At 58.6% G+C, this 109,698-nt stretch carries 67 protein-coding genes and 1 pseudogene; 25 read left to right on the top strand and 43 right to left on the bottom strand.

The window, feature by feature from the left end; translation table 11 throughout:
• Window positions 1–596 precede the first annotated feature (596 nt).
• Window positions 597–1,841, top strand: a complete 1,245-nt coding sequence (locus VG146_01145; GenBank protein HEV2390945.1) for an ISL3 family transposase — start codon at window positions 597–599, stop codon at window positions 1,839–1,841.
• 569 nt (window positions 1,842–2,410) lie between these two features.
• The gene (locus tag VG146_01140) at window positions 2,411–4,468 is read left to right on the top strand and encodes a CRTAC1 family protein (protein HEV2390944.1); all 2,058 of its coding nucleotides are present in this window, start codon (window positions 2,411–2,413) and stop codon (window positions 4,466–4,468) included.
• Window positions 4,469–4,709: 241 nt separating this feature from the next.
• On the opposite strand, the gene VG146_01135 is transcribed toward VG146_01140, so the two are convergent.
• The 3 genes and pseudogenes from VG146_01135 to VG146_01125 all read right to left on the bottom strand — a co-directional run bounded on the left by VG146_01135 (window position 4,710) and on the right by VG146_01125 (window position 9,389).
• A complete protein-coding gene (locus VG146_01135) occupies window positions 4,710–5,180 on the bottom strand; it encodes a response regulator (protein ID HEV2390943.1) in 471 nt (156 codons plus the stop codon).
• Window position 5,181: 1 nt separating this feature from the next.
• Window positions 5,182–8,958: a chemotaxis protein CheB gene (locus VG146_01130; protein ID HEV2390942.1), complete on the bottom strand. Its 3,777-nt coding sequence runs from the start codon at window positions 8,956–8,958 to the stop codon at window positions 5,182–5,184.
• A 179-nt stretch (window positions 8,959–9,137) separates the two neighbouring features.
• Window positions 9,138–9,389 (bottom strand): annotated as a pseudogene (locus tag VG146_01125) (hypothetical protein).
• On the opposite strand from VG146_01125, the gene mobF reads away from it, so the two are divergent.
• A complete protein-coding gene (gene mobF, locus VG146_01120) occupies window positions 9,312–9,920 on the top strand; it encodes a MobF family relaxase (protein ID HEV2390941.1) in 609 nt (202 codons plus the stop codon). The pseudogene VG146_01125 and the gene mobF sit on opposite strands and share 78 nt — an antisense overlap.
• Before the next feature lie 71 nt (window positions 9,921–9,991).
• On the opposite strand, the gene VG146_01115 is transcribed toward mobF, so the two are convergent.
• From VG146_01115 to VG146_01105, 3 genes are read right to left on the bottom strand one after another with little or no spacing between them, the layout of a single operon-like run.
• Entirely contained in the window at window positions 9,992–10,783 is a 792-nt protein-coding gene (locus tag VG146_01115; protein HEV2390940.1) for a nucleoside phosphorylase, read from the bottom strand.
• Entirely contained in the window at window positions 10,780–11,388 is a 609-nt protein-coding gene (locus VG146_01110) for a methyltransferase domain-containing protein (GenBank protein HEV2390939.1), read from the bottom strand. Before VG146_01110 ends, VG146_01115 begins: the two co-directional genes overlap by 4 nt.
• Before the next feature lie 10 nt (window positions 11,389–11,398).
• Entirely contained in the window at window positions 11,399–12,169 is a 771-nt protein-coding gene (locus VG146_01105; GenBank protein ID HEV2390938.1) for a metalloregulator ArsR/SmtB family transcription factor, read from the bottom strand.
• Between the two features lie 61 nt (window positions 12,170–12,230).
• Between VG146_01105 and VG146_01100 the strand changes: the two genes are divergently transcribed.
• Window positions 12,231–13,391, top strand: coding sequence for a cysteine desulfurase family protein (locus VG146_01100; GenBank protein ID HEV2390937.1), 1,161 nt, complete (start codon window positions 12,231–12,233; stop codon window positions 13,389–13,391).
• Window positions 13,392–14,231: 840 nt separating this feature from the next.
• On the opposite strand, the gene wrbA is transcribed toward VG146_01100, so the two are convergent.
• Together wrbA and VG146_01090 are read right to left on the bottom strand one after the other, a co-directional pair.
• Entirely contained in the window at window positions 14,232–14,831 is a 600-nt protein-coding gene (gene wrbA, locus VG146_01095; protein HEV2390936.1) for an NAD(P)H:quinone oxidoreductase, read from the bottom strand.
• 21 nt (window positions 14,832–14,852) lie between these two features.
• Window positions 14,853–15,542, bottom strand: a complete 690-nt coding sequence (locus VG146_01090; GenBank protein HEV2390935.1) for a nuclear transport factor 2 family protein — start codon at window positions 15,540–15,542, stop codon at window positions 14,853–14,855.
• Between the two features lie 144 nt (window positions 15,543–15,686).
• Between VG146_01090 and VG146_01085 the strand changes: the two genes are divergently transcribed.
• Complete coding sequence (locus VG146_01085) at window positions 15,687–16,592, top strand: LysR family transcriptional regulator (GenBank protein HEV2390934.1); 906 nt, start codon at window positions 15,687–15,689, stop codon at window positions 16,590–16,592.
• 82 nt (window positions 16,593–16,674) lie between these two features.
• Here VG146_01085 and VG146_01080 read toward each other — a convergent pair whose 3' ends face one another.
• Entirely contained in the window at window positions 16,675–18,678 is a 2,004-nt protein-coding gene (locus tag VG146_01080) for a SpoIIE family protein phosphatase (protein HEV2390933.1), read from the bottom strand.
• Between the two features lie 166 nt (window positions 18,679–18,844).
• On the opposite strand from VG146_01080, the gene VG146_01075 reads away from it, so the two are divergent.
• Window positions 18,845–19,915, top strand: coding sequence for an aldo/keto reductase (locus VG146_01075; protein ID HEV2390932.1), 1,071 nt, complete (start codon window positions 18,845–18,847; stop codon window positions 19,913–19,915).
• 87 nt (window positions 19,916–20,002) lie between these two features.
• Window positions 20,003–21,346, top strand: coding sequence for a tRNA (N6-isopentenyl adenosine(37)-C2)-methylthiotransferase MiaB (miaB, locus tag VG146_01070; protein ID HEV2390931.1), 1,344 nt, complete (start codon window positions 20,003–20,005; stop codon window positions 21,344–21,346).
• Window positions 21,347–21,368: 22 nt separating this feature from the next.
• Here the strand turns inward: miaB and VG146_01065 are convergent, their stop codons facing one another.
• From VG146_01065 to trxA, 6 genes are read right to left on the bottom strand one after another with little or no spacing between them, the layout of a single operon-like run.
• On the bottom strand, window positions 21,369–24,716 hold the full coding sequence (locus VG146_01065) for an efflux RND transporter permease subunit (protein ID HEV2390930.1): 3,348 nt from the start codon (window positions 24,714–24,716) through the stop codon (window positions 21,369–21,371).
• 25 nt (window positions 24,717–24,741) lie between these two features.
• Window positions 24,742–25,758: an efflux RND transporter periplasmic adaptor subunit gene (locus tag VG146_01060; GenBank protein HEV2390929.1), complete on the bottom strand. Its 1,017-nt coding sequence runs from the start codon at window positions 25,756–25,758 to the stop codon at window positions 24,742–24,744.
• On the bottom strand, window positions 25,759–27,069 hold the full coding sequence (locus VG146_01055; protein ID HEV2390928.1) for a TolC family protein: 1,311 nt from the start codon (window positions 27,067–27,069) through the stop codon (window positions 25,759–25,761).
• A 37-nt stretch (window positions 27,070–27,106) separates the two neighbouring features.
• The gene (locus VG146_01050) at window positions 27,107–27,349 is read right to left on the bottom strand and encodes a DUF2892 domain-containing protein (GenBank protein ID HEV2390927.1); all 243 of its coding nucleotides are present in this window, start codon (window positions 27,347–27,349) and stop codon (window positions 27,107–27,109) included.
• Between the two features lie 46 nt (window positions 27,350–27,395).
• On the bottom strand, window positions 27,396–27,563 hold the full coding sequence (locus VG146_01045; protein HEV2390926.1) for a DUF6132 family protein: 168 nt from the start codon (window positions 27,561–27,563) through the stop codon (window positions 27,396–27,398).
• Entirely contained in the window at window positions 27,560–27,940 is a 381-nt protein-coding gene (gene trxA, locus VG146_01040; protein HEV2390925.1) for a thioredoxin, read from the bottom strand. Before trxA ends, VG146_01045 begins: the two co-directional genes overlap by 4 nt.
• 311 nt (window positions 27,941–28,251) lie before the next feature.
• On the opposite strand from trxA, the gene VG146_01035 reads away from it, so the two are divergent.
• Together VG146_01035 and VG146_01030 are read left to right on the top strand one after the other, a co-directional pair.
• Window positions 28,252–29,034 carry a cytidylate kinase-like family protein gene (locus tag VG146_01035; GenBank protein ID HEV2390924.1) on the top strand — a complete coding sequence of 261 codons (783 nt, stop codon included), beginning with the start codon at window positions 28,252–28,254 and terminating at the stop codon, window positions 29,032–29,034.
• Between the two features lie 114 nt (window positions 29,035–29,148).
• Window positions 29,149–31,146: a hypothetical protein gene (locus VG146_01030; GenBank protein HEV2390923.1), complete on the top strand. Its 1,998-nt coding sequence runs from the start codon at window positions 29,149–29,151 to the stop codon at window positions 31,144–31,146.
• A 59-nt stretch (window positions 31,147–31,205) separates the two neighbouring features.
• On the opposite strand, the gene VG146_01025 is transcribed toward VG146_01030, so the two are convergent.
• Window positions 31,206–31,457 carry an anti-sigma factor gene (locus VG146_01025; protein HEV2390922.1) on the bottom strand — a complete coding sequence of 84 codons (252 nt, stop codon included), beginning with the start codon at window positions 31,455–31,457 and terminating at the stop codon, window positions 31,206–31,208.
• Between the two features lie 200 nt (window positions 31,458–31,657).
• A complete protein-coding gene (locus tag VG146_01020) occupies window positions 31,658–32,308 on the bottom strand; it encodes a sigma-70 family RNA polymerase sigma factor (protein HEV2390921.1) in 651 nt (216 codons plus the stop codon).
• Between the two features lie 249 nt (window positions 32,309–32,557).
• Between VG146_01020 and VG146_01015 the strand changes: the two genes are divergently transcribed.
• Window positions 32,558–34,237 (top strand): hypothetical protein, encoded by a 1,680-nt coding sequence (locus tag VG146_01015; GenBank protein HEV2390920.1) that lies wholly within the window; start codon window positions 32,558–32,560, stop codon window positions 34,235–34,237.
• Complete coding sequence (locus VG146_01010; GenBank protein ID HEV2390919.1) at window positions 34,234–35,670, top strand: hypothetical protein; 1,437 nt, start codon at window positions 34,234–34,236, stop codon at window positions 35,668–35,670. Before VG146_01015 ends, VG146_01010 begins: the two co-directional genes overlap by 4 nt.
• Window positions 35,671–35,744: 74 nt before the next feature.
• Here VG146_01010 and VG146_01005 read toward each other — a convergent pair whose 3' ends face one another.
• On the bottom strand, window positions 35,745–37,547 hold the full coding sequence (locus VG146_01005; GenBank protein ID HEV2390918.1) for a DUF885 domain-containing protein: 1,803 nt from the start codon (window positions 37,545–37,547) through the stop codon (window positions 35,745–35,747).
• 197 nt (window positions 37,548–37,744) lie between these two features.
• On the opposite strand from VG146_01005, the gene VG146_01000 reads away from it, so the two are divergent.
• Window positions 37,745–38,857, top strand: a complete 1,113-nt coding sequence (locus tag VG146_01000; GenBank protein ID HEV2390917.1) for a Gfo/Idh/MocA family oxidoreductase — start codon at window positions 37,745–37,747, stop codon at window positions 38,855–38,857.
• 308 nt (window positions 38,858–39,165) lie between these two features.
• Here VG146_01000 and VG146_00995 read toward each other — a convergent pair whose 3' ends face one another.
• The 6 genes from VG146_00995 to VG146_00970 form a co-directional block, all read right to left on the bottom strand.
• Window positions 39,166–39,432: a hypothetical protein gene (locus VG146_00995; protein ID HEV2390916.1), complete on the bottom strand. Its 267-nt coding sequence runs from the start codon at window positions 39,430–39,432 to the stop codon at window positions 39,166–39,168.
• A gap of 34 nt (window positions 39,433–39,466) precedes the next feature.
• The gene (locus VG146_00990; protein ID HEV2390915.1) at window positions 39,467–41,119 is read right to left on the bottom strand and encodes a hypothetical protein; all 1,653 of its coding nucleotides are present in this window, start codon (window positions 41,117–41,119) and stop codon (window positions 39,467–39,469) included.
• 140 nt (window positions 41,120–41,259) lie between these two features.
• A complete protein-coding gene (locus VG146_00985) occupies window positions 41,260–42,843 on the bottom strand; it encodes a hypothetical protein (GenBank protein HEV2390914.1) in 1,584 nt (527 codons plus the stop codon).
• Between the two features lie 101 nt (window positions 42,844–42,944).
• On the bottom strand, window positions 42,945–44,630 hold the full coding sequence (locus VG146_00980) for a glycosyltransferase family 39 protein (GenBank protein HEV2390913.1): 1,686 nt from the start codon (window positions 44,628–44,630) through the stop codon (window positions 42,945–42,947).
• Window positions 44,627–46,189 carry a hypothetical protein gene (locus VG146_00975; GenBank protein HEV2390912.1) on the bottom strand — a complete coding sequence of 521 codons (1,563 nt, stop codon included), beginning with the start codon at window positions 46,187–46,189 and terminating at the stop codon, window positions 44,627–44,629. Before VG146_00975 ends, VG146_00980 begins: the two co-directional genes overlap by 4 nt.
• Before the next feature lie 122 nt (window positions 46,190–46,311).
• Window positions 46,312–48,609, bottom strand: coding sequence for a hypothetical protein (locus tag VG146_00970; GenBank protein HEV2390911.1), 2,298 nt, complete (start codon window positions 48,607–48,609; stop codon window positions 46,312–46,314).
• A gap of 227 nt (window positions 48,610–48,836) precedes the next feature.
• Between VG146_00970 and VG146_00965 the strand changes: the two genes are divergently transcribed.
• Window positions 48,837–50,267: a sulfatase gene (locus VG146_00965; protein HEV2390910.1), complete on the top strand. Its 1,431-nt coding sequence runs from the start codon at window positions 48,837–48,839 to the stop codon at window positions 50,265–50,267.
• A 308-nt stretch (window positions 50,268–50,575) separates the two neighbouring features.
• Window positions 50,576–51,838 (top strand): hypothetical protein, encoded by a 1,263-nt coding sequence (locus VG146_00960; GenBank protein HEV2390909.1) that lies wholly within the window; start codon window positions 50,576–50,578, stop codon window positions 51,836–51,838.
• A 179-nt stretch (window positions 51,839–52,017) separates the two neighbouring features.
• On the opposite strand, the gene VG146_00955 is transcribed toward VG146_00960, so the two are convergent.
• Complete coding sequence (locus VG146_00955; protein HEV2390908.1) at window positions 52,018–53,037, bottom strand: RluA family pseudouridine synthase; 1,020 nt, start codon at window positions 53,035–53,037, stop codon at window positions 52,018–52,020.
• 73 nt (window positions 53,038–53,110) lie between these two features.
• Between VG146_00955 and VG146_00950 the strand changes: the two genes are divergently transcribed.
• On the top strand, window positions 53,111–53,620 hold the full coding sequence (locus tag VG146_00950) for an MOSC domain-containing protein (protein HEV2390907.1): 510 nt from the start codon (window positions 53,111–53,113) through the stop codon (window positions 53,618–53,620).
• Here the strand turns inward: VG146_00950 and coaE are convergent.
• The 10 genes from coaE to pilM form a co-directional block, all read right to left on the bottom strand.
• Window positions 53,615–54,217 carry a dephospho-CoA kinase gene (gene coaE / locus VG146_00945; protein HEV2390906.1) on the bottom strand — a complete coding sequence of 201 codons (603 nt, stop codon included), beginning with the start codon at window positions 54,215–54,217 and terminating at the stop codon, window positions 53,615–53,617. The two genes, VG146_00950 and coaE, sit on opposite strands and share 6 nt — an antisense overlap.
• A gap of 202 nt (window positions 54,218–54,419) precedes the next feature.
• A complete protein-coding gene (locus VG146_00940; GenBank protein ID HEV2390905.1) occupies window positions 54,420–61,151 on the bottom strand; it encodes a proprotein convertase P-domain-containing protein in 6,732 nt (2,243 codons plus the stop codon).
• Window positions 61,152–61,264: 113 nt separating this feature from the next.
• Complete coding sequence (locus tag VG146_00935; protein ID HEV2390904.1) at window positions 61,265–70,687, bottom strand: Calx-beta domain-containing protein; 9,423 nt, start codon at window positions 70,685–70,687, stop codon at window positions 61,265–61,267.
• 73 nt (window positions 70,688–70,760) lie between these two features.
• On the bottom strand, window positions 70,761–73,661 hold the full coding sequence (locus VG146_00930; GenBank protein HEV2390903.1) for a hypothetical protein: 2,901 nt from the start codon (window positions 73,659–73,661) through the stop codon (window positions 70,761–70,763).
• A 32-nt stretch (window positions 73,662–73,693) separates the two neighbouring features.
• Window positions 73,694–76,042 carry an Ig domain-containing protein gene (locus VG146_00925; GenBank protein HEV2390902.1) on the bottom strand — a complete coding sequence of 783 codons (2,349 nt, stop codon included), beginning with the start codon at window positions 76,040–76,042 and terminating at the stop codon, window positions 73,694–73,696.
• 20 nt (window positions 76,043–76,062) lie between these two features.
• Window positions 76,063–78,012: a hypothetical protein gene (locus VG146_00920; protein ID HEV2390901.1), complete on the bottom strand. Its 1,950-nt coding sequence runs from the start codon at window positions 78,010–78,012 to the stop codon at window positions 76,063–76,065.
• Window positions 78,013–78,033: 21 nt separating this feature from the next.
• The gene (locus tag VG146_00915) at window positions 78,034–80,790 is read right to left on the bottom strand and encodes a hypothetical protein (protein HEV2390900.1); all 2,757 of its coding nucleotides are present in this window, start codon (window positions 80,788–80,790) and stop codon (window positions 78,034–78,036) included.
• A 50-nt stretch (window positions 80,791–80,840) separates the two neighbouring features.
• On the bottom strand, window positions 80,841–81,686 hold the full coding sequence (locus VG146_00910; protein ID HEV2390899.1) for a hypothetical protein: 846 nt from the start codon (window positions 81,684–81,686) through the stop codon (window positions 80,841–80,843).
• A 1-nt stretch (window position 81,687) separates the two neighbouring features.
• Window positions 81,688–82,827 (bottom strand): Amuc_1100 family pilus-like protein, encoded by a 1,140-nt coding sequence (locus tag VG146_00905; GenBank protein ID HEV2390898.1) that lies wholly within the window; start codon window positions 82,825–82,827, stop codon window positions 81,688–81,690.
• Window position 82,828: 1 nt separating this feature from the next.
• Entirely contained in the window at window positions 82,829–84,730 is a 1,902-nt protein-coding gene (gene pilM, locus VG146_00900; GenBank protein ID HEV2390897.1) for a type IV pilus assembly protein PilM, read from the bottom strand.
• A 696-nt stretch (window positions 84,731–85,426) separates the two neighbouring features.
• Here pilM and VG146_00895 point away from each other — a divergent pair.
• Window positions 85,427–85,708 (top strand): peptide-methionine (R)-S-oxide reductase, encoded by a 282-nt coding sequence (locus VG146_00895; GenBank protein ID HEV2390896.1) that lies wholly within the window; start codon window positions 85,427–85,429, stop codon window positions 85,706–85,708.
• A gap of 103 nt (window positions 85,709–85,811) precedes the next feature.
• Here the strand turns inward: VG146_00895 and radC are convergent, their stop codons facing one another.
• Window positions 85,812–86,522, bottom strand: coding sequence for a DNA repair protein RadC (radC, locus tag VG146_00890; protein HEV2390895.1), 711 nt, complete (start codon window positions 86,520–86,522; stop codon window positions 85,812–85,814).
• Window positions 86,523–86,652: 130 nt separating this feature from the next.
• Here radC and VG146_00885 point away from each other — a divergent pair, with 130 nt between their 5' ends.
• Window positions 86,653–87,036: a hypothetical protein gene (locus tag VG146_00885; protein HEV2390894.1), complete on the top strand. Its 384-nt coding sequence runs from the start codon at window positions 86,653–86,655 to the stop codon at window positions 87,034–87,036.
• A 157-nt stretch (window positions 87,037–87,193) separates the two neighbouring features.
• On the opposite strand, the gene hflX is transcribed toward VG146_00885, so the two are convergent.
• Window positions 87,194–88,492: a GTPase HflX gene (gene hflX / locus VG146_00880; protein ID HEV2390893.1), complete on the bottom strand. Its 1,299-nt coding sequence runs from the start codon at window positions 88,490–88,492 to the stop codon at window positions 87,194–87,196.
• 171 nt (window positions 88,493–88,663) lie between these two features.
• Between hflX and VG146_00875 the strand changes: the two genes are divergently transcribed.
• Entirely contained in the window at window positions 88,664–89,389 is a 726-nt protein-coding gene (locus VG146_00875) for a hypothetical protein (GenBank protein ID HEV2390892.1), read from the top strand.
• Between the two features lie 34 nt (window positions 89,390–89,423).
• On the opposite strand, the gene VG146_00870 is transcribed toward VG146_00875, so the two are convergent.
• Complete coding sequence (locus VG146_00870; protein ID HEV2390891.1) at window positions 89,424–89,618, bottom strand: hypothetical protein; 195 nt, start codon at window positions 89,616–89,618, stop codon at window positions 89,424–89,426.
• A gap of 130 nt (window positions 89,619–89,748) precedes the next feature.
• Between VG146_00870 and VG146_00865 the strand changes: the two genes are divergently transcribed.
• Window positions 89,749–95,829 carry an MG2 domain-containing protein gene (locus VG146_00865; GenBank protein ID HEV2390890.1) on the top strand — a complete coding sequence of 2,027 codons (6,081 nt, stop codon included), beginning with the start codon at window positions 89,749–89,751 and terminating at the stop codon, window positions 95,827–95,829.
• 153 nt (window positions 95,830–95,982) lie between these two features.
• Here VG146_00865 and VG146_00860 read toward each other — a convergent pair whose 3' ends face one another.
• Both VG146_00860 and VG146_00855 read right to left on the bottom strand, forming a co-directional pair.
• Window positions 95,983–99,351 (bottom strand): UTP--glucose-1-phosphate uridylyltransferase, encoded by a 3,369-nt coding sequence (locus tag VG146_00860; GenBank protein HEV2390889.1) that lies wholly within the window; start codon window positions 99,349–99,351, stop codon window positions 95,983–95,985.
• A 24-nt stretch (window positions 99,352–99,375) separates the two neighbouring features.
• A complete protein-coding gene (locus tag VG146_00855; GenBank protein HEV2390888.1) occupies window positions 99,376–100,221 on the bottom strand; it encodes a sugar phosphate nucleotidyltransferase in 846 nt (281 codons plus the stop codon).
• 464 nt (window positions 100,222–100,685) lie between these two features.
• Between VG146_00855 and VG146_00850 the strand changes: the two genes are divergently transcribed.
• Both VG146_00850 and VG146_00845 read left to right on the top strand, forming a co-directional pair.
• On the top strand, window positions 100,686–102,317 hold the full coding sequence (locus VG146_00850) for a fucose isomerase (protein ID HEV2390887.1): 1,632 nt from the start codon (window positions 100,686–100,688) through the stop codon (window positions 102,315–102,317).
• 162 nt (window positions 102,318–102,479) lie between these two features.
• Window positions 102,480–104,456 (top strand): glycoside hydrolase family 97 protein, encoded by a 1,977-nt coding sequence (locus VG146_00845; GenBank protein HEV2390886.1) that lies wholly within the window; start codon window positions 102,480–102,482, stop codon window positions 104,454–104,456.
• 122 nt (window positions 104,457–104,578) lie between these two features.
• On the opposite strand, the gene VG146_00840 is transcribed toward VG146_00845, so the two are convergent.
• Genes VG146_00840 through VG146_00830 form a run of 3 tightly spaced genes read right to left on the bottom strand, consistent with a single transcriptional unit; the run spans window position 104,579 to window position 107,114 of the window.
• On the bottom strand, window positions 104,579–105,463 hold the full coding sequence (locus tag VG146_00840) for a DUF1080 domain-containing protein (protein ID HEV2390885.1): 885 nt from the start codon (window positions 105,461–105,463) through the stop codon (window positions 104,579–104,581).
• A complete protein-coding gene (locus VG146_00835) occupies window positions 105,460–105,714 on the bottom strand; it encodes a hypothetical protein (GenBank protein HEV2390884.1) in 255 nt (84 codons plus the stop codon). The genes VG146_00840 and VG146_00835 overlap by 4 nt, the downstream gene beginning before the upstream one ends.
• 47 nt (window positions 105,715–105,761) lie before the next feature.
• The gene (locus VG146_00830) at window positions 105,762–107,114 is read right to left on the bottom strand and encodes a right-handed parallel beta-helix repeat-containing protein (GenBank protein HEV2390883.1); all 1,353 of its coding nucleotides are present in this window, start codon (window positions 107,112–107,114) and stop codon (window positions 105,762–105,764) included.
• 101 nt (window positions 107,115–107,215) lie between these two features.
• Between VG146_00830 and VG146_00825 the strand changes: the two genes are divergently transcribed.
• From VG146_00825 to VG146_00810, 4 genes are all read left to right on the top strand, one after another.
• Window positions 107,216–107,467: a type II toxin-antitoxin system prevent-host-death family antitoxin gene (locus VG146_00825; protein HEV2390882.1), complete on the top strand. Its 252-nt coding sequence runs from the start codon at window positions 107,216–107,218 to the stop codon at window positions 107,465–107,467.
• Window positions 107,457–107,753, top strand: a complete 297-nt coding sequence (locus VG146_00820; protein HEV2390881.1) for a hypothetical protein — start codon at window positions 107,457–107,459, stop codon at window positions 107,751–107,753. The genes VG146_00825 and VG146_00820 overlap by 11 nt, the downstream gene beginning before the upstream one ends.
• A 70-nt stretch (window positions 107,754–107,823) precedes the next feature.
• The gene (locus VG146_00815; GenBank protein HEV2390880.1) at window positions 107,824–108,585 is read left to right on the top strand and encodes an HAD family hydrolase; all 762 of its coding nucleotides are present in this window, start codon (window positions 107,824–107,826) and stop codon (window positions 108,583–108,585) included.
• Between the two features lie 10 nt (window positions 108,586–108,595).
• Window positions 108,596–109,534 (top strand): aminotransferase class IV, encoded by a 939-nt coding sequence (locus VG146_00810; protein HEV2390879.1) that lies wholly within the window; start codon window positions 108,596–108,598, stop codon window positions 109,532–109,534.
• Window positions 109,535–109,698 lie beyond the last annotated feature (164 nt).

Raw genomic sequence — 109,698 nt, 5'->3', positions numbered from 1 at the left:
CGCGAGGCGCAGATGTCTTTCCCACACTGGCGTCGTAACCCTACGACGCCAGCGGTGGGTGGTTGTTTGATTAGAGGCCGGTAATCTGGCGCATGGCGTCGTGGAAGGACAAGCCGAGTACGCGCATAAAGAAGTCGATGGCGTTGCCCGCCAGATTGCGCTGTGGCCAACGCCAGTAACTGTCTTTGACTAAGAGTCCGTCCCTCCGGGACTCATTCCCTTTTGGCGTTTGGTCCCAAAGCTAAAGCGGGTCTGTAGCAGAATTTGTGGGTGATCCGGTGTAGAGAATTGCGGCCTGCGGCCGAAAGTTTTAGATGAGTTTTTCGCTTTGGACCATGGCTTGCAGAGGCATCATGAAAAGCAAACGCCCGGTCCGGGACAAGCCCGAGGCCGGGTGGGATGTACTGGCTGCAATCCATGGACGGTCCGGTGCTCAGGTTGCACTCCTGCAGAGCCTTATCCCCCGAACCGCCCAATAAAGTAGCACACCCACCCACTGCACAAAAACTGGTCTTCGGTTTATTCAATCGTTTTTGCAAGTTGATTGAACGCGTTAAACCAGAAGACCAGCTATGCAGGTGGAACTTAAAACGATTTTGAACCGAATTCAACATTTCAGGGGTTTCGTCTACCGGGATATCCGGCTGCGCAGCCCTCGAGGCAAGCTGCGCATCGAGGTGCGTATTGAGCCGCATCAGAGCATGGGTGCCCGATGCTCGAAGTGCCGCCAGCCGGCGCCAGGTTACGACCGACTGCCTGAGCGATGGTGGCGGTTTATCCCGCTGTGGGGAATTGTCACCTGGTTTTTGTATGCCCCGCGCAGAGTGGAATGTGCGGTGCACGGCGTGGTGGTCGAATACATGCCCTGGAGCGACGGCAAGCGACCGATTACCCTGGCCATGATGGACTTTTTGGCGCGGTGGGCGCGGCATTTGTCGTGGCGGCAGACGGCCCGGGCCTTCCACACCAGTTGGGAAGCGGTCTATCGCTCGGTAGAATGGTTTGTGCAGTGGGGCCTGGCGCACCGACAACTTCAAGGGGTCAGGTCCATCGGCGTGGACGAAATTCATTGGGGTAAAGGCAAACGGGCGGATAATTTCCTGACGGTCATCTACCAAATCGACGCTCAGTGTCGGCGATTGCTGTGGGTCGGGCGACGGCGCACGCAAGCGACCTTGCGCCGCGGGCTGGCAGCGCTGGGACAGGAAGTGGTCGGAGAGCTGCGTTTTGTGTGCAGCGACATGTGGCAGCCTTACTTGAAGGTGATCGCCGCTAAAGCCAGTCAAGCCCTGCACGTGGTGGATCGTTTCCATATCACGATGCACTTGAATCAAGCCGTCGACCAAGTGCGTCGTTCTGAGAGCGGACGGTTGCGTGGCCGTCCTTTGGCCCAACGTCTCAAGCACATGCGTTGGCAGTTGTTGCGCCGAGGCAGCCGGGTGCGCGGCCATGCTCGCCGCAAACTCAATGCGTTGATGGCTAGCAAGCTGGCCACGGCACGGGCGTGGAACCTTAAGGAGTCTTTCCAGTATATCTGGCATTACAAATCCCACATCTGGTCGGGGGCCTTTCTGGATTATTGGTGCTCGTTGGCGATGCGCAGCCGCATCGAGCCGATGAAGAAGGTGGCCCGGATGTTGCGCACCCATGAGCCGTTGCTTCTGAATTGGTTCAAGGCTAAGGGCGAAATCTCCAGCGGCGCCGTCGAGGGCTTGAACAATAAAATCCGAGTGGTGACCAGACGTGCTTACGGCTTTCGCACCTTCGATGCGATGGAAATAGCCATGTATCACACGCTCGGCCGGCTTCCAGAGCCGCCGTCAACCCACAGATTCTGCTGACGAGGCGCTAAAGCATTGGGCTATTCTCGGATGTCCCTCCGGGACAGGTCTGGGCTGTACTACCCACCGGTGCGGGGAATTCCAACCAACCGGCCATACGGACCGCCACGTTGCTCGCGGCGTGGAGTCCAGCGCCAGCTTGATCTGCTGGAATTGAGGCTGGGTGGAGGCTTCGGTTGCGACTTGCGCTCCGCAGGCTTGAGCGGTAGAAGTTTTCTTGTGTCTATTCATTTGCCGGTGGACGTAGCAGCTTTGTTGCGCGTCCGGCAGCATTCATGCCATCTATCAATCAATCCCTGGGCCGCTGTTGACAATACAGCCAAGGGAAGTGACGATGCTCGGGCATGAACTCTCTGTCCGCGAACTTGCTTTTGCGCGCGTCTCTTTTTTTCTTTCTGCTGTACGTTCTAAACCCCCTTGTTCTAGCTCAAGAGAAAGACGCCAAGCGGGAATTCCGAGGGCCTGGAACAGCGCGAATGGCCGAGCGGCTCCAGAGAATAGCTGAGCAGGTTAATCCCATGCGAAATCCTTTCTTGAGCACTCAGCGTGCTAAGATTTTAGAGCCCATCTTGGCCTCCACAACCGATACGCAACGTCGTGGAGAATTGTCCTTTTTGCTCGCCTCGCAGTTGTTGAACGCAGGGCGGAATGCAGAAGCGCTGAATTTATTTCAAGGACTGGAGCAATTGGTCAAGACAGCGGACCCGCAGGCGTTCCTGCGGAACCGGACCACCTTGGAGATCAAAGAGGCCCTTTGTTGGATGCGGATTGGGGAGATGACAAATTGTTTAGCCGATCACAATCCTGAGTCATGCCTGGCCCCGATTCAGGGGCGTGGCATCCACCGTTTCCAAGAGGGTTCGCGTAATGCGATGCAGATTCTGACCGCGTTGCTCCAGCAAGAGCCTGGAAACCTAACGGCTCGCTGGCTTTTGAACATTGCGAGCATGACGGTCGGGGATTACCCGGATAAAGTTCCCGCTCAATGGTTGATTCCCCCGAAGGTTTTTGCTTCGGAGTATGACATCAAGCGGTTTCCAGAGATTGCCGGATCCCTGGGCTTAGACCCGATGAAGCTGGCCGGCGGCAGTATCCTCGAAGACTTCGACGGAGACGGGAATCTCGACGTTATGTGCTCTTCCTTTGGGTTCCAAGATCAACTCCGTCTCTTCCATAACAATGCGGATGGCACATTTACTGAGCGCACGGTTGAAGCGGGGTTGCTCGGAGAGGTGGGCGGGTTGAATTTAATTCAGACTGACTATAACAACGATGGTTTTCCAGACGTGCTGGTTCTGCGCGGGGGATGGATGGGTTCGGAAGGCCATTTCCCAAAGTCCCTCCTGCGCAATAATGGGGATGGCACCTTTGAAGATGTAACCGAATCGGCGGGCTTGCTCTCTGCCAAACCATGTCAGACCGCGGTTTGGTTCGATTATGACAATGACGGCTGGGTTGATTTGTTCCTGGGCAATGAATCAAACGGTCCTGACCAAAATCGATGCGAGCTTTTCCATAACAACCGCGACGGTACGTTCACCGAATGCGCCGTCGAGTCGGGTGTCGCCTTTTTGGGGTTCGTTAAAGGGGTTTGCAGCGCCGATTTCAATCATGATGGGCGGCCTGATCTTTTTCTGTCAGTGCTTGGTGGACCCAATGTGTTATACCGTAATGACGGGCCATGGACAAATTCTAACGGGAAGATGGTCTGGAAATTCACCGACGTTGCCAAGCAGGCAGGCGTCACCGAACCCATTTTCAGTTTTCCATGCTGGTTTTTTGATTACGACAACGATGGTTGGGATGACTTGTTTGTTTGTGGATACCGCATCAAGAATGTGGGAGATATTTGCGCCGATTACCTTGGGCTTCCCACGGACGCTGAACGGCCTCGCCTTTATCATAATAACCACGATGGGACGTTTAGGGATGTCACCCGCGAAACCGGTCTCTACCGCGTGCTCCATGCAATGGGTTCCAACTTTGGCGATCTTGATAATGACGGTTTCCTGGACTTTTATCTCGGCACTGGGGAACCAGACCTGGCTACAATTGTCCCCAATCGCATGTTTCGCAACGATGGCGGCAAACGGTTTCAAGACGTTACAACTTCGGGCGGTTTTGGCAACTTACAGAAAGGCCATGGGGTTTCCTTCGGTGACATCGATAACGATGGCGACCAGGACATTTACGAAAATATGGGCGGCGCGGTCAGCGGTGACCTTTATAGTAATGTCCTCTATGAAAACCCCGGACACGGCAACCATTGGGTCACTCTAAAACTCCAAGGCGTCCAGTCGAACCGGGCGGCTATTGGGGCCCGCATCCGGGTTGTCGTGAACAGCGCCACGGGTGAGCACAATTATTACAAAACGGTCGGCACCGGCGGCAGTTTTGGTGCCTCCCCGCTCCGGCAGGAAATCGGGTTGGGACAGGCCCAGTCAATAAACCGCATTGAGATCTTTTGGCCTCGGACAGGTAAAACGCAAGTGGTGCCACATGTGGCGATGGATCACTTCTACAAGATAACCGAAGGCCAACCGCAAGCTGTGCTGTGGAATCTCAAAAGCTTCCGCTTAGCCTCGAAGCCGATGGGAGGCCCTATGATGCACCATCACCATAACTAATGCATCTATGGACCAGGGCAGTAGGCGGGGCCGCCGGGAATCCCTTCTATTCCCTGGTTTTTCCCATCTATGCACAATCCAGGTGCGCTAGCCTGGAATTGCTTGACGAATGTTTCGAGAACGGGGACTGGCGCTCCTTTGAAATCACCCGCGCAGCGTACAAAACAATTCGCGTGCCAAAAAGCAATTTCTTCAATATCTCAACCGATCCGGGAGCGGAGGGATGCGGAGAAGGACTTCCTTAGTTAGACCGGGGTTGAAGGGGTTGATCCTTCGGGAGTGGAGGGAAGCGATTCCACTCGAGCCACCAGCCCTTGAGGCGCCGAGCGGTTTCGTTGCGCTCAGCTATATCCATGGGTTTGACGATGTAGGAGTTGGCGCCGAGTTCGTACGCCCGGGCGATATCGTGCTCGTGCTCAGCCGAGGTGCAGACGACCACCACAATGCGCCGCAGCAAGGGCTGGGCGCGCATCCATTCCAGGACTTCGAAGCCGGATTTACGCGGGAGTTTCAGGTCGAGCAGGACCAGGCAGGGTAAGGGGAATTGGGCGCGGTCGGCAAACGGGCCGGCGCCGCTGAGATAGTCGATGGCCATTTGACCGTCAGTGGCGACCTGGACAGGCATGGTAATGCCGGCCTGCTCGAACGCGATCCTGAGGAGGAGGATGTCGCACTCCTCGTCCTCCACATGGAGAATGCAAGTGTCCCTCATACTAGGCTGGGGTTGCTTTAGGAAGTTCAACCCAAAATTTGCTGCCCTGGCCGGGCGTAGATTCCAGGCCAACCTGGCCGCCCATGCGCTGGATCACCTTGCGAACCAGGGCCAGGCCAACGCCTGTGCCCGGGAATTCTTCGGTGCGGTGAAGGCGCTGGAACATGCCGAAGATCTTTTCGTGGGAGTCCTCGGGGATGCCGATGCCGCGGTCTTCCACCCAGACCCGGAGTTGGTCGCCGTAGTCTTCAGTCCAGACGCGCACCCAGGGCTTGGCCCCGCGAGGGACGAATTTGACGGCGTTGCCCAGGAGGTTGGAGAAGCACTGGACGAGGCCGGCGTGGTTGCCGAGGACACGGGCGGCTCCGTCGCAGTCGATGATGACGTCGGCTTCGGAGGGTTGGAGATTGGGATAGGCCTGGACCATGCCGCGCAGTAGCTGACAGACGTCCACGGGCTGCAAGGGCAACTCTTCTCGGACGGCTTTGGCGTAGCTGAGGGCATCCCGGATCAGTTCATCCAGGCGAACGGCGGAGGTGCCGATTCGCTCGAGAAAGTCGCGGCTTTCGGGGCTGAGGCGTTCGCCCTCCGCTTGCTCGATCAGCGAGGCGAAACTGCGCATGGCGCGGAGCGGGGCGCGCATGTCGTGGGCGAGGGAATAGGAAAAGCCTTCGAGGTCAGAGGCATAGCGGGTCATCGCCTCTTTGGACCTGCGCGCGATTTCCTCGGCTTCTTTCCGCGCGGTGATGTCTTCGATGGCCAGGAGAATCAGGTCGAGCTGCTGGACGCGGCGGCCGCTGAGCAACATGGTGCGGCGCCCGATGCTATCGAACTCGCGCGTGACCTCGTAGTCCCGGAACACGCGGTCGCACGGGAGGATTTCCTCCAAAAGGCTGCGCAGTTTCGGGATGTTCCATTGGCCATTGCCCAGTTCGTACACCAGACGACCGAGGGTCTGTTCGGGGGTGACCTGGAAGGCGCGGTAAAAAGAGGCATTGGCAGTGAGGACCTGCAGGCCGGGCTTGAGGATGAGGAGCGGGGAAACGGATTCAACCACGGCCTGGGCATAGTCGCGGCTCTCGCGGACCTCGTGTTCGGCCTTTTTGAGCGCCTCAATATCCAGGAGCATGAGCACCACCCCGTCGATGCGGTTGTCGAGGGTGAGAAAGGGGCGCGCGCGCAGGTCGTAGGAATGGCCGGCTTTGTCGCGCACCTCCCGCTGCAGCGGGCGGCCGGTGGCGACGACCTCGGCCAGCAACTCTTCCAGCTCGGGCAGATCGAGGTTGTAACGAACGCCGCTCAGGGCCCGGCCAACGTCCCCGGCCAGCAGGTTAAAAATCTTTGTCACCGGCGGGGTGAAGCGGCGGACGGTCAGGTCGCGGCCCAGCACGAGAATCGGGGTGTTGATGCTGATATGAAAATTGTGCAGCTCGGCGATCAGGCGGTTGAGCTCGGCATTTCGGCCGCCAAGTTCCTCGTTGACGGTAGTGAGCTCTTCGTTGCTGGACTCGAGTTCTTCTTTGGAGGTTTCGAGTTCTTCGTTGATGCTCTGGAGCTCTTCGTTGCCGGAGGTAGCCTCCTCGTTAACGAACTGGAGCTGCTCGTTGGCGGCTTCATATTGCTCCTGGATGGACTGAAGGTAATCGCGGGTCTCGGCCAGCTCGCGTTCGAGTTGGGCGATGCGCCGGCGCAGGGCCGGTTCACCGATTTCACCGGGGGCGGCCAGGACGGGAGGCGCGGGTTCGCGTCGCGCTCGCGCCTGGGTGGAGCCGCTGGCTACGGCCTCGTGGAAGAGCACGAGGTAACAACGCTCTTTCAGATTCTTAAGGGGAATGACTTCGAGATTCACCGTCCGCAGCTGGCCATCGTGACGAAGTCGAATGCCTTGCTTGCGGAACGGGTTGTCCTGCGCCTTGGCCTGCTCGAGCAACGCGCGCAATGGAGCTTTGAGACCTTCGCAGGCCATCTTCAGCAGGTCATGCGTGGCTTTGCCGATGGCCGGTTCGAGAAAAGGGCCGGTCGCCCCGCGGAACTGAAGGATCTGCGACTCCGCGTTAATGAGCACGCTCGCCGGAGCGAATTGGCTGACCAGGAGGCGGTCGGCTTCACGCTGGGCGTTCAATTCCGCTGTGATCCCGGCGGGCAGCGCGACCCCAGGAACGGCGCCAGCTTCTTGTTGGCGCGGAGTCGAACGGCGGGCGACCGGGACTTGCCAGGTGGGGCTCGGCCCGGGTTTGCGCACAAAGATGCGGAGCTTTTTGTCCACGGGCTCAAAGAGGTCGCGGGATTCGCTGGCGGATTCGGACACGCCCAGAAACAGGCAGCCGCCGGGTTTGAGGCCGTAGTGGAAGGCGGACAAGATGCGGCCATGCAAATCTTTATTGAGGTAAATCAGCAGATTGCGGCAACTGATGAGATCGAGGCGGCTGAAGGGCGGATCGGTCAGAACATTGTGCCGGGCGAAGATGACGGCGTCGCGCAGGGCCTTGTTGATGCGAAAGCCACCGCCGGGCTCCTCGGTAAAGAAGCGGCGGCGGCGCTCCGGGGAAACATCGTGAACCAGGCTCTCGGGGTAGAGGCCCTGGCGAGCTTTTTCGAGCAACTGCTCGTTGAGGTCGCTGGCGAAGATTTGCAGTTTGGGAGCACCGAGCATGCGTTCGGCGAACTCGGTGTAGGCCATGGCCAGGGAATAGGGTTCCTGCCCGGTCGAGCAGCCCAGGACCCAGAAGCGGACGGATTCATCCGGGCTCTGCTCGAGGAGCTTGGGAAAGACCTTGCGCTGGAGAACTTCAAACGCCTCCGGATTGCGGAAAAAACTGGTGACACTGATGAGGATGTCGCGGTAAAGGGCATCGAGTTCGGCGGCGTCACGCCGGAGGGCATGTGCGTAGGCGTCGAGGGTTTCGGCTTTGTTTAGGACCATGCGCCGGGCGATGCGGCGATGGATGGTGCTGGGTTTGTAAAGGGAGAAATCGACGCCGGAATGACTACGCAGGTGGAGGAGGACTTTTTTGAGGTCGTTCTGCTCCTCGGCCGAGGCGGGGAGAGCCTCAACTGAGTCCTCCCGTGCTGCCGTGGCGGCTGAAGGGCCGGCGGCCGACAGGCCTTTCTGGAGGGAAGGATGGCGGGCAATCCGGGCCAGTTCCTGCGCCATCAATTCGGGGGAGAGGACGAGGTCCACGCAGCCCGCGGCAACGGCGCTGCGGGGCATCGAGTCGTATTTGGCGGAAGCGTCCTGGGCGAAGGTAATGCCCCCTTCAGCCTTGATGGCCTCCAGGCCGAAGGTGCCGTCGGAGGCGGTGCCGGAGAGAACGATGCCAACGGCGCATTCGCGCTGGTCCAAAGCGAGGGATTCGAAAAAGTGGTCGATCGCCCTAAGGGCGCCCCGCTTCACCTGGCGGCGTTGGAGCCTGAGGGTACCCTGCTCCATTATCATGGCGGCATTGGGCGGGATGACATAGACGTGGTTGGGCTGGACTCGGAGCCTATCGGTGACCTCGCAGACCGGGAGGGAGGTAATGCGGGTCAGCAGCTCAGTCAGGGCACTGGGGTGGTCGGGGTCCAGATGCTGGACAAGGACAAAGGCCATGCCGGTGTCTGCGGGCAAGTGCTGGAGCAGGCTGGTGAAAGCCTCCAGGCCGCCGGCAGAAGCGCCCACGCCAACGATGGGAAAATTATTCTTGGCAGCCGCAGCGGGGTGATTCGTGGGCTGCGGTTCGGACGCTTCTTTGCCGGCAGCGCCTGCGTCATGGGTCTTTTTGCGACCTTGCCATTTCATCAGGACCTGAGCCGTGCGGGGAAGAGGAGGTTGCGATACGACATCGCGAAATCCAGGATCCGCGCAGCAATTAATTATGTACCCCCCCCGGGTGAATCAACTCATTATGGGCTCCGGGGTTGAGGCAATCCGCAACGCGGCGCCACCGCCGGGGGGGGCCTCGGTTATAAGTATTTGGTAATTTCGGCGACCAGTATGCCGCACTCGATGGTCTTGCCGAGACCGACTGCATCAGCGATGAGGATGCGCTGTCTCGGTTGTTGGAGCGCGAGGCGGGCAGGATCAAGCTGGTAAGGCAGTAGGTCCATCGCTCCGCGATGGCCGAGGGTCAGCCGCACGTCTGGTGGAACTGATTGGCGCAGGAGCGCTTCAAGAATTTGGAATGCACCGACCGTCTCACCGGCAACATCGTGGCGGCGGTATTCCAGCACGAGACTTCACGGTCACTGGACCCGCACCTACACAGTCATTGCATTCTGTTCAACGCCACTTTTGATCCGGTCGAGAAAAAATGGAAGGCGCTGCAAAATTACGAAATGCTGGCGGCGCAAAAGTTCGTGGAAAATGTCTATTACCACGAACTGGCACGCTCGCTGGTCAAATTCAGCTACCAGATCGAAAACAAACCGCGTGGCGATTTTGAAATCAAGGGCGTCTCGCCGGAGCTGGTCAAAAAGTTTTCCAAACGGCACAACCAGATTGACCAGAAAACCCGTGAACTGTTGGAGCGCCAACCGGAAAAGGCCGAGGGCAATCTGGCGGCGATTCGGGAAAACATCGCGCACAAGGAACGGGCGCGAAAAATTCAGGACATCGGCTTGGAAAGGCTGCAAGCGATTTGGGGCAGTCAGATGACTTCACCGGAAAAAGAATCGTTGCGGATGCTTGCATTTTACCCCGTTAATGCTATTCGCCGCAATGTGGTCGCAATAGCGGTCGCCTTGATGATCCACGGAGACTGAGGAATCGGACCCATGCACCAAACCATCCCTGTGTCCGGTTGCACACATGGCACACTGACAACCGCCATCTTTCAAGGTCGTTTCCGCCGTGCCTTGGCAATCCGCCCCAGCAACTTCATCACCGCCACGCTCCCGTCCGCCTCGCCCTTCTCAAAATCACCCTCCGTCTGCGCCATGCAGTTCGTCACATGCGCCAGGCACAGCACTGGTCTCCGCCGCGCGGTAGAAAACGCGTAGAGCGCCGCGCTCTCCATCTCCACCGCAAGCAGTCGTTCCTTCCTGGCCAGTGCGATGGCTTCCTTCGTTTCCCGAAACGGCGCATCCGTTGTCCACACCGACCCCTCCTCAATCGCGACCTCGGTGCCCTTCAAAGCCCGCCGCGCGAACCGCAGCACATCCGGACGAATCTCGGCGTAATCCGACGCCGGCAAATAGTGATAGCTCGTGCCCTCATCCCGTAGCGCCCGCGTCACCAGCAAGAAATAGGGCGTTTGTCGCACCGGCAGAATCTGCCCTGACGACGTCACGCTCACCACCAGCTCGCACCCCGACGCAAACATTTCCTCCGCCACCAGCACCGCAAACGACGAACCAACCGCGCAACCCAGCACCCCCAGCCGGGCGCCGCCGGCCTCGAACTCATAAAGCTCCGTGTGGTAACACGCCCAAGCCGCGCTCAGCTTCGCGGCTCCCGTCCTTCGCAAATACCTCACCAGGTCACCGTCGGGGTCCATTACGCAGATCCCTGGCACCTTGCCCTTGGCAATTCCTCTCTGCCGCCGCGCCTCCCGCAGCAGATTCTCCGGCGTGAATACGGCCCGCCGCCGGTAAAACTTGTTCCTGAGTAAAGGGGGTGTTTTCATCCAGCTGCTGGCCCGCTCTTGTTGGACCTTTTTTCCCAAACCTGCCAGCGCTCATGTCCGGCAAACAGAGTCAACGAATCCAACGCCGCATCATCTTCAAGGCAAACGAACTTTCCCCCAAAAAGTGACTGTGCCACTTCACGAGACAATGGAAATGGTGGCGGCTCGTCCTCCACTCCATAGTAGAAGAAGCCGAGCAGTTTTCCACCGTCTATCAGCGTGCTTGCAACATGCCCCGCATAATCATGCCACCTGCCGGGTGGCAATGAACACAGAAAGGTCCGTTCGTAAACCAGATCGAACTTGCGATCGGCGAAGTCGGCGTTGAAAAAATCCCCAAGCATCACCCGTTTGCCCAAAGTGCCCAATTCGCTTTGGGCCCGTTGGACTGCCGAAGGCGAGAAATCAACCGCGAGCACATCCCAGCCGCGCTCCGCAAAAGCCCGGACCTCGTAACCTGAACCGCAGCCGGGGATCAAGACCCGCCCCGGAGCCTCGTTTTTTTGCAGCCACTCCATTAACGCCAGCGGCACACCGCGAAAATCCCACGGCGTACGCCCAGTGCGATAGCGCTTGTCCCAAAATTCAACCTCGGTGCTGCTCATTTCGGTTTCCCTAACGAATTCTTCTGCCGGAGCTCGAACCGCCCAACTTCCTCCTGGCCCCCATTCCGGATCGGCCCAGCACCGATTTCCCGCCTGGCAGCTCCGACGACACTGGCAGGCCCGCTAGCCGCCACTCTGGGTAGCCATCAACCAAGCGTCGAACCTGAAAGCCCCTCTTCCGAAGCCGTTCCACCGCCTCGAAAGCCATGACGCAATAGGGCCCCCTGCAATAGGCTACAATCTCGCGCCCCCGCCCAACCTCAGCCAGCCGTCGCTCCAACTCTTTGATGGGGATGTTGATCGCACCCTCAATGTGCCCCGCTGCGAACTCCTCGGCGGGCCGGACATCCAGCATCGTGACCGAACCGTCACGCTTTCGCCGCTGCAACTCTTCGCGGGAAACCGGTTCCAAGGCATCGCGCTGACGAAAATACAGGTCCACGACCCGGGCCGCCTCGGCGTAGTTCCGTTCCGCCACTACCCGCAGGGCAGTGATCAGGCTTAGCACTGCATCGTCCGGTAACAGGTAGAAAACGTATTTCCCCTCTTTTCGGCTTGTCACCAAGCCCGCCCGCCGGAGGTGCAGCAAATGCTGAGAGGCATTAGCGATCGTCAGACCAGCCAGGTCAGCCAGTTCCTCCACGGAACGCTCCCCTTGCGCCAGCAGTTCGAGCAACTCCAGTCGGTGACCGCTCCCCAGCGCCTTGGCGACCTCGGCGAAGTGGACGTACAGGCGTCGCTTTGAGCCAGCCCTTGCACTCTCGTTTGTTCTGGATAACATTCAAGAGAATAATTGAATAATCACAGCACGTTGTCAAGCCCGCGGAAATTGCGAAGATGCTATGAGCCAAATTTACTTAGACTATAACGCGAGCACGCCGATTGCACCCGAAGTGGCCGACGCCATGCGCCCGTTTTTGATGGGGCATTATGGCAACCCCTCCAGCGCCCACTGGGCTGGGGCGCCGGCGAAGCAGGCGGTTGAAAATGCCCGAAGGCAAGTGGCCGGACTGCTCGGTTGCGCCGCAGAAGAAGTCGTTTTCACCAGCGGCGGCACAGAAGCCAACAACCACGCCATCAAGGGCGTGTTCTTTTCGCCGAGTCGCAAGGGCAATCACATCATCACCACGCAGGTCGAGCATCCCGCATTGCTTCAACCCTGCCGCTTCCTCGAGCGCTTGGGCGCTGAGGTGACTTACCTGCCGGTGGACGGCGCCGGCAGGGTCTCTCCCGAACACGTCCGGCAGAGTATCAGGCCGGGCACGATCCTCGTCAGTGTGATGCACGCCAATAACGAGGTGGGCACCATCCAGCCGATTGTGGAAATCGCCCGCATTACCAGAGAGCACGGGGTGCTGCTGCACACCGATGCTGCGCAGTCCGCCGGCAAGATTCCCACACAGGTTGCGGACCTGGGCGTGGACCTGCTCTCGGTCGCCGGCCACAAGCTTTATGCACCCAAGGGCGTTGGGGCTCTCTATGTCCGGCAAGGCCTTCATATCGAGCCCTTGATGCACGGAGCCGGACACGAGGCGGGCCGCCGGGCAGGAACGGAAAACGTGCTGCTGGACGTCGCGCTCGGGGCGGCATGCGAACTGGCCAAAGCGAACCTGGAAGCCCGTCGCACTCATCTGACCGAACTGCGGGACTATTTCCACACCGGAATGACGCGCTTGTTCGGAGACGCCCTGCGTCTCAACGGGCATGTCTCGAAACGTCTGCCAAACACACTCAACGTCACCTTTCCCGGACACATCGGCAGCGAAGTGCTGGCGGCGCTGGAGGGTGTCGCTGCCTCCACTGGCTCGGCCTGTCACAGCGGGCGCCACGAGCTTTCGCCCGTCCTAAAGGCGATGGGTGTTTCTGAGCCGGCGGGCCTTGGCGCAGTACGCTTCAGCCTCGGTTTCGGGACGACGATCGACGAGCTGGACCGGGTTCTGGCTATGCTGGAATCGCAGATTCTAAGGCGCCCGAAGAGCAGGCAAACTCACCGGCATTCATGAAACCCTCCTTCTACACAACAGCCACCGTTTTTGGAGTCTTCCTTCTCCTTTGCGGTCGTCCTGGACAAGGTTGAGCTCCAAACCGCCCCTCCGGAGAAGGCAACTAAATGAAGTCAGGCGCCGGAAAGAGACTCGCAATGTTGACATTGGCTGCAGCCCTGGTGGCCCTCCTCGTCTACGCACAAATCTCCCCTCACCCGCGCAGCGTACAAAACAATTCGCGTGCCAAAAAGCAATTCCTGCTCAGACGCGTCAACTGCTTTCTTTGATTTCGTTCAGTTTTCTGGGGGCATCATCAGAAGGTGGAGGTTGGAATCGGCTAACAAATTGGAACGAAGGAAACCGGGCAGCCAGCGGCCGAGGCCGGTCTCCCTCGCCACGTTTTGCAGGCAAGGAATTGGATGCCACCACGGCGGGACGGAGTCAACCCTTTGGTGCGGGCCGGCCGAAGGTGTCGTGGTGCGGTTGGCAGCGGGTCGGCTGCGGGCCAGCTCTTGGCGTTGGGAACTTTGCAGGAGCACTCTTCGGGAGAACGTTTCTCCGACGGTGTGGCCGTCAGAGACTGTGACGTCACGACCTGCTATCCGGGTCAACGGCCTGGGAAGGCAGCCGCCCACCATGGTATTGTCCGTAACCGTCATCAAGCCGGAAAACGAGCGCGCCCAACCTATCAACCGGCCATGACGGCCAAGAAATTGCACGGGCCGCGCGCCGTTTTCCGAAAAGTTCTCCGGGTCAACTGTTGGACTCCGCGATCCAGGCGGCGCAAATATTCCAGCGCAATCGCTTTGCGCTGCTCGTCAGCCATTGTCCTGATTTCCATTATATTATCCGGTAGTGTCAGTTTGCTTTCAGTTTTCCCGCGATGCCCGCGACGTGCTTGCCCTGAAATCGGGCCATCGTCAATTCCTTGGCGCTTGGCAGGCGCGAGCCATCAGGAGCCGCAATCGTTCCAGCCCCGTAGGGACTCCCGCCGCGCACTTCGCTGATATCCATCGTCTCGGGGATTGCGTAAGGCAACCCCACGTAAATCATGCCATGATGCAGCAACGTGGGAATGAAGGTGAGAATGGTAGACTCATTCCCCCCGCCTGTGCCGGTGCTGGTAAAAACGCTGCCAACTTTTCCGATAAGGGCGCCCTTGAGCCACAACTTTCCTGTCTGGTCGAGAAAGTTCCGCATCTGTCCAGCCATGTTCCCAAATCTGGTGGGAGTGCCAAAAATGATGGCATCGTATTGCGGAAGTTCATCCGGCGTCGCCAACGGCGCCTCCTGCTCAAGCTTCGCCCCGTATTGCTTGGCCAGTTCGGGCACCATCGTATCGGGAACGCGCTTTATCACCACATCGGCATTCGCCGAACGGACGCCTTCGGCGACGGCTTTGGCCATGATTTCGATGTGGCCATACATTGAGTAATAGAGGACGAGTATCTTGGTCATTATGTGTTTCCTTGTTCTCGGTTAATCTTTCTGCACCAAATCTTTCACGCCGTTGGGGAACATGGCGCGCGCAACTTCCACGGTGTCGCAAAATTCCCGCAAGAGCTTTATCCTTCCGTTTTCTGCAATGAGCCGGCCTCCGTAAAGCTGCCGGTAGCGTCGGGCCGTTTTTTTAATTACCGCATCCACCTCGTACTCACCTGAGACGTGATTTTCGTCTTCGCCAGGGAAAATTTTGATGTTCTGGAACTTGAAATTCTCTGCCCCATCCACGACGGGGACAAAAAACCGCCTCAAAGCCTCCGGCCCCTGGTAGCGGATCGGCAGGTTGACCGACCCGAAATAGGGAAATTCAATTCCGCCATCGTCCGCGAATAGCGCTATCGCTCTTTCCACCTCGCCCGCGGAAATGGCGGCGAGGTATGTTTCGAGGAGGTCCTTTGCTGTTTTCATATTTCGCAGATTTTCTGGTTGTAAGTGATCTTGACAATGTCCCTGACGCGGCTTGGCGGTTTTGTTGCGGGAACGAGCCTCGGATTGCGGCTTCCCTCCATGCTTTGTCCCTTCCGTCAGTTCCCTTTCCGCCTGTAAACCAGTGACGCTCGTGATCACCGTGCCCGCCGCCGTTCCCAAGCCAGAGGTGACACGCACGCTTTTCAATCCTTCGCCGCAAGTCTGCATTCGGAATTTCACGGTTGTTTTCGCCGGCATTTGCACTTGTTTTCATCCTGCACCACGCTTTTGCTTTCCGTCCACGCTGCGGACTTTTCCCAAATATTAATGATGATCTTAAAAAGGGCTAATGCCGTGTTTTTGGTGTTGCTCATACTTTGAGTAATACCTAACTTGCCATCAATGGAACTTCGGCACCTGCGATATTTCGCCGCTGTCGCCGCTCACGGCAACTTTAGCCGTGCGGCAAACCAGTTGCACATGACCCAACCGGCCTTGAGCCGCCAGGTAAAAAACCTGGAAGACGAAATCGGAGTCGCACTTGTCGTTCGAGGCCAAAACACGATTTCCCTGACTTCGGCCGGAGAAAACTTCTACGAAGAGGCGAAGGATATTCTGGCCCGCGTGGACGTCGCAGTTCGAAGAATCAGAACTCGCCCGCAGGGGGAGAAGCTACGCGTTGGGTATGTTCACTCCCTCACTGCCGGGATCATGCCACGGGTCGTTGAGCAATTTCAGACTTTCAACAGAGGTGTCTTTCTTGAGCTCTCCGACCTCACGACAGAGACGATGTGCCAGAGAGCCGCCGCCGAACAAATTGACATCGCAATTCTCCCCAAGAGTTTGGAGACGCATTTCAAAGGATTTCAATGGGTGGAATTGCAAAGGCTTGCCCCAGTGCTTGTCATCTCGAAAAAAAGCCCGCTCGCCAAATTGGCCAAAATTCATCCGGAGAAGCTCCGCGAGAAGACGCTGCTCGGCTTGGGCGCTGACAAGTATCCGGAATATGTTCCGCGACTTAAGGCCATTCTCGAGCCATTTGGCGTTAAGCCGCAATTGCGCAATCACACCTCGGAAGACATCGCCGCACTGTTTATCGCCATTGAGGCACAGGCCGGCATGGCCGTTTTGACGGAAGGCATCTTCCCCATGCTTCCCTCGACCCTCACAGTGATCCGGTTTTCGCCCGAGCTGGCTCCGCTCCTGATTGCAGCGGGGACACCAACCCTCCGCCCCAACCCGAATTCCGAGGCCTTCCTAAAAATCCTGTTGGAGGAAATGAATAGATCCTCCCGTCGCAAAAAATAGCAAGGTGACCGAGGGTCATATCCCCAGTTGTGTGGAGGGGGCTCCACCAGCCGTCCAGGCACCCGCTCCTACGGTTTGAAGGTCAACCGGGTTTTGCGTAATCCATGGCTACCAGGCAGACATCATCGCTGAACTCGGCGCCTCCGGCAAAGGAGCGGATTTCCTTCAGCAAAGTATCGAAGAGCTTCGGGGCCGGCAAATGGAGCCGCCGCTGGACGGCGTCGAGGAGCAACTGTTGAGTATAGAGATCGTCCCCTGCATTTTGGACTTCTATCAAGCCATCAGTGTACAGGAGGATGAGGTCGTTCGGTGAGAGCATGATCTCGGAACTGAGGTAGTGGGCGTCTTCCATCAAACCGAGGGCCGGCTGGCTTTTGCCGGAAGCGTTCACGAGGGGCACGACCTGGCCGGCGCTGCGGCGGAGATGAAGGGGTTTGGGATGGCCTGCATTGGAGTAGAGCATGACCTTGGTCTCGCAATCGGCCACAAGGTAAAAGGCGGTCGTCAACAAGGGGGTTCCGGTGTGTTGCAAGATGGCGCACAGGTCGTTGTTGAGTTTGGTCAGGAACTCGCCCGGCTGCGTGGCCAGTGGTTTGAGCTCCTCGACCAGGGCCCGGATCATGGCTGTGATGAGCGCTGAACGCACACCGTGTCCGGCGACATCGCACAGGAACACCCCGGCCTGGGTTTCGCTAAGGGCTGAAATGGTGAAGAAATCTCCGCCGACACTTCCGGTGGGCAAATAGCGATGGCTGAACTGGAAGGCGCTGGCCTCCTCGGGCGCCGAGCGCGGGAAAGCCGGGTATTGCTGCGGGAGCATGGTGAGCTGGATTTCCCGCGCCATTTTAAGGTCTTCCTCCATCTGGAGGTTTTTGGTCTGCAGCTCGCGGCGGCTCTGGGCCAGGGCAGCATTGGCACGGCGGATTTTTTCATCGGCCATCCGCTGCTGGGTGATGTCCCAGAATATCGCCTGCAAACCCATGATTTCCCCATTGGCCGCGCGCAAAGGCGTTTTCACCACCTGCACGTATATTTTTTCGTGTCCCGGCGGCTGATGTTCTTCGACCGTTTCATAGGGCTGGCCTGTTTCCAGCACACGGCGGTCGTCCCGCTGGTATTTGGCGGCCAGGCCGGTGGGGAAAAAGTCAAAATCGGTTTTGCCTATGATTTGGTCGAGCGTGCGGCCAAGGGTTTTGCAAAACTGCTGGTTGGCAAACGTGAAGCGGAACTGCAGGTCTTTGCGGAAGATGTTCTGAGGCAGTGTTTCGACCAGGGAATGGTAAAGTCCCTCCGAATTGCGGAGGCGCTCCTCGGCCTTGCGCCGCTGGGTAATGTCTTCAACGGTGCCTTCGTAATAGAGCAAGCGGCCTCGGGCGTCGCGGATGGCGCGGCAATTCTCCGAAATCCAAATGATGCTGCCGTCTTTGCGATAGACCTCCGACTCAAAGCCCCGGAGCACATCACTTTCTTGCATGGTACGGACGAAATCATCGCGGCGGCCCTGGCGGACATAGAGTTTGCGGCTGATATCGGTAAGGCCCTGCATGAGGTCCTCAGGTGAATCGTAACCATAGATGCGCGCCAGGGCGGCATTGGCCATGAGATAGCGGCCATCGGGTGTGGTTTGGAAGATGCCTTCAACGAGGTGATCGAAAACGCTGTGGTATCGCTCCTCGGCTTCGAGCAGCGCCCGGTCCATGCGGCGCCGTTCGATGGCGTATCGCAACGAGCGTTCCAGCCAGGCCGATGTGAGCTGGCCTTTGACCAGGTAGTCATGCGCCCCGGATTGGACGGCCTCGAGCGCCACCGTTTCATCCGCTGCCTCGCCCGCGACGATAATGGGAAGTTGCGGGGCTCCAGCGTGGATGAGGGAGACGTTGGCCAGGCCGGCGCCATCGGGCAGGGACATGTCAAGGACCACGACATCGAATTGATCGCCGGCCAAGGCGGAGAGCCCGCCGCGCAAATCCTCCGCTGGCATTACATCGGCCGCAAGGTCCCGGGCTTGCCCCAGCATCTCGCCCACGGAGCGGGCGAACCCCGCGTCGTGTTCGATCAGGAGCACTTTCAGTTTATCCAGTGCCATAGCAGCGCCCTTGGGCAGATTCCCAAAAACAAGCTTTCGGGCTGATTATGCACACTATGATGGCAGAAACTGTCCTGGTTGCCAATTATCAATATTACGGACACATCTTGACATCGTTCCGTTCCGCGTAATGGTTACCGGGAGGGAAGGAGTTTTTATGCAAGGAATGGGCCAAAGGAAGGCCGCTGCTCCGAATCAGGAGTTGGCGGCTGCACTGAACGCGGGCGTTACGCGGCGCGATTTTGTCCGCTCCGCCCTGGCAGCCGGGGTTGTGCTGGGCGCTGCGCCGGGTGCTTTGGGCGCGGATACTGGCTCGCCAGCCGCATCCCAGAGCAACGAGCCGGTTCCGCGCCGTCTCCTGGGAAGCACGGGCCAAAGCATCTCAGCGATTGGGTTAGGGGGCTATCACATCGGCAATCCGCCTGAGGAAGAAGGCATTCGAATTGTCCGCAGCGCCATTGATCGCGGGATAACCTTTATGGATAACTGCTGGGATTATCACGATGGCATGAGCGAATTGCGGATGGGCAAGGCCTTGCGTGACGGCTATCGGGAAAAGGTCTTTCTCATGACCAAGATAGATGGGCGGACTAAAAGCGCCGCCGCCACTCAGATTGATCAATCTCTACAGCGCCTGCAGACCGACCACGTTGACCTCATGCAATTTCATGAGGTCCTGCGGCTCGAAGACCCGGACCGCATCTTCGCTCCGGGCGGGGGCATGGAAGCGATGCTCGATGCCAAAAAGGCGGGCAAAGTTCGTTTCATAGGGTTCACCGGGCACAAGGACCCGCTAGTGCACCTGCGCATGCTCGACGTTGCCGCCCAACATCAATTCCGGTTTGACGCGGTGCAAATGCCGTTGAATGTGATGGACGCCCATTTCCGCAGCTTCAGCCGGCAAGTAGTTCCGCGCCTGGTCGAGGAGAAAATTGGGATATTGGGTATGAAGCCCCTTGGCAGCGGCAACGTTTTGCGCAGCCATCTGGTCACGCCGATCGAATGTCTGCACTATGCGATGAACCTGCCGACCTCGACGGTCATCACCGGGATTGACCGAATGGACCTGCTGGACCAGGCACTCGAAGCCGCTCGGACGTTTAAGCCATTTACGCAGGAACAGCTCGCGGCACTGCTCGATCGCACGACCCAAGCGGCCGCTTCCGGCAAGTTCGAGCCGTTCAAGACCACCTCGCAGTTCGATGCCACAGCGCATAACCCGCAGTGGTTGGGATGAGGACTAGCGCAGTCCTTTTCTTGGGCTTTTCTTGGGCTTTGCCTTTCATGGCATTTTGGCTTAGTTTCCACGGCCATTGTCAGGAAAATGCCGAGCGTCTATATCAAAACCTACGGATGCCAGATGAACGAGCGGGACAGCGAGGCCGTGGCTGCCCAACTCCTGGCGAAGGGTTATACATTGGCCGGGTCCGAAACGGTGGCTGATGTCATCCTGCTCAATACGTGCAGCGTGCGGGATATGGCCGAGCAGAAGGCGCTGCACAAGATGGAAACCCTCTCACACCAGACGCGTAAACACCGGCCCGGGGTTGTTTTGGGCTTTATGGGATGCATGGCCCAAAGCCGTGGCCACGAGCTGATCGATCGATTGCCCGATGTGGATTTGGTCGTGGGGACACAGAAATTTCATCGAACCGCTGAATATCTGGATGAACTGCTTTCAGGCCGCCGCGACAAAATTGTGGATGTGGCCGAAGAGGCCCGGAGCGAGGCAACCATTCGAGAACATTTGGTCAACGGCAACGCGAAGACTTCAGTGACTGCCTATGTGAGCATCATGCAAGGGTGCAATCAGTATTGCACCTTTTGCATCGTGCCCTATACGCGTGGGGAAGAGCGCAGCCGAACCATTGCGGATATCGTGGCTGAATGCCGCGAGCTGGCGGAGCGCGGGGTGAAGGAAGTGACGCTGCTGGGCCAAATTGTGACCAGCTACGGCAAACGCGACATTCCCAGGCAGGCCGGCAAATCGGCTTTCGTGCAGTTGATCGAGGCGGTCCACCAGGTGGACGGGCTGGAACGCATCCGGTTCACCTCGCCGCATCCCAAAGGATACGGGGATGATTTGGTCGAGGCTTACGGGCGCCTGCCGAAGCTGGTTGAGAGCGCTCATCTCCCGGTTCAAAGCGGGAGTGATCGCGTGTTGAAACTGATGCACCGCGGCTATACCCGCGAGCGGTATATCGAACTCATCGGCAAGCTGCGCCACGTTCAACCTCAGATGGGGATTACAACAGATTTCATCGTAGGTTTTCCCGGCGAAACAGAAGCTGATTTTGAGGAGACCCTATCCCTGGTGCGGGAAGTGCAGTTCGATCAGGCCTATATCTTCCGCTACTCGGAACGGCGGGACACGCCGGCCGCCGCGATGCCCAATCAGGTGCCTCAATTGGTGCGTGAAGAGCGCAATCAGCGCTTGTTGCAGACCCTCAACGCGGTTGCGGGCGCACGGTATGGATTTTTCGTAGGTCGTCAGGCTGAAATCCTGGTGGAAGGTCCCAGCAAACGGAATCCGGAACGGCTTACTGGCCGGACGCGCTGCAATAAGATAGCGGTGTTCGAGGGCTCGCCTGCGCGTCGGGGTCAGGTGCTGGATGTGCAAATCACAAGCGCAGGGTCCTTCACGCTCTACGGCCAACCCGTTCCTTAGGGCCGACTGGCATTCGGCTGCATCATACCTCCGCTGCTTCCAATTCAGGTGTTCTTGATGAAACGGCCGGCTGGGGCGATGGCCGGTTATAGGCCATGAAATAGAGCAGAGGGATAGCTACTGGGGCAATCAGCATTGAGATGAGCCCACCGGCCATGAGGGAGATGGCCAACCCTTGAAAGATCGGATCAAAGAGGATGACGGTCGCGCTCACCACCACGGCCAGAGCGGTCAACATGATAGGGCGAAAGCGAATAAGGCCCGACTCGACTACTGCTTCGGCCAGCGGTTTGCCCTCAGCCAATCGCAACTCGATGAAATCAACCAGAATGATGGCATTGCGGACCACGATGCCGGCGCCGGCCATGAAGCCGATCATGGAAGTGGCGGTGAAAAACGCGTGCAGAATTCCGTGCGCGGGTAGAATGCCGACCAACGAGAAGGGAATGACGGTCATGACAAGGAAGGGGGTCAGGAAAGAGCGAAACCAGCCGACCATCAGCACATAAATGAGAATCAACACGGCGGCGAATGCCAGGCCAAGGTCGCGGAACACCTCGATAGTGATATGCCATTCGCCGTCCCATTTGAGGGAAGGTTCGCGGCTGCTGAAGGGGAGGACCGCGTTGTAAATTGTGAGCGGGCGCCCCTCGCCCCCGAAGGCGCGGGTATCAAGCTGGCGCAGCGCCTTGTTCATTTTGAAAATCGCATAGACTGGGCTCTCGATTACTCCGGCGACATCCCCAATAACATAGGTAACCGGGAGGAGGTTTTTATGATAAATGCTTTTGTCGGCGGTGGTTTGATCGATCTTCACCAACTCACGCAGAGGCACCAGCGGCGGCGGACCTGGCGGAGCGCCGGGGACCGGCAACGAACCGGACGGGACGTAAAGCGCCAGGAGGTCTTGGGACGAACTCCGGCTGGAGCGCGGCAGTTGGAATACGATATTAACGTCTTCCTTTTCGCGGGGTTGGTGCAACAGGTCTGCGGTATCGCCCGCCACGGCCAGGCGCAGAGTCATCGCGAGAGTTTCAGCGCTGACCCCGTTCAAAGCGGCCTTTTCCTTATCAATGACGAATCGCGCCTTGGGCTGGTCGGCTTCGACGTACCAGTCCACATCCACCACGCCGGGTGTTTGCTGGAAAATGCTTCGCACCTTGGCAGCAAGCGCCAGCCGCGACTCGTCGGTCGGTCCATAAATCTCGGCGACGAGCGTTTGCAAAACGGGAGGGCCGGGCGGCACTTCAGCCACAGCCACACGAGCCCCATACTTTTCGGCGATAGCCGCCACGCGGGGGCGGACGCGTTTGGCAATATCGTGGCTCTGGGCTTGCCGTTCGTGTTTGTTGAGGAGATTAATTTGAAGGTCTGCCACATTGGCCCCACGCCTCAGGAAGTAATGCCTCACCAGGCCATTAAAATTGAAGGGGGCCGCAACCCCGGCGTAAATCTGGTAATCGCTCACTTCCGGTTCGACGCGCACGGCGGCTGCGATTTCGCGCGCGGCCTGGGCGGTGCGTTCCAGCGAGCTGCTTTCGGGCATGTTCAGAATAATTTGGAACTCACTCTTGTTATCAAAGGGAAGCATTTTCATTTTCACCCAGCCGATGGCCACGGTGCCCATGGCGATTAGCAGGAGCAGCGCGATACCGCCTAGGAAGCCGTAGCGCCAAGCGCGTTGGTTCAGCAGGCGACCCATAAGACTACGATAAATCCGTGGAAAAAGCCGTTCGCTGCTCGCTCCGTCGAAGTGTGGTTGCGCGTGGCTCGCCCCCGCACCGCCCAAAGCCTCCTCAGCGCGGTGCCGGCGCCACTGCAGGATTCGGATAGCGGCCCAGGGCGTGACGATGAACGAGACCGCCAGGGAGAAAAGCATGGCGGCGCTGGCGCCGATGGGGATGGGCCGCATGTAGGGCCCCATCAATCCGCCGACCAATGCCATCGGCAGGACCGCTGCGATGACGGCGAACGTCGCCAGGATGGTGGGATTACCCACTTCACTGACAGCTTCGACAGCAATGGCGGCCAGGTTGCGGTCTTTGCTTTCAGGCAGGTGAAAGTGCCGGACGATATTTTCGACTACGACGATGGCATCATCAACCAGGATGCCGATGCTGAAGATGAGCGCAAACAAGGTGATGCGATTGAGAGTGAACCCGTAGAGATAAAACACCAGCAGCGTCAGCGCAAGGGTGGCTGGAATGGCAATGGCCACGATGAGGGATTCGCGCCAGCCCAGCGCCAACCAAATCAGGATGGAGACACTGAGGACGGCGATGCCCATGTGCAAGAGCAGTTCGTTGGATTTGTCAGAGGCTGTTTCGCCGTAGTGACGAGTAATGGATACCTGCACGTCAGAGGGGATTATATAGCCTTTGAGAGCGTCCATTTTCCTCAGCACTTGTTTGGCGACCGCAATGGCGTTAGCGCCCGGTCGTTTGGCAATCGAAAGCGTGACGGCCGCTTGCTCATCCGCCGCACTCGAGGCGGCAGCTCCGTTGCCATAGAAGACGTATTGGGACAATTCCTCGGCGCCATCGACGATGCGGGCGACGTCATGAAGATAAACTGGGCGGCCCCCATACACACCCACCACGACCCGGCCAACCTGTTCGGCATTGGTCAGAAAGGCCCCGGTTTCGACGATCACATCCTGATTATTGCTGGTAAGGTCGCCTGCAGCGTACTCGCGGTTGGCCTGACGCAGCATCATGACCAGGCCCGCAGCGCTGAGGTGGCGTGAAGCCAGCCTCGCCGGGTCGAGCAGCACACGGACCTGCCGGCGCGCACCGCCAATGATGGCCGTTTCGGCAACCTGCGGCACCTGTTTGACGGCATCATCGACCTGCGCAACCAGGCGCCGCAACGTCAAATGATCGTAATGCGCGCTATGAAACGTCAGCGTCAGAATGGGAACATCATCAATGGACCTGGGCTTAATGAGCGGGAAAGAAACCCCCGGCGGAATACGGTCGAAGTTCGAGCGCATTTTCTCGGTGACCTTAACCAGGCTCTGCTCGGGTTCGGACCCGACTTTGAAGCGGACGATAACAAGGCTCTCGCCTGGGCGGGAAGTCGAATAGACGTATTCCACGCCTGGGATTTCCCAGAGCAGCTTCTCCATGGGGCGGGTGGCTCGCTCTTCGACCTCCTTGGCGCCAAAGCCGGGCATGGCCGCCATGACGTCGATCATGGGGACCTTGATCTGCGGTTCTTCCTCTCGTGGCAGCAACAGGACCGACCCGGCCCCCAGCAGCAACGAGGTGATCACAATAAGCGGGGTGAGCTTCGAGTTGATAAAGGCTTGCGCGATCCGGCCAGCAATACCCGCCTGGCGCGAGTTGGCGTTTTTGGGGAAGGCTTTCATGAGTGTAGTCCCTAAGCCCTGCGCTTCATTGAACCTGGACTGGCTGGCCATCGACCAATTGGTCGGCGCCTTCGACCACCACGGGTTCGCCCACATCCAGCCCGGCGAGGACTTCAACCTCCTGACCAAAATGCTTGCCGGACTTAACCAGGTGCAATTGGGCGCGTTGGTTGGCGACAACAAAAGCGATTTCCAATTGCCCGCGCTCGATGATTGCCCCGGCGGGGACCCGCATTGTCTTGTCTTCTCCAATGGGCACCAGGAGCCGGCCAAACTGGCCCGGCATCAACCCGGAGGATTCGGGCAGGTCCAGTTTAACCCGAAAGGTGCGGCTTACAGCATCGGCAGAGGGGGCGATTTCGGCCACGAGGCCCGAAAGGTCGCCCGCGACGGCATCGACGCGCACGGCCATGGGGGCATCGCGTTGGATGTGGGCGGCGATGGCCTCTGGCACATCGGCCTCGAGTTGGAGCGCGGCAGGGTCCTCGATATCGACCAGCGGCTTGCCTGGAACCGCTAAATCGCCCACATCCACCCATCTCTTTGTTATAAGCCCGTTGAACGGGGCGAGTACTTGAACGTAGGCAACCATGGCCTGAGCCTCGGCCACGCTGGCCGCAGCCTGGCGATAGCGCCCCTGGGCGGCATCATACTCCGAGTGCGTGACCGCCTGTTGCTCGAAGAGACTCGAAATCCGTTTCCAATCGCGCTCGGTCTGCTCGAAACCGGCTTTGGCCTGGTCCAGTTTGGCCTGGATTTCTGGAGCATCCAATTTGGCTATCAAGTCTCCGGTCGAAACGGCCTGGCCCAGGGTGACCGGCATCTGCTCGATGCGTCCGCTGACTTTGGCTTCCAGCGTGGCGCGCAATTTTGCGCGAACGGTTCCAACGACTTCTTCGGTCGCCTGCCGTTCTTTGAGCTCGACGGGTTGAACTCGAACGCGGGCCGATGGCAGTTCTGCGGCGGTTTGCGCTATTTCGGGGCTTTTGCCGCAGCCGGCCAGGAAGAGTCCTGTCAAGAAGAGAAGGGAGTACGTTTTCATCTAATTTCGTATTGCAGAGGAATCGAGTTGCGGCAAAGCGAGGGCCTTGCGAAGTGCGGCAATAGCGATGTGCTGGTCGGCTTCGGCTTCAGCCCTGCGCACCCGAGCGGCGACGAGCGCAGTTTCGGAGTCCATGAGCTGAGTCGCCAGGCTCAGGCCTTGTTCGAAGCGTGCCCGGGTCAGGGCAAGGCTCTCGGAGGCCTGGCCAACGGCTTGTTGCGTGACGTCCAGGCGCTCATCGGCAGCCTTGAGATCGAGACGGGCTTGCTCGACTTCGAAGCCAATGGCCAGCCGCAACTTACGCTCTTCCTCGCGAGCCGACTCGAGGTTGGCCGCCGCCTCGCGCACCCTGCCCCGCGTGAGTTGCCCATCCCAGATGTCCCACTGGAACATGGCGCCGGCGGTGTAACTGCCTCCACCATTGTCATACTTCCAGCCATAATCGTAATCGACGCTGCCAAAGGCGCTGAGGCGGGGTATGTAGCCGGATTTGGCTCCGCGAACTACTTGTTCGGCGGCCCGTTCGCGCTGCCGGGCGGCAGCCAGCTCTGGCCGGTGCGAAAAATCCAATGCCCTGGGCGCGCTGACATTGGGCGCGCTGGCCGCCACGACGAACTCTCCGCCTTCAATCCCGAGCAAGTTGCGCAACGCCCGACTGGCCAGCGCTTCAGCATTGTGAGCGCGCACGAGGTCTTCACGCGCCTGGGCCAAACGGACCTCGATGTCCAGCACATCGCTTTTGAGCAGCGACCCGGCCTGGAGACGCTTATTTGCTATGGCCACGTTGGTTTCATAGGACTCGACCGCAGATTGAGCCGCCTCGATAAAACGGCGCGTCTTGAGCACCGTATGGAAGGCGCGCGCCACTTCGAACCCCAAGGCATTCCGCACCGCCTCGTCGTCCCGGCGGGCAGCCTCGGTGTTCGCCTTGGCCGCCTCATGACCGGCCTTGTTCCTGCCGCCGGTATAAAGGGGAACCGTGACGAGGCCTTTGGCATTCAGATTATCGACGTCGGGCACATCATTGAAATCAAGGGATTTGGAAAAAGCGCGCTGATTGAGAATGCTGCCGAAGACCATCATGGGATTGTCAGTGCGCATGTAGCTGGATTGGAACTGGAGCCGGGGCCAGAAGGCGGCATCGGCCTGCTCGAGGCCGGCCTGTGCGGCGGCGATCCGGTGCCTGGCCAGCAGGGCGTCGGGGCTGTTGGTAAGCGCCTGAGCCAGTGCGCGCTCGAAAGTCCAGGGCTCAGCCCCGAAAGCCGCCAGGGAGATTAAACAGCCAAAAAGAAACAGGCCGAACTTCTTCATAGCATCTCGATAATTGCAAGCCGGCGCGCGGTCCTGTTTACCGTTCAACCTCCTGCTTGGCGCAGCAGGACGCAGCGGCTTTTTCAGCGCAGCAGCAGGTTTGCCCCACGCCAAGCTTCCGCAGAACGATTTCTAAAGGGCAAAAGTTCGTAAAGGAGGATTGCAACAGGTTCAGGCCGACAAAGGTCGTGAACCACAGCCAATACGCGCTGTGATAATGAGCCAAAAGCAGGCTAATCAAGATGAAACTCCCCGCGAATCTGCGAATAATCATTTCCATAAAAGAATTCCTTTGCTGTTTGCAGGAGACGACGTAACGAGTCTGGTTAATGAATGCTGCCGGCTATGAGCGCGCCGACTATCATCCCGTAAATCGTGCTGATGACCGGATTGCTGGTTAGCGGACAGGTCCCTGTCGAACAGCCAACAAACTTGTACCAGGCAAAGCCAAGTCCGCTCCCAACCGCCGCACCGATAAGAATGCGCACAATCATGGCCGTTCCTGGTTAAGCATTTGTGAAGCCGCAGAGCCTTGCGGGGCGACGACAGCGGCGGCCTTTTGAAGCCAGGCCCTCAACGCCGAGGGCGCTACGAAACCGACTTGCGTATCCACCGCCTGGCCGCCTCGAAAGAGCATCAACGTCGGCACCCCGGTAATCTCATAGGCCCCTGCCAGTTCCGGCGCATCGTCCACATTGAGCTTGGTGAATTTGATTCGGCCCACGAATTCCGCCGCAAGTTGCTCCAGAAGCGGCGCCAGCATTTTGCACGGGCCGCACCACGGCGCGTAAAAGTCCACCAGCACCGGCAGGTTCGATTGCAATACCTCGGTTTCAAAGCTGCTTTGGTTCAGTTCGCTTATATTTTTCATATTCGACTTTCTCGTTTCTAAGGGGATTGAGCCGTGACCGCACAAAAAGTTACAGGTGGAAGCCCGCAGACCACAGGTGGAACCGAAAGTGTCCTGTTCCAAGGGCGGCCCAGGGACAAGTGGGTAAAAAGGGCAGGAAATAAAGCGAATTATGGTTTATTATACTTTGGTACGGAAGCGGCTCTTCCCGAACGGGAAATGTTGGGCCATGCCCGTTCCGTTTGGACCCAGCGGATTACCCACAGGAAAAGTTGTGGGGAGGAGCAGGGGCCGTTTTTGAATTCAAGAAACAATGTGGATGGAGAAAATGTATGCCGATAAGTATCGGAAAGAAATTAGCAAATATTCATAGCTATCCGAAGCAGATCGAACCTCTGATTTGGACCGGCCCTCGAGAACCGAAGCGGTTGGCGTTGGCGCTTTCGGCCCAGGCAGGCTCGGGCGCATTTCCCATTGCGCGGCGGGTGGCGGAAAACCTGCAATCACGCGCGCCGGCTCCCACGCCAGCCTGGAGGGTATTTGACAGGAATCTTGTGGCGAAGGTGCTGGAAGACCATCACCTGCCAATGCGCCTGGCCAAATTCCTCCCCGAAGACGCCCACAGCGCGGTGGATGAAATGATGGACGAAATCTTCGGTTTGCATCCTCCTTCCTGGATGCTGGTCCAGCAGTCCATCGAGACGATCCACAAATTGGTCGAGGAAGGCAATGTCGTCATCGTGGGATGGGCCGTGAACGCCATTGCCCGTGATTTGCCCAACGTCCTTCATGTGCGGCTTGTCGGGTCGATCGAACGGCGCATTGCCCGCATCCAGGCCCGGGACCAGGTGAGCCGCAAAGCAGCGCGAGGCTGGATCGAGCGCGCCGACCGCGGGCGCGCTCGCTATTCCAAACACTATTTCCAATCCCCGGTTTCGGATGTGCTGCTTTACGATCTAACGATTAATACGGATCACCTCTCCGATGCGCAGGCGGCGGCCATCATTAGTGACGCCCTGATGATGCGTCAGACATCATTGGGCTCCACCGCGCCTATTCTTGCGGCTGCAAAGGCCGCGAGCAAACCCCAACACGAAGTCTTGTCCACAGTCTGAAAGCCAGTATGAATTGCATTCATGGGTTATACGTCTTATACTTAGTTGAACTCAGAAGGGGAGGCAGTGCAGAGAAGTTGGCGTAAAGTGTATATTGAAAAATGGCCCTGGACTATGAAGGCATTATCAAAAGTCTCCTGGAGCTGGTTGGTTGTAAGCTCCCTGTTGTCAGCAGCTTGGGGGCAACCGGCAGTGACAAATCCACCGCGCAAGAACGCTGCCATAGAAGCCATCGAGCAGGCGCCTGATCCATCCGCAGCCGTGGCCGCCTACGCCAGCGGCTTTGCCACTGATAAGAACAATCCCAAGCTTTACGAGGCCTACGTCAGCCGCATGATTGACCTGGGCCTGCCCGAGATTGCGTTTCACCAGGCCCAAACCCTGACTACCCTGGACCCGAACAATGGCATCGGCTGGGGCGTTGTGGCCTATGTGGATGCGAGGCGCGGCCAAATGCCGGAGGCTATTTCAGCCATCAACCTGGCAGGCCAACTTGATCCCGAAAACGTCTTTGTCGCCCACACTGCCGGTGAGATTGTCGCCTGGTACGACATGAAGGCGGATAAGACGAGCATGCCGGCCAACACGAAAGATGGTTTAGCCAAGGTGCGCAACCTTCTTCTGGGTCGCCCCTCTTATCTACAGGCTTATAATACCGCCAAGAATGCTTATCAAAGTCAGGCCAGCACCCAAGGGGCAACCGCGGCCCCCGGCTCTACTCCAAGCAATACACCCAACCCGCAGCCTGCGCCCGCGCAATACCAGCAATACCAATATCCGCCTCAGGTCCCCGCGGCGCCTCAAGTCGGCCCGGCGCCAGAGGTCGCGCCCGCCCCTCAGGCGTTGTATTCGGACCAAGTCGCTCCGTTGGGCTACGAGGCCCCAGCCCCCGTTTATTATCCTCCGTCCTACGCTCCGGACTATTATGCCTCTCCTGATTATTATCCTTATTATGATACGAGCCCTGATTTCTATTTTGACTGGGGCCCGAACTGGGTAGCCCCTACCCCATGGTGCTGGTGGGCTCCTTGCGGGTTCTGGGGCGGCTGCAACTTCTACCCCTTCGGCTTCGGCTCGGTTTGTTTGTTTGATGGCTTCGGTGATGATGGGTTTTGGGGTGGTGGACGCTTCGGAGATAGGTTCGGCGACCGGGACCGGTTCGGAGGCCGATTCGGCGACCGCTTTGGAAATCGCTTTGGAGATCACAACGGCCTAACGGCGGGGCGCGGCGGGGCGTTTGGGAATCGCAACAACTCCGGTTTTTGGCACAACGGTCGAGGTGGGAACAGCTTTTTCGGAACACCCGCTCGTCCGAACGGCTCACTAGCCCAGTTCAGCCGAGTCAATTCCCAGAGCCGTATTGGATCCAGCACGGCAACCAGCGGCAGAAGTTGGTGGGCGAGGGCTGGCCAGCAACGCAGCGCCTCTCTGGCCGGCAGAGCCTCGACATTTGGTCGCAGCGCCAACATGAGAACATTTGCGAGTTCTGCCACCGCCCCTCGTGGCGGCACCAGCAGTGCATGGGCTGGTCGAAGCTGGACAGGCGCTAACGGAGCTTATCGCAACGGCGCAAGCGCCTATGGTGGCCAAGCGTCTCGGGCCTCGGCTTACAACACGGCCCGAGCCGGCTCATTCGGCTCGTATCGAACGGCGCCATCTGCCGGCAATGCGTGGAGCGGCTACCGCACTCAGACTTACGCCGGCAACGGGTACAGCGCTCAAAGCTATGCCGCCCCGAGGTATTCGGCCCCGGCGGGCGGGGCTTATAGAGGATATTATGGAAGCTATGGAAACCGTTCTTACGGCGGTGGACGCAGCTTCGCAATGAATTCCGCGCCGCGCTCTTACGGTGGCGGCGCCTATGGCGGTTTTCGCGGAGCCAGCCCTTCGCGTTCATGGGGCGGCGGTTATAGCGGTGGAGTCCGCGGTGGCAGCTTCGGGGGCTCCCATATTAGCAGCTTCGGCGGTGGTGGCGTCCGTGGCGGCGGCTTCGGGGGTGGCGGATTTCATGGCGGCGGCGGTGGTGGTTTCCATGGCGGTGGCGGCGGAGGTTTCCATGGGGGCGGCGGCTTCGGTGGCGGCGGTCATGGGGGCGGGGGCGGCCATCGATAAGGGCTCGCAAGCGAGGGGCAAAACCTGAAGCTCCCTTCCCGCGCTCCACGCTCCCCCAGCTAAGACGCCCGCGGCGGGCGGTTCTGTTTCCATTTCTCACGCACCAAGGCATGCAGGCGCCCGCGGAATTGGGAGGGCAGTTCGTAGGGCTCCCCTGCTTTGTAGAGAGTGATGGTCTTGCGAATATTATCCACAACGACCTGGCAGGGATTGCAGCCAGCCATGTGCTTGTCAAATTCCTCGCAGATGGCAGGGTCCACCGTCCCATCCACGTATTCGTTTAACAGAGCGAGCAGTTCTTCACACCTCATACGATCATGCTTGCCTTAGTATCGAGCCATCAAAGCACAAAAAGTTACACCCTCGAGAGCCTGTTTTAAAAAGCGAGTTTCCGCCATTCGTCCTCGTGGTCGTCCTCGTTCTCGAAAGACCTGAAAATCGAGGACGAAGGACGAGGACGAGGAGGAGCGGGACCCCTCCATTTTCAAAACACGCCCTGACATCTCACCCTCTAATGCTTGTGATCCGCCGCCCGCTCAACTCGCCGCTCCGGGTCGCCCAATGCTCGGGTCAGCAACTCCCGGAGCTGCAGACGTGCCCGGAGCAGACGCACCTTGGTATTGGCCTCGGTTAGCCCCAAGGCCTCGGCGGTTTCTTTGATGGATAATCCCTCGACATCGCGCAAAAGGAAGACCAGGCGATGTTTCTCATCCAGAGCTTCGAGGGCTTCATCCAGCAGACGCCGGACTTCGTTTCTCTGGACCAATTCTTCGGGCGATTGCCGCCAATCGGCAATGTATTCCGGATGGGGCACATGATCGGGGGCATTGGTGTCCTCCGAGCCTTCATCCAGTGAGACGGTCTGCAGCCCTTTGCGTTTGCGGATTACCTTCAGGACGGCGTGCGTGGCGATCCGCAAAAGCCAGGTGACAAAACTCGCCTCGCCGCGAAATCCGTTTAGATTCTCCAGGGCGCTGAGAAAGGTCTGCTGCGTCACGTCTTCGGCGTCCTGCTCCTGGCGCAGCATGCGCAAGGCCAGCGAATAGACACGGCGTTCGTAGCGATTGATCAATGTCTCAAAAGCATCCAAATCCCCATCCTTGGCCTGCAGCACCAAAGCGGAGTCCTCGAGAGCACCGAGATTGTTGTCCATCAGGGCCATGGCCGTTTTGCAAAGAATGCGTCCAAGGGCTGCAAAGGCAAGTGAAGTTTTTTTGGTTTGGATTGGCTCATCACCTTTCTTGAACAGGAATTCCTCTTGGAACGTCGAATGCTTCTGATATTCTGAATTTTGAGAATGAATTGGCGGCCTGCAGTGATTATCAAAATGCTAAATCCCACAGGCGCGTACCGAGGGATTTTCCAGGCTGACATCGATTGTTTCTAACTTATATTGAGCTGGGATAAATTAATGAACCGTTGGACATGGACCTTAACTTGCGCCGTCCTTGGTCTGGCGATGCTTGCCTGTGGGTTGCTGATGCCTGTACATTTGCGAGCGGTCGATGGGAGCATCCTCCGCAAGGCGAGCGACCACACCCCTACCCTGATTGACCAGGGTTTGGACCTCGTAAACGACAAGCAATTGGGGGCTGCCGAGTTGCTGCTCGGCGCCGCCCAGCAGGAACGCGTTCCGGGCAGGGAAAAGCTCTCGCAAGCAGTCTCGAAGCTGACGGCGCAGCACCCGGATTGGCAGGTCTGGGGTGGGGGCGAGTATCACCTGGATGTGCTCTTTACCAGCGACCCGCGTCTGCCCAAAACCGGCTCCGAGCCGCTCACCGAATGGATTATTCGCCAGCAAAACAGGCAGACCGTCCTTGAGCTGCTCAAGGCATCCTCACGTCCGGTCGTCCAGGAACTCCTCCAATGCCGCACATTGACCAATACAACCATTTTCTCGCCGTCCCAGTCCGCTTCCGGCCAGGCCCTGGATGCAGCCATCGGCTTGTGCGGCCTACTCCTTGAAGAAGGCCAGTTAACCTCGGGTCTCAACCACACCGTGACGGCCCTGGCTCAGCAAGCCAATCGCGGGCAGGGTTCGTTGCCTTTGGAGCACTTGCTGCTGGATTTGATGTCCCTGGGTCAACGCTTCAACTGGAGCCAACTCGTTGTATTCGTCCGGCCTATTCAGGATGCAGAAACCTTGCGTCTCTTTTCGAACCTCGTCCGCCAGGCCGACCGCCAACTGCCGATCATCTACGCCGCCGTGCAACTCTCCGGCCAGCCGGCCCGGGTGGCCAAGTACCTCATGGACTTCAGCCAAACCGGCCTGAATGACCTCGGCAACAGCCTCCGATTCGGCGCGGGCGGCGTTACCGAGCTGCTGCGACGAGACCAGGTCCTGTTTTTCTCCGGCTTGCCCGCCGTGGGATTGGATTGGTGTTTGCGGATGCCCCAGGTTGCGATGGGCCTGAAATGGTTTCTATACCTTGTCAGCGGCTTTTTGCTCGCCGCCTCCCTGCATTTTGCGCGACCACCGGCCTCGACGCTCGAGCAGCCGCTGCAGGTGCGTGGAATCCACATTGCCCGCGAAATCTTGTTCGCGCTGGGGTTTTTGCTGGTGGTTCTTCTGCTCACCGAGCCGTTCTTGTCCCAGGAAAGCCAGAGAATTGATTTTCCGTTCCGTCTCCATCTGCCCATGGTGGGCAGCGTGGTTCCTGCTGGTGCTATCAACAATAACAAGTCATTAACGTTTATGAATAACCTGAGTCTATTGACCCTGCTGCTGTTTTTCGTGCTGCAGTCCTTATTGTATTTGGCCAGCCTCTTTAAGCTGGCTGAAATCCGGCGCCAGAAGGTGTCGTCGCGCATCAAGTTGAGGCTGCTCGAGAACGAGGACCATCTCTTTGATGCCGGCCTGTACCTGGGGTTTGTGGGCACCATCATCTCGCTCATCCTGGTTTCATTGGGGGTGATCAAACCGAGCCTGATGGCGGCCTATTCCTCCACCTCCTTCGGCATCATCTTCGTATCCATCTTTAAAATCTTTCACCTCCGGCCAGTGCGCCGCAGGCTCGTCCTCGAATCCGAGGCCTCATCCCCTGAACCGGTGCTGTCCGCCGGAACGGCCAGGCTGGCAACCACCTCATGAACCGCTCCATCTTAATCGTTATCTGCGATTTCCTCCTGGTCAGCTTGCTGGCCTTCTCAACGGTCGATATTAACAAGGCCGCTGACGAAGGCACCCCGCGCCAGGTCAAAATGGACATCGCGACCAAGCCGGCCGATAGCGGCAAAGACCTTGCCGGCGTCATGCGCCTGGCGCTCGAAGAAGAGCGCAGGAACCGGGACCAAATACTCAGCGAGTTAGCCAAGACCCGCGAGAACTCCACACATCAGGAGGCCCTTTTGGTTCAGCGCGAAAAGCAGGAGCAAGACCTCCAGCAGCAGCTTCAGTTGCGCGAGCAGGAGACGGTGCGTTTTCAGCAGGAACAGGCCGCCCTCCAGCAGCAGTTCGCCAGCGCTCAAACCAATATCGAGAACCTCAACCAACAACTCCACAGCACCTCAGTCGATGCCATCCTGTCGAAGGAGAAACTCGCCGCGATGCAGGCGGAGATGCAGAAACAGGCAGAGCAGGCGGCGGCGCTCCAGCAACAGCTTGGGCAATTGGCCCACAGTAACGAGGTCGTCCTTGCGCAGAAGCAGCAGTTGGCCGGCCAGCTCCAGGTCGCCGAGGTTGAGAAGAACGTTGCGGCCCAGCAGGTGGTCTCCATGCGTGAGGAGGTCAAGGTCGAGCGTGAGGAAAAGGCCAGGCTCGCCGAGGGCGTCAAGGCCCTGGCAACCAAGTCGGATGAACTGGCCCAACAGGTCCGCGAAAGCCGGCCACTGGCCCCCAATACCATCTTCAGCGACTTTCTCACCAATCGCGTTCAAGCCGAGTTCGACGCGAGCCGGGCCGGGCTTTTTGGCGAAGCAACGAAGAACCGCGGGACAGCCACGGTGCTGATAACCGATGGCGTGAATATTTATGCTTTGTGCCATGTGCAGGACACTCCGCTGACGCTCTGGAATCCGGGTACGGATTGGGAGGCGCTCACCGGCGACCTAAGCCGTGGCAAAGCAGCGGTGCCCATCCGATCGGTCATCTTTTGCCTGCGCGACCCGCGCGTGTTGCTGATTCCGCTTACCGCCGAGCAGGCGCGCCAGCTTGGTTGCAGGATTTATCACGTCGTTTCCGATCCCTATAAATTCCAGGATGCGGTGCTGGTTGGCGCGCGTGATGGATATTACGGCGAGTGCAAATTCGAGATCGATACCACCACCCCGGGTTACGTGCGCCTCAATCGCGGCATGCTCAAGGGCCTGTTTGGTCAATTCAACCCTTCCCGCGGCGATTTGGTGTTCAGCCGGACCGGTGAGTTTCTTGGAGTCATGGCAAACAGCAGCTATTGCATGATGATGCAGGATTTTGAAGGCGCAGCGGCAGTCCTGTTTGGCAAGGACGTGCGCACCCAGCACACCGGGGCTATCCTCTCGCAGCTTTATACGATGCTAACCGGGATGCCCAACAAGTTGCAGTAGCCTGGTGCTCCCACAATCGAAAATCTAAAATCAAAATTCAAAAATCCATTCCGTGGAATCCGTGGTCTCCTGGTTTAGAGCACCTGGTCCCACGTGCTTTTGTCTTTCAACATAGCCTCGCGCAGCAGGCGCAGGGGCGGGGCGCCGTGCCGAAGCATTTCGTTATGGAACCGCCTGAGCGAAAATCTCGCACCCTCCTGACGCTGGTAATCCGCCCGTAATTTGAGGATTTCCAGCTTGCCCACCGTGTAGTAGAGATACTCGGGGTCAAACGTGCCGCGAATGGCCTCGTCTCGGGCCGGTTTCTCCTCGTAATAGCAGTTGTCCTCGAAGAATCGTGTCGCTTCATCCACGCTCATGCCCTGGCAATGCATCTTGATGGAAACGCACAAACGGCACACGCGCAACAGCGCTTCATCAGCCTGCGCCACGCGGTACTTGGCGGCGGTGACCTGCTCCTCGCGAGTCGGAGATTTCGAGGGGCTGGCGCCGAACCCCTCATCGAGCATCATCTGTTCGCAGTAATGCGCCCACCCTTCGGTGAAGGCGTAGCTGGTGAGAATCTTCTCCAGCCTCGTTGCCGGCGAGGCGTTCAGGCACAGAAACTGCACGTAATGGCCCGGGTAAGCCTCATGGATTGAAGTCACGGCGATGTCGTAGTAATTGAACGCGCTCAGCCATTCTTCCTTCTGCTTGGGCGTCCAATCCGGTTCCACCGGGGTGACGTAATAATAGGCCTCGGCCGCTTTGGCCTCAAACGGCCCGGGCGTATCCATCGAGGCAAAACTGGTGGCGCGCAGGAATTGCGGCGTCTCCATCACCTGCGCCCGCACGGGCGAAGGGATGTTGATGATCCGCCGATCCACCACAAACTGGCGGATTTGTTCCAGGCCCTTGGCCGTGTCTGGAATCAACGCATCCGCTGCGGGATGCTCCTTTTGAATTGCTTGATACATCGCACTCGGTTTTTGGTTGGGGTCGATCTCGCGCGCTGCCTCCGCGAACACCCGCTGGTTGCGCCGCAGTTCGGCCATGCCCAACTCGAGCACCTTCTCCGGCGCCAAATCCAGCATCTCCCCGGATTGAAGCATCTTCACATACTTCTCACGGCCCAGGGCGAACGAATTATCCGCCTGGGGCAGTTTTTTCTCCTTGAGGTACGCCACGTACGCCCGCAGTTCTTGAATCGCGCGGCTGTTGGCCGCTTGGAAATCGGCCATCAGCTTTTGGTCTTTTACCTCGTGAAGCGTCTCAACCAGGTCTTTGCCCAGGAAATCCGCTGTGCCGTTGGCCTCTTCAATGGCCGTTTCCACCTCTGGCCGAGGCAGCACCTCGGCAAGATTCCTGCGCGCCGCGGCAAAAATATTCGGCGCCCGATCGAGGATGGCGATAATCGAACGCACCCGGTCGTCGAGCGGAGCGAAGTTGCGTTTGACGTAGATGCTCACGTCCAGTGCATCGGCGTAGGTCATCGGATTACGCGAATAGACCTGCATCTGCTCGAACCCGAATATTTCACGCTCAATCGCCCCGAGCAGAATGCGATAGTCGTAGTAAGGGGTGAAGCTCAACTGGGCGGTTTTCACCTCTGCCAGCCGCCGCTCGTAAGACTTTAAGCGCCCCAACTCGGTCTTGAGGGAGGCCTGGCTGAAATCGGTTATCTTGCCGTCATACTGGTGCAGCCCGAGTGTGGTTCCAACCAAAGGCCGCCATGCCAGGTAACCTGCAATATACTCATCGGCGAGCTGCGCAAAGGCAGCATCCTGAGCATCGCTTGATGTTGTGGGCTGGTCTGCCCGCGGGGCGGACGGACTCGATGATTTCGGCCGGGCGCAGGCGGCCAGCAACAGAAGCAAAACAAACGAGAGTGTCTTCACGGCTCATCTTTTAGCCGGTACGGGGCTGGAACTCAACTCTTGGCAGGCACAGTTTGCACGTGGTAGTTTCGGCGCTGAGTAAAACATGATGTCCAAAGCTCGCCCCGTGAGGGAAGACGGTCTGCATGAATTGTAGGCCGGGTCCCCTGCCCTGCGCATTTACTTTGGCATATCAACACAACAATTAAGACTTCAACATGAACACAGACCTCACCCGCCGCCAATTTCTTCGCACATCGAGCGCCGCCGCCCTGGCCGCCGCAGCGCTCCCCTCAGCCTGGGGCCAGGGCGACAAACAAACCACCATCGCTTTCGTTGGCGTCGCCCATATCCATACACCCGGCTATGTCAATTTGGTGAAGACTCGAAAAGACGTGCAGGTCAAGTCCGTCTGGGACCATGATCCCGCGCGCGCGGAGAAGAAGGCGACCGAGCTGGGCGCCAATGCCGTGCCTGACGTGAAACAAATCTGGGCCGACCCCGAAATTACGGCGATTGTGGTTTGCTCGGAAACCAACCGGCACCACGACCTGGTGCTGGCGGCGGCCAAGGCCGGCAAACACATGTTTGTCGAGAAGCCCCTTGGCATTACAGGCAAAGAAAGCCTGGCCATGGCCGAGGCGATTGAAAAGGCGCACCTGTTATTTACGACCGGCTATTTCAGCCGGACCGATCCGAAGCATCTGTTCCTGAAACAGGAAATCGCCCAGGGCAATCTGGGCAAGATTACCCGTGCGCGCGGTTCCAATTGCCATAGCGGCGCTCTCGAAGGCTGGTTTGACACCGATTATCGCTGGATGGCTGACCCCAAGATTGCCGGCGTGGGGGCCTATGGCGATCTCGGGACGCATAAACTGGACATCCTCATGTGGTTGCTCGGCGACATCGAGGCGGTAACGGCCGACATGCGGTCCGTCACTGGCCGCTACGGTAATTGTGACGAATCCGGCGAAGGCCTAATCCAATTCAGGAACGGCATCATTGGGACACTGGCGGCCGGCTGGGTCGATGTCGAAGACCCCGTTCAGTTGATCATCAGCGGGACCGAAGGCCACGCGTTGGTCTATGACAATCATCTCTATTACCGCAGCAAGCACCGGCCAGAAATTGACAGCAAGGACGCCTACACAAATTTGCCGCACGCACCCCGGGCGCCGTTGCACCAATTCCTCGATGCCGTTGCCGGAGCAAAAGACCAGCCCCTGGTCTCCCCCTCTGAGGCTGCCGCCCGGGTCGTCGTGATGGAAGCCATGTATAAAGGCGCCCAACACCGCAAATGGGAGAACATACCGGGGTCTGCTTTGGAGTGAGAACGTGGTTTTTAGCCGTAACCATGCGGCCGGTTCCTGGGGGGAGCGCCCGCCACGGTCCTGTGTGAAGTAATCATGTCAGCATTGTGTTTAGACTTGTCACTGGAGTTGTCACGCTTTTGTAAGATCAGACCCGTTCCGCCCAGCGGCAGTGGTGAGGTGCGGCGAGCCAAAGACGTCGGACAGGACACTGTATTGGCGTTCGCTCCAAAGGAGGAGAGTTCAACCGCAAGGTGGAAAGCTCTTACGTCCGCTAATTGGAAATCCGCGATACGGCAGGCTGGAAGTCTGCGCAACGCATTGGCTCATCATTCTTTCATCCCCAGTCTCTGAAGGATTGCCTTGTGTTCCATAATGTAGATGTAACGCGAAGCCAAATCGGGCCAGTGCTCGGGCAACGGTTGCAAGGCCTCTTCCGGGTGCTCACGGTTAGCGGCTCGGATGGCTCGCTGGATGTCCATCCCCTTGCTCAAATGCGCTACCACGGAATTATCGTAGTCGATCTCGGGCTGGGACCTCTCTCCGATAATTTCCTGCGCGCGCTGCAGATAGGCGTTAATCTCGTTTACGTTCATAGACAATCAGGCGCTCCAGCCACTACCACTTTATTCACCGTTTCACCAGCCAATTCAAGTACACTTCCAACTCTGTATATCCATCCGCGTTGATGGCATTCGCAACATTCGAATCGTTTAGCGGCAGCCCGTGGGCTTTCTTCCATTCGTCGGGAATGCCGTCGTTCGCGGCGTCCGCCGGGGGTTCACGAGAGGCATACGCCGGCAAGCCACCGACCTCGTTCTCATTACGAATGATCCGCCCAGTCCCGTTACGAACGTCCGACACGATCCGCGCATCCACCGCGTCGCGTTTGGGCAAGGTTGCGCCGGCTTTATCGAGAACCAGTTCAAAAGCCCCCTGGGCGGATTGCGTCTGCACGGGCGGGGCCGGAAACGGGGCCTGGGCCTGCAAAGACGGGTCGCCTTTCACCCCTTTCCAATTGTCAGCGCAGACAGCGGGCTTCCCCGCCATGACGTTGCCGCTGATATATATCGACGCCGGCAAGGCCACTTTCGGGTCGACGATGAAATAGGGCGGGCGTTGCGTCGTGGAGGCGCCTGGGCGCAGGTAGTTGTCGATGTAGTTCAACGTGCGCAGGTCGCCGTAGCCGCAGGTATGGCCCCAGTCATAGATGACGTTGTTGCGGAAATCGCACTGCACCGTGATGTCGCCCCAGCGCGGGACGCGGCTCAGCATGTGGGCGAAGAGATTGTGATGCCACGTGCTGCGGTCTCCCCCCACAATGCTGGCGAAGGGATGCCGCTGCTGATTGTTGCCTTCCGAATTGATGCACCACTGCACCGTGTACCGGTCAACCGAGCCCGAAGCGGACAGCGTTTCGGGGTTGCCCCAACTGCACGAGCAATGATCGACGATGAAATTGTCACTGTCATAGACGCGGAAGGTGTCGCACCGGAACTGGCCGGTATTATTTCCGGCGCGAACGCGCAAAAAACGGAGGATCACGTCATGCGTTCCCGAGAGCCGCAAAGCGTCCCCGCCGCTCTGGGTCTTCTTGATGCAAATGCCGTCACCCGGGGCAGTCTGGCCGGCGATGGTGATGTACGGTTCGCGGATTACCAACCCCTTCGTCTCGATCACCCCGCCCAGGTGCAGATAGTTGTAAACGCCGATGTGCAACCCGTCCTCCGCGACAATGCCGGACGCCTTGGTTCCGACAACGCGCACGGTGGAACTGCAACCGGCAGAAACACCCAACTCAATGTCTTTGGTGACGAGACTGCCACCCTCAATTTCAACATTGCCCCGGCCTCGCATGCCAGGGCCGCCCCCGCCCGAAACGAAGATAGTGCCGAGGAACAAATGGCCCGATTTTAAGACAAATCTCCCGTCCGAACCGTTGTACTTGCCCAGGTCGATGGCCCCGCTGACCGTCAGCGACGGCCCATCCAGGACCAGCGAGGCCAGGCTGTTCCCGCCGTCCCCCACGCTCAGGTGGTTGACCAGCACGTCCGCGCCCGCCAACTTCACCGGGCTCGGCTTCTCGTGCGTTCCGTTGATCCGGGCTTCAGCCGTTCGCGACGGCAGCGTGCCGCCCCACATCGCCGTGTCTTGCCAATCGCCCCCACCGCCCTTCCACTCGACCGTCGTTCCCGCCCACAACACCGTCGCGCCAGTCAGGGTCAGCACGCCTGCCGCCAGGATGGGGTACTTGGGGCCTATGCCGATTAAACGTCGCATCACAGTCTAAAGCGATAACCCGAACACAACCGAAACGACAACCAAAACGAGCAGGGCCGCGCCGCCAAACAGAAATGCTTTCCAGTTCTTCTTGTTCTCTTTGAGCATGCTTCATGGGCTAAAAGACCCGTTCCACCCGGCTTTCATTTCTTACGGTAGATAATGAAAGGCGCCTTGTTCGTGGTGGTCTCATACTGCCAGGTGTCGGGTTCAGGGATGCTGGCGCGGCGCGGGGAGGCGTGGACCTGGATGGTGATAGGTTCGTAGAACGGCGCCAGGACCTGGGGCAGTTCGAGCGGGTGCTGGTTCACCACGCCCGAGGCGCTCTCGGAGAGAATCCATTCGGGCAGCGGTTGGGTAATCGTTTCAAAACGGGCGTCCAGGACCCGCAACGGCGTGTAGAACTTCAAGGGAAATTCAGGGTCGGACACAGCCACCGTTTGGCCCGGCTTGGCCGCTTGATTCAGGAATCCCACCACGTCGGCGCAGCGGTCGGTGTAAGGGCGAGTGAAATGCGTGACATACTCGATAAATGGCCAGCGGAACGTGTGCTCGCCTTTCAACGGATAAAACGGGGCTATGGCAAAGAGATTACAGGCGCACTGAACACCCACGAGGCCCATGGCCAGGGACATCCGGCGCACATAGCGAAACACCCAAGCAGCGCCCAGCAGACAGGCCACCGGCAACAGAGGCAGCAGGTAGCGGATGAACGTCCCGGGCGGCGCCAATATAACGAGAATGTAGAGAGGCAACAATAAACTCAGATGAATTTCAAACGGGCGTATGGTTTCGGGGCTCTCGGCTGAAGTGCCCGGTTTGTTCACCGGGCACGCGCCGGTCTTTGTGGCTGCTTCCAATTCCCGCCCCACAGTCGCCTTGTTAGTTCGGGCCAACCGCCTCCGAACCAACACACCGGCTGCGGGCAACAGCAGAAAACTCCAGGGCATCAAATGGAAATTGAACTCACTCAGGTAGTACCAGGCCTTCCATGCTAGGTTTTGGTGGGTCAAAGCCCCCGACTGCCGCCAGGAGTGCGCGTAAAGCACCCATGGAATGGCGCAGACGCAAAGCAGGACGACGCTCAAAACGACTCGGAACGCCATCGGCTTTTGCTTCTTGCAAAGCGTCCAGGCCAAGGGCGCCAGCAGCGGCAGGTTCGCCGCCGCTACGATATAATTACTGTAAAATTGCAGAACCAACGCCAGCGACAATGTCCACGTCCCGGCTCTCTTGCCGGCGAGCAGTTGGTAAATCCCGTAAATGAAGAGTATCTCCCCAAGGACCGAGACCGAGTAATAGCGGCACTGGCGAGCATGGAGGAGGAACACTTCCGAAGTGGCGACCAGAAGAGATGCGGCAATCGCGACCCGATGATCGCGATAAATTCGCCAGGCGACCAGCGCCAGCAGCCCGAGCGAGCCCCAGGCAACCAGCGCAAACAGCACGCGCCCGGCCCAGGTGGTTGGACCGAACATGTAAAATCCAGCCGCAGCGATGTACTGCTGCAACCAGGGTGACCAGGTCCAAACATCATGCGCGTTGGCATCAAACCCGGCCCCATAAAGGCTCAGGCGGTTGGCGCCGTCGAATGTTCTGGGAATGCCGAAGCGCAAGACATTCCTGGCCAGCGTGGCCGTCTCGGCTTCATCACCCCAAAAGAGCCGCCCGTCGAGATTGCAGAAAAGCAGCAGGAACGCGCCCACAAACAAGGCGATATAGACCATCGGCAACCAGCTCCGGCTTGGCCTTTGCCAAGACCCCGCTTTTGCTGGGGCCGCGCGAGGAGCGGAGCCCTTTCTGGCAGAAGGGAGTGTCTGCTCGCGCTTCACCGGGCCTCCTGCAGCGGTTGGGGCGCTGGTCTGCTCTTGTAGATTTGCAACCATTGATCCGAGCGCGGGTTATTCGTCCCCGACCAGGAAAATTGGGTCGTCCCATCCGGCAGGATATCGACCAGGCCCACCGAATCGAGGTGCTCCTGGCGATAATTAATAAACCACTCCATGACCGACACGTCGGAGCCCGGTTGGGGCAGCCAGGAAGAAGGCTGGGAAACGAATACAAAATAATCCGGTTTGGCCTGTTGCAGTTCGTGAATCATCTCCTGCTGCATTGCCCTCGCATACGGCTGCGGTTCCATCAGCGGGTAAGTATAGACATAACCCGTGGCCGAACGGCGATGGCTGTAGAAATAAATCTCGGGCTCCGAACCGACTACCGCCACGCGCGCGTCGGGCGGGCAATGCGACTTCAGGTAGCGCCCGATCTCGATTGCCTCGGGAAACGGGTTCAACGCATAAATATCCCGCGAAATTTGGGTTGGTGTCAGGCGGAAAAAAATCGCGCGGGAACGATAAAAGAGCCCCAGCGCCGCCAAACCAAACACAAGCACCGGCAGCGCGCCCAGCAGCCGCCGTTGTGTTCCCATCAAATCCGGTCCAGCGCGCACGCTCACGGCTATAAGCAATGCCACCGCGGGAAATAGCACGATGAAATAATGGCCTCGGAAGTACCAGCCCGGACAAACTGCAACGAAAGAAAAAAACAAAAAGCTAAGGATGAAGAATCGCCACGGGCGCAATGACCGGTCGAACCAAAGCAGCGTCAAACCCACTGCGGCAAGGGCCCATAAGGCGGGTGCGGCGCGGACCAGGTTCATGCCGTTCGAGAACAGCCGATGCAGGCCTGCCATGGGTGTAAGAATGTTTACGTAGGCCCTGCTATACACGAAGGTCCATTCCCAAAACCGGTGGAAAACTCCCGCCCCTGCCAACCACCAGGCCGTGAGGACCAAAGGCAACAAACCGCCTGCCACCAGGCAACCCAGGCGTTGCGCAAACCGGCTCGAGTTCCTGCCCGGTTGCGAGAGTTCCTCGTATCCAACCCAAACGACACCGAAGAGGCCAAATGCCGCGCCGGCTTGCTTCATCAGAGCCGCCAAACCAAACAGGATTCCGGCCAGAACAAAGCGCCATCGAGCTCGAGGTTCCTCCCGGTGTTCGAGCAGAAGGACGCCGCCCAGCGCAGGCAGCAGAACAAAATGGGTTGCGTGAGCAGCCAGGCCGAAACTGGCCGGAATAATCGCCAGGAGCGCGAAAGCGACGGAAGCGACGAGGCCTGCGACGGTTCCTGCGATGCGCCGCGCGAGAAAGAAAAGGAGCGCTGCAGTGGCCAGATTCGTTAGCAGCAACCCCAGGTGAATGGCGGCGATGCTCTGGCCAAACAAACCCATGATGCCGGCATAGGCTGCGAACGTGCCAGGCCATTTCATGCTGTAGAGGTCCTGGTAAGGGGGAATTCCTTCGAGCAAAAGCTGGCCTGCGTAGGCGTATTCGCCTTCATCGCGTTCCAGCGGCGTGTGCAGCAGGCGAATTCGAACAAAAACGACCAAGGCCAAAACAACCAAAAGCCCCAGCGCGATGTAGAGGGCGGGCCTATTGGCGCCAGCCTGGGCCCGAGCTTCAACCTTGAACGTTCGACGCCCGGCCTTCGATGTGCGTTGTTCGACGTTCAATGTTCGATGTTCGACCTGGCAGCGGTCCCTTGCACCCCCGCCGTAACCCTCACGAACTGTTTACTCCCGGTTTTATCCTTGTTTACGGCTAGCATGCTAAAGCTCTTCACGCTCCCCGAGTCAGCAGGCGGAACGAGGACCTGCCCGTAGGGATTGCTTTCCTGACCATCAACAACCAAAACCGAGCCATCCTCACGTCCGGCCAAAAACCCAAAATGCGCGCCATCGTCGCTGAAACAGAACGGTCTCAGAGCGATGCCGACGTACTCTTTGCTGCTCTTGCCGTCCAGGATGACACACCAGGCCGTCCCTCGTTGGACGGCATAGGCCCAGTGCCGGCTATCCGGGCTGAATACAATCCCGTGCGCGCCAAATCCGTTGTACGGCTCGCTTTCCTTGTCATCGACTACAGCTACCGATTTCCCTCGAAGACCCGCTGAGAAGGCGAAGTGTTTGCTGTCCGGGCTGAAAACCAGGGTGTGCGCGCCGATGCCATCATAGCGGGCGCTCTCTTTGCCGTCCTCGACCACAAACCACTGATTGCTTCGCAGAACTGCATAGGCGACATGCTCGCTGTTTGGACTGAACAAAAGGCTGTCGGCCATAAGGGCGTCGTAGGCCGGGCTCTCATGTCCATCCACAACCATGCGCCAGCCACCGCGATAACCGCCCCAAGCCATCCGCCGACCATTCGGGCTGAAGGCCAGGCACCCGCTCGTGAATAATTCAAACTCCTCGCCCGGCTTGCCATCCACATACACACGCATTTTCCGGGTCAGTTTGCAGGCGGCGAACATCGAGTGCTGGCTGTCCGCGCTGAAAATGACTCCTCCGTTGAGGACAGCGGCGAAGTCAGTCGCTTTTCCATCGAGCACGACGGCGTAGGAGTCGGCTCGGGGCACGACGTAGCCATAATGCCGGCCATCCGGGCTAAAGCGGAATGGACCGGTGCCATCGCAGGGCATGTCTTCCTTCCCGTCGATAACCATGAAACAATTCGTTTTGTCCAGAGCCGGGTAAGCGAGGCGCCGGCTGTCCGGGCTGAACAACGGGACGGTTCGGCCAATCCGCTCGTAGCCTTTGCCTTCCTGGCCATCGAGGACCGCAAGCCATTTGCCCTGTTGCCTGGCCATATAAGCCAGGTGGCGGCTATCGGGGCTAAAGGCCACGCACCCCGGTCCAATGCCTTCATAGAATTTCTGCGGCTTCCCGTCCAACACCGCCACAGACCGCTTGCCGCGCCTGCCCACATAAACCAGGTGCTGGCTATCGGTGCTGAAGAGCACGTCGCTGATTTTATCGTAGGGTTCGCCCTCGACGCCATCACGCGAAACAATCCATTTTGTGTCCTCTTCGAACGCAAAGGCCAGATGCTGGTTATCGGCACTGACCTTGAGTTCAGCCAATTTCCCAGAGGGAAACCCGGCTAAAGGCCATTCCTTGAAAACGACAGGGCGATTGGTTTGCGTGATGTGAGTTGGCGTCGCACCGGCGGATGCTCCGAAGCAGACGCCAAAAACGAGCGAAAGAGCAATGAGGAAAAAATGTATTTCTTTCATGAATGTAGGAGACGACGTAAGGAGTCTCTGATCATAAGCCAGACGGCGGACAGTTTTCTTCAGAGACTCCTTACGTCGTCTCCGACAAAAGTGTGGAACCCGCATTGTCATTGCCTCGCCGATCAAAATCCCAACTCGACCTGGGGCTTGCCTTCCATGCGCAGGATGAGGCGGCCCTCTTTTTCGAGCAGTTGATGCGGCGGGGCGCACTCCGTGAGTTTGCCATTGATTTTAATCTGCGGCTTTTTAGTCAGGCCATTCACCAGCACATAATAGGGTTTGTCCAGCCACGTATCGACCTCAAACCGCACGCGGCCTGGCTGCTCGGTGGGATTCTTGATTTCACCAGGCGCGTGGACCCGCACCCCGTTTTTTTGAAAGGACCAGAAATCATAAACCGGCGTTTGGCCAAAGTAACGCACGGCGCAGGCCTCGACCGTGGCAGGGTTTATAGCCGGCCCGTTGCGGTGTTGAGTCCGCAGCACAAAGGAGTCGGGCAGCAGGCCCTGCAGGTCTGTGTCGCTTGGCGGCCAGGTTTGTTGAATCCCGGAGATGGTGATGCCATCGGCCACTTTTTTCCATGGACCACCGGGCTCGACGCGTTCGAGCCGGTAGAGGGCATCGGCATAAACCAGGCCGCACCATTGAACCGGCAGCCCGAGCCAAACAGGCGCCTGCCAATGCGTGGCGCCAAAGACGGCGATAGTGGCGTACAGCCCAACCGGGTGCGCTGTTGGACTGACCAGATACACGAACGGCAGACCGGTCCAGGCCCAGTACTGGGCCTGTTCAAGGAAAGCGCGGTCGCCGCTCAATTGGAAACCCAGCGTGTAAGCGCGCACCATCAGCGCCGAGGCGAGAATATCAGGGGTGTGCAGGGGGCATTCCCAGGTCTGGGCGCCACGTGGAACGCCGTTGCGGAATTTGTCCATCGCCCGGAGCCGTTTGAGGCCGGCGTCAATGAGCGCAGAGTCGCCTGAAAAGGCCGCCGCTTCCAGCAAATCAACCACCGAGCGCGCAGTCAACCCGGTGGCTTCATGGCTGAAATGGGTTTTGCTGAAATCCGGTCCGCCGGGGCGCGGATGATAGATGACCGAACCATCCGGCTCGAATACCGACAGCACGGCGCGCCCGGCCTGCTCGGCGCGCGCGGCGTTCTCGGCCACATCGCCATAGACCAGCGACGGCGCGGGATAGCGCACGTGGCCGATGCCCGCTGCATTCAGGTCCGCCGGGGGCACTTCCGCGATGACTTGCTTGGCAGCTTCCCTCAAGCGCTGGGCCAATTCGGCCTGCTCTGTATGGGCGGCAAGCCAGTCCATCCACATGCCGGCGTCGGCTGCATGGCCAAGTGGGAAATGACCGCCAGCCACCGCATGATGAAACAGAGCGCCTTCGCGGATTTTTGAATTGAGCCAGCCGCCGGCGGCGGCCGGGGCATAATGCGCCAAATCGAAGCTTGGCGCCGGCAACGGCGGCAGACCGCGCAGCGAGACGTACTGCTTGAGGGCAGGAACAACGCTGTCGCCTTTGCCGCCCAGCAGGGTGGCGCGCAACGAAACAGGCTGGCGCGCGTGAAGCAACTGGCTCATGCGCGGCAGGAGACTGCCCTCCTGCCGGTTCTTTCCGTCCGACCCCGGAAAGAGCAGGCCCATAACATGGCCGCCGGAGCCAAGGAACCGGTCGGGCGAATCAAAGAGCGCCGCCAGATAAGGCCGCATTTGCCACACCAAAGCCAGGTAACAGCCGTCGTTCTGAATAGCCATGAGAGGGAAGGTGATTTTCAAATCGTCCGGCACCTGCCGTTTCGACGCCGGACCGATTACGTCGGCTTCCGAGCTGCTGGGCTCATTTTCCAAATACTCCAATCCTGCAAACAGCGCCTGCCCTTTCGTGGTTCCGAAACTACCGGCCCCGGGGAAAAGCATCAGCATCGGCAGAAACGCCACCGCGCGGTCGTGGTCAACGCCGACCTCCACGTTAAAATGAATGGCTCCCGGGATCGACCCGGGAGTGAGTTGCTGCTCGATTTGCCAGCGCGCGCCATCGGCATCCAGGCATTCGAACGTGGCGCGGATGCCGTTGGCCTGCTTGTGGACGGCGAACGTCCTGTCTGCGGCGCTGCTCAAATCCAGCCAGCGCAGTTGGCCATCCAGGACATAACCGAGCATGGGATGGTTCTGGCCGATGGCCATCGCTTTTCCTGCTACCCTGATAACAAAGGCGCCCAAGGCATTTGGGGTTTGGGTTAGTTCAAGGTCTTTGGAACGAACGTTCACCGCGGCAGCGGTGACTTGTGGCTGGCTTGGCGATGCCCATTGGGGGGGCGCGGCGTTTGTCGGGAGAACAGGGCTTGGGCCGGTTTGGGCGCCCGATACAGCCGCCGCAAAACTCGCCAGCAAAATGAAGGAAAGCTTCATAAGGGCAGGATGAAGGATGAGGGATGAAGGATGAAGCTCAAAAGCGACCCGGAACATCGAACATTGAACGCCGAACCTCCAACCTTGAACGCAGAGGACCCCACGTTCGACATTCGATGTTGGACGTTGAATGTCCGGATTTTTCATTGTAAGACCTGGCGTGCCTGGCGCCGGCCTTCTGCGATTCTCGTTGTCAATTCAACCCAATGATTCATTATCGGCTTACGATGAAATCACGCCTGGTCCCGCTGGCGGTCTCGCTGCTGAGCGCCATTGTCCTGAGCGCCTCGGGCACAGCCGCTGAATCGGCTAATCCGACAAGCAGCCCGAACATCATTATCATTCTGGCTGACGACATGGGCTGGGGCGACCTCGGCTGCTACGGGCATCCGAGCATTCATACTCCCAACCTGGACCGCATGGCCGCCCAAGGCATCCGCTTCACCGATTTCTATTCCGCCGGCGAAGTCTGCACCCCCAGCCGGGCCGCCCTGCTCACGGGACGTTACCCCATCCGCAGCGGCATGTGCGATAACCGTTTCCGCGTCCTTCGCCGGGATGCCGCCGGGGGGCTGCCCGCCGACGAAATTACCATCGCCCAGGCGCTCAAAACGCGCGGCTACGCCACCGCCTGCATCGGCAAGTGGCACCTGGGCAACTATATGAATAACCCGGCTCACAATCCGCGCCGGCACGGTTTCGATTACTATTTTGGCCTGCCGCACTCGAACGACATGAACCCCACCCCCAAAGCACCCAAGGGCGCCCCCGGTCGCCTGGACCAGGACCCCGAGTGGTGGGCTGCCCCCCTGTTTCGCAACGAGCAACTCATCGAGCAACCGGCCGACCAGACGACCCTGACCCGCCGCTACACCCATGAGGCCATCCAGTTCATCCATGAGCATCGTTCGAGCCCATTCTTCGTGTACCTCGCGCACACCTTTCCTCACGTGCCACTGTTTGCTTCGGGAAAATTCAAAGGCCACAGCCGCCGCGGACTGTACGGAGATGTGGTCGAGGAAGTGGATTGGAGCGTAGGCCAGGTGCTCGATGCGTTGCGCCAGGAAGGGCTCGATAAAAACACATTCGTCTTTTTCACCAGTGACAACGGTCCATGGCTGATCCAGGGCCGGGCGGGAGGCTCGGCCGGTCCCTTGCGCGATGGCAAGGGCTCGACCTGGGAAGGGGGCATGCGCGAGCCCGGCATCGCCTGGTGGCCCGGGCGGGTTCCCAGCGGTATCGTCAGCCACGAACTGGCCTGCACCATGGACCTGTTCACCACCAGCCTGAAGTTGGCAGGCGCACAAATGCCATCCGACCGTGTGATTGATGGGGTTGATATGGCGCCTATCCTGTTCGGCAACGGTCCCAGCCAGCGACAGAGTTTCTTTTATTACCGGGGTGCGCGCTTGTTTGCAGTGCGCAAAAGGGCCTATAAAGCGCATTTTGTGACTAAATCCGGTTATGGCCCTGACAAGGCGGTGCCGCATGATCCGCCGCTGTTGTTCGATCTTGAACAGGACCCGGGCGAGCGCTTTAACATCGCAGAGGAGCACCAGGATGCGCTGGCCGATTTGGAGCAGGAAGTCCAACGCCACCGCGCGACGGTGAAGCCTGTCCCATCGCAGCTCGAGGCCAGCATTCAACCGAAAGAATAACTGCTATGGAGCGGGGTGTTTGGCAGGGTCTGACGATGCATCCGCCGCCGACATTTATTGGGAGGGCCGAGGGAGAGACTACAGAAACAGGGACCCCTCTCCCCGACCCTCTCCCCTTCGGAAGGGGAGAGGGAGAATCCTCCAGACTTCTCTGTGAGATTTTAAAAATGGCTTTTGATGCAGCCATGAGGTTGCTTTTATTTTGTGCGTTCTGCGCAGGGTCATCTGGGGCAGAACCTTCCCTGTCGGGCAGCCCCTCTTTGGCCCCTTGCCGGATTGAAGTTGTCGAACAGGGCAGTGGCTGGCCGGTGCCATTGGTAGAATTGCGCACCACGCACGAGGTCCGATTCGTCACGGACAATGCGGGATTGATCGCGTTTGATTTGCCGGAGTTGATGGGCCGCGAAACCTGGTTCAACGTCATTGGCCAGGGCTATGAGGCGCCCAAGGATGGGTTTGGTTACCAAGGGGTGCGGCTCACGCCGGTTCCGGGCAAGGTATTGAAGGTCGTGGTGAACCGAAAAATCATCGCGCGCCGCATTGGCCGGCTGACTGGCGGTGGGCTGTTTGCCGAAAGCCAGAAACTAGGCCAGGCTCGGGACTGGGCTGAATCCGGGGTGCTAGGGTGCGACAGCGTCCAAAACGCGATCTACGAGGGGCGGTTGTTTTGGGTGTGGGGCGATACGACGTTGGCCAAATATCCGCTGGGCATTTTCAACAGCACGGCGGCCGCTACCCCTGCGCGTGCTTTGGCTTCTTTCCAACCACCCCTCAGGCTGCCCTTTGATTATTTCTGCGATAGCCAAGGCCACCCGCGTGGCGTAGCCGAAATCCCTGGGGAAGGGCCAACCTGGCTAACGGGGTTGGTGACGCTGCCCGATGCCTCGGGGAAACTGCATCTGGTCACATCCTACATGAAGATCAAGCCGCCCCTGGAACCGTATCAATGGGGCTTGGCTGCGTGGGATGACACGACAAAGACTTTCCAACCGCTCCGGGTGGTCTGGAGCAAGTCCAAAGCAACTCCCAAATCACCGCCAATTCCTCAGGGCCATGCGGTATTTTGGACCGATGCGAACCAGCAGCGATGGGTTCTGTTTGGCAACCCTTTCCCGACGCTCCGTTGCCCTGCGACCTTCGATGCCTGGCAACAGCCGCAGAATTGGGAACCGCTCCACCCCCAGGCGACCGTGCCTGCCGCCTCGGGCCAAGCCAGCGTCACACCTCATACCGGCTCGATAGCATGGAATGCCTGGCGCAAACGATGGGTCACGGTGTTTATGGAAAAATTCGGCAAACCCTCGGCCTTTGGCGAACTCTGGTATGCTGAGGCTGATGCGCCGACCGGCCCCTGGGGGCCCGCCGTTAAAGTCCTCAGCCACGACCATTATACCTTCTACAATCCTCGCTTGCACCCTGAGTTCACCCCCGAAGACTCACCGGTTCTGTTCTTTGAAGGGACCTACACGGTTACATTCAGCGATAATAAAAGGCCGACGCCGCGTTACGAATACAATCAGGTGCTCTATCGTTTGGACCTGGACGACCCCGCGTTGTCTGCGGCGCGGTAGGGCTGGGAAATGGGGTGCAGGCCGCGGGCACGCGAGGTCTTACAAATGAAGAATCCAAAACATCGAACATCCAACGTTCAACATCGAATGTCGAACGTGCGCCCTCCGCGTTCGAGATTGGAGGTTCGGCGTTCGATGTTCGATGTTCAGACCGTATTGATCAGAGAGCGAGCGCGCTGTCAGCGTCGCAGGGCCTCTTCCAGCAGGCGCAAGTCTTTAGGCATTGCTGCGGTCCAGCTCATGCGTTTGCCCGGCTGGCCGGGATGCTCGAGCGTCAGGACTTCGGCGTGCAGGGCCTGCCGGTCCAGATGGAGAAGTGTTCGCGGGGAATCTGCGGCGCGAACTGCCGGGTTATAGGTCCGGTCGCCGAGCAAGGGGAGACCGGCATGGGCAGCCTGGACACGGATTTGATGTTTTCGACCCGTCTCGAGGCGGAGGCGCAATTTGGTGACGAAGCGGCCCGCGCCGGGGCAAGGGTATTCGGCGATGACTTCATAATGGGTGATGGCCTCGCGGACTTCCGAGTCACTGGTCCTGGCTTGGGTTTCGGGCACTATATGCTGACGCAACCCGTCCCGGCTAAGCTCCAGCCATTGGCGCCAGGCGCCTTGAGGCGTGGGGGGCCGGCCCTCGACGAAGGCGATATACTCCCGGTGCATGGTATGGGCCTTGAGTTGCTCGATGAGATGGTGGCGGGCCGCGGGGTTTGTGGCCATGCAAAAGACGCCGCTGGTGTATTGGTCGAGGCGATGAACCGGCAGAGGCTGCAACCGCCGATAGCTGGGCGGCAGCGACTTTCCGGCCACGCCGCGGTCCCGGGCCTTGAGTTTGCCGGCCAGGAAATCGGCCAGGATGCTCAGCGCTGAAAGCTCACTGTCAGGCGCCGGCACCGAGATGAGACCGGGTCCTTTGTTGACAATGGCAAGGGCCGAATCCAGGTGGAGCAAGGAAACGCGGGGATGAATTTGCCAACCCGGGCCGCAGGCGAGGGTGGCGGCCTGGCGTCCTTTGAGTTCGAGCGTATCCCCCGGGTCGGCGATGGTTTGGTGTGGCCTTCGGATGATGAGGCCTTGGACGCTCACCCGGCCTGCCAGAATCCATTGTTTGGCGCGGGTCTTGGAGGTATCGGGATGCTTTTGCACCAGCCAATCCAACAGCGGCCTTGGGCTTGTTTCGCTCACCAGAAGGCAAGGTGGCATAAAGGCGGGGAACAGGCCAGCCGGATCGTTGGGCGATTGAATTGCTTAACAACTCAGGATAATCTTCAGCTCCATGGAACCGCAATTCAGCGCCTCAGGCCCGTTGCTGGGAACTGTCCTGGAAATATTTATCGCTTCAGCCGCAATGGCCAAAATGATGTCCCGGCCAACGGTGCGCGCTCTGCCAAGAAAGGGGCTGGAAGGCGACCGATATTTCTTCGGGAGAGGTACGTTCTCGCCGAAACCGCAAAAGACGGATTTTGAACTGACCCTCATCGAGGATGAGAAGATAGCGGCATTCGCGGCCAAATCGGGTATTGCCTTTAGCGGCACGGATGCGCGGCGCAACGTCGTGACCAAGGGCGTCAACCTCAATGAACTGGTCGGCCAGGAGTTTTACCTCGGCAAGGTTCGTATTCGTGGGATTCGCTTGTGCGAACCATGCGCCCATTTGGCCAGCCTCAGCGTTCCTGCAATCCTCAAGGGGCTAGTGCATCAGGGCGGGCTGCGAGCGCAAATTCTCTCAGAAGGCCAGATTCGCGTTGGAGATGAGATCAGGCTGGCCGTTGCCCCGGATTCATGATGGCGCAAAGGTCTTGAAAGCGACGAGGATGCGATCCAGTTGGGCCGCGTGGAGGTTCAGGGGGCCTTCAGTCCAGATGACAAAGTTTGCCAGCTCCATTTTCTTCTCAGGCGGCAACTGCGCCTGGATGCGTTGTTCCATTTGCTCGGGCGGCCAATGGCGGGCCAGAAGGCGCTGGCGCTGGGTTGCCGCCGAACAGGCGACACAAAGTGTGGCGTCGAAATCGCTTTCGGCGCGCGTCTCGAAAAGCAACGGGATGATGACCACCGCCAAGGGGTGTTCTGCGGCGCGCCATTGGTGGATTTCGGCAAGCCACAACTGGCGGATGCGCGGATGGAGGATGCTTTCGAGTTGCCGGCGCGCCGCGGTGTCCGCAAAGACGCGCCGTGCCAATTCTTCACGATTGAGCCGGCCATCAGTCGAGACAATGCCCGGACCAAAGGCGCGTTGGACCTCCGCCAGCGCCGGCTGGCCGGGTTCAACGACCTCGCGCGCCAGGTCGTCGCTATCCACCACCGGGATGCCGCGAGCGCGCAGAAGGTCGGCGCAGGCGGATTTGCCCATCCCGATGCCACCAGTCAGGCCGAGCGCTTTCATTGCCCTCTTCAAAAGTGTGACGCTTCGCGAGAAACAGTACCAGCATGCGCGCTAGCGTCTTGGAGTGCGCAGAGGCCCATCGCCAGGCCGGCCAGATTCCAATCCAGCGAAGGACGCGCATCCAGCCCAAAAGCGCTAGAGGACTAACGCAGTCCAAGACGCTTCGCGAGGAACAGTACCCCCAAGCGCTTCGCGAGGATTTTTACTGGCGCACCGCGCGATAGAACCGGGTGTTAAAGCTTGGGGAATTGGTGTCGGTGTAGTTGATGAAGCCGTCCGCAGCGGCGGTGTTGGTGCTGATAGGGGTCCAGGAAGACAAGTTGGTCGAGGCCTGGATGACGTAGGTGGCGCCAGCCTCACCGCTGAGGGTCAGGTTCACGATCATATTGGACATCACAACGCTCAGTTTAGGCGGGACCACACTAATGACAGTGGTAGTGATTTGGGCTGAGTCGTTTGCCGGGTCCAGGTCCTCGTAACCGCCCGAGACACTGGCGGTGTTGACGAAAGTGCCGCCGAATGTGGGTGTGGCGGTGAAGCTCACAGTAGCGGTGTTGTTGGCGGCTAATGTGCCGAGGCTGGCAACGAGCGCCCCACCCGCCATCGAAATGGAACCCTGGCTTGCGCTGCTGGAGATGACCACAAAACCTTGGGGCAGATTGTCTGTTAGCACAACCGCCGGGGCGGCGAAGGGGCCTAGATTGGTGACGCCAACCGTGTAGGTCAGAGTGTCGCCCTGGCTGATCGAAGCCGCGGAACTCGAGATGCCAACTCCGAGGTCAGCAAGCGGATTAACGGTGTTGATGGCGGTCAGGTTCAGGCTCCAACCCCCGGAGATATAGCCCGAATCCCCAATCGAGTCGTCCAGCACGTAGAGCGTCCAGGTCCCGTTGGGGTCGATGCTGTTGAGCACCGAGAGGGTCGAGCCGTAAGGAGCAACCGGCGCGGGGGCCGGGAAGGTCACCGAGCCGAAGTGGGACGGCTTAAACGTGCCGCTGTTGATACTGCTGAGGTTGAAGAGGCCGACGCCTGCAGCATCGTCAAAGGTCAGGCTGGCATTGGTGACCGGGTACCCGCTGCCGGTGTGGGACATCACAACCACATCCCGCTGGTTGGGGCTGGCCAGGAGGATATTGACATCGTTGGGGAAACTATGAGTCAGCCCCTGAATGGTGACCGTTGCTTTGCCGACATAGCCGGTGAGGCCCGAGACGGTGATGGTCGATGGATAGGGCGAAGCGGCGCCGTAATCGGGAATGATAATCGCGTTGGTGTTTGCGAATGACGCGTTCCCGGGCAAATTAAAGGTAAAGGCGAGCATCCCGAGGTTGTTGGCCCCATCCTGAAGCTGCAGGGTGGCGGTTATCGAGCCAACCGCAGAAGGGTCTGCGGTAAAGGTAAACGGACGCGCCACAACCGGACCAGCATGCTGGACGACTCCATAGGTGGCCGGAGCGCTTGGGGCTGTGACACCTCCCGAGGCCAGCAAGGTGGCAACGAGGTTGGCGGTATCCAAAGAGCCGGCATTGGTCAGGATAAACGAGAGGGTGACCGTCTCGCCGGGATTGATAGCGCCGTTAGGCGGCGAGGCATTGCCAGAGATGAAGGAGGCGCCTGCAGCAAGAATATTCGGCACAGGATTCATCGCTGTGACTGCGATTGTAACCGAGTTATTGGAGGCATTGGTATCACTCGAGGCCGTGGCGACGCTAATCGAATTGTTAACCATACCCGGGCCAAGCGGGGCAAGATTAATGGAAACCGCAGCGGTCGCTCCAGGCGCCAGAGTGCCCAGGCTGGCAACAACCGTCCCACCATTCACCCCAATTGACCCTTGCGAGGCGTTTCCAGAGACGAATACGGTGCCAGGCGGCAATGGATCGGTCACGACCACATTCAAGGCGTTGCCCGGGCCGCTATTCGTCACAGTCACACTATAATTGAGATTACTGCCGACAATGACCGGGTCTGGCGCGGCGGTGACGCTCAGGGCCACGTCAGCCGACGGCAGATTGACCGTTGAAACGACTTGCGCCTGGTTGTCGCCGGTGTGGATGTCGGTCTCAAAAGCGCTGACGGACGCCGTATTGGTTAGGAGACCGGATGCCGCCGGCTGCATGACAAGGGTGAGTGTCACAAAAGCATGTGCCGGGAGACTGGCCAGATTCCCGATAAGCACTCCGCCATTGGTGGTGTAATTGCCTTGGGAGGCTGTGACGGAGACGAGATTTGCTGTGGCCGGCAAGGCATTGGAGAAGGTGACGCCGGTAGCGGTGCTGGGCCCGGCATTGGTAATGACAAAAGTATAGGTCAGATTATTTCCAACCAGGACCGGTTCGGGCGAAGCGGTCTCGCTGATGCCGATATCAGCCAACTGGTTGACCGGTGTCACGGAAGTCAGCGCCAGGCTCCAACCGTTTGAGATAGCGCCCGAATCGCCGGCCGAATCGTCCAGAACAAAAAGCGACCATTGGCCGTTGGGATTAATCCCATTCAAATCGCTCAGGCTGACCGAGTAAGGCCCTGCCGGGGCTGGGTTGGAGAAGGCGACGTTGGGCGGATAGACAGAAGGCTGCCAGGAGCCGGTGCTCATTCCACCGACAGCCGGGATGGGTCCGGCAGCGGCCTGGTCGAAGGTAACATCGAGGTCATCGGCAGCCGATTGATCGGCGGCGTGAGACAACAGGAGCACCCGAACTCCGGTCGGGCCTACCAGCAACGCATTCACGTCATGCACATAGGAATGAGTCAACCCAGCCAGAGTGGCCGTGACCCGGCCCACCTGGCCGGTTAAACCTGAAACCGACAACGTCGAGGGGTACGGATCAGCAGACCCGAAGGCGAGCAGGTTGGTTACGTTCGGCACGTAGATGATATTGGTATTGGCAAAGGCCGCCACGGTAGGCAAGGCAAAGGTAAAAGACACCGGGGGCAAAGCATTGGGGCCGTCCTGGAGTTGGAGTGTGGCGACCAGGGAACCGCCGATGGCGCTGCTGGCGGTAAAGGTGAATGGCCGTGAGACAGGGACGCCACCCGGGACACCAATCGGTTTGATGAGTCCATAAGTCTGGGGGCTGCTCGGGGCGGTCACGCCGCCGGTGGCCAGGAGGGTAGCCACGAGATTGGTATTCACGACGTTGCCTGCATTCTGCAGGCGGAATTGTATCGTGACCGTCTCGCCGGCATCGATAGAACCGTCCGGCGGAGAAAAGCTTTCAGCTATCAAGGTTGCGCCCGCCGGGGTAATGCTGATGAAGGGCGCGGCGACCTGAGAACTGACGCTGGCGGTGTTGTTGGCGGGATTGGGGTCCGCCTGGGAGGCGGTAACCGTTGCGCTGCTATTCAAAGTTCCCAGCTTGGTGGTAGTGACGATGACGGTCGCGGTGGCCCGCGTTCCCGGAACAATCGTTCCGAGATTGCAAAGCAGCGTACCTGCATTCAGCCTGGAGGTCCCCTGAGAAAGCACAGTGGAGACAACCGAAACACCTACGGGCAGGGTTTGATTAAGAATGACATTTGTCGCGGCGTTGGGACCGAGATTGGTCACGGTAATAAAGTAAGTCAGGTTGCTCGTGAGCACGACAGGGTTCGGGCTGGCGGTCAGGCCGAGGGCAAGGTCAGCGGCCTGGCCGACGGCGGTAGTCACGGTAGCGATGTTATTGGCCAAATAGGGGTCTGGTTGAATGGCGCTGGCCTGGGCTGTGGCGGTGATGTTGCCGTAGGCCTGTGGACTGACATTAATGGTCGCGGTGGCATAGGCATTTTGGGCGAGCAGTCCGACATTCTGGATGACGACATTGCCGGCTACGGTGATCGAGCCCTGGGAATAATTGGCCGACACAATCTGGACAGAGGCAGGCAGGATATTACTGACGACCACACCGGTCGCGACAGCCGGACCGTTATTGGTTACGGATACCGTGTAAGTCAGCGGGCCGCCAACGATGGTGGGATTTGGGACGCCGGCAATTCCAACCGCCAGGTCGGCAACAGGGGGAACAATAATGGTTTGAACCGTTACCGAGTTATCGATGGGATTGAGTTCCGGATCGGTGGAAGTCACCGATGCGGATGAATAGATGGTCCCAGCCAGCGTGGGGACGCCGGTCACAGTGATTGTGGCCGTGGCGCCCACCGCCAGGTTGCCAAGGGTTGCAGTCACAACACCCCCTCCCTGGCTCACCGTGCCTTGAGAGGATAACGCAGTAACAAATTGCACACTCCCAGGCAGATCGTGAGTCACGACAACGCCGCGGGCTATTCCCGGGCCTTTGTTGGTGACAGTGATATTATAAACGAGGTTACTGCCAATCACGTCCGGATTGGGACCGGCGTTCATTTTGATACCCAAGTCCACTCCGGGGCATTGACCACCGCCATCGGTGCATGTGGCCGAAGCAACGGCCAGCGACCAGCATTGCAGCGTGCCAACGAAGCCGGCCGCGTTATCAATCACGTGGAGCTGCCAGATGCCGTTTGCATTCGTGCCGGATTTGCCCGCAAAAGTCGCCAACGGCTGGTCGGGTTGGAACACGCCGATATAGGGCGGGAGCCCGTTGGCGATGGTGTTGGTGGCGTCATCATCAAAGGTCGTTCGGGAAGTATCGGGCGAACAGGCCAGACCATAGTTTTGCCCGCCGGCGCCGTGGTTGGCTGAAAGGGTGACGGAAGTATTATCGGGGCTGATCAGTTGCAAAGTGAGATCGGAGTCCGACGGGTGGCTGATAAAGACCATCACAGATACCTTTTGCACGGCGCCCGCGAGGCCCGAAACCAGGATAGGAGAGTTGGTTCCCAGGGGTGAATTGTCCGGAATCGCAGCAGGGAAGAAATTGTCAAAGCGGACCGGAGAGCCCGTGAGGCCGGATGGGAGCGAAACGCGGAAGGCCCGGATGCCGTTATCGGATTTGATGACCACATTGAGTATGACTGGTGTGCCGCAAACGAAGGCAGGTGTGGTGCCGATCTTGAATGCGGTCAGGTTGGTGGCGGCAATCCCAGGGATGATGTCCGGGTAATCGGAAGTCGTTTGAGGAATAAAGACGTTCGGAGTGGTAGTTGAGATAGTGGCATGGACGTTGGTGGCGCCGACAAGGCCAATATTAGTCAACACCAAGAAGAAATCGTTGCATTCATCAAAATCAATGACCCCGTTGCCGTTGCCGCCAACGACGTAGTTGGTGGCGACATCAATCGTCAGTGAAGCAATCGGGGCTAATAGATTGATGAGGTTGGTGCCTGCGGGCGACCCCAAACCCGTGCAGAGGTCATAACCGGGGACTGCAAAAAACAAATTGGTGCTGACGGCATTGGTGTTGTTGCCAGTAACGATGTCATGGAATGCATTGGTATAGTTCGCATAGGGCCCCTTGCCGATCGCGTAGATAGCTGGATTGAGAAAACCGACTGCGGGATCACCGTTGGCAAAAGCTTGCTCATTCATTAGGGCGGTAAAACCTGCCCAGAGAGGAGCGGCCACACTTGTCCCCCCCACAGGGCTTCCCTGGCCTTGGTTAGCAATAGTCCAGACGTTTTCGGCCGTCAGGGCCACATCCGGAGTATTGCGTTTTGTAAAAGAGCCTTGGTTAGTGGTCATGTCGATCCCCTGCTGCCAAACTGGGATGGAATAAAAAGAGCTGATCCCGCCGCTGGCTCCGTTGGTTCCGTCGTAACGGTTCCACACGGTCTCTGAAACCCAGGATCCTTTGGGACCGGTTGTGCTCAGGATGGTGCCGCCTACTTGAGTGATAAACGGGTTGTCTGATGGCGCGTTGGGCAGGTTGGGGTCGTCCACCGCCCCCGGCGGAAAGGCGTCGCTGTCACCTGAGGCGTTAAAGAATGTTTGTCCTTGCGCAATCATTTCCTGAAAAATCTGGTCCGTGGTAGCGCTGGGACCGCCGCTCCAACCCCAGGACGAGCTGAGTTGCCTGGCCTCGTTGTCGGTGACCATCCGGTTGAGGATATCGTCTTGAAGCCCGTTTGGTCCGGCCTCGTACACCATTACTTTAGACACCCCCGGGGCCATTGAAATCACCATCTCGATGTCGAGAGACACTTCGCCTACGGCGCCGGGGTTGACCGGAACACCGTTAAACCCGTCCAGGAGCACGTTCTGCAAGGGGACGTTTGGTAATCCGGCGAGGGCCTCATACGCTACGATATCGCTCGGATAATAGCCGTCGAACTGGAACAACCCAACCACTTGTCCGGAGCCAGTCAGGGGAGTGCCGGGCACATACGCATTCCTGAAGTCATAGCCCAGGTAAGTGCCGGCAGGCCCGGAGCCAAGATGAGGCTCACGTTCCAGGGAGTTGATGTCCATTGGAATGTACTTTGGATGAGGCAGGATGTAATCGTTGAGACCGCTGATGTTGAATACGGGTACGGAAAGGTCCAGCCATGGTTCGGCATCCGGCGCGTAGAACGTGCGCGCCTCGGTCGGATGCTCGTACAGGTGCATCGTAATATGGAGGGCCTTTTCGATGTCAGCAACCGAAGCGTTGACGTCCAGGAGCATCCGGTTTGGATGCCGGGTCGTGACGGCCAGGCCGTTGGCTTGGGCAAAGTCGATAAGGGCCTGGTAATCCTGCTCGGTGGGCCCGAACATGGCCGTAAACTGCGCAGTAGATAAATAATGGCGATACTGCGGGCTGGTTGGATCGGTGACCTGCTCGAGCAGGTTGGTAAGTGCTTCCCGGTCGCGCCAGGGCAGTGAGATGGCCAGGTTCAACCGCTTGGTTGCCTCGAGGCGTCCAATGGGCTGCAAACCTGCCGTCACACCCGGCACGGTCCCATGCAAGACCTGCCGTTCCGCGGCGCCGGACGGGAGGGCCGCCAGGGCGATCTGCGCCGCGCAAGCAGCGAGCAAAACAGGGCAGCGCGGGCTGAGACGTCCAAACGCGCGGGTTGAAAACAGATCAGAGAATACCTTCATAGTCAAATTGGGAGAGGATAAAGCGGAGGACAATTCGGACATCGCGCTGCGATACACGCTGCGCAATGGCTCGCGCCTGCCGTGCAATCTGGACATTTTGGGTGAGTTCCATTTTACTGCCCTCTCAAGCGGAAGAAGACGCTGCCGTCGCCAATCGGAATGGAAACGGTGTTCTGTCCATTGATGCTGACCGGGGGCGTATTGGTGAGGGGGTACCAGATTACCGGCGGGGTCAGGTTGGTGGTTGTTTCGAGCACGTAATTGGCGGCATCCACCGGCCAGCTCACCACCAAGCTGTTACCCGAATGGGTGAAGCTCAGCGGGATGAAACCGACGATGGTTTTGACGGAGGCGGTGTTGTTCAGCTTGAGCGGGTCAGTCACAGCGGAGGAGCAGGTGGCGGTATCGGTGATCGTCCCCGAACCGGTTGGTTGCACCACGATAATGGCTGAGACCTGGCCGCCGCTGCCCACGTCGCCAAGGTTCGTAAAGGTGAGGGTGCTGCCGGTCAAGGTATAGCCCGCTGGGGAGGCCGAGACAAGCGCCACGCCGGGTGGCAGGAAATCCGAGACGGTGAGAGCAGGGGCAGTGCTCGGGCCGAGGTTTGAAACCGTGATCGAATAGGTCAGGGTCTGCTCAGGCAGCACCGGAGAGGGCGCCGCAACAAGGCCAATTGCCAGGTCGGCCGTGGGAATAGCCACGGTGCCGGCAAGTGAGGCGGTGTTATTAGCCGGATTGAGATCCGGCGATACGGAACTGACCGTGGCGGAGTTGGTAATGTCCACGGCAGCAGTTGGCTGGATAACCAGGGTTAGGGAGGCTGTCGCGTTCATGTCCAATGACCCCAGATTCCATGTGAGGGTGCCGTTGCCATTGGTTCGGGCAGTGCCCTGAGAAGGCGCGGCAGACACAAACAGTGCCGGGGAAGGGAGCGTATCGATCACGCTCACTCCGGTGGCGCTTCCAGGCCCGTAGTTCTCCACTGTCAACGTGTAAAGGACATTGCTGCCCAGGACGATTGGGGGCGCGGACTGGAACATGGCCACGCCCAGGTCGCTATCGGCAATCACCGGGTGGACCAGTGTGAAGTTCAACGACCAGCCATTGGAAATCGCGCCACCGTCCAGGAAGACATCGTCTTGAACAAACAGGGACCATTTGCCGTTGGGATTAGTGCCATCAAATGCCCCCAGGGCGTTGGTGTAACGAGTGGCCGGAGGCGGCGGAGCCGGTTGCGGAAAAGGGGCGACGGCGGAAAAAACGCTCGGCGTGAAGGTGCCGGACACGATTTGTCCAGACTGCGGCAAAGGCCCGCCGGCTGTATCATCGAAAGTCAGGTTAACCCCGTTGACGGACATCGAGCCGGCGTTGGCGAGGAAAACAACCGGTTGGTTTGCCGGCGAGGCCAGCAGGGCCTCGATGTCGGAGGGGGAGGAATGAGTCAGGTTATTCAGGCTGACTGTGGTTTTGCTGATGACACCGTCCACACCGGTCACATTAAGGAACGAGGGATAGGGCGTTGCGGGCGCGTCGTCATTGATGGTAATCAGCTCATTCTTGGCGAAGCTGGCGGTGCTGGTGCCCAGGGTGAAATTAAAGACTATCAGGCCGCCGTTGGTGCTGATCGCGCGTCCTGAATCAGTGATCAGGAACGTGGCGATAATCTTCTGGCCGTTAGTGCCATTGGCCGTGAACGTAAAGGGCTGCGAAACCGAAGGCCCGTTCGTCACCACCACGCCATAGGTTTGCGGACCGCTCGGAGAAGAGATGCCATTCGTCTCGAGCAGCGTTGCTACCATATTGACTGTGTTGGTTCCGGCTGCGTTGCGGAACGCAAACAGCAGAGTCACCGTTTCACCGGGATCAATGACGCCGTTGGGTGGGCTGAAGCTTTCAGAAATCAGGGCCGAGCCGGCCGGTATGACCAGGCTGCCTTTATTGTTATGGATGGTCAGCGTAGCCGCGGCGGGCGTCAGCAGGCTGGTGGAATTAGTTGGCGCCGGGCTTGAAAGCGAGAGCAGCACGGTCCGGTCCCCTTCGATAATCGTCTTGTCGCGCACCGGCACGGCAAAGCTCTTGCTGGTTTCGCCATTGGTGAAGACCAGGGTGCCGCTGGCGGAGTCATAATCCACCCCGGCAACAGCGGTGCCGTCGGCGGTGGCGTAGTTGACGGAAACGATGCTGTTACTAAAGCCAACCCGTTGGACGGTAATCGGAGCAAAGACGCCGTTTTCGAGGACGTCGTAATTGCCGCTCGAGAACCTGAAACCCGAATTCACGTCGATGATATTGACTGTCGCGGTATTCGGCTGCAGCAACTGCGCCGGAGCGGTGGGGTTAAAGAGGCTCACCGTAAAGTACAGGTCGCCGCTCACGACATTATTGTCGATAATCGGCACGGTAAAGGAGTTGGACAACTGGCCGTTGGTAAAGACCAGGCTCCCGCTGACCGCCGTGTAGTCCGCCGGGGCGACTGCCGTTCCATCCAAGGTGGTATAGTTGACCGAAACAACGCCGGTGTTGGCATTGGTGCGGATGACGGTAATGACCAGATTGGTGGCATCCTTGCGCACCGAGAATACGGCGTTGGCGACCGGGGGTGAGTTCGTATCGAGGATGCTGAGGCCGCTATCGACATCATTAATGACCACCACGGCCGTGCTGGGGGATGCTAATTGAACCCCCGGCGTCGGATTGAACAGATTGACCGAGAAACTCAGGTCGCCCGTCACTCGCGGGTCGCGCAGGATCGAGATGGAAATAGACTTGTGCGATTCGCCCGGGTTGAAGGTCAGTGTTCCGCTGGTTGCGATGTAATTGACTCCGGCGGTGGCGGTGCCATTGGTGGTCGCATAACTGACGGTAGTGACGCCGTTTGTGGTGTTAAGCCGATAGACATCCAGCGTGATCAGGGAGTTGGTCTCACTGACGATATAAACGGCATTGATCAAGGAATTAGTCGCGAAACTGACCCCCACATCGTCATCCAGAATTGTCAACGGCACCGGGTTTGGGCCGCTGATGACCGCTCCGCCGGTGGCATTGCTCAACAGCAGGGGCACCGTTCGAGGTCCCAGGACCACCTTGTCGTTGATTAATGGCACAGTAAAGGAGTGGACGCTTTCGCCGTCCGCGTAGCTCAGAACGCCATTGGTCGGGATGTAATTAAGTCCGGGCGTTGCATCGCCCGCCAGTGTCGAAAAGGCAACCGAGACCGGGCCGGAACTGCCGTTGGTACGAACCACAGTGATGAGAGCGGAGCCGTCGCCCTCGCTGACAACATAGTTGGTTTGAGAGAACATGAACTGGCCCGGGGCCTGATTGACGTTGATGATGGTGAGAACCGCCTCGATCGGGGCCAGGAGCAGCGTGCCGGAGGCATCCGTCAACTGCATCAGAACAGTCGTATTCGGCCCGGCAATATGGGTATTAAAGATTGGCACCTTGGCCGTCTGCACGGTTTGGCCGGGCAGGAACGATACCGTATTGGTCACGGGGGTATAATCAACGCCCGGAACAGCGGTACCGCCGGGCACTGTACTAAAGACCACCGTGCAACCCTGTTGTGTGCTGCCCACGCGCACCAGTTGGACCGTTGCCGCACCATCGATGGCATCCTGAGCCCTCGAGTAGGTTGGCGAGGCGAAACTGACCGCGCTTTCCACGTTAATGATAGTCAGGAGCGCCGTTGGTTGAGCGCCCAGGGTGGCAGGCGGAGTAGGATTTGCCAGAGCCAGGTTGACAGTCAGGTTGGGTGTTACCACCTGGTCATCAATTAGCGGGATGGTGACTTTTTGCACTGTTTCCCCTACCGGGAAATGAAGAGTAGCGGTCACATTGGAGTAATTGACACCGGCGATTCCTGTGCCGTCGCTGGTTGAAAAATCAACCGCGACATCGCCGGAGCCGTCCGGGCGGGGCCCGCTGGTGCCGCCAGTCCTCAAGACCGTAACGACAATATTAGTCGAATTCTCGTTGGCCTGGTAAGTGGCGGAATCGAACTGGAGAGTGCCCGAGCCGACCATGGAGGAGCCGTAAAGCCGGGCGATACGGGCGTGCGGTTGGCCCTCGAACGTGGTAAAGCTGCCGCCAATGAGGATTTTCCCATCCGGCTGAAGGACGACACTGGCAATCGTATTATCCGCGCCGGTCCCGAAATTGATGGTCGGATCGATAGTGCCGTCGGGCATCAGCCGGGTAATGCGCTTGCGCGTGGCGCCGCTGGCGGTCTTGAACCCGCCCACAACCAGAATCCGATTGTCCGGCTGGACCGTGATGGCGTTGACGGTGTCATCGGCGCCGACGCCGACCTGGAACGAGGAATCAACGGAGCCATCGTCATTGAGGCGCGCGATGCGGTTTAGAGCGAACCCATTGATATTGGTGAACGAGCCGCCAATAAGGATTCTATCATCCGTTTGGAGGGCGATGGCGCGGACGGCGGTATCGGCGCCAGTGCCGGCGGAATTAAAGAAGGTATCGACACTGCCATCGGAGTTGAGGCGGGCGATGCGGCCGCAGGCAACGTTATTAATCGAAGTAAAATCGCCTCCCACCAGAACCTGCCCGGCATGGGGGCTGTTGGTCGGATACGCCACAATTGCATAGACGGTCCCATTAGCGCCTGCGCCTGTATTGAAGGTATTGTCCACCGTGCCGTCGTTATTGAGCCGAATGAGCGCGGGCCTGATGGTCCCGTTAAAGCTATTGAAACTGCCGCCCGCATAAATTTTGCGCGGGCCGGTGAGGTCAAAGGTTTCGTTCAGGGCATAGATGGGGCCGTCGGCGCCAGAGCCCGGATTAAAGCCAGTATCGAGAGTGGCGTCGTAATTCAGCCGCGCAATCGAGTTGCGCACCACGGCGTTAATGGTGGTAAAGGCGCCCGCGACAAGGACCCGGGTATCGGTCTGGCTGACCACCGCGCGCACCACATCATTAGCCCCAACCAAAGTGGTAGTGAGAAAGCTCTCGTCGAGGGTGCCATCCGGATTCAACCGGGCGATGCGGTTGATCGGCTGTCCGTCGGCGATGGTGAAATTGCCGCCCACAACGAATTTGCCGTCCGGCTGAAGGGCGATGCCAAAGACATCATCGTTGAAACCGGCATTGGGATCGAAGAACGTATCAACCTGGCCGGGCTGTTGATTGAACGATTGGGCGTCGATGATATTAACAAAGGCTGTCGTCGGATTGCCTGCAATCCCAACCGGAGAGAAGTTGGACAACAGGAGGTTGAACCCAAATAGATTAGGCGGGTCCTGCACACCGTCATTGAGGATGGGCACGGTGAAGGATTTGCTGATCTCGCCGGGACCGAAGGTAACCGTCCCGTTGGTCGGCACGTAATTGAAGAAGGCGTAAGCGGTGCTGTCAGCGGTCGAGAAATTGGCGCTGATGGTTTCGGCGCTGCCGCCGGTGCGGGTGATGGTAATGGCAGCGTATCCGCCCAACTCGTTGATGAAGTAATTGGCGGCGCTGAACTGAAGCGTTCCGTAGAAATCAGTGTTGATAATCGTGACGGTTGTCTGAGTCCGGATACCCAGCGACCCGGGCACAGTGGGGTTGAGCAGCGTGACCAGGAATTGCTTGTTGGGCGTTACCAGTCCGTCATGGATGAGGGGGACCATGATGTAACGAACGGAGGTATCTCCGCTGTCCCAGTGAAGCGTGCCACTCGTAGCACTGTAATTTGCCCCGGCAATGGCCGTGAGATTGCTGGTGGCGTACTGGACATCCTCGACGCCGAGGCTGCCGCCGCTGCGGGTGACCGTTAAGATGGCGGCTGAGGCGGTTTCGTTGGTGCTATAGGCGGTGCTGCTGAAATTGAGATGGCCCGGCAGGAAATTGACATTAATCAGCGTGAGCACCGCGTTGGAGACCCCGAGAGTGGCGCCATTGCCGGGAGCGGCGAGGTACAGATTGACCGCGAGATCATTCTGTATGGCGGAGTTGTTCAGGGTGGGCACAACCACGTTGGTGCTGGTCTGGCCGTCCCGGAATAGAACGCTGTTGGTCACTCCGATATAGTCTTGACCGGCAATTGCCGTTCCGTTGGTTGTGGCAAAGCGCACGGAGATCGGACCGACACTGCCGTTGGTGCGGACCAGGGTAATGACTGCGTTAGTCCCTTCAGTGACGGCATAGCTGCCGGCGCTGAAACCGATGACACCGGGGGCGGTGTCGTCTTCCTGGATGTACATCAAGCCCTTGGTTTGAGCCAGGGCGCTGGCCAGCGGGATGTCCTCACCACCGAGATAGAACACATCCGCATAGCTTGGCACGTCCATTTTGAATGGCGCCGAGCGATCGCCCTGGTACCCGGGGATATTGGGAACCGTGACGTAGATATCGGCCAGAGGCGAACGGACAGGACCGTCGGTAGGAATCACACTGATGCTGACGTTGTTGGTCCCAAAAATCCCGTCGCTCAACTCGCGGTCCCCATTCCAGGTCGTGCCATACCTCGGATTGACCCGGGTATATAAGTAGTCGGCGCCGCTTTGAGCAACGCCAATGGTGTTGCTGCCGGTGCGTGGGGGAATCGAGAAAGTAGCCTCGATCTGGCCCAAATCGCCTCGCGTACGAATCGCTTTGACGTACAGGAAGCCCATGTTCTCGACTACGTTGTAGTTGGTATTGACCAGGCCCATGCTGCCGGGGCCGTCCGTGTTGCCGCCGAGGAGGCGCGCCACATTGTAACGCGTGCGATAAGCAGCACGCGTCTCGGCCACACCGTCGAATGGCGCATAAGAATTTGTGGCCACGTTTACCTCAAATCGGCCACCGCCGACATAATGGAAACTGCCGCCGATCATCAGGTTGCCGTCGGTCTGGAGGCCAGTCGTAAATAGGAAATCCTTCGGGTTGACATAGGGATTGAAGTAGGGCTTGTGCAAACCCGCGAACTGGTTATAGGCCGTGTCCATGAACCCCGTATCCACTTCGCCCGTGGTGAAGAGCCGGGCAACGCACATCCGCCGCGTTTGATTAATCGAGTTAAAGACGCCGCCCAGGAAGATGCGGCCATCGGGCTGCAAGGTGATGGAATACACCGAGTCGTCCGCCCCGGATCCGGGATCAAAGGTAATATCCAGCGTACCGTCGGGGTTGTACCGGCAGATGTTATTCCGGCTGCGGAACTCGGAATTGGCAAACGAACCGCCAACAAGAAGTTTGCCATCCGGTTGCAAGGCGAGGCAAAAGACCGGGCCATCGACACCCGTAACGGGGCTAAAGGCGGGGACAACGATTCCGTTGGTGTCAATCTGGGCAATCGACCGGCGGAACAGGCCATTCACATCGCTGAAATCGCCGCCGATATACATCGAGCCGTCCGGCGCCAAAGCGATGGCGTTGACGGTGCCATCCGGGCCGTTGGTGCCGGGGTCAAAGGAGGGATCAACCGACCCATCCGTGTTCAACCGGGCGATGTGGAGACGCGGAAAATCGTTCACCGCTGTAAATTCGCCGCCAATGACTACTTGGCCGTTGGTTTGAACCGCTACGGCCCAAACGGTGCCGTTGGCGCCCAGGCCGGGGTTAAAGGTGCTGTCCAGCGAGCCATCGGGATTGACCTCCGCGATATTGTAACGAGGCACGCCATTGTAGGACGGGAAATTGCCGCCGATGATGATGTGGTCCGCCGGGGTAAACGTGAGGCTGCTGATAAAGGCGGGATTAATCGGGTCTTTGACCGGGATGCCGTCGCCTGGATCGAAGCCGAAATCAATCGAGCCATTGGCGTTCATTCGAGCCAGGCCGTACCGGGGATAGGAATTGAAACTACCAAACGTTCCGCCGATGACTGTCTTATTATCATTGGTATGGACGGCCAATGCATAGACAGTGCTGTCTGCTCCAGGGGCGGAGTTGTTTGCCGGTTCGGTCGAAATATCCCAGTCACGGTTGTGCGAATCATCGAGCCCACCGGCAGGATAATCATCATAAAGAATCGTGACCGTACATTGGGAATTCCAGCCCAGTTCGGCGTCTTGTGTATGACCGGCAATTTGGAAAAGAAAAATATTAATATCCTCGTTAAATTCCGGGATGGTATCGTCGTTAATGGGAATCCATATCTCCTTGCGCTCGAAATCCTGGGCACTACCCCAACGCAAGGTACCATAGGTGCCAATGCCCACCCCGTCGGTGATTGTGCCATGGTTATCGGGGTGATCGACAGCAAGTTGGTTTGTCGTCCCGAAGTCGAAGTTTAAGCTCGGCCTCGAGTTGTTTGGACTGGGTGCTGCGTAATCGGAACCCGGTTGCAAGTCGAACTGATTGTCGTCGGTGAAGGCTTCAGGGAACCATGTGGTGTCGATTTCGTAATGAATCTCTGTGCCCTGAGCGTTTGGGAGCCCAAAAGTTCCAGGGAAACCACGATAGACCAGGATGCGGGCCATACCTACGCCCTCGCGCACGCGATAAACGCTTCGCTCGAAGTTTACTACGCCGTTGGTAATACCCACTGTAGGGCTGGTAGGGTCCAATAAAATGGGTATATCCATATCGAATATCTCGACGATGGAATTGATGTGGTTATTGTCGAACCGCGGTGCAGGCAAAACCGTGGGGTCTTCCTGCGCATCCAGGACTACATTGGTCAGGATTATCGAAAAGGTACGGTTATTGTTCGGAACGCCTATTCGGGCGGGATTTCTAACCGCCACGCTGCCATCGTCAATGATAGGGATGACAAAACTCTTGCTCATTTCATGGTCATCGAAAAGGAGCGTCGTTTTGTCAGGTCGTTTATAATCTACGCCGGCACGCGCACTGCCGTCGCGAAGATCAAACGAGACGATGGCCTTGCCGGACGATCCGAATACGCGAGTGACCGTGATTCGTGCGCCTTGGGCGCTCTCGGCGTAAGAGCCGTCAACCGGTTTATCTGATTCGGCTTCGGTGCAGAAATAAAAGGGGTGGCTGACCCTGAAGACCCCCGATGGGTTATACGCCCAGGACAGGGTAATGGCGCCTTGGCCCGGCAAGCTGCTGTTGTTCTTGGTATAGCCGTCCACCGCGATGTAATAGGTAGTGCCTCGCACGGCGTTGAACTTCACACCGCTTGGCCCTAAATAGGGATTATCCAAATAGGGGTCGTTATAGTGGAAGTGTCTATTCGCGTTTTCCGGGTTGGTGGTGTTGATGTCGTCATTGGCGACAACCTGGTTCAGGTTGCCAACCGTGGCGTTGCCAACCGTGGGGCCGACATAAACCGCCAGCACGGTGTCACAGGTGCTGTTGAATGTGTCGAACTCGACCGGCCCGGTGTTGTTGGCGGTCCAGACATACCAAATCGAGGCATTGGGCTTGAGCCCGGCGTGGTTGGGTTCGCCCGGCTCGGCGGTGGCGCCCACGTTGCTGCCGGTTACGGTGCCGAAATCGCCGCTGATGACCTGGGCGCTGCCAAAATTATCGTTGGCGGGCTGGGCCAAGGCGCTCGAGGCCAGGACCCCCGCCGAAAGAAGACAGCCCCACTTTACCGCGCCGGGGCGGAGGGCACATTTTACAATCTGACTTGCGAATCTTTGCATAATCACTTTCACGACTGAGCGCACAGCGGTACTGCTCGCTGCGCGCGACTAAAGTTCATTTGCCCCGCTGTCCCTAAGGTTGCTTGCCCTCGATGCGCACGCGGTAATAGCGGCTCGACGCGGCCGTGGCGTCCAGAACCGTCGCCTTCCCGGCAATCGGGCCAAAAACAAAATTGGTGAGCAGTTGCCAATTGGCGCCCGCCAACGAGGTCTTGTAGAAGACGTAATTGGTCGAGTTGGCCAGGGTCTGCCAAGTCAGCACATTGGCGCGCGGCGAATTGGTCGCCATCACGCTGAGGTTAAGCTGGCCCGGCACCGGGATGGGGGCCGGGTCGATGCAGTTGGGGATGCCGTTGCCGTTGGAATCAATAGTGCAGCTCTGCACCAGCGCGCGGTTGAACGTGTAGGTAATGCCGCTGGGATAGGTGATATTGGTCGAAGAATAAGCCCCGGCATAGCTGGAAACCCAAACCAGCCGCCCGCCGTTCTTGCCGTTGAGCTTCTCGGCAATGGACTGGCCATTGACAAGGGCATCGGCGAAATAGACCGTCATGTTCGGGTCGATATCGAGGTTGGGGAAGTTGCCGGCAGCGTCCCGGTTGATGGCCGAGCCGCTCAGGGTCAGCACATCGACATACAACGCGTTCTGGGCGCCCGTCGCAATGAAATGGAAGGCGCTGTTGGTCCCTCCAAAGAGCATCAACTGGCCCACTGCCCCGTTGTTGAGGTAACCCGAGGGCGACGCCCCGCGGTCTTCACCCGCCCAATAATTGAGGGTCTCGGCAAAATCCGGGGCGGAACTGAAGACAATCGTGCCAAGCAAGTCGCCGGTCGCCGGTTTTTGATGGAGGCTGAACCCGTTGCCGGCGAACCACTGGTTGCCATTGAATGGGCCGCCGTCGGTCATGGCGCCGCTCACGGTCAGATCGATGCTGCCGCCGGCAAAGATCGAGTAGTTGCTCACGCTCAAGTTGTCCGAGTTAATGCTGACCTGGCCATTAAACGCGTCGAACGCGCCGCCGGAGAGCACCGCGGTTTGAGATTGTTGCAGGACGATTGATCCCTGGAAATCCTCGAAAACCCCGCTGTTCTCGAAGTAATTGGCCCAGATCAAGACTCCTTGGTTCGTAACGCCCCCGTGATTCACAAAGGCCTGGTAAGGGATATCGACCGTATTGGTGTTGTAAGGCGGTTGGGTGCGCGAGCCGCCGAAGTAAGCCGCGTTGAATGTCATAATATCACCCCAGTTGGTCAGATACTGCAGGCCAGGTGTGGCCGTGGACCATAGGATATTATCGTTCAGGATGTTCAAGGCGCCGTTGGGATTGAACGCGCTGGGGTCATTGGTGGCCAATGTGACGCGTTCGGCATTGAGCAACAGGTTCGTGGTCACGTTCAAGACATCATTGATGACCAGGTTGTTGGGCGCGCCCGAGAAATTCGTCACCGCCAGGTTAAGAGTTTGAACGAGAGCTTGGGAAGTCGGACGCAGCAGGCTATCAACGAACAGCACATGATAGCCATTGGTAATGCTATTCACCACGTTGGTCCAGCGCCCGCTCCATAGGTCGCAAGTCCCCGAGGGATGCGTGAGGAAGGGGACCAGGATATTCGTCACATTCAGAACCCCATTAGTCGTGCGCAGGTAAAGGTCGGTGGTTGGGCTCGAAATGATGGCGTTGGGGCTGCCACGGAAATGATTTGTGGCCCGGAGGAGCAGGTAATTGAGCGACGAGATGCGGCTGCTGTTTAATTTCAGGGTGTTATCCGCGGTGATTTCTATCCGGCCAGCCATGTTAGTCGCATTCCCACCGGCGACGTCTGTTGCCAGTTCGGTTCCTGGGATAAAGATACCTTCGTACGCGGCGTATTGGTTGGTAAGGGAGGTATTGCCAAAGAGGTTTGGCAGCAAGCCGGCCACCGCGGGCGCCAGGTTCGTGTTGTAAGGCGTGCCTGTGACGAAATTATAGTTCATCGGTCTGTAGGTCGGGATTGGATAGGCTGACTGGGGATTGATATCCCCATTAAGAACCACGCCGATATTGGTCACCTCGCCGAAATTGTCAGTGAGGTACATAAAATTGGTCTGAAGAGAGTGGGTCGGCCACACGGGGCTTGCCCACTGCCATTGCACCGCGATTTCTGCAGGGGTGAAATAAACCGAATTTACAAAACTCGGGTCCAGATTGCTCAGAAACACCACCTGAACAAAACGGTTTGAATTGACCGTCCCCGAATCATTGACATACACGACCGCGTTCGGCGCGAAGACGATGGTATTAAAGACGAGGTATTGTCGATTGGTGACGGTGTGAAAGGGGGTGATGTCATTGAGCAGAGCGGAGGGGACCATGGCATTGGTAGCGGTGTCCGCAGCCCAATAGCCGTCCAGGATGCCCGCATTGAATGTGCGTCCAAAAAGGACATTGGTGCCAAAAACAATCGAGGTGGTTGGATTGACCATCGACATCTCGCCGCGGCTCAAGTCGATGTTCTGCCCATCCATTTTCAGAAGGCTGCTGGCACTCATATTAATCGTGCCGTTATTGACGATGTTCGTCGCCCTGATGAGGAACCTCGAATTGCCAGTCAGATTTCCAAAAAGCAGACCCGGTGCCAGGATGAAGGAGAAGGTGCCGTTGACATCGATGACGCCGTTATTAATACCCCCGGCCAGGTTGGCAAAACTCGATGCCATTGTCGGCTGCCCCACCGCGGTTGGGAATGTCTGCAGATTGAATCCCGGGAAGCCGCTCATGAAGCCTTGGTTGGTATAATTGAGGGTGTCGGCGGTCTCGAACAAGTCGCTGGTGTCGATGACGAACGTGGCGCCCTGATGGTTAATAAATGTCAAGGCATCAATTTGGGGAGCGGTGGAGACCTGACCCCAGTTCTCCCAAATCTGCGAGGGTTGGCCGATGGCGCCGGACACAAGCCCCAGCACCGTTACACCGGCTAAAAACTTCTGCTTCATAAAATTGTTGAATTCGGTTGCTCTACAGTCCGCTAGGGATCGGGAGTAATATTAATGCTGAAACTCCGGTCCAGGTTGCGGCCAACGGCATCGGTCACGCGAATGATAAAGTCGTAGAATCCAACGGTTGTTGGTGTGCCGCTGATGACCCCCGAACCGTCTCCAGGGTTGGTAATGAACAGGCCCGGCGGCAACCCCGGCGAACCCGGCGCCAAAGACCACGAGTAAGGAGCCTGCCAATTGGGGGTATAACCCACCGTTTGCAACTGGCCCAAATAGGCGGTTCCCAAGGTTCCCGGCGGCAAGGCCGAAGGAGTGACCTGGATCAAGACCTGGTTCTCGAGGTCGCTGACACTTACGTCATTAGGATATATCACTGGCGTATTGGTCGAAGCATCAAAGGAACCCCAAATATATATGGGAATCTGTTCCACTTCCGTCAGATAAGCATTCGTATTGACGAGCCCGAAGTTGATGAACATCGGACCGACTTTATTGAAGATAAAGGTGGTTCCCGCTGGAGCCCCTGTTGCCGGTTCAATGGTGCCAGGCCCGGCTAACCCAAGATATTCGCTATTTGTATTATACAAAATATCGCGCCGCACAGCAGGAACAGTCGGCAGGGCGTCCGGCCCCGCCACGGTATCCTGGGCGGTCAGCAGGAAATCGGGCTGTGTGACCACCCGCCGGACCCGCAAGGGAATGATGGCGTTATTGGTGACCGTGTTGATCGTGTAGTCGTTCGTTATCGGATAGAAGAATCGCGTCAGGAGTGAATCATAGTCTCGGCGGATAAACGTGATTTTCTCAATGCCCTGCCGCAGCGAAACGTTAGTGGGATCGCACACCACCGGATATATGACAAACGTGTGATTCGTGAAATAAGTGATCAGGTTTTGGGTGTAGGAGAGGAGCGTCCCCGCATTGGTGAAGCCCAGGGCGTTGGTGCTCACAAAGGTATTGGTGGCAACAAAAACGACATTGGTGCTGGACACGACATTGGTCAGTTGCGAGCTAACAATGCCAATATCGCAGAGGTTGGTCGGCAGGATTACATAGTCTCCCACCACCCCGTTGGTGATGTAGCTCTGATCGAAAACGTTCGTGGTGATAAACGTGCTGCCGACCGGCCCCCAGGCCATGTTGGAAGCCCCCACGCTGTCGGTCTCGACAGTCACCCATTCCGGGCTGTTCGGCCTGGTGGGTGCATTCAACAGCGGTTTAGCCACCCACCCGTTGGCGGTCGGCAACAGGCGCAAGACGTTGCCGAAGGTATGGATATAGCGCGTCGCTACGGAAGGGGTCGAGTTGGTAAGAAAGGCCAGGTGCGCAGGGGTGCCGGCGGGGTCCCAGGGGAAATTGGTAAAATAAGCGGTGATGTTGGTGGTAAAGATGTTCGAGAAGAAATTGCTCGTCGAAAGGATGACCAGGTTCGGGTAGAGGCCCTGGAGCGTTGGCGCGTCGTTAGTGATGGCTTGCGCCGCCAAGAGGCTCAAGTTCGAACTGACCAGCAACTGCGGAACGTAATTGGTCTCGAGGGTCAATGTGCCGGGGCCCGCATTCTCGACATTCATGTTGTTAGCGCGGAGCAGATAACGCAATCCGCCGACGTCGTCGCGCGTTATTCCCGTGTAGAACAGCCCGTAAGGAGAGAACAGGAAGCTATTGCCGAAACCGAAAGTTGACGCCACGGGCGTAAAGGCGTTCGCATCCGGGTCCACCGAAAACGGAAAGGTCACGGCGATGTATGGAAAGTTGGCTGGGGCAGTGCAGTACTCGGCGATTTGGTAGGAATAGAGAATATTATTGACATAGCTGCTTGGTTTGAGTTGATCGACTGAGGTGCCGAAGGCGGAATCGAAATTGCGCTTGATTATGATATATTCTTCACCGAAGGGGCAGGTGCCCCCAGGGATTAGGAAGCGGTCGTGCAATGTCCATGTAAACCGGATCGGCTCAGCCAGACCCATCGATTCGATCAGCAGCGACATGACCCAGGACTTGAGATCGAACATGTACAAGGACTCCGCCTTATAGTTTGTTCGCTTCGTTTCAAGAGGGAATTCAGACAGATCACTGCTGTAGCTCGAAACGTTTGTCAGGCTATTGAAAACGTTAAATGCTTTATCCACCTCGGCCAGGCCGTTGGACCCGAAATAATCCAGGAAGTTGGCATCACAGGTATAATAAAGGACCGGCATATTGCGGCGGTACTCCTCGCCAAGATTCTTCGGGGCGCCGATATCACCGGGCAGATTGTATCCGATTTCCTGAGTCTGGTAAGGTTCATTAATAGGTCCCAGCAGCGCGAAGCCGAACGAGAGCTGGGCGCCGGCTGCCAGAAGGGCCAGGCAGGTGATTTGCTTCAATAATCGCAACATAGAAAATGGGGTCATGGCCTTCAGCGCAAGCGCAGGATGCGGTAATAGGCGACGTTGTTGGCGCCCACAAAGAGCGAGTCGGCGGCGCCGGCCGCGAACCTGGGATTGCTCACATTGGTCCAGTTGAGAAGGTCACCTGAACTCTGGACCTGGTAGATCATGCCCGGCTGGGGGTTCCAGGTCAGGAAATAGCCCTGTGGCGATGGCGCCAGGCCCACGTGCAACCACGTGCTCGGGTTGGTGGGGTTGCCGCCGCTCAGAAAGACTTGCACCAGCGTAGGGCCCCCCGGGCTCAACGGGGCGCTGGGCGACGGCCAGTTAAATACATTGACTGACCCGCCGTAATAAGTGGACATCCACTCGAAGGGGATGCCGCCCCAGCTATAGCCGCTCCAGGTCGAGCCGCTGGTTGCCGGCGAGAGGGGCGAGCGGCGTCCATCCGCGACAACATAGGCGACCTGGAATTTATGGGTGCTGCTGGTACCCAGGCCGGCGAGCGTCCACATATTGGTCGCAACCGAAACGGCGGGTGACACCGCGCCGTCCACATAGACCTCATAATGATCGATGGGCAGCCCCGGCTCGAACGGCCAGCTCACCTGGAGTTGGGGCTGATAGACGCCATTGCTGAAAGTAAAGGGCGCATAAACAAAGGGCGCGTTCATCGGCAGCAGCGGTTCGGCATTATTGATGTAACGCTGCGCGTAGAGGTCGAAGCTGCCGACCCCGCCGATATAGCTGGTCCAGACCGCCAGAAACCGCCCATTCCCGTCAGAAGCGACCGCCGGGTGCATCTGCTGGGCAATGGCGGTTGTATTGACCTGGAATTCACCGCCGATCTTGGCTGATGTGTTGTTGAGGAACTGTCCAAAAACCCCTTCGCGTGAACCGTCCTGGCCCAGGCTGGTCCAGACGATAAGGTAATCGCTGCCCAAGGCGCTGATTTGGGGGATATACTGGTCGCCGATCAGGTAGGTATTGACTGTGGTAACGAGGCCGCCGGCCCCTGTCGCAGAAAATGGCCGGGCGAAAATATCCCAGCTATAGGCCTGGATCAGGGTGTTTTTCTGACCCCAGGTCACCATGAACCCGCCGTCAGTGCCGGCAGCTACCCGTGGATTAGCGCAAACATAGGAATCGGTATTGACCAGGATTTCACCGGTAGTGGGAGTGCCGTTGGCGGAGTAAATGCGGGCGTAGATATCGACGCTGGGAAGGTTCGTGGGGGAATAGTCCGCGCCGCTGCTTGGGCTATCCACCGGCCCGCTGCGTTCCTGTTCAGAGACCCAGACCACGACGAAGCCGCCGCCGCTGAGGGCGGCCACCGAGGGTGTGCGCTGGTTAAAGGCAGTAAAGAGATTGACCAGGAACTCACCGCCAATCTTCTGGCCGGTGGGTGAGAGCATCTGTCCATAGACATCCTGCATGCTATTGGTGTCTTGCTGGTTCATGCTGCCATACACAACCACCACGTTCCCATTGGCTAAGGTGGCCAGGGCAGGATTAAGCTGGCCCTTGTTGGTGATCGAATTAACCAGGATGTCACTCGAACTGAGCCAGGTGTTGCTGGTTGAAAGAAACCGCGCGTAAATGTGTTGAAACCCCAGATTGCCTCCCTGCCATACAAAGGCCGCCCCGCCATTGGACAGCAAAGAGGCCTGCGGACGTTCCTGGTCGCCGACCTGGCCCGCATTCACGCGAAACGGAGAGAGGACCCCCGAGAAACTGCTGTCCAGCCGCAACGCGCTAATCCCCAGCCCAGTGGGGTCAGTAATATTGTCTTGCCAGACCAGGAACCCGCCGTTGGTGGTCAGGGCAACTGCCGGATGGACCTGGTCGCCAGGCAAAGCGCCCGCGATGGCATATTCGCCGCCGTTGGTCGCATAGGTGCCCTGGGCAAAAACGCTGCCACAAATGCCTATACCTAATGAGAGGCACAGGAGGGCCTTAGGAACAAAGCGCAATGACATAACTAGACATCTTTCTCTGCGTTACTGCGGCAGGGGGACAATAGGCTTTTGGACCGGGATGGCGGTTTGAGCAAAAGGCATTTCTTCTTCAGAATGCGCGCGGTTGCCCGCCGGGTCGATAATAGTGGGTGTGACGAAAATCATCAGGTTCTTCTTTTGGCTCGACGTGGATTCGCTGCGGAACATCCGGCCCACCAGCGGCAGGTCGCCTAGAACAGGCACCTTGTCTTTTAGCTTGGTCACATTTTCAGCAATCAAGCCGCCCAATACCACCGTCTGGCCGTCCCAGACAATGGCCGAAGTGGTCACCTGCCGGATGCGGAAGCGGGGCAAAGGGAGCGTGGCGGTCAACGGGAGAGCCACGCCGCTGCCGGCGCCGCCGCTGGATACCGATTGGACCTGCGGCACAAACGCGCCGGGATCGTCATAACCAATAAACTCGGCCAGCGTCGGGATGATGGTCATCTGGATGGTAAAGCCGTCTGCCGATACGTAAGGGATGACGTCCAGGGTCGGGCCGAACGGCAGCGTCTCGGTGGGATAGCTGACCTGCGAACCAATCACTCCTGCCCCGCCAATCGCGCCAGCCCCGGCCCCGATGCCGCCGACGCCGCCGCCGAAGCCGCCACCAGCCGTCTGGCCCAGCGATGTCCCAATGACAATCGTCCTCAAATCAACCACCATAACCTCGGTCTGGCGGCCGCTCAGGGTCGTCACCGAGGATTCACTGAGCAAATCAGACCCATCGCGCTGTTCGAGGGCGCGAATCACAACTCGGAACTGCGGGTCCGTCAGGATGCCGCTCAAGGTGCCGACAGCCGGGATGGAGGCGTTTTGCGAGCCGACCGTGTTGCGAAGGCCCGAGGTGAGCAGTTGGGGCACGTCATTCGGCGCCGGATTCGGACTGGCGGGGAAAGAGCCCAAGGGGTTGGCGGTTGTGGGGGCGCCGTTAAAGGCCGGGGCCGAGCCGCCCTGGAAGCCGAGCGCCCCGTTATTCATTAAGGTGTTGCCCAAAAACCAATCGAAGCCCAATGCCCGGCTGTCGTTCTGGGCAACCTCGACGAACTTGGTTTTGATGTTGACCTGTGGCGGGGCGATGTCGAGGGCCTGGACGGCGGTCTCGATCGTATCCAAATCCTGCAAGGTGGCCCGCACAACCAGCGTGCCTTCGCGGTCATTGAAGAAAATGCTCTTAGGCGGATTGAGGTCTATGCCCATCGTCAGGAAGAACTGGCGCACCATGGCTTGGACGAAGGCCATGTTATTCGTGCGCGTCACTGAGGAGAGACCGCCGGCCCCCCCTACTCCGCCCCCGCCCCCAATACCTCCTCCTCCGCCAGGCGCGATATTGACGCGTGGCACCGTGAGCAGGCCGCCGCCAGTGCCGCCGCCAATGCCGCCACCACCACCCCCGATACCCCCGCCAATGCCGCCGCCACCGCCAATGCCGCCGGCTCCGCCTGCGCCGCCGTTGCTGGCTTGGGCAATCGAACCCCAGTCAAACCCGACAACGTTCTCGAGGCCTTGCTGAAAGGTGTTCGGGTCCACTTTGATGAACCGAACGTAAAGCGGCGCGGCCGTATCGCGCGTCTTCAACGAGAAGACCACCGCATAATCCTCGATCGAGTATTTAATTGGGCGATCCGCCACTTTCTCAATCGCATCGAGGACCTGCCCCAGGCTCACATCGTGCAGCGCCGGAACGATCTTAATCGAAATCTGGCTCATATCCACTGACTCCGGCGGCGCGGCCGCGGCAGCCACGGGCAAGCCGGTGGTTGGATCGATAGCCCCCGGGGCGGCCACACCTGCCCCGCCGCTGGTGCCGACATCGACGTTCTGATTGACGATAAAGTTAATCCCACGCTTTTCCGGGTCGCGCCTCAGCGCTTCATCGCTCAGCAACCGCACCACTTCCGTCAGCGGCAACCCGTCATAAGTGACGGTATCCAGGTGGATGCGGTCGAGTTTGGCATAAATGACTTGGCGGCTGGGGCTGGTATGAATGAGGTTTGTGCGGGCATACAAGTTGGGCACCGGCAGCTTGTCGCGATTGGGGGGCGTGTACCAGGCATTCTCGATATCCACGATGGCGGTGCGGGAGGCAATATCCCGCTTATTGAGCGCCTCCTTGAACCGCGCTTCGTTGATCAGGTTCAGATAATAATAAGCAGCCTGATTTTGCGGATCGATTTTGGTGGCTTCTTCGAACTTCTTGCGCGCCTCATCCATTTTGCCCATCTCAAACAGCAGCTTGCCATCCTGGACAAGGGTGCCGGCGCTGACTTTCTCCTTCATGATAATCGGGACCTGGCTCTTGGTATCGTCGTCTGGAATCCGGCCCGCCTGCTCGGCCAGGAGCTTTTGGTTGTTGCGTTTGAAGCTCAGGGCGTCGGCGTTCGAGGGGTCCACGCGGAGCACGTCATTGACCTGCACAGCGGCCTCTTTAAGGTCGCCGCGGCGTTGGGCCTCTCGGGCCAACTCGAGACGGACGGTGGCCAGGCCCGTGCGGGCATCGGCGGCCTCGGCCTCGACGTTGGCGCCGATTTTCTGCACCAGCAGCCAGGCATCGTCATAGAGCTTGGCGGCGGTGACCAGGTCGTGGCGGGCCTGTGCTTCGCTGGCAGCGGCCAGTTTCTGGCGCAGGGTGATGCGCCCGGCCTGGCGCATGACCGCTTCATTGACGGCGCTTTCTTCAGCGGGCGCCTGGGCGTGGACAACCGCCGCGGCGGCGAAGAACAAAGCAAGACCAATGGGGAGGGAGGCTGATTTCATCATGGGGTTTACAGTTAGGTTCAGTAAATAGGAGGATAAATCTTACATCGGTTTTAGGGTGAGGCGCTGGCTGAAGCAGCGGTCACGGGCGCGGCGTTGGTCGGGTTGGCCGCGATGGTCCATTTCTTCCCGTTTGACTTGGCGGCGAGCACGACCTCGCGGGGGTTGATGGCAACGACGTTGTACTCTTCCCCGTTAAAGGCCAGCGGCGGCGAGGTCCGCACATTGGGGCGGCAGTTTTCCCAATGTTTCTTTTCAGGTTCATACCGCAAATCGGCCATGTAGCCCTCAATGCGCTCAAAGGGTTTGTTGGTGCTGATGGCCGCCGTTTCCCCTGTGTCTTTGAGCTTTACAATCACCTGCGGGTCATCCGGCTTGCCCTTGACTGAAAGCATCTCGAAGGTCTTGTTCTGGGTAGGCGGATTGGTGGTGCAATAGTCCTGGGTCTTGATCTTCCGCGCGCCGTAGGCCGCCGGCTTTTCAATTCCAATGATGTACTGGGGGCTGCCTCCGGGGTCCGCCGGCGTAATCGAGTCCAGCGTCAGCTTCATAAACAGCGGCGTGATGCTGACAATCGTCAGCGCGCTCGGCCCTACTTTGTCCTGGGGGACCAGGTGGCCATCCGCCGTTTTTTGCCATGGCATGGGATTAAAAAGGCGATTGGGCGGGCCCAGGTCGAGACTGACCGGCATGGCGACACTCTTGAGGGCTGCTTGCGCCATGCTTAGGTCCAGGTTGGTCAGCGGCTCGACTTTGGGATGCAGCACGCTGGTCTTCATGTCCTCGAGGCGCTGCTTTTCGTTGGCGATAACAAACGGAAGAAAGGCCACCGCAACTGCCAGGCCCAATAACACCACCCCAAGCAGGATTTTTTCAAAATGTTTCTTGAGAAAATCCATCTTATTTCGAAGGCAGAAGTTTCATCACGTCCAGTGCGAGCGTTACCTTGAGCTCTTTTTCATCCAGAACGGTGGGCAAACCGCCTTTGCCCCCCGGCGCTCCCGCCTGCGGGGCTGCCCCTGTGGGAGCATAAACCGGCGGCGGCTGATAAACCGGCGGTGGTGCTTCTGTGGCCTGCAGCGGGCGATAGGGAATACCACCCAGGCTGGCGCCTCCGCCACCGCCGTAACGGTCTGCAAGGCTGGGGCCGCCGCCGCCATACCGGTTGGCCGGCCCGGATGCCGATATCCCATAGCGCTGGGCGATCCTCTGTTGTTCTGACATTGCATCGTAAGCCGGCGCGGCATAACGCTGGATGTACTGGGCGACTGGACCTCCGGGCTGTTCGGATTCAGCCTGTGCCGGCGCTCGCTCGACATTGATCGTTTTAACGATCAGCGCGTTGGAGGAACTGGCAAATCCAGCCAGCACATGCGCCAGCTCGGCGCTGAAGCATTTAAAGGTCAATTCATAGGGCGAGAGCACCGCCATGTCATTGGTGGCTGACTTATCATACAGGTAATCGCTCTGCGGACCGCTGGAATCGTCGCTCGAAACCCGCTCGCGCCGGATGTTGTCGAGCGAATTGACCTTGGCGGCGAAGAGCACTCCGCAAATAGTTTTGATCTCCCCGAGCTGAACCGCCAGCGGGCTCAGCCCCCCGGCCACAAACGACACTTTCGATTTCTCCGCTTGGAAAGAAAAATTATAATCCGGCGGCAAAATGACGCTGGCGTTGGTGGCATCCTTTTGCAGCTCGTTAATGGCCAGGCTGAGGGCGACTGTAAAATCGTGGTCATTGATATTGGCCTCATTCGGAGTCGGAGGGATGCGCTGGAAATAGCCCCGCGCCTTGGAAATAATATCCATCAGCTCTTTTTGCTGGTCCTTGGCCGTCTGGATATTATTGATCTTGTCATTGCCAGGGTGCGGCTTTTGGGTATTGAGACGGCGGAGTTTTTCATAATCATCGTTCAGGCTCTGAACGATCTTGTTGTTCTCGTCCCATTTCGAATAGAGATACCAGCCGGCCAGGCCCATCAACCCCACCGCCAGGATGCTCCCGATGAAAAAATAGAGGTTGCGCTTGATCCAGGACATACTAGAGGTGCAGCGGGCGTCTGAGCCCAACTATCAGCGGGAAGGTGAAAGTGCCGGTCGCCTGGTCGTCTGCGCTAATCGGTCCGTTGTCGTGCGTATAGGTCGGGTCCGGATCGAAAATGGGGTTGTTCCTAAGCTCATTCAGGACGGCATAATAGATTTCCTTGTTCGCCTCGGCCGAAATGGGGGCAAGGCTCACCGCGCGGAAGGTGATGGTAATCGAGGAAACGTCATTGGTGTCGCCCTTCTTTTTGACGACCCCCGGAGTGGCCGAGGCGGTGGTGGTATCGGGTGTGACGGGGGTGGGCGCCGCCGCGCCCCGGTGGGCGTAGGGGCCCAAACCATACCGCTGCATGATCTTCATCCGGGCGATGGCGTCGCTGTCGGACATCGGAGCGGGGGAATTGTCGCCCCCGGCCATCTCCTCGCCTGCCCGCGGGGTGGCCGTGATGAATTGCTCGACCCAGATGCCGGTGTCGGCCTGGTACCGGTTTTTCATGCCCGCCTCAACCTTCATCAGAACCCCGCGCAACTGAGTGAGCACTTCGGGCCAGTACGAACGGTCGTCCATCCATTCAACCATTTGATTGGCCTCGTTCTGTCGCTTCCTGAGAGCGCCCAACTCCTGTTCGAGTTTTTGCTGTTTGCCCTCGGCGGGCGCGATCTCCGTTTCCAACGCCTGCAGCGCGTCGTTCTTGGCCTTCGCCAGCGTGCCGAACAGCAGCCCAATAGCGGCGATAACCGCCACCATGCTGAAGACCGTCGCTATCAAATACGGCTTTTTCTGGTTGAAACTTTGCCACTTGAGCGTGCTCTCGGGCATCAGGTTGAGCTCGACCGGGCAGTGCGCCAGGTTGCGCAATCCCAACCCGACCACCTCGCCCAGCGAGTGGGCCACCCGCGCCAGGTCTTCCAGGTTGATGGTGGGGTCAATTTGAATGTTCCGCAGCGGATTGAAATACTCGACCGGCACATTGAGCTTTTCAGCAAAAAACTGCGCCGTGTAGGGCATGATCGAGGCCCCGCCCGACAGGAAAAGCCGTGCTGGCGCCGAGCCGCCCTGCTGGCCCCTGTAGTACTGCATCGTCTGATTGACCTGGATGTGCAGCCGTGTCATGAATTGACGCGCAATTTTCGAGATGGCCGCCTGGTCCTGGTTCTCAGGCTCTTCGTAAGCGCCCCCCAGGCTGACAAAGCCCTCGTCAATCTTGATCTTCTCGGCCACATCGAACTTCTTCTTGGATTCGTTGGCGAAATCCTGCGTAATCGAATTGGCCCCCAGGTTAATGCTGCGGGAAAAGACCTTGCCCTTTTCGAAGAAGAGCAGGTTGCTGGTCTTAGCCCCGATGTCCAGCAGCACCGTGCAGTCTTCCAATTCGCCGTAGTTGTAACGGAAGGCATTGCACAAGGCGGCCGGCGAGACGTCGCACAATTGCAAGCGCAGGCCCGCAGCCTCGGAGACCCGGAACAGCCCCTCGACGATGTCGGCCTTGATGGCCACTAGCAGCACTTCCAGCTCGCCACCGGGCGTCGAGCCCAGAATCTGATAATCCCACACCACCTCTTCCAGCGGGAAGGGCACGTTCTGCTGCGCCTCGTACTGGATGATCTGGGTCACCTTGCCCGCATCCACCGGCGGGAGTTTGACGAATTTGGAAAAGACATGAAACCCGGGCGCGCAGACGTTGACGATTTTGGCTTTGATCGAACGCTCGGCCAGCATTTCCTGCAGCGCCTTGAGCACCACCGCTTCACGCGCCGTCTCCTGCGCCCCTTCGGCCCCCAGGGATTTGAGGCCGTATTGTTTCAAACGCAAGCCGCCCGCTTCGTTGATCTCGAACTCAGCCAGCTTCAGGCTGCCCGCTCCGAAGTCGATCGCCAAAAATGATTTGGTATTCAGCATGTGCTGTTGTGGCTTGCCGCCAACACGTTCTCGCCGCCTCGATACCCGTTCGGGTCTGCAGGCAGCCCGTGACGGTTATCCAAATTCCAACTGTGGGTCAAACACAAAAGCAAAAAATCAAGCGCTCCAAAAAAATTCGCCCCCTTCCCGCCGCCCTTCTTGGGAACCAACCTGGGAGAATTCCGCCCGCCGGTACCCTCTCCCCAATAGAGAGGGCACGGCGAGCGAGGGGTTTTCGGAGAACAGATTGTGCCCGCGCGCAGAAATAAAATCCCCTTCTTCTCCGCAGAGAGGGAAGAGGAAAATCTTCCGACCCACCGCTCGATTTGGCCCGCGTCACTGCCGCGCATACTCTCTATCAAAACAATTTTATACGACCTGCGTGTGGGCCTCAGCGAGAGAAATCTATTCGATTGACCCGGAATCTTCCTTGTTGCCCGCAACTCAACCCCGGGTATCACTCGCGACTTCTTTCGTTTCCGCGCATCACTCATTTGCAGCCCCACTGGCGGTTCTCAAATGGCGGTTCGTCGTCATCGGGTTCGCAATTCTAATTTAGCGGGCGGCTTGCGGGTTGTCAGTCAGGAAACCCTGGAATGCGTTGTAAGGATTCTGACTACAAGCCCGTTTTCAATCCTGCTCAAAACCTGCTCCTCGCAGGGGAGCTTTTTCAAAAGACCCGCGCTATTGTTCGGCATGCGCCAGATATACATTCTGCGATTGGCAGGGGTGCTGCTCGCGCTCTTCGCGCTGACCAGTCACTCGCGCGCCGGTTCTCAGCCGACCAACGCGCCCCCCGGCTTTTTCGTTAATACAAATTTCCAGAAACCTTCTCAGGCTGAGTTGCAAAAAGAGCTCACCCCGATGCAATACGCAGTGACTCAACTGTCCTCCACCGAGCCCGCTTTCGGAAATGAGTATTGGAACAATAGAAAACCTGGAATTTACGCGGATGTAAGGCATTATGAGAGCGCCTGACCCTCGGAATAAGCTCTGCTCTGCAATGACCCTTCCCCCGCTCGACGTCAAGGGTTCGTCCCCGGGTCTAGCGCCGGCCAAAAGGCGCGCCAACCGGTTGAACTTACGAATAAAAATAACCCAACTCTCGAAGCGAAACGTAATCCCTGGGCCGCTCCGCTGAGGCGCGACCGAGAATGACGTGGTCCAGCACTTCGATCTTCAATAATTGCCCGGCGCGGATCAGGTCGCGCGTCACTTTGATGTCGGCTTCCGAGGGTGTTGGATCGCCGCTGGGATGATTGTGCGCCAGCACGACCGCCGCGGCGTTGGCGGCGATGGCCGCTTTGAATACCTCGCGCGGATGCACCAGAATCGTATCCAGGGTCCCTTGTGTAATGTTCTCGACCCGGATGAGCCTGCGCCGCGTATTCAAGAGCAAGACCTGAAAATTCTCCACCTCGTATGGCCGATTGTCCTCCCGAAGCAGTTCGGCTATTTTGTCCGGGCTGTCCAGCGTGGGCGACTCGTGGCGCATCTCTTTGGCCATCCGCCGCGCCAGGCTAAAAGCCGCAACGAGCGTCACCGCTTTGTCCCGCCCAATCCCCTTGACCTGGCAAAGGTCCGGGAGCCCGACACGCGAGAGATTATCCAGCGTCTGGTACTTCGACATAAGTTCCTGGGCGATCCGCAGGGCCGAGCTGCCAGCGGTCCCGGTCCGCAAAAGGATGGCCAGCAGGTCGGAAGATTTCAGAGCATCAGGACCCTCGGCTGCCAGCCGTTCGCGTGGCCGTTCGTTTTCGGGCAGTTCCTTCATCAGCAACCCTCGGCTCATAGCCGGAACTCTACCCGCGACTCGCCGGAAAGCGCCAGAAGAAATTATTTGGAATCAAAAAACATTAATCGGCCTTCATCCGGTTTACGTCTATGATGACACTGGCGTTGATTACGACGCCCTCAATGCGATGACCGCCATGACCCCACTGGATGCGAGCCCCGATGGACCGAGCCCGCTCTACGGACCGACGGACCTTTACCTGTCCATTTTGATCGACACAAACAATCCCGATCAATTTGATCTTGAACTGCACAACGTCACTTCAACGAACCTGTATGAACTGCTTTTCAAGGCCAACATCACGGATTCCGAATGGGAGTTCGGTCAAATTGCCGTGCCCGACCCCTCGACCAACAATCTGTGGTTTCTGCCTGTCAACAATGACGCGCCTCAAAAATTTTTCCGAGCGGCAAGCGGCAATGGATACGTTTCAGTCGGCATTTACCCTTATTTCGATCCCATGCGCGGCAGAGGCGGGGACGGCTCGTCTCCGCTGTCACCGGGCGAATGAAAACCATCCACTTGTGGGCGATTCAAAACCGGGGGCTCTCTGAAGTGAGCGATTCACATCACTGATTGCCGAAGAACCTCCGGTTAATGGCGTTAATGGGGACCCACGGAGTCCTCTCTCCGAACCGGAGATGAGGATTCGCGGGATCTCGTCGCTCCTAGGCCGTCTGCAATTCCCGCACCACAAAAGGCGCAAACTCATCCCGCGCGTGAGGGGGGATGCGCGCCTTGAAACGGGCGTAATCTCCATCGTAATGACGTTCGACCACTTGAGCTACCTCGTGCAGCCGGGCTATCACACCCGCCTGCCCGTGGGGCACTGATAATTCGATGAATTCGCGCAGAGGCCTCAATTGGCTGCCCAACTGGGCCAGCAACTCAGAAATGCCCTCGCCGGTGACCGCCGAGATAGCAACGGCGCCGGGATGCCCTTCGAGCAACCCGCTCAGAACACCGCGGTCCCCGTTGAGTTGGTCGATCTTGTTAAATACCATCAGCGTCGGTTTGCCTTCGGCGCCAATCTCGTTAAGGACTGCATCGACCGACTGAATTTGTTCACGCGCCTGTGGATGGCTCACATCGACCACATGCACCAGCAGGTCCGCCTGGACCACCTCTTCCAGTGTTGCCTTGAAGGCCTCGACCAGGCCGTGCGGCAGTTTGCGGATAAACCCCACCGTATCGGTTAAAAGCACGTTTTGGTTTGTAGGCAGACGCAGCCGGCGCGTGGTCGGATCGAGCGTTGCAAACAGTTTGTCTTCGGCGAGCACACCCGCCCCGGTCAAATGATTGAGCAACGTTGATTTGCCGGCGTTGGTGTAGCCAACAATCGAGGCCAATGCCCAATGATTGCGCTGGCGCGCCTGGCGCTGGGTCGAACGTTGCCGGCGGACCACCTCAAGGTCGCGCGTGATGCGCGCTATCCGGTCCTGCACGCGGCGCCGGTCGGTTTCCAATTGCGTTTCACCCTCGCCGCCGCGCATCCCGATGCCGCCTTTTTGCCTGGACAAGTGGCCCCAAAAACGCGTCAGGCGCGGCAGCAGATGCTGCAGTTGGGCCAGTTCAATCTGCAATTTGCCTTCCCGTGTGTGGGCGCGCTGCGCGAAGATATCCAAAATCAGCGACGTGCGATCCAGCACTTTGCAATGGAAAACCGCTTCCAGATTCCGGCTTTGGGCGGGGGACAATTCGTCATCGAAAATAACGGTATCCACATCGGCCCGGCGGCACTCTTTGGCAAATTCATCGGCTTTGCCCTTGCCGATAAACGTGGCGGCGCACGGGGCGGCCATCTTCTGCAGGCCATCGCCGATGACTTCACCCCCGGCAGTTGTGGCCAACTCGGAAAGCTCCTCCAGAGAATCGTGTGTGTCCCATCCGTTCCTGGACTTTAGTTCGACTCCAACGAGAAAAACTCGTTCCGTTCTGCGGTTCCTTGTCTCGATCAGTGCTTTCAATTCAGCGCGTCTGGGCGTCTCTCTTTCGTTTTATCGTTGCTTATCAGAATAGCACAATTCCGGCCAGGAGAAAGCAAAAAGGGCGAGGCATTGAGGCATTCGACCCAGACCCACCGTGCTTGCGACCCCGCCGCTCCATCGCTATGCTCCAGTGAATACTCGCTTCCGCGAATGAAGCAAAATGAATCCACAGTCACGCTGCCGCCGGGGGTCAGTCTTCAGCGCGTCGGCCAGGTGCTGCTGGAGGCCTGGGAAGTGGGCGGCAACCAATGGAATGATTCGCCTCTACAGCTCCAGGAAGCTGGGCCGGGAAACTCACCGCCTCCCCTGCCCCAGGACGCTTTGGAATTGTTCAAACTCCTGGCCGAACGGAAGGTATCCTATCTGCTGGTCGGCGGCATCGCCATGCTCACTTACGTGCAAGGCCGGAATACCCGAGACGTAGATTTGCTTCTGTCTGTGGAAGCCCTCAGCGCAGTGCCGGAGCTGCACATCGAGGAACGAGCGGACTTTTTTATTAAGGCAAGTTTCCGCAGTCTGCGGGTGGATTTGCTGCTCACGACGAATCCACTGTTCAAGCTGGTGCAGGAGCGGTTTGCCACCATGCACCGGTTTGCCGAAAGGGAAGTGCCTGCCGCCACTGTGGACGGTTTGCTGGTGCTCAAGCTCTATGCGCTGCCGTCACTTTATCGCCAACTCGACTGGGACCGCGTTTACCTTTATGAGAGCGATGTCAAGCAGTTGCTCGCGCGCTATCGTCCGAACCTGGAGCCGATTTATGCCTTGCTGGCGCATCACATCCTCGCGAGCGACTTACGGGAGCTGCAAAAGATGATTGCTGAAGCCCAACAGCGACAACAAAAGATGGGCCGACGGCCCCGCACCGGGGAAACCTGACCCTCAGAACTCAACCGCCACGGGCGCGCTCCTGTTATGCCGTCAAGATGGCCGCCTCCGGCTCACATTGCTCCCGCCGCGCAGCAATGTCCCGCGCAATCGCCATCAATTCGTCCGGAGTCAGTTCATCCTCAAAAATCGCAAAACCGGGACCGGTCATTTTCACATACAACCGCCGCGCGCCGACTTCGTAAATCTCAATCGCGGCGGGCAATTCCTGCTCGTTCATATGCTCCATAATCGTTGCTCACGAGGAAACTGCAACTATGAGTTATCCAAAGCTTATTCACGAAGTTATTCACGACCGCGCTTGACCGCCGGAGCATTCCGCACTGAACTCCGTCCAACAGAAAGACATTATGAGACTGAGAAATGCACTGTTGCCCGCAGCGTGCCTGGCCTTTCACCTCGCCGGGGCGCAACCTGACCGCTACCAGGAGCTAAAAAGCCAGGCCGAAAAACTCTACGCCGGCAAATCCTTCGCTTTGGCCCACGAGGCCTACACAAAAGCCCTCACAACCAACCTCTCCCCCGCCCAGGTCCGCTGGGTTAAGTTTCGCCTGGCCGATACCGAGTGGCGCTCACAGGCGGCCACCAAAACAGCCGATACCACTAAACTCGACGAGGCCCGCCATCAACTCGAAGTACTGGTGCGCGACATCACCCGGGTCGAGGACCATGACCGCGTCTGGGCCGAGGTCGAGGAATCCTTGGGCGATTACCACTGGGTCCGCCGAGACGAACACAACTGGGGCGCGGCCTGGCCGTGCTACCAGGCTGCCCTCGATTGGTGGGCGGGCGCCCCGGATATCAACCTGGCCCGCCAGCGCTATCTCGACATCGTCTGGCGCCTGGCCAAACCACCGGGCGTCGAAACCTACTACTCCTACGGCTCTTGGGGCAATTACGTCCCGCTCGACGTTCTCGACAATGCCCTGAAAATCGCCCAAACCCAAAACGACAAGGCACACGCCCATTATCTGGTCGCGATGACCCTCAGAAACCAGGGCGGCGATTGGGACCAGCGCGCCCGGGTCCCCGATGAATTTCAAGCCGCTGTCAAGCTTGGCAAAGGAACCGACTGGTATGACGATGCGCTATATAATTATGGCGAGTGGATGCTCAATCGGGGCCGCGTCGTCTGGAATGAGGATGGCTCGGTTCTCCAGCAGCCCGATTATGTCAAAGCCCTCGAACTCTTCCGCCGTTTGGTCGCCGAATTCCAAAAAGGCCAAACCCGCTGCTGGGACCAGGCCCAAAACCAAATCCATAACATCACAGACCCCCAGGTTGGCCTGAGCGTCCAGAATGTTTTCCTGCCCGATTCCGAGGTCCAATACTTTCTGACCTGGCGCAACCTCAAACGAATCGACCTCGCCCTCTATCCGGTCGAACTCAATCGCGATGTCAGACTCCATGATTCGGAGAGCTGGCTTAATTCCATCGACCTCTCGAAGCTCGAGAAACTCAAAACTTGGTCGCGAACACCCGAAGATAAAGGGGATTACAAGCCGGGCAGCGAAACGGTTCGCCTGGATGAAAAACTCAAACCGGGCGCCTACGTGCTGGAGGCCAGCGGCGGCGGCAAAAGCGCTCGCGACCTGCTCCTGGTTTCGGATGCAACCCTGGTCCTGAAAACTTCCGGCAAACAGGCGCTGGCCTGGTTCTGCAACGCGCTCAATGGCGAACCCCTGGGCGGCGCCAGGATCAAGCTCTGGGAACGCTGGTGGCAGGACAACCAATACCACTCCCGCGCTTACGAAAAGACCGCCGGCCAGGACGGTCTGGCGCTCTTCGACCTGGCCCAGCGCCAACCCAACAACGCGGAGCTCTTCGCCTGTGCCATCCTCAAGGAGCGCCAGGCCTTCAGCGCCGGCAATACTTACGGCTACTCCCGCGATTCTGATTCCTGGAAAATCTATGCCGTCACCGACCGTCCCGCATACCGGCCCAACGAAACCGTTCAATGGAAATTCATCGCCCGCCGCTACAATGGCTCTGTTTATTCCACCCCGGCCGATCAGATGATTCTGTTTCGCATCGAAGACCCGCGCGGCGCGCTGGTGAAGGAGGAGAAGATCAAGCTCAATGCCTTTGGCAGCGCCTGGGGCTCACTCGGCCTGACCGGGCAAATGCCGCTGGGCGAATATCGCATCACGTTTTACGAGGCCGGCCAGTCGTGGAACGACTCCCGCAATCGAACCGTGGGCAATGCCACCCTCTTCCGGCTCGAGGAATACAAACTGCCTGAATTTAAAGTCAGCGTCCAAACCCCGGAGGACCATGGCCTAAAAAAAACATTCCGCCTGGGCGACAAGGTCGAAGTAAATGTCCAAGCCGATTACTACTTCGGCGGGCCCGTCGCCAATGCCAATATCGAAATCCTCGTTTATCAAAATCCCTTTTATCATTACTGGCATTTCCCGCGCGAGTACCCCTGGTTTTATGAGGACATGGACAGCGGCTACTCGCGCTGGAACCGCTGGTATGGCGGTTCGGGCCAGATTATCAAACGTGAAACTCTCAAAACCGATGCCGCCGGCAAGGCAACACTCACCTTCGACACGCCCCCCAACGTCAACCAGGATTTCGATTACCGAATCGAGGCGCGCGTCACCGACTCGAGTCGGCGCGAAATCATCGGCAGCGGCAATGTCCGCGTCACGCGCCAGCTTTATTGCGTCTATGCCGACCCGGCGCACAACCTCTATCGCCCGCAAGACAAGGTCAAAGTCGAGTTCAAGGCGCTCGATGCCAATGAACAACCGGTCCAAGCCGAGGGCCTTGTCAAAGTCACTCGCGATTATTGGTATGAAACCTGGCTCAACCCCGATGGTCACGAGGTCAAAGGCCAAGAACTCAAACGATTCCGCGCCCTTCACCCGTTGTTCCCGCCTGCCCCCGAGCCCAATCAGCCTGGCTGGCAACTCAAATTCCGGGGCTATCAACACGACGACATCCTGACGCGCTCTCTTAAAACTGACACCAATGGCGTCGCGGAACTCACCTTCACCCCGGAACGCGAAGGTTACTATCGAGTCCGCTGGGCCAGCGAAGACCGCGCGCCCAAAACACGCCCCGGCAAACGCCCTCCGCCTCCTTCGCCGATCACCGCCGAAACCACCGTCTGGTGCGCAACCGGCGCCACCACCGACCTCGGGTACCGCCACGGAGGCCTCGAAATCATCGCCGATAAAGACACCTTCCGCGCCGGCCAAAATGCGCCCATCATGCTGGCCGTTCCTGCAAACAACCGCTACGTCCTGTTCACCGTCGAGGGTGAAGACCTCTATAATTACCAGGTCGTTCACCTCGATGGCGCCGTGAAGCTCATCGAGCTGCCCATCGAAGAAAAACATGTCCCCAACGTCTTCCTGAGCGCCACTCTCGTCACCGACCGCCAAATCTTTATTGATTCCAAGCAAGTCGTCGTGCCGCCAACCAGGAACTTTCTCAATGTGGATGTCAAAGCCGACCGCACCCAGTACCAACCGCGTGAAGAGGGAATCTTTACCATCACCACACGCGATGACAGCGGCAAACCGGTCCCCTCCCAGGTCGCCTTTGGTTTGGTTGATGAATCGGTCTTCTACATCCAGCAGGATTACGCGGGTGACCCGCGCCAGTTTTTTTTCGGCGCAAAACGCCAGGAGCTGGTTCAAACCCAGAGCACCATGAACCAAAAGGGCTACACGAAATTTGTTAAGGGCCCGCAGGGCCAACTCATTGACGATCGGGAGTTGCTGCTGGAACAGGAAGCCCTCGAAGACGCCAAGCAGGGCTGGAACCGGCGTAAAGATGACTTGGCTCTAAGTGACGAACTGGATCGGAGCGGCGGTGGCGGCATTGGAGGAGGGGCGCTGCAAGTGAAAGCACCTGGAGCAGCCACACGCTCCCTCGCTATGAGCGGTACAACAGCGGATGCATTCAAAACCTTTAATATGGCGTTGCCCTCGTTGCCCGCGGTAGCAGGTGCGGCCCCGGCCCAAGAGGTTCCCAATGCGCAAGCACCCGTCCAGGTCCGCACGGATTTCCGCTCAACAGTCTTTTGGCAACCTGATATTACGACTGACGAAAACGGCACGGCTACGGTCAAGGTCAGGTACCCCGATTCCCTGACCAGTTGGAAAGCAACCGCGCGCGTCGCTTCCAAGGCCAACCAGTTTGGCATCGCCAATGCCTCCACCCGCACCAAAATGCCATTGCTCGTCCGGCTCGAAGCACCCCGCTTTTTTCTCGTGGGCGACACCCTTACGCTCTCGGCGGTCCTCAACAATAACACCGATTTACCCATAGACACAAAAGTCACTCTGACAGCCCTCGGCGGGCTTAAGCTGGGCCACGCCAGTAATGAGACCGTCTCGGTCCCTGCGCACGGCGAAACACGGATTGATTGGCCGGCGGAAGTCACCCATCCCGGTAACGTCAAGCTGAAGGTCATCGCCCGAGGCGGCAAATACTCCGATGCAATGGAAAAATCTTACCTCGTCTATGAACATGGCATCGAGAAATTCATCGCTAAATCCGGCAAAGCCCGCGCCAACGACATCACCATTAAATTCGATTTGCCGAAGGAACGCCGGCCCAACTCGACCACCCTCACCGTTCAGATCACCCCCAGAATGGCTGTCACCATGCTCGATGCCTTGCCTTACCTCATCGATTATCCTTACGGCTGCACCGAGCAAACCATGAGCCGGTTCCTGCCGGCCGCCATTACCGCCAAAACTCTCAAGGACCTGGGCTTGCAACCAGAAGACATCATGAGCCGGCTCTTTGGGGGCATCGAACCGGCCCACGCAGCGGCCACTCATCCAAACGGCAAGAAGGACCTGGCGGAACTGGACAAAACCATCAACGCCAGCCTCAACCGGCTCTATGATTTTCAACATCCCGACGGCGGCTGGGGCTGGTGGAAGGAAGGCGAGAGCGACCATTGGATGACGGCTTATGTCGTCTGGGGTCTGGCCCTCGCCCGCGATGCCGGAATCCAGCTCAAGGATTCCCCGCCAGGTTCCAGCACCGACCCCCAGACTGGCCTCCCGGTTGCCAACGGAAGGAACGCCCTTGATCGCGGCGCCTCTTACCTGGACAAAACGCTCGTCGATGAAGAGGAAAACCTCGACATGCAAACCTGGATGCTCCACGCCCTGGCTGCTTACAACCATTCAATGCGCATCGCCCAACCCTCGAAATTTCAGGCCAACGCATTCGACAATCTTTGGAACAACCGCGACAAACTCAATGCTTACACTCGCGCCTTGTTCGCCCTGGCCGCCCACAACTTTGGCAAAACCGATAATGCCAAAATCCTGGTCCAGAACCTCGAAAACGGCGTCAATCGCGACGAGCGCCCCGACAGCTCAATCCTGGTGTCGAGTACCCCCACGCCCGCTCCTCAACACTCCGCCATTGCCGCCGTCCATTGGGGTGAGGATGGCATCTACTGGCACTGGTCCGAAGGAGGGGTCGAAGCCACCGCTTTTGCGCTCAGGGCTTTGCTGGCTATCGACCCCAAAAATGCCCTCATCGAGCCGGTCACCAATTGGCTCATCAAAAACCGGCGCGCCGCCCAGTGGTCCAGCACGCGCGATACCGCCATCGTCGTGCTCGCCCTAAACGATTACCTCCGCGAAAGCGGTGAACTTAAATCCGACGTCGAATACGAATTGCTCGTCAATGGCGCAACCATCGCAAAGAAAAAGATTAGCGGCGCCGATGTCTTCAACGCCCCCAGCACCTTTCTCATCGATGCCAGCCTGATACACAATGCCAACGAAATCCGCATTCGCCGCACACACGGCGATACCCCCATCTATTTCGCAGTCGCTGCCCAATTCTTCAGTCTCGAAGAGCCCATTGCGCCCGCCGGCAACGAGATTTTTGTTAAACGCCAATATTTTAAACTGGTTGGCCGCCCCACGTTGCTGAAGGGTTACATCTATGAAAAGCAACCCCTCGCCGATGGCCAGAGCGTCGCGAGCGGCGAGCGCGTCGAGACCGTCCTCACAATCGAAACAAAAAATAATTACCAATACCTCCTGTTCGAAGACCTCAAGCCGGCCGGCTTGGAAGCGGTCGAAGCGCGCACCGGCGAATCCCTCGACGCGCGCCAACTCAAGTCGGGCGCCCTGGAACACAAATTCAGCCAATCCATGCGCGTCGCTCAGGCAACCCTGCCGGGCAGCATGCCGGAGGAAACCGATTACACAGGTCAGACGCGCTGGGTGCATCAGGAGCTGCGCGATCGCAAGATCGCCTTGTTCATCGACAAATTGCCGCAAGGCCTTTGGGAAATCCGCTATGAACTGCGCGCGGAAGTCCCCGGCAGATTTCATGCCCTGCCCGTAATCGGAAGCGCCATGTATGTCCCTGAAATCCGCTGCAATGGCGAGGAACTGCGCCTGTTGGTCAAAGACAAGGGCGGTGCAGATCTCTAATGGTCCACAGGCTTTGGCCAAGCGCGCTCGGAGGTGGGAATCCCAGCCTGCCTGAGTTCCTTTTGGGAGACACGAATTTGGGTTAGAAGTTTTTCTCTCAAATCCCCTTCGCGGCAATTCGTGTCATTGGAGTTTCGGGCTGGTATCCGCGAATTAGCGCCCCCAGTCGCACAAAGTCTCGACATAATTGGCTGAGCCGTCGCGCAACCAGCCGTCGAGTTGGGCCTGGTCTTTGAGTTGCTGGCCGCGCAAGCGGGGCACCACCACAAATCTCGAATCGATCTCCGGCAGCCCGGTCATATCCACCCAGAGCTTTTCGAATTGGGAAACGGGGAAGATGTCCTCCTGTCCATGGCCCCAGCGTTTCTTCACCTCTTTGAGTGTGATATAGGTCGGCATCCGGGCGGCCAGGGCGCGTATGGCCGCAGCGACCTTGGACTCCTCATTGAGGTCCGAGGGCGTGAGCCCAAAGGCTGTCAAAAGTTTATCGAGATCGATCCAGCAGGTGTTCGAGTTGTAATAGCTCAGCGCAAACTCCATCTCTTCCCGCGGCACAGCCAGCCCCTCCACCAGCCGCGCGCGGCCATTGACTCGGGCCAAACCGCCCCCGCGATCTTCCAGGCGCCGCCGGATAACTTCGAATGTCAGGCAGGCCCCGCTGCGAATGTGCAGCCCCAGCAATCCCGGGTCGGCGTCCGCGCCCACCGTGTCAATATTGTGAAGCAGCAGGTATTTGAGTTGCGGACGCTCCGCCAGGAGGCGCCCTAGAGCCCCGTTGCGAAGGAGGTTTGGCACTTCATACCAATGACCGACCGGATGCAGACATTGGAGCGGAAGATTGTCCGTGTAATCGCTGGCCTCACCAGCCGTGCGGGCCCAATTAATCAAGGCGTGCCGGAGACTGTCGCGGACCTTTTGTTGCTGTTCATCGAGGATTTGCTGGGGCATTTCTTCCCACATGAACCTCAGGTCGCGCACAGTGGGAATGAGGCGCAAGCCGACCGATTTGCCGGGCGAAAGGAATAGAGGCCCCTGGTAATTGTAATGCCGCTGTTGGTTGAGGAACTCCTCGATGGGCGCATGAGTGAGGTAACTGGTGGTAAAGAGGTGCGCAAGAGGAACGCCCGCGATTTGTGAAATCCGCCGGCTCTTGGCCAAATGGGTTTCAATGAATGAGCGATGGCGCCCGGCAAGTTTGCAGAATGGGTGCAGTGCCTTAACCACCCCGGCCCCCTGGGTCCACCGGCTCCCCGCCCCCGCCGCAAGCGAAACCACCGCAACTTCCCCCCTCTTAAGAGAGGCCAAACCTATTTCCTGAAGCTCCGCCTCCGCGCTCGACGGGGCAGCCGATGCCTCGGGCCTGCTGAGGTCCGCTACTTCCTCCACGCCGGCATCCTCCAAAACCACGCTCGCCGGCAGCCGGTTCTGCGCGAGACCAATATGCCCTTGTTTGAGGTCGGCGCGGATTTGCTCGTGTTGCAAGCGGTCGAAGCCGTGTTGTTCAAGAAGCGCGGCCAGAGATTGTCCGCCGGTCATCTCTGCTCTGCCTCGGGGCAGCATCACATCAAAGAGAGTCTGCACCACGCCCCCCAATTCAGGCCGGGTGCGGCACGCAGCGCCGAACTTGTCTAATTCCGCCCGGCGCAGGGTGGAAAGGGAGTGGCGGTCCAGGCGCAGCAGCCCCGGCGCGATGAGGGTATAATAGCCGGAAGGCATCAATGCCGCGCTGCCCTCAAACAATTCTGCCACTGAACCGCGTTCGTTGATGGCAAAATCATAGACCACAGGGTCCATGGCAAAAGGCAGTGCCTGTTCGAGCTCCCGTTTAGCCCCGCGCATGATTTCCTGCAGTCGCTCCTGGGCCATGGCCTTCTTTTCCGGCGCAACAATGAAACCCATGCCCCCACCCGACATGCCGCCCAGCATCCAAAACCCCCAAAAGTCAGCCCCCAATTCCGCCCGGACTCGGCTGATAACGCTTTCGGTGAAATAATTTGTGGCCCAGGGAATAATGGTTTGGATTGGCTGCTGGAAATTGCGAGTCGTTGCCGCGCCAATCCGTTGCACGTTGCCCTCCCGCAACGCCGCCAGGATTTCGTCCAGAATGCCCAGCATGCTCTGGCGCGCCGCCCATTCGGCTTCCGAACGAAGCAAGTACTTCTCGGTCACCATTTCAAGAATCGGCCCGACGTTCTGCGCCATGCCGCCATGGACCAGGACCAGGCTGTCCTGGAGTTTCTTGCGGATTTGCGCAGAGGCATCCTCGGCTTGCAAGATGCGGTGCTGCGGCATCAACCGGCCACGGCTGATCCCAAATTCAGGGTCCCCTTCCCCGGCCAGCACGCCCTCAATTAATTTCATTCCCGGCCAAACACCGCCCGAATCCTGCCAGCCGCCGCCGGAACCCCCCAGCCATTCGCCCAGAAGCGCGCGCGCCAAAACCAGTCGCCGCTCATGTTCTTCCAACGGGCCGGCAAGCGATGCCGCCTGGCGGGTGGCCCTCATGCAAACGCTCACAAGGGCCGCCAGCAAAGTCGTTGAGACCGCAAGGCGCGAGCCTTTGGGGATATGGTTGACGCTGCTGACAATCTCCAGGCCCGCTCCGGGCCGGACAATGCGGCCCAGGAGGTCGGCCAGGCTATGGCCGGACCCTTCGATGCCTGGAGGAACGATGCCGGCAGCGATCACCGCCGCTTTGAGCAATCCCAGGTAATCCTTCGCAAAATCGAATACCTCCGCCAGGGTCGAGATGTCCGCCGCCGCCCCCAGATCGACACTCACCAGGCGCAAGATAGGCTCCTCGATGACGCGCAGGTAGGCCTCGACGGGCGGGCGCGGCAAATCATCACGGCCATGCACGCCAAGATCAATCGAGATATTGAGAACCTTCGCCCCCTCGGGATAGTCCATCCCTAGAAAGAAGATGTCGCTCCAGCCGCAATGGGTCAGGTCCATGCGCACGGGAGTGCATTCGCGCAGAATCGGGTAGGTCCCATCGGCAGGGTCGCGCCGGAGCAGTTCAGGGCGCAGCCGCAGGGGCTGGTCGGACGGGTGGCCCATGCGGAACATCCATTGGTTGCCGCGCACCGAGCGCACGCTGCGGCGGACCTGGTCGGCCAGCGTTTGAAAGGCTAGCCGGTGATACGCTGCAGCCAACGCGCTCGAAATGGTGTCGCTGGGCCCGGCGGCCAGTTGGGCCTCGAGAAATTGCTCGATAGCCTCTTCGAAACGCCGCTGCAGCAGGTGCTCGTAACCTTTGAACGGGATGAACGAACGAGGCCCCGGACGGGCCTCCGAAGATTGCGCTGCCAATGCCTGGGGCAGATGAAATCGGTGCAGGGCGTACAGGAAAAAAAGGGCGCGCACTCGCTCATACAGGTTATCGCAGTGCCGGCGGAACCGGTCCAACTCAGCGCATTCCTCGAGCAGGCCCTCAACCGAAACCCCGGCACAGGCCCCTTCGACGGATTGGTTCCGCTCGAACGGGTCCGTTGCCGTGATGATGCGAGTTAATTTAGACATGCCAAGCCCCTTGCGACAGCCAACTCAGCCCATCACGCGGCGCGCCAGCAATTCCACCACCCCGCTCAGGACCTCATCCCTGTCCTGCCCATCCAGCGCGAGCGCCAATTGCGCAGTTAACAGCCCATATTTCACCCCGATGTCATAGCGCCGCCCGGAAAGCTCGCAAGCCAGGTACCGTTCACGCTTGGCCAGACGCGATAACGCGCGCGTCAGATGGACACCTTTGCCGGCGGAGCATGTCATCTCTTCGGCCAGCAGTTCCATCAGCGCCGCCGTCAGCACGTGCATGCCGAAAAAACAAAGGTAATGCCCGGCGCGCAGTCCGGGGACAATGAGCCGTTGCTCGGCTTCGGTCGGCGTCGGCTTTTCCAATACATCCGCGATTTCATACAAACCCTTTCGCCCGGCAGCCAGGTGTCCCCCCACCGCTCCGTAATAGGGGAGCTTGCTTTCATGGGTTGCCTGCGCGGCCGATACGGCGCAACTCTCGGCGGCTGCAATCTCGACCAGTTGCTGCGCGCAGCGTTTCTGCCCGCCACTGACGTAGAGATGGTCTCCCACCAAAAGCAAAAAGGGCTCGCGCCCCGCAAAATCCTTGGCGCAGAAAACCGCATGGCCATAACCCAGCGCCTGGTCCTGCTCGACAAATCGTAATCTTTTCCCATGCCCGGCGGCTGCTGCCTCATAGGCCGCCTGATCGCCTGGGAAAATCACGATGCAGATTTCCTCGATGCCCGCGGCCCCAATTTCCTCAATCAGGATGCGCAAGGCCGTTTTAGTCACCCCGTCGCGATCAACCAACGTCTGCAACGGCAACGTCCGCTGTGTTTTGCCTGCTGCCGTGATAATGGCTTTCTTGATTTCCATGGGTTCTTCGCTCGAATCCGGTGAGGCTTGCAGAATAGCATGGGGCCGTCAACAGAGTAGGATTTTGGGATTCTGATTTTTGATTTAGTATTCCTTTCCCACTCTCCACTTTCACATACAGGTCAAGTCCCGAAATAAATTTGTGCTTTTGTCTCACCGTGCGCGAAACGCTCGCCGGTTGTTGTTGGTTTTTGGTTATGTGGTTCCGGACTCAGCAGCGAGCTAAAACCGGCAGGGGGAGGCTTCGTGCTCCCTAGCGCGCACCCCGCTGGTCGCTGCGGACCTTCTGACAACGGAGGTGTCGCCCGAGAATCCCGAAGGGATTCTGTCCTCCAGCCCAGCGTTGCGAGAAACGAGCTACCCTGGGAAAATTGTCTTCCATCCAATCGAAAATCAAAATTCAAAATTCTAAAATGGTCAAAAGCCCACGGCCATGTTAAACAAGGCCGAATTTGGTTCGCGCTATGAACAACATTAAACCCCTCAAACCAAAACAGGCTTATTTGGTTTCCAATGGCGACCTCCGGCTTTCCGCTAACCAGAAATGCTGGCCGGAGCAGGCCAAAATGGAGGCCGCCCTCGGCAAGGCCCTCAAGGCGGAAGGCTGGAGTATCGTTCGCGCCCACTCTTACGATAAACAAAAGCAACACGGCTTCATCGATTCCCAAAAAATGGGCATGGAGGTCTTTCGGCGCATCGACTCATCCGCGCCGCTCATTGTGGCGGAATCGGTCTGGCAGTACAGCCATCATCTGCTGGCCGGCTTGAGCGCCCATCGCGGCCCTGTCCTCACCGTCGCCAATTGGAGCGGCACCTGGCCCGGATTGGTCGGCATGCTTAACCTGAATGGGTCAATGACCAAGTCAGGCATTCCGTACAGCACTCTTTGGAGCGAAGATTTTACCGATGGCTTTTTCAAAGCAGGCCTCCGCGATTGGCTGGCCGACGGCGCCATCCGCCACGATCAAAGCCATGTCCAGGACTTGCGGTTGCTCAAACTCTCTCATGAGGACGACCAACTCGGCAGACGCGCTGCCCGTAAACTGCGCCAGGACAAGGCCATCATGGGTGTGTTCGACGAAGGATGCATGGGCATGTTTAACGCCATTATCCCCGACGAACTCCTGCATCCAACCGGCGTGTTCAAAGAGCGGCTCAGCCAGTCCTCTCTTTATGCCGCCATGCAACAGGTCACCGCCACAGAGGCCAATCAGGTGCTCGATTGGCTGCTCAAAAAGGGAATGCGCTTTCATTGGGGAACCGACGAGCAAACGGAGCTTACAAAAGCCCAGACGCTCGACCAATGCAGAATGTATGTGGCAGCGGTCCGGCTGGCATCGGAGTTTGGCTGCGCCGCTATCGGCATTCAATACCAGCAAGGACTCAAGGACCTCGCCCCCGCTAGCGACCTCGTCGAGGGCCTCCTCAACAACTCGGAGCGTCCCCCGGTAAAGTCCCGCGAATCAGGCCGAATTCTGTTCGAAGGCGAGCCCATTCCCCACTTTAATGAAGTCGATGAATGCGCCGGCCTGGACGGCCTGGTGACCTTCCGCCTTTGGCGGCAGCTTGGGTTTGCCCCGGAGAACACCCTGCATGACCTGCGTTGGGGCCGGCATTTCAGGGGGCGCGGGCTCAACGATTACATTTGGGTCTTCCTCATCTCCGGGGCTGTCCCCCCTGCCCATCTCATTGGCGGCTACAAAGGGGCCGTCAGTGAAAGACAACCGCCAATGTACTTCCGGCTCGGAGGCGGCACGATCAAAGGCGTCTCAAAACCGGGGCACATCGTTTGGAGCCGGATATTCACCATGGACGGCAAGCTGCACTGCGACCTCGGAGTCGCGCGCGTAGTGGAATTGCCTGAGCAAGAGACCCAGCGCCGCTGGCGCGAGACCACGCCCCAATGGCCGATTATGCACGCGGTGCTCGAAGGCATCACGCGCGACCAGATGATGGCCCGCCATAAGTCCAACCATATCCAGGTCGTCTATGCGCCCAACCCCAAGCAGGCCCATCGCGCCTGCCGCATCAAGGCGGCCATGCTCGCCGAACTGGGGCTTGAGGTCCACTTGTGCGGTGCAGTGGCCCTTGCCTAAGAAGTCCCCGCCTCTATATCTTACTCTTACTTTTACTCGTGCTCTTGCTCTTACTCTTACTCCTGCTCTTACTCTTACTCCTGCTCCTACTCTTACTCCTGCTCCCACTCTTACTCCTGCTCCCACTCTTGGGTCTCCCTCCGTCATATGCTCTCTGATTCTTTGCGATATTCCGCTCTGACACTCCTCCTCGGAACTTTGTGCGCCGCTTCGCAACCGGCCTTTCCGCCACTCACCTCGCCCGATGGCCGGCTGATAGTTCAGTTTTCCATCGTGCCGGACCAAAACACGTCGGCCCCAGCGCACCTGGTTTATTCAGTTTCATTCCGCGGCGAACCGCTCCTCAACGAATCGGGGCTTGGTCTCGAATTCGAGGGCCAACCCATTCTGGGCGCGGATGTTCGGCTGCTCGATGCCACCCCGTCTCAGACCGATGAGAGTTACCGCCTCCTGACCGGCAAGGTCAGCGCCGCGCGCAATCATTTTAATGCCCTGCGCCTGGACCTGCGCGAAAACGCGGCCCCGTCGCGAAAGCTCGCGATTGAAGCCCGCGCCTATGATGACGCCGTTGCCTTCCGGTATGTCGTTCCGGAACAACCCGGGCTCAAAGACTTCCGCCTGTCCAGGGAAAACACCCAGTTTCGAATCAGCAAGGATGCGACCACCTACGCCCTGGTCCTTCCCAATTACCGGTCCATGTATGAGAGTGAATTTCTCAAGCTGCCCATCACCGCCTTTTCAAACCAGGGCGGCGTGGCCAGCACGGTGCTGCTCGGCCTGCCGCTGCTGATGAATGTGCCGGGCGTAGGCTGGCTGGCCATTACCGAGGCCGGCCTCCGGGATTCCACCGCCATGTATTTGGTCAACCCCTCCGGAAATTGGGGCGGCCACTGGTTCGAAACCCGCCTGGCGCCGCACGTCGAGGACCCCACACTGGCTGTCTCGGGCACATTGCCTTACCACTCGGCCTGGCGCGTCCTGATGGTGGCCAGTGAACCGGCTAAACTCATCGAATCCACCGTCCTCACCAGCCTCAACCCGCCAGCCGCGTTTTCCGACACCTCCTGGATTCATCCCGGCAAAGCCGCCTGGGATTGGTGGAGCGGCAGCATCGGGCCGGACGGAAAATCCGCCTACACCACAGAAACAATGAAGTATTACGTGGACTTTGCCGCAACTTCCGGCTTCCCCTACATGCTCGTGGACGCCGGCTGGTTCGCCCACGGGGACATCACCCGGATGAATGGCCGCGTGGACATCCCCGAACTCGCGCGATACGCAGCCCAAAAGAATGTGAAGGTATGGATTTGGCTTGGTTACCAGGAAGCCAGCCGGCAAATGGATGAAGCGTTTCCCATCTACGAAAAATGGGGCGTGGCCGGCGTGAAAATCGATTTCATCGAACGCGATGACCAGGCGGGAATCGCGTTCTATTACCACGCGGCGGACATGGCCGCGCGCCACCATCTCATGGTCGATTTTCATGGCTGCACCAAACCCAGCGGCCTGGACCGCACCTATCCCAATATCATGGGCTATGAAGCCGTGGCGGGGATGGAGCAATCCAAGGCGGGCGCGCGAGACAACCCGGACCACCGCGTCACGCTCCCCTTCACGAGGATGCTCGCTGGCCGGATGGATTATACCCCCGGCGGATTCGATAATGTCACCTTCGCCGAGTTTGAACCGCGCGGGCGAAGGCCCATGGTCATGGGCACGCGCGCCCAGCAACTCGCCATGTACGTCGTCTATGAAGCCCCATTCCAAATGGTTTCGGATTGCCCCCAGGCCTATAAAGACCAGCCTGCGTTCGACTTCATCAAAAGCGTCCCCACCACTTGGGATGAAACTCGCGGCCTCGCCGGCGCCCCTGGCCAGTTTGTGACCATCGCCCGCCGCCATGGGACTGACTGGTTCATTGGCAGCATGAGTAATTGGCAACCCCGCCGGCTTGAAATACCGCTCACTTTCCTCGGCCCCGGCCATTTCCTCGCCGAAATCTACGCAGACTCCCCGGACTCAGACCGCTTTCCCAAAAAAATCCTGAAGCAGAAGAAACGCGTTTCCGCGGCAACGGTCTTGAAAGCGCAACTGGCGCCCGGTGGCGGCTACGCCGTGCGCCTGCAAGCAGAACGCTGAGGGCGCACCGCTGGAGTTTGGACATTTTTGCCGTGAAAGCGGCGTCCCGCCGCTGTCTGCACGCTGAAAGCGTGCTGTGGAGCCAGCTTTCAGCTTTCTGCTTTCTGCTTTCTGCTTTCAGATCAATCCGGCAACACCTTCACGCGTATATTCCTGAAGGCAGCCTTGCTGATGTGCCCCGGCATCGGAGGATGTCCCTGCAGAGCGAAGGTGCCTTCGGGCAACCACGTCGCGCCAGTGGAAAGTTTATGTTCGGCGTCGGCCTCGGTAATCCGGTACGTAAACATGGGCTTCCCATCCAGCTTGAGGGTCACTACGCCGTTCCGGCAAATAATCTCCTGGGTGTACCAGACGTTGTCAGTGACCGGCGGCTTTTCCACGAAGAAAACGTTTTGTTTGTTGTCGTCGGGCGGTGTTTCCGGGCCCCAGGTCAGATTACAGACCCCATAGAGGCTGCCTGTGCGCCGCCAATCGCTATGGCTATTATCAACCTGGCATTCGAGTCCAAGCCTGGGGAAACCCGCCTGCTGAAATTTTGTATGGAAGTAAATCCCCGAGTTAGCGCCCGGATAGGTCATCACGTCCACGCGCAGGTCGAAATTCTTGAACTGATGCCCATTCACCGCGCCGTCATAAAACAAGTGCGCAGGCCGGTGATCGGTCGCCGGACATTCCATCACTATCATGCCGTCATGAACCTGGAAGAGTTCCGAGTTGTCCCCTATCTTCCACCCGTCGAGGCTCTTTCCGTCAAAGAGGCTCACAAAACCTTCTTCCGGAGCAGGCGTCTGCGCGGCCAGCGGACCTGTTGCCAGCAGCAAGACCAACCCGAAGGCCAGGACCAATTCGGGCCGGCGCCTGAATTGATGCAATAAGTGGTGCGACTTTGCCGGTTCCTTCCCATCGACGCAGGTGTTTTGAATCCCATTCATAAAGCGACACTGCCAGACTTTGAATGAAAAAGTCAAGCCCGCTAAGGTGTTGGTATCGACGACGATGACTTTCACCGCCGAGCGCGCCAGGCGCGAATCTCAGCCGCGATAACAGCGCCGTCCGGTGTGGCTTCCTCTGGCGATTCATCCAATTGGCTGAATGCGGCCCGCAGTTCTGCGGCTGGGTCTTCGGCAAAGGCTTTCCAGGCAGCATTGCGAACGGCCTCGGAAAGATTCGCAAATCGCCCCGCCGCCACCTCGGCCTCGAGCAACTCGGCAATCTGAGGTGTCAGGGTGACATGCACCGTTTTGAGCTTGCCAGACATGGCCGTAAACTGCCATAAAATGGATTCCAAGTCAAGCGTTGCGGAACTCAGGTTCGAGGCTTTGGCTTCCGTTCATCCTCTATTTTCGTCCTGGCCTCAATTTCGTTGTTATCGAGCCGGACGCTGCCAACCCCTTGTTCGATGCGGATGCCGACCGTTTGCTTGCGGGCGCCCGCAGGGCGCGTGTCGCGGATGACGTTGTTGCGAAATACCAGGTCGTGCGGTTCCCCGCGCACCCGAATGCCCGAGGCTTCTTGCCCGCCACCGTTGTTTTCAATGACGTTGTTTTCCAGCCGATTCCGGTGGCCGGCCATGCCTTCGGTTTCATTGCGAAAAAGCACGCCATCCTGCTGATTGCCACGCACTTCATTTTCTTGCAGAACATTGTCGCTGTCTTTATGCCCAATCGAGATGCCATACCCGCCATTGTCTTCGAGGATGTTTTTCTCGAAAAGCCCGTGACGCACGCGCCAGCATAAATAGAGACCGTCCTGCCCATTGCGCCGAGCCGTGCAGCCTCGCACAATGGGCCTCTGTGAACCGCTCCCCGGGTGTATGCCCAGGCCCGTGTTGTCTTCACTGGCGCAATCCTCGACCCGAACGTCGTTGGATTGCTGAAAGCTGATGCCATCCCCGTTAAAGTTCCGCACCACGCAGCCCGCGATGACGGTTCCAAAGCCGCGGTAAAGGAAAATACCCCCGCCACGGCAGCCATTGAGCGATACATTCTCCTCTTTGTTCCCATCAATAACCAGGTCCTCGATACGCGCCCCTTCCAGGTTATAACCGCTCACCACAGGAAACACCGTGGCGGCCTGAGCCTTATTGGCCACCATGCAATCCGCGCTCAATGGCGTGTCGAAAGAAAAAGTGCTGCCATTTTTCCCGGTGATTCGGCCTACTGTGGTGTGGAACCCGCCGGACTGGCTGTCCCACACCGCCACGCCATAACCCACCTTGAATCCATCCGGATTTGCCAGGGTCACCTGTTCCTCGCCATAATCGCCGTCGAGAGCCAGCGGGGAGGAGTCCCCCTTGGCTTTGCGCAGGATGGTTTTGTCTCCTTTACCCCGAACCGTAACCAAGAGCCGAAGATGAAGCGAATCGTGCATCAGGAACTCGCCTTCCCCAATCTGAACCGTGCCTCCTCCCAGGCCGGCGATGTAATCCACCGCAGCCTGCAGGGCCCTGTTGTCAGAACCGATAATGTCCGCATCGTGCAATCCCACGGTGATCACAGGCCGCTCCTTCATCTGCGAGTGCATCGCGTGAGGAAGTTGCTGTTCCTCTCCAGGTGGAGAAAAATCGGTTGCTGGGCCGCCCACAGAATCGCCTGCTGGAAAGCAAAGCAGCCCCAGCGGAAGCACCCACCTCAAAACCGGCCTCGCATCGAGCGGCATGACCGGAAACTACCCCCATCGAGAGTGCCGCCGCAAGCAATTTGGACAAGAGCTTTCCCTTGCCCGGCCGCGCCCCTTATGGCATTCTACAGATTATTGATATGAATTCTACGGTAACCATTTCTGAGTTGCAAGCCCAGACGCCCAGGATCGTGAGGGAAACCGAACGCCGCGGCATGACCGCCGTGACCCGTCATGGCAGGATCGCCGCCTTCCTTATTTCCAAGGACCGCGTCGAGGCAATGATCGAGACTATGGAGATTCTGGCCGACCCCGAGGCCATGCGAGCCATTCGCGACTTCGATTCGGGGAAAATGAAACTCAACCCCGTCGAGTGCCTGGATGAAGACTGAGGTCCGGGTCGGTCCGCAAGTGGAGGCATTTGTCAAATCGCTTGCGCCGGCGCCGCGCCAGGCGTTGCGGCGCGCTATTAAAGGCCTGGCCCGCCAGAAAGGAGATATCAAGGCTCTGGAAGGCAAGCTGTCCGGTTGGCGCCGTCTCCGCCTGGGAGGCTATCGGGTGCTCTACAAAGAAACCTCTCACGGGGGCGCGCGATTCATCAACTGCGTCTTCGCCAATCCCCGCAGCGTCGTTTATGAAATCTTTTCCCGACTGCTGGCTGACCAATTGGGAGAATGAAAATGATGCCACCCCCATTTCTTCCTTAATTTGGTTGAGCCAGCGGCGCCTTGTGTGCTTTGTTCGGGCCGTGGAAAACCTGAGACTGACTTCAAAGCCGCCAATAGGGCTGCGGCTGGCGGTGTGGAGCGGGCCGCGCAACGTCTCGACGGCATTCATGAGGTCGTGGGGCAATCGCGACGATACATACGTGTGCGATGAGCCGCTTTATGCGCACTACCTGCTCAAGACAGGCCGGCCGCACCCGATGGCAGCGGAGGTCATTGCCAGCCAGGAGAACGATTGGCGCAAAGTCACCGCCTGGCTCACCGGCCCCATCCCCGAGGGAAAATCCGTCTTTTTTCAAAAGCACATGGCTCATCACTTGTTGCCTGAGATAGGCCGCGATTGGCTGCTGCGCCTCACCCATCTTTTCCTGATTCGGCACCCGCGCGAAGTAGTGCCTTCGCTGGATGAGAAATTCCATCAGGCCCGGTTGCCCGATACCGGCTACCCGCAGCAGGTGGAAATCTTCAATCTTATCCGCGAGCAGACCGGGGCGGCATGCCCTGTTGTGGACGCAGCCGATTTGCTTCGCGAGCCCCGTCAGGTTTTAATCCGGCTTTGCGAAATCTTTGGCGCCTCGTTCCAGGAGAGCATGCTTCACTGGGCGCCGGGCTTGCGGCCCACGGATGGGGTCTGGGCCAGACATTGGTACAACGCTGTGGAAACAACCACCGGTTTTCGTCCCTATACCTCCAGGCCCAAGCCGCTACCCGAGCGGCTCCTGGGCTTGTATGAGCAATGCCTGCCCTACTATCAAAGCCTCTCGGCCTTTTGTGTGAAACCGTGAGCCTACACTTATGTTGCAGAGCTTTAACAAAAAAAACCGTGACCTGCTGATCAACATCAATGGCAAGCTCATGCCTCGCCACGAGGCCGCCATCAGCCCGTTCGATTCGGTGGTCCAGGGCGGCGATGCCGTTTGGGAAGGATTGCGCCTTTACGATGGAAGGATTTTCAAGCTCACCGAACATCTCGACCGATTGCGCGAAAGCGCCCAGGCTCTGGCCTTCGGGCAAATACCCCCTCGCGCCAGCATCATCGGCGAGATCAAGCGCACCCTGGCTGCCAACCGCATGACCGACGGCGTGCATATCCGCCTGACGCTCTCCCGGGGTGTGAAGATCACTTCCGGCATGGACCCCCGGCTCAACCAGTCCGGCCCCACCCTGATAATCCTGGCGGAACATAAACCACCGGTCTATGGCAGCGGCGGCCTCAAGCTCATCACCAGCGCCCTGCGCCGTTTTCCACCCGATTGCCTGGACCCAAAAATCCATCATAACAACCTGCTGCAGTCCATCCTGGCCAAGGTCCAGGCCAATATTGCCGGGGCCGATGACGCGCTCTTGCTGGACCTGCGCGGGTTCGTGGCCGAAACCAACGCGACCAACGTGTTTCTGGTCAAGGGACCCGAGGTGCTCACGCCCAGGGCGGTCGCCTGTCCCGAAGGCATCACCCGCGCCACGGTGCTCGCCTTGTGCCGCGACCACGCCATCCCCCATGCCCAACGCGACCTGTCGCTGACCGAGTTTTACCGCGCCGACGAGATGTTCTGCACAGGGACGATGGGCGAATTGGCTTCTGTCATCAGCTTGGACGGGCGGCTTATCGGCAGCGGCCAAACCGGTCCTATGACCGCGCGCTTGAGCAAGTTGTCTCGTCAATTGACCCGCATAGAAGGTGTGCAAGTGGTGGACTTGGGAGGCCGCCGGATCAAGAAACGACCGAGCCATTAACATTCAACGATCCGGGCCGCCTGCGAAATTCCTCCAAAACCTAAAATCCAAAGTCTAAAATCCCCTTTGACCCCCCCCGCCCCACCCTATAAACTAAACGCCATCGTGATGCCAACACCATCTGCACAAATCGCGGTTCGACCCGGTGTTCAGCCGAATCCTCC

This window comes from Verrucomicrobiia bacterium (assembly GCA_035946615.1).
GTDB lineage: Bacteria > Verrucomicrobiota > Verrucomicrobiia > Limisphaerales > UBA8199 > DASYZB01.
This window is presented reverse-complemented; position numbering and strand designations above follow the sequence as displayed.

Excerpts from the sequence above, each read along its gene's own strand:
- VG146_00905 (HEV2390898.1), bottom strand. The coding sequence starts at position 82,827 with ATGTCCTGGATCAAGCGCAACCTCTATTTTTTCATCGGGAGCATCCTG.
- VG146_01055 (HEV2390928.1), bottom strand. The coding sequence starts at position 27,069 with ATGAAGAAGTTCGGCCTGTTTCTTTTTGGCTGTTTAATCTCCCTGGCG.
- VG146_00910 (HEV2390899.1), bottom strand. The coding sequence starts at position 81,686 with ATGGATTTTCTCAAGAAACATTTTGAAAAAATCCTGCTTGGGGTGGTG.
- VG146_01010 (HEV2390919.1), top strand. The coding sequence starts at position 34,234 with ATGAACCGCTCCATCTTAATCGTTATCTGCGATTTCCTCCTGGTCAGC.
- VG146_00955 (HEV2390908.1), bottom strand. The coding sequence starts at position 53,037 with ATGCCACCTTGCCTTCTGGTGAGCGAAACAAGCCCAAGGCCGCTGTTG.
- VG146_00965 (HEV2390910.1), top strand. The coding sequence starts at position 48,837 with ATGAAATCACGCCTGGTCCCGCTGGCGGTCTCGCTGCTGAGCGCCATT.
- VG146_01135 (HEV2390943.1), bottom strand. The coding sequence starts at position 5,180 with ATGAGGGACACTTGCATTCTCCATGTGGAGGACGAGGAGTGCGACATC.
- VG146_00925 (HEV2390902.1), bottom strand. The coding sequence starts at position 76,042 with ATGTTGCGATTATTGAAGCAAATCACCTGCCTGGCCCTTCTGGCAGCC.
- VG146_01130 (HEV2390942.1), bottom strand. The coding sequence starts at position 8,958 with ATGAAATGGCAAGGTCGCAAAAAGACCCATGACGCAGGCGCTGCCGGC.
- VG146_00895 (HEV2390896.1), top strand. The coding sequence starts at position 85,427 with ATGCGCCAGATATACATTCTGCGATTGGCAGGGGTGCTGCTCGCGCTC.
- VG146_01035 (HEV2390924.1), top strand. The coding sequence starts at position 28,252 with ATGCCGATAAGTATCGGAAAGAAATTAGCAAATATTCATAGCTATCCG.
- VG146_00835 (HEV2390884.1), bottom strand. The coding sequence starts at position 105,714 with ATGTCTGGCAAGCTCAAAACGGTGCATGTCACCCTGACACCTCAGATT.
- VG146_01020 (HEV2390921.1), bottom strand. The coding sequence starts at position 32,308 with ATGGCCCTGATGGACAACAATCTCGGTGCTCTCGAGGACTCCGCTTTG.
- VG146_00930 (HEV2390903.1), bottom strand. The coding sequence starts at position 73,661 with ATGAAGCAGAAGTTTTTAGCCGGTGTAACGGTGCTGGGGCTTGTGTCC.
- VG146_00870 (HEV2390891.1), bottom strand. The coding sequence starts at position 89,618 with ATGAACGAGCAGGAATTGCCCGCCGCGATTGAGATTTACGAAGTCGGC.
- VG146_01075 (HEV2390932.1), top strand. The coding sequence starts at position 18,845 with ATGGGCCAAAGGAAGGCCGCTGCTCCGAATCAGGAGTTGGCGGCTGCA.
- VG146_00975 (HEV2390912.1), bottom strand. The coding sequence starts at position 46,189 with ATGAAAGAAATACATTTTTTCCTCATTGCTCTTTCGCTCGTTTTTGGC.
- VG146_00855 (HEV2390888.1), bottom strand. The coding sequence starts at position 100,221 with ATGGAAATCAAGAAAGCCATTATCACGGCAGCAGGCAAAACACAGCGG.
- VG146_01060 (HEV2390929.1), bottom strand. The coding sequence starts at position 25,758 with ATGAAAACGTACTCCCTTCTCTTCTTGACAGGACTCTTCCTGGCCGGC.
- VG146_00970 (HEV2390911.1), bottom strand. The coding sequence starts at position 48,609 with ATGAAGCTTTCCTTCATTTTGCTGGCGAGTTTTGCGGCGGCTGTATCG.
- radC (HEV2390895.1), bottom strand. The coding sequence starts at position 86,522 with ATGAGCCGAGGGTTGCTGATGAAGGAACTGCCCGAAAACGAACGGCCA.
- pilM (HEV2390897.1), bottom strand. The coding sequence starts at position 84,730 with ATGCTGAATACCAAATCATTTTTGGCGATCGACTTCGGAGCGGGCAGC.
- VG146_01110 (HEV2390939.1), bottom strand. The coding sequence starts at position 11,388 with ATGAGCAGCACCGAGGTTGAATTTTGGGACAAGCGCTATCGCACTGGG.
- VG146_00995 (HEV2390916.1), bottom strand. The coding sequence starts at position 39,432 with ATGAACGTAAACGAGATTAACGCCTATCTGCAGCGCGCGCAGGAAATT.
- VG146_00865 (HEV2390890.1), top strand. The coding sequence starts at position 89,749 with ATGAGACTGAGAAATGCACTGTTGCCCGCAGCGTGCCTGGCCTTTCAC.
- VG146_01090 (HEV2390935.1), bottom strand. The coding sequence starts at position 15,542 with ATGCCGGCGAAAACAACCGTGAAATTCCGAATGCAGACTTGCGGCGAA.
- VG146_00885 (HEV2390894.1), top strand. The coding sequence starts at position 86,653 with ATGACCGCCATGACCCCACTGGATGCGAGCCCCGATGGACCGAGCCCG.
- VG146_01025 (HEV2390922.1), bottom strand. The coding sequence starts at position 31,457 with ATGAGGTGTGAAGAACTGCTCGCTCTGTTAAACGAATACGTGGATGGG.
- VG146_01080 (HEV2390933.1), bottom strand. The coding sequence starts at position 18,678 with ATGGCACTGGATAAACTGAAAGTGCTCCTGATCGAACACGACGCGGGG.
- coaE (HEV2390906.1), bottom strand. The coding sequence starts at position 54,217 with ATGAAAGCGCTCGGCCTGACTGGTGGCATCGGGATGGGCAAATCCGCC.
- VG146_00940 (HEV2390905.1), bottom strand. The coding sequence starts at position 61,151 with ATGAAGGTATTCTCTGATCTGTTTTCAACCCGCGCGTTTGGACGTCTC.
- VG146_01030 (HEV2390923.1), top strand. The coding sequence starts at position 29,149 with ATGAAGGCATTATCAAAAGTCTCCTGGAGCTGGTTGGTTGTAAGCTCC.
- VG146_00950 (HEV2390907.1), top strand. The coding sequence starts at position 53,111 with ATGGAACCGCAATTCAGCGCCTCAGGCCCGTTGCTGGGAACTGTCCTG.
- VG146_00825 (HEV2390882.1), top strand. The coding sequence starts at position 107,216 with ATGAATTCTACGGTAACCATTTCTGAGTTGCAAGCCCAGACGCCCAGG.
- VG146_01085 (HEV2390934.1), top strand. The coding sequence starts at position 15,687 with ATGGAACTTCGGCACCTGCGATATTTCGCCGCTGTCGCCGCTCACGGC.
- VG146_00985 (HEV2390914.1), bottom strand. The coding sequence starts at position 42,843 with ATGGTCTATATCGCCTTGTTTGTGGGCGCGTTCCTGCTGCTTTTCTGC.
- VG146_01105 (HEV2390938.1), bottom strand. The coding sequence starts at position 12,169 with ATGTTATCCAGAACAAACGAGAGTGCAAGGGCTGGCTCAAAGCGACGC.
- VG146_00875 (HEV2390892.1), top strand. The coding sequence starts at position 88,664 with ATGAAGCAAAATGAATCCACAGTCACGCTGCCGCCGGGGGTCAGTCTT.
- VG146_01100 (HEV2390937.1), top strand. The coding sequence starts at position 12,231 with ATGAGCCAAATTTACTTAGACTATAACGCGAGCACGCCGATTGCACCC.
- VG146_00850 (HEV2390887.1), top strand. The coding sequence starts at position 100,686 with ATGAACAACATTAAACCCCTCAAACCAAAACAGGCTTATTTGGTTTCC.
- VG146_01050 (HEV2390927.1), bottom strand. The coding sequence starts at position 27,349 with ATGGAAATGATTATTCGCAGATTCGCGGGGAGTTTCATCTTGATTAGC.
- VG146_00915 (HEV2390900.1), bottom strand. The coding sequence starts at position 80,790 with ATGATGAAATCAGCCTCCCTCCCCATTGGTCTTGCTTTGTTCTTCGCC.
- wrbA (HEV2390936.1), bottom strand. The coding sequence starts at position 14,831 with ATGACCAAGATACTCGTCCTCTATTACTCAATGTATGGCCACATCGAA.
- VG146_00830 (HEV2390883.1), bottom strand. The coding sequence starts at position 107,114 with ATGCCGCTCGATGCGAGGCCGGTTTTGAGGTGGGTGCTTCCGCTGGGG.
- miaB (HEV2390931.1), top strand. The coding sequence starts at position 20,003 with ATGCCGAGCGTCTATATCAAAACCTACGGATGCCAGATGAACGAGCGG.
- VG146_00860 (HEV2390889.1), bottom strand. The coding sequence starts at position 99,351 with ATGTCTAAATTAACTCGCATCATCACGGCAACGGACCCGTTCGAGCGG.
- trxA (HEV2390925.1), bottom strand. The coding sequence starts at position 27,940 with ATGAAAAATATAAGCGAACTGAACCAAAGCAGCTTTGAAACCGAGGTA.
- VG146_01015 (HEV2390920.1), top strand. The coding sequence starts at position 32,558 with ATGAACCGTTGGACATGGACCTTAACTTGCGCCGTCCTTGGTCTGGCG.
- VG146_01045 (HEV2390926.1), bottom strand. The coding sequence starts at position 27,563 with ATGATTGTGCGCATTCTTATCGGTGCGGCGGTTGGGAGCGGACTTGGC.
- VG146_00920 (HEV2390901.1), bottom strand. The coding sequence starts at position 78,012 with ATGTCATTGCGCTTTGTTCCTAAGGCCCTCCTGTGCCTCTCATTAGGT.
- VG146_01065 (HEV2390930.1), bottom strand. The coding sequence starts at position 24,716 with ATGAAAGCCTTCCCCAAAAACGCCAACTCGCGCCAGGCGGGTATTGCT.
- VG146_01115 (HEV2390940.1), bottom strand. The coding sequence starts at position 10,783 with ATGAAAACACCCCCTTTACTCAGGAACAAGTTTTACCGGCGGCGGGCC.
- VG146_01000 (HEV2390917.1), top strand. The coding sequence starts at position 37,745 with ATGAACACAGACCTCACCCGCCGCCAATTTCTTCGCACATCGAGCGCC.
- VG146_00810 (HEV2390879.1), top strand. The coding sequence starts at position 108,596 with ATGTTGCAGAGCTTTAACAAAAAAAACCGTGACCTGCTGATCAACATC.
- VG146_00820 (HEV2390881.1), top strand. The coding sequence starts at position 107,457 with ATGAAGACTGAGGTCCGGGTCGGTCCGCAAGTGGAGGCATTTGTCAAA.
- VG146_00935 (HEV2390904.1), bottom strand. The coding sequence starts at position 70,687 with ATGCAAAGATTCGCAAGTCAGATTGTAAAATGTGCCCTCCGCCCCGGC.